Here is a 115343-nt window from a genome sequence, read left to right as displayed (position 1 = left end):
GATGATGATGAGGATTTTTACAGCGACGAGGACTTTGAGGAAACCGACACGTGCATAACGGGCACAATCGAAGACGCTTATGCGCACTTTACGACAGTCAGAATCGAGCCTCCGTCGGGAAGTGTGGAAATGCTCAAAACTCCGATAAATCAGGAGCAAAGCAACTGTGCAATGGATTTTGAGTATCAGAAACTAAGTCGTCTTTCGCTCGCTGGAGAGGACAATGTGCTTGATTCGGTGAACTTTTACAATGCGATTATTTATTGCAATGCGCTCAGTATCACGTGCAATCTGGAGCCGTGCTATTCTGTTGACGGTGAAACAAATCCAAAGAAATGGCAGCTTTTTTCTCAAAATCCTGCTCAAAAAAATCCCGAAATCGTTTTTGACAAAGACGCTAACGGCTGGCGACTTCCCACAAAAGAGGAATGGCTTTTCTGCGCAGGCAAGCTCCCGAAAAGTCAGGACTGGCTTGATGATTTGGTTGTTTACAGGAAAAACGCTAAATACCTTTACCTTCAAGTTGCGGATAAAAATGAAAACAAATTCGGGCTTTATGATATGTACGGGCTTGTCTGGGAATGGGTCTGGAGCGAGGAGAACGAAAACGGAGAGCGGCTTTTGCTCGGCGGTTCGTGGAGAAGCACCAAAGAGGAGCTTCTGAGCGAAAAGTGGGCTGAGCCGATGCTTGGCGATTACGACTTTGGCTTCCGCATTTGCCGAAACGCTGGCACGGAGCTTCCTGAAGATGTAAACGCACACGTAAAAGACTGGGACAATTTCACCGAAACGGGAAAGCGACTGAGCAAGGAAGAGCTGTATTGGGAAAACAATGACAAAATTTTTGGCACGCCGAGCGACGAGGAGAACAAAGCGTATCTCAATCTCCTTCCAAAAAGCATTATCAAAGAGCCGCATATTATCCAAGTCGGAAAGCGAAAAGCGCCTTGCGGTGTGTTTTACATCGTTGAGGACGAGCCTTTCGCTGTCGAGATGCTTCCAAAAGAGGTGAGAAACCTTGCGTTCTGCCGAATCCTCTTCTTTGACAAAAACAAAAACATTATCGATGATGTCGAGTTTGACAGAGCAAGATTCTCGCTTACGTGGCTTTGTAACTTCAACCACACAGTCCGCTTCTTTGAGGTCATCGATAAGAACACATATATCATTTTCAAGAAAGGTCTTTCGCTTGAAGAAATCCACAGTCTGCTCACATCGGCTTACAATTACCGAAAAATCGATGACGCGGGCTTTGACGCAATGAGCAAAAAAACAATCAGCGATATTGCGCGGGAGAAAATCAAAAGCCTCTTCCACAAAGACGACGACGATACAGAGCAAAAGCCAATCACTCAATCGAGAGTGCTCGATGTTCCCAAAAAAGAGTTTTCCCAAAGCGATGAGGACGAAGCAAGCAAAATCGACGCAAATGACATTATCCAAGAGATGGAGCTTACCGAACTCGGAAAGGAAAAAGCAAGGTGCGGTGTGTTTCACATCGAAGAGGACAAGCCTTTTGCTGTCGAAATGTGTCCAAAAGAGGCTCGAAAGCTTGCATTCTGCCGAATCGTGTTCTTGGACAAAGACAAAAACATAATCGGCGATGTCGATTTCAACCGAGCGCGCTTCTCGCTGATGAAATGGGAAAAAGGAAGCGTCCGCTATAATGAGAACATCAAGATTGGCACTTGCATAATCTTTAAGAAAGGGCTTTCGCTTGAAGAAATGAAGTTCATCATCGCAACCGCAGAGCCGTTCCGCAACATCGACGACGCGGGCTACGACGAACTTTCACAAAAGACGATAAAAGACCTCGTTGCAGAAAAAGTCAAAAGCGTCCTTCAAAACATTCAGCAACTCAAAACAGAGAAAGTCCCATACAGCAAAAAGACATCGAAGATGGTTCTTGACGAAGTGAAGAAGCGGAGCAAAACGAGTGTGCTTAATCTTACGGCTGAAAAATGCGAAAGTGCCGAAGAGGAGTCTATTGTGTTCACGACGTTCAGCAAGTTCGGCGGGTATCCGTACTGGAAAAAAGGCAAGGAGTTCCCGACTGACGAAAACGGCAGAAAGATGATTCTGCTTGCTCAGCTGAACTTTGAGCGAATGTATCTTGGAAACTTGCCTGACTTTCCGACAACGGGCATTTTGCAGTTTTTCATCTCCCCTTATGATGATGAGTCTGGCTTTGATTACAATAATCCGCTTTCGCAGAAAAACTGGCGCGTTGTGTATCACAAAAAAATCGGCAATGCGTTGAACGTGGAAAAACTCAAAGCGATGGGCGTGAAGACCGCAGAGGATTTCCGCGACACAGACGGCGTGTATCTGCCTTTCTGCGACACGTTCGAGCTGGATATCGACGAGGACACAGATTATATCAATCCGTGCTGCGAGGAGCGTTTCGAGCGCCTTGTGCGTGAGGTCATCAAGGATTTGGGACTCAAAGAGCCTGAGGAGAACACAAGTGTGGACGAAATCTTTGATAAAAAGGTCTATGAAGAGTATTGGAACGAATGCAACGAAGGCGGGCACAAAGTCGGAGGATACCCGATGTTCTGCCAAGGCGACGCCCGCGACAGAAGCGATGAGCTCAAAGACCACAACGTTCTTCTGCTCCAGATTGATACAGACGAGGGCATTATGTGGGGAGATTCGGGAGTTGCGAACTTCTTTATCAAGCGCGAGGACTTGAGGAACTTGGATTTTAGCAAGGTGTTCTACACGTGGGACTGCTGCTGAACAAAGTCGGACGAAAGCCATCCCAAGTTGGACGAACTTCATCCCAAGTCGGACGGACTTCATCCCAAGTCGGACGGACTTCATCCCAAGTCGGACGGACTTCATCCCAAGTCGGACGGACTTCATCCCAAGTCGGACGGACTCCATCCCAAGTTGGACGAACTTCATCCCAAGTAGGACGAACTCCATCCCAAGTTGGACGAACTTCATCCCAAGTAGGACGAACTCCATCCCAAGTCGGACGAAGAATTTCCTAGATGGGATGGAGAATTTCCAACATTGCTTGAGTAATTACGGTTGCTGAGCGTAGTCGAAGCATAGATTCTGAAAACTTGTTCGGAATGACAATAAAAGATGAGGGTTTATCAAAAATGGCTAGCGAAGAAGATGTTTTGACAATCGAAAACGGCGTTGTAACGGAATGCAAAAAAGACGCGGAGAGCGTGGTTGTCCCCGACGACGTTACGGAAATCGGAGAGTATGCGTTCCGGCACTGCTCGGCACTGAAATCGATTTCACTTCCGTCCACGCTCACAAAAATCGACGATAAGTCGTTCGGTGGTTGCACATCGCTTTCTTCGGTAGAGATACCAGAAGGTGTGACGAAAATCGGCTGGTTTTCGTTCGCGGGCTGCCTGTCGCTTTCTTCGGTAACAATTCCTAAGAGTGTTGCTGAAATCTGCTATGGGGCGTTCGAAAATTGCAAATCGCTTTCGTCGCTGGTGATTTGCGATGGCGTTACGGAAATCGGAGAGTATGCGTTCTGGCACTGCTCGGCACTAAAATCGATTTCACTTCCGTCCACGCTCACAAAAATCGGCGAACATGCGTTCGATGGCTGCAATGTTGTGGAAAGCATAAGTTCGGCTTCCCCTCTGTTCCCGTTCGACGCGAAAAAGAAAAGGCTCTATGACGCGACAGGAAAAAGAAAAAAAGCGATACTCACGCTGATGGCGGCAAAGGAAGAGGCGAAGAAAGAGAAAATCGAAAAAGTGCAAAAGTTTTCTGCAAGCGCGCTCCTTGACGCGATTGTGGCTGAACACAAGGAAAACGCATCCAGCGTGTCCATAGTGTCTATAGTACGAAACGGAAAGGACTCATATCTTCGCATGAACATCGGAAAATGCGGCATCGAAATCCTGCTCTCTGATTCCAAGTTGGAAAAATGGGCTAAGACGCTTCCTTTATTACTCGATTTTGCCGAGTCCTGCACAGACGTCGCGTCTTTAAGAAAATACGCGATTGAAAACGGCTTTGAGGACGCGAGCCGAAAGTTTTTGTATGTCAGAAACGGAGTCGTGAAAATCAGAAAAAACACGAATCCTGTTCTTCTTTTCATTGGCGGGGGTGCGACGAAAATCCGAAGAAGAGCGTTCGAGAAGAGCAAGACGCTGGAATCCGTCGTAATTTCTCCGAGTGTGAGTGAAATCGGGGATTATGCCTTCAATCTTTGCACAAATCTTGTTTCGATAGAGATTCCCAAAACCGTGGAAAAAATCGGAAAAAGAGTGTTCGACGGCTGCCGCTCTTTGATGTCCATTTCCTTCGGCGGAACAGTTGCTCAGTGGAAAGCGTTGACGGACAAGAATGAAAAACTGACTGTTTGTTCACCTTTGAAGAGCGTCAAATGCTTTGACGGTGAATGTGAGCTGCCTGCCTATATGGTGGTGAAGCGCCGTGGAAAGAACATAAACGGAATTTCTCTTGGCTACGGCGTGAGCAAAATCGGCGAAAAGGCGTTTTCCGGGCTAAAGTCGATTGAATACATTGAGATTCCTGAAGGAATTACGGAAATCGGAGCGAGGGCGTTCCAGAATTGCGAATTGGAAAATGTCGTTATGCCTTCGACGTTGACGAAAATCGGAGAGAGTGCCTTCGAGGGCTGCAAGTGCCTCAAGTTCGTGGATTTCCCTGTGGGCTTGAAGGAAATCGGAGCGAGGGCGTTCTTTGGGTGTGAAAAGTTTTCTTTGATCTGGTACTACGGAAGTGAAAAACTGTGGAACAATATCAAAATAGGAGAGGACTGGTGCAAAGGCACAAAGTTAAAAAGCGTGAAAATATATGGGCTTGACAATGTAACAATCAAAAACGGAGTCATAACTTCGTGCAAAAAAGACGCAGTGAGCGTGGTGACTCCAATCAACGTGACCAAAATAGGAAGAGGAGCTTTTAAGGACTGCGCCTATCTTACATCCATTTCATTCATGCCAGTCATAACGGAAATCGGAAACGAGGCGTTTGAAGGCTGCACTTCACTATCAATCATTTCGTTCGGCGGCACCGTTGAGCAATGGAAGAGCGTTGACAAAGGTGCGGACTGGCACAAAAACGTGCCCATTGATGTGGTTTATTGCACAGACGGCAACGTTAAACTTTGAAGTTGGGCAAGGCTTCCCCGTGATGCTGAACTTTATTTTTCGCAAGAAAAATACTTTCAGCATCTGCGGTTGCTGAGCGAAGTCGAAGCACAAATATATAAAGGAGAAGCAAAAATGGGAAAGACAGTTGACGGAATCATTTATTCAGATGATATGGAAACTGTGGAAGGTGTCTCTGACAAGGGCATAAAGAGTGCGCTTATCCCTGAGGGCGTGAAGTATGTCGTTATGCAGGCGTTCAAGGACTGCTCGGCACTGGAAGAGGTTTCTATTCCTGACAGTATGCTTGACATAAAGAAAAGCGCGTTTAAAAACTGCACTTCGCTGATGACGGTGAGCCTCGGCGACAACGTGGAGTGCCTCGATTCGTCTTGGTTTTTCGCCTTGAAAACGCAATACGAAATTAAGTGCAGGAGCGAAAGCCTGACGTACAAGCTGATAAAGCGAAGCTCAATCTTGAAAGCGCACGTCAAAGAGCTTTCGCACGACGATGCAAAGAGCAAAAAGATAAAGCAAGTGCAAGGCGCAAGCATTGACGCTGTTTTGTCCTCGCTGCTTTCGGAAGCTGCGGGAGAAAAATACCAAATCCTCACGAACAGAAAAACAGGCTTGAGCGTCTTCTTTCAGATTGGCAAGAACGCAGGCTCGTTCAGGTTCTCTCAAAACAGCGCAAAATGGATTGAGAAAATCAGAAAAATCATCGAGATACTTTCTGACCAAGAAAAAGACGGAGCGGAGATTTATGCCGAGCTCAAAGCGAACAAAATCTCGCTTGCCGATATGTCAACGTCGGAATCTTACGAGCGGGCAACAATAAACGCGGGCGCAGACGGAAACGCCAATCTGTTCTCAAGCGGCAGATACAAAGGCTGCTCGACGAACGTGAAAAACACGTTTTCTGTTTATGGCATAAACACAGTCGGCTCATGCAGTTTCGCCATTGGTCGCAGCAAAGAGTTCAAGAACCTGATTTTGACGGACGGGCTAAAAAAAATCGAAGACAACGCGTTCTGGCACAGCCGTCATATAAAATCAATAACATTTCCCGAAACTCTGGAAGTCATTGAAAGGGACGCGTTCAGAATGTGCAACGGTCTTACGTCAGTTCGTTTGCCCGAAAGCCTTCTGGAGCTTGGCAGGGGAGCGTTTTTGGACTGCGAGAACCTTTCGGAGATTTATATCCCGAAATCGATAAAGAAAATCGGAGCGCTTGCGTTTTCTGGCACGAACATTGAGAACCTCGGCTATTCAATAAGCCTCGACGTTGAGTTCACGATAAAAGACGGCTTTGCTTTGGGGAACGATGAACTGCTTTATGAGACTGTGCACAAGGAAAACCTTAAAATCCCCGACGACGTCAGAAAAATCGGAAAAAAAGCTTTCTTTTACAGCGAAAAACTACAGAGCGTTTTCATTCCCGAATCCGTGAAAGAAATCGATGAAGAGGCATTTATATGGGCAAAGTCGCTTACACAAATCACGTTCGGCGGAACGGTTTCGGAGTGGAAGACCGTAAAAAAAGGAAATGCGTGGAATCTCAGCGTCCCCGCAAAAGTGGTTCACTGTGCGGACGGAGACTTTGAGCTATAAGGGAAAGACTGTCATGCTGAACTGTATTTTTCGCAAGAAAAATACTTTCAGCATCTGCGGTTATCATACATAGATTCCGAAAACTTGTTCGGAATGACAAATATATAACAGGAGAAAGAGATTTATGGAAAGCGTATGTTTTACGGGCGAGTATTATGAGATGACTCGTGCGGAGCTGACCGAGAAAGCGTCGAAGAAGTTCGAGGTCAGGAAGAGCGTGACAAAGGATTTGGATATCCTCGTGTGCGACGACCCGAACTCAGGAAGCTCGAAGCTTGAGAAAGCCAAGAAGAACGGAACTCGCGTCATCACTTACAAAGAGTTCATGGATATGGTTGACGACATCAAAGATGATGGAGTTTTCTATATCAGAAACGGAGTTCTAAAAAAGTGCCGTGACGATAATATAGAAAATGTCGTCATTCCTTCTGGCGTGACGGAAATCGATTTTTCTGCGTTCTTGTTCTGCTTTCATCTGAAGTCCATTGAGATTCCTGAAGGAGTAAAGGAAATCGGCAGGGAGTTTCAGGGCTTTAGCGAACTTGAATCTGTGATAATCCACAAAGGCACACAGATAATCAAATATAACGCATTTGAAAAAAATCCTTTGCTAAAGTTTGTGCAGCTTCCTTCGAGCCTGTCTGAAATTCAGACCGAAGCGTTTTTAAGATGTCCCTCTCTTTCGAAAATTGTGTTTGAGGGAACGATTGAGCAATGGAAGAAGGTGAAAGGGCTGGAAAATCTCTTGCAATACGCTCCCGCAACGAGCGTGAAGTGCAGCGACGGCGAATGGCAGAAGCCGCTCGTGTTCGTGGAAGACGGCGTTGCTGTGAAATGCCTCGACAAAAGCACGACGAGCATAAAACTTGACGAGGGCGTGACGGCAATCAGCGAAAACGCCTTCAAGGAGTGCGCCTCTGTTCTGTCAATCGAGCTTCCGTCAACGCTGACGGAAATCAGAAAAGGTGCGTTCGATGACTTGAAGAACGTCGAGAAAATCGTGTCGCATTCACCGCTGTTCACGTTCGACGAGAAGACGAAAAAGCTCTATGACATGACGGGAAAGACGAAGAAAGTCGTCCTTTTGCTCAATGCGGGAAAGGAAGAGGCGAAGAAAGAGAAAATCGCACAGGTTCAGAACGTGTCTGCAAGTAGCGTGCTTGAGTCGATTATGAGCGAGCATAAGACGAACGCGGAGGTCATTCGCGACGACAAGAACGTCTATCTTCAAATCCAGACCGAGGACGGCGGATTTGAGATTGTGCTTGCGGACTCCAAGGTGTCGAAGTGGATGCCGAATCTTCCCGCTTTCCTCGACTTTGTTGCGACGGGTGCGGATTCCATTGCAATCAGGAAGTTTGCGATTGAGAGAGGTCTTGAGGACTCAAGCAAGAAGTTCATTTCGATTTCAAAAGACGGCTGTGTGTCGTGGAAGAAAAAGACGGAGCCGGTCTATCTCTTCATTCCAGAGGGCGTGAAAAAAATCGAAGATAATGCGTTCCATTATTGCAATTATCTTGAACAAGTTGTGTTTCCCGATGGCTTGGAGGAAATCGGTGACAGTGCGTTCACGGACTGTAAGTCGCTCACAAAGATTGTGTTTCCTCCGAGCTTGAAGGTAATCGGCAACAGTGCGTTCTATTGTTGCGAGTATCTTAAAGACTTTGAGATTCCGAACGGCGTGGAAAAAATCGAAGCCGGTGCATTCAGCACCAATAGCAGATTTGAATCCTTGAGGATTCCGGGCAGCGTGAAGATTATCGAACATGCTTCATTCAAAGAATGCCACAAGTTAAAGACTCTCGTAATCGAAAAAGGCGTGGAAAAAATCGAGAAGGAGGCTTTCCAAGACTGCGAGAAGCTTTCTGAAATCACATACACGGGAACTGTCGCTGAGTGGGAGAAAATCGAAAAGGAGAGAAAATGGCATTACAACGTGCCGGCTCAGTCCGTCAAATGCTCCGACGCTGAAGCGTCAATCGCGGTGAATCATGAGGTGATAAAAACAGACACGTACAAGCTCGCCATTTACGACAATGGCGTGGAAGAATGCGTCAGCACTGGCGTGACGGAGAAACTTGTCATTCCCGAGGGCGTGACGCTTATCGAGTACGGCGCGTTCTATGGGGTTAAGGGAATCAAGTCGGTTGAGCTTCCTTCGAGCCTGACGAAAATCGATGAAGGTGCGCTCTCTCATTGTGTAAATCTCAAGTCGGTCGTGTTTCCGCCTAACATAACGGCTATCGAAAAGGATGCGTTCAGAGAGTGTACGGGAATCGAGTCGTTTGAGATTCCTGAGGGCGTGACGACAATCGGGCGAGACGCTTTCAAAGACTGCACAGCCCTCAAGTCGATTAAGATTCCTGAGAGCGTGACGGTTATCCACGACGCGTTCGGACGTTGCACAGCCCTCGAATCGATTGTGCTTCCTGCAGGTCTGACTGAAATCGATTTCACATCGTTCTCTGGCTGCTCGTCGCTTCGTGACATCACATTCAAAGGAACGAAGGCGCAATGGAATGCCGCGAAAGAATATTTTTGGCAGGATGAAGATTTGCCCGCAAAAGTGGTGCATTGTGCGGACGGCGATGTTGAGATAGAGGTGTATTAAGAAAAATCGGCTGCTGAGCGTAGCCGAAGCACGGTTGCTGAGCGAAGCCGAAGCACAAATATATAACAGGAGAAAGAGATTTATGGAAAGTGTATGTTTTACGGGCACATGTTGGGATATGCCGAGAGCCGAGCTTATACAAAAGGCGAGCAAGAAGTTCGAGGTAAGAAACAGCGTCACAAAAGATTTGGACATTCTTGTTTGTGAAAACAAGAACTCTGGAAGTTCCAAACTCGAAAAGGCAAAAAAGAACGGGACTCGCGTCATCACTTACAAAGAGTTCATGGATATGGTCGACGACATCAAAGATGATGGAGTTTTCTATATCAGAAACGGAGTTCTAAAAAAGTGCAGTGACGATAATATAGAAAATGTCGTCATTCCTTCTGGCGTGACGGAAATCGAAAGCAGCGCGTTCTTGTTCTGCTTTCATCTGAAGTCCATTGAGATTCCCGAAGGAGTAAAGGACATCGGCTGGGGGTTTGATAACTTTAGCGAACTTGAATCTGTGATAATCCACGAAGGCACTCAGGTAATCAAACTCAAAGCATTTGAAAACAATCCTTCGCTGAAGTCTGTGAGTCTTCCTTCGAGCCTGATTGAAATTCAGTCCGAAGCGTTCAGCAGTTGCCCAGCCCTCACTGAAATTACGTTTGGCGGAACGATTTCGCAATGGGAGAATGTGGATGGGCTGGAAAATCTCTTGCAATATGTTCCCGCAACGAGCGTCAAGTGCAGCGACGGCGAATGGCAGAAGCCGCTCGTGTTCGTGGAAGACGGCGTTGCTGTGAAATGCCTCGACAAAAAGACGACGAGCATAAAGCTCGACGAGGGCGTGACGGCAATCAGCGAAAACGCCTTCAAGGAGTGTGCTTCGGTCTTGTCAATTGAACTGCCTTCCACGCTGACGGAAATCAGAAAAGGCGCGTTCGATGACTGTAAGAACGTCGAGAAAATCGTGTCGCATTCACCGCTGTTCCCTTTCAACGAGAAGACGCGGAAACTCTACGACGCTACGGGAAAGACGAAAAAGGTCGTGCTTTCGATATTGGCGGGAAAGGAAGAGGCGAAGAAAGAGAAAATCGCACAGGTTCAGAACGTGTCTGCGAGCGCTGTGCTTGAGTCGATTATGAGCGAGCACAAGACGAACGCCCAAGTTGTCCGTGACGACAAGAACGCCTATCTTCAAATCCAGACCACCGACGGCGGCATTGAACTTTTGCTTGTAGATTCAAAAGTGTCCAAGTGGATGCAGAATCTTCCCGCCTTACTCGACCTTGTTGCGACGGGTGCGGATTCCATTGCAATCAGGAAGTTTGCGATTGAGAGAGGTCTTGAGGACTCAAGCAAGAAGTTCATTTCGATTTCAAAAGACGGCTGTGTGTCGTGGAAGAAAAAGACGAAGCCCGTCTATCTTTTCATTCCCGAAGGCGTGACGCAAATCGAAAGAAACGCGTTTTACCGCTGTGAGTCGCTTGAACGTGTGGTGCTTGGCGATGGCATGAAGGAAATCGATAGGTATGCTTTCGAATACTGCGAGTCGCTAAAGTCGGTGGTGATTCCTCCGAGCCTGAAGAAAATTGACGGCTTTGCGTTCGCTGGCTGCCATTCGCTTGAAGGTTTGACGATTCCGAATGGCGTGGAAATAATCGAATCTTCTGCGTTTGCAAGTTGCCGTTCGCTTGAAAGCCTGACAATTCCGAGCAGCGTTCAAAATATCGGATATGGTGCGTTCTCTGGCTGCACTGGGTTAAAGACGCTGGTAATTGAAAAAGGCGTGAAAATAATCGAGAGTGTTGCTTTCCACGACTGCACGTCCCTTTCTGAAATCACATACACGGGAACTGTCGCTGAGTGGGAGAAAATCGAAAAGGGCAGAAGATGGAACTGCGAAGCGCCTGCCCAATTCGTGAAATGCTCCGACGGGGAAGTGTCCATCGTTCCAAAGATTGAGGAAATAAAAACAGACACATACACTCTTAAAATATACGACAACGGCATAGAAAAATGCACCTGCACTGGCGATACAGAGAAGCTTGTGATTGGCGAGGGCATAACGGTTATCGAGCACAGTGCGTTCTGGGAGTGTACGGGAATCAAGTCTGTCGTGTTTCCTTCAAGCCTGACGAAAATTGAACTCGATGCGTTCAGTAATTGTACAGCCCTAGAGTCGATTGTGATTCCTGACGGCATGAAGATTATCGACCCATCGGCGTTCGATGGTTGCACATCTCTCAAGTCTGTCGTGCTTCCTGCAAGCCTGACCCGAATCGGTGACAAAGTGTTCAGATACTGCTCGTCGCTTAATGAAATCATATACAAGGGAACGATGGAGCAATGGAAAGCCGTGAGTAAGTATTTTTGGGGAAACGAAGATATGATAGCAAAAGTGGTTCACTGTGCGGACGGCGACGTTGAGCTATAAGGAGTATTAAGGAAAATCGGCTGCTTAGCGTAGCCGAAGCACGGTTGCCGAGCGTAGCCGAAGCAAGAGATTCCGAATCAAGTTTGGAATGACAAATATATAACAGGAGAAAGCAAAGATGGAAAAGATGGAGATTTCAAACGGAGTTTTGAAAATTTGTAGAGCCTCGAACATTGAGGTTGCCCTTATCCCTGACGGGATTCATACGGTTGGAAAAAGCTATTGGGAAGAACTTTTTTCTTCTTCCTGCAAGTCTGTTAAGAGCGTGTTTTTGCCAAAAAGCGTGAAGCGCATTTACGCAGGCTTTCGCGGACAAAAGGAGCTTTCTTCCCTTGAGTTCGGAGGAACGATGGAGCAATGGAAAGCCGTGAAAATCACCGACCAATTCTGGCGTTCCGGCACAAAGCTCAAGGTGGTGAAATGCTCTGACGGCGTGGTTGAGCTTGAGCCGTACGATGTGAAAGACGGTGTTCTCACAAAGTGCCATTTTGACTTCGTGGAGTTCGCAATTCCCGACGGCGTGACTGAAATCGCGGACGAAGCGTTCAGCTATTGCACCAGCCTTGAAAAGCTCGAAATCCCTGAAAGCGTGAAGAAAATCGGCAAGTGCTGTTTTGCGTTCTGCAAGTCGCTGAAGGAAATCGTTTCAAAATCGAGCGAGTGCCCTTGCGAGAACGGGCTTCTCTTCAGCAAAAAGACGAACCGACTTCTTGCGACCGTCTGCGAAAAGGTGACAATCCCCGCGTTCATAAAATCGCTCGACAACTTTGCGCTCCAGAACTGCACTGAGGTCGCGTTTGAAAAGGGCGGCAAAATCACGGCGGAGACTCTGGACTACAGGGCAACAGCACAAGACGTTCGGGATGCTGTGTGGGAGGAAGTAAAGAAGAACCGTGCCAAGACCGCCAAAATCGACAAGATTGGATTTACAGGCTCGGACTCTCTGCTTTCGGCTATTCTGGAGGAAAGCGGCGTGGACGCGGAGGTTTGGCAGGACAAAAGCGCAGTCGTTCTTGCGGTGAAGGCTCTTGATTATGGTCTTGAGATTCGTCTTTCCTCAAAAAGCACTTCGTGGCAGAAAAATGTCCGCGAGTTTTTGAAGAGCGTCAAAGCGGGTGCTGACATCGTGCAGCTCATAAAGGCAGCCGAGGACAACAAGCTGAGAATCGCAAGCAACCAGGCAAAAAAATACGCCGTGTTCCAAGTCGATGTGAAAGACAAGAACATGTACTTCAACGGTGCCCTCGAAACCGTTTATATCGCCGACGGTGTCAGCACAATCGGAAGTTCTGCATTCTGGGCCTGCCGCAATCTCAAAACGGTTTACATTCCCAAAAGCGTTACGAAAATCAAGTGCAGTGCTTTTGTTGGCAACGACTCGCTCAAAAACGTTACATTCGACGGAACGTTTTCGCGGTTCAATATGATTCAGGAAGAGCGCATGCGCGGGCAGTGGGGCAACAAGATTACTGTGCACTGCACCGACGGCGACTTTGAGCTATAAGTAAAAACTGTCATGCTGAACTGTATTTTTCGCAAGAAAAATACTTTCAGCATCTGGCGATTAGTAAGTTTTAGGAGAAACTTCCTAAACGAAATGCGGATTCCGAAAACTTGTTCGGAATGACAATAAAAGATGAGGGTTTATCAAAAATGGCTAGCGAAGAAGATGTTTTGACAATCGAAGACGGCGTTGTGACAGCGTGCAAAGAAGACGCGGAGAGAATTGTTATTCCTGCTGGTGTGACACGATTAGGCAGTGGTTTTAGTGCGAGCGAAAAATTAAAAGAAGTTGTGTTTGAAGGCACGATGGCAGAATGGGAAAACATAAAGTACTCATACAAAGTTTTTATTTACGGCGATGTAAAATGTGTGAAGTGTGCTGATGGGGAAGTGAAAAAGAGTGTTTACATTGTCTCTGGTGATGCTGTGCAACTTTGCATAGACCGCAATGTGAAAAATGTTACGGTTGAGGGCGTGAAGAAAATCAATCCGAGGGTGTTTCGGCAATCGGAAGTGCTTGAGCATTTGGTGATTGGAGAGGGCGTGACTGAAATCGGAGATGGAGCGTTTCTTCATTGCTCGTCGCTAAAGTCTGTCTCTCTTCCGTCTACGCTGAAAAAAATCGGAAAAGATGCGTTCGACGAATGTTATTCTGTCGAGAAAATCGAGTCTGCTTCTCCTTTGTTCAAGTTCGATGAGGAAAAAAGCACGCTATATTACGTCCACCCCAAAAAAGAAAGGCAGCCAATTCTCTCGCTCAAAAAAGAACTGCACAAAGTTCCAGAGTCATTTTTGACAATCGAAAACGGCGTTGTGACAAAATGCCACGAATCCGCTGTGAGCGTGGTTATCCCAGACGGTGTGACGGCAATCGGTGAAAATGCGTTTAATAAGTGCGAGTCGCTAAAATCTGTGGTGATACCTGAAAGCGTGAGAGAAATCGGAAAGTGCGCGTTCCATTATTGCGAGGCTCTTGAGAGCGTTGTTATTCCAAAGGGAGTTACGGCAATCGGAAATTGTGCATTCGCTAATTGCACAAGACTAAAAGAAGTTGTCATTCCTGAAGGCGTGACTGAAATCAGTTATTGCGCGTTCGAGAAATGTTCTGCGCTTGAGGAAGTGACAATCCCCGAAAGCGTTACGTCAATTGTCGCTGCCGCGTTCAATAACTGCTCATCGCTAAAATCGGTTGTGATACCAAACGGTGTGAAACAAATCGAATCTTGGACATTCAAGAATTGCGCTTCTCTTGAACAAGTGACAATTCCCGAAGGCGTGGTGCAAATCGGAATGGAGGCGTTCTGTTGCTGTTCATCGCTAAAATCGATTGTGCTTCCGAACAGTCTAACAGCAATCGGCGAGCAGGCGTTCGATAATTGCACTTCGCTTTCGTCTGTGACTTTTGGCGATAAGATAACAGAAATCGCTCCTTTTTCGTTTATGAGGTGCGAGTCTCTCAAATCGATTGAGATTCCTTCCACCGTGAGCGAAATTGGAGTGGGGGTCTTTGCTGATTGCACAGCACTTTCTGGCATTGTAATTCCTGAGGGCGTGACGAAAATCGGCAAAAATGCGTTCTACAAATGCACGGCGCTTTCTTCAATTGAAATCCCTTCGACCATGGCGAAAATCGAAAAAGACGCCTTCGAGGACTGTGAGGCTGTCGAAAAAATCGTGTCGAAATCCCCGATGTTCCCATTCAACGAAAAAACGCGAAAACTCTACGCCGTAACGAAAACTACAAAGAATGCTATTCTCTCGCTTGGAAAAGATATCGCAAAGCAAGCGAAAATCGATGAGGTGCAAAACGCTTCTGCGAGTGCTGTTCTTGAGTCGATACTTTCTGAGCACAAGTCAAAAAACAAGGTTGTTCGAGGCGAAAAGAGCGCGAGTCTTCTCATAAAGGCTTCTTTTGGTGGCATAGAGATTTTGCTTCTTGATTCCAAAGTGCAAAAGTGGATGAAGACGCTTCCTTCTTTGCTCGACCTTGCCGCAACAGGCGCAGACGCTTTTGCGCTCAAAAAGTTCGCTGACGAAAATGCCCTTGAGGACAAAAGCCGAAAGTATTTGACAATTTCAAAAAACGACAGTGTGTCGCGCAAGAAAAAATTGAAGCCTGTCTATTTCTTCATTCCAGATGGCGTTACATCAATCGAAGGAAGAACGTTCTCTTTTACAGAGACGCTCAAGTTCACAGCCATTCCTTCGACCGTGACAGAAATCGGTGGAACTGCGTTCGAGGAATGCACCTTTCTCACAGAAATCGCTTTTGGCGGAACGGTTGCACAGTGGAACGCGGTGAAAAAAGGCAAGAGCTGGTGCAAAGGCATTGGCGCAAAATCCGTGCAATGCACCGACGGCGAAGTTGAGATAGAGGTGTATTAAGGAAAATCGGCTGCTGAGCGTAGCCGAAGCACATAGATTCTGAAAACTTGTTCGGAATGACAAATATATAACAGGAGAAAGAGATTTATGGAAAGCGTATGTTTTACGGGCGCGTGCCCTGACATGACAAGAGAGGAACTGACCGAGATGGCAGAGGAAAAGTTCGAGGTGAAGTCAAGCGTCACGAAGGATTTGGATATCCTTGTGTGCGCTGACCCAAACGCAGGAAGCTCAAAGCTTGAGAAAGCCAAGAAGAACGGAACGCTCATTATCAGCTACGAGGAGTTTCAAGAGATACTCGACGAGGAGGAAGACGAAGACTTTTATTCAATCTTACAGACGAGGAAGATTCTGAAGTATATCCGAGAGAAATACGCAATGGAGTGCGTCCGCATAAAGCCAAAGAAAGCAGAGTCGCCGCTTTTGATGACGGCGAGCAAGTTCGGAGGGCTTCCGTACTGGACGGCTGTCGAGGAATACCCAAAGGACAAGGACGGAAACATGCTCACGCTCCTCGCGCAAATCAACTTTTCGGACGTTCCTCATCTTCCTGATTATCCAGAAAAGGGACTTTTGCAGATTTTCATTATTGCAGACCTCTCGGCAGGGCGCGACATGGACGATGACGGAACGACACAGAATTACTGGCGAGTCGTGTGGCGTGAGGACGTGGACGAATCGCTTGCCCTCAGTGCGGACGCTCTTCACGAGATGGGCGTTCAGAGCGCGGAGGAAATCATGCAGAAAGAACATGAAAGGCGGAACAGCCAAATGAAGAGCGGAAAGAAACTCACCCTCGAGCACGATTTCCCGCTCGAAAAAGAGTATGCGCTGACGTTTGAAAAGGGCTTTTCCCACCCGAACCAGATGCTTTCGGAGTACAGCGAGATGGCAACGAGCGCTGCAAAAGAGTTCGGATATCCCGTTTACGAAGACCCGCAAGGCTCGTTCTCCGAAGACTTGGACATGAACGATTATTTTTGCGAGGACTCAAAAGACGGCACTCTTCACCAGATTGGAGGCTATCCGTTCTTCACGCAGCGTGACGGCAGAAGCGAAGACGAGGAAGAAGTCCTGCTGCTCCAGATTGACAGCGAATACAATACGGACATCAATATCAGCTTTGGCGACGACGGAATCGCGAACTTTTTCATCACCCCGGAAGCCCTCAGGAAGCGCGACTTCTCAAAAGTCCGCTACTACAGCGACTGCTACTAATCATGGTTGCTGAGCGGAGTCGAAGCACCGTCATGATGAAAGCGCGTTCCCGCAACCGACGATGTCGAGGAACTTCTCCTTGAGGTCGAGGGGAAAAAACGGACTTTGGAGATAAGGAGATTTTTATGGATTTTAGAAAGATTTCGGATATTTTGCACTCATTCGTAGGCTTTTATCTTTCGCTGATTCTCGGGCTTTTTTCAGGGCTTAGGGCTGCATTGCTGCTCGATGATGCGGGGATTTTAGCGCATTTTTTCGGCACTTCAATGAAAAAGCTGGCGGCGTTCTGCGTCACGATTTTTCTTGTGATGCTCGTCTATGCGCTTTTCTGGCTGTTTTCAAAGCAGCTTTCGCGAAAGGCAAAAATCATCATAGGCTTGATTTTATGGACTTTGGCTCTGCTTTCGTTTTTGACGATGCCGCAGCTTTAGACAAAAAAGGCTCAGGAGAAATCCTAAGCCTTTTGTTTTTTCTGTCATGCTGAACTTTGTTTTCAGCATCTATGTCTTTTATAGCTCACAGATTCCGAACAAAGTCCGTCGATGACACTTTAGAGCGAGCTTCACGAAATGGGCGTGAGGAGCGTGGCTGAGGCTAGAAAGGACGACGACGAATATTTTCCGCTGGACAAAGAGTATGCGATTTCGTTTGAAAAGGCTGTTTCGTTTGTGACTCCGTGCCTTGACGACTTCGATGAGTATATTCGAAAAGAAGCGAAGGACTTGGCTCTTCCTGTTTACGAAGAAGAGAATTCGTGTGATATGTTCGGAGAGAACGATTTCGAAACCTTCTGCGATGACAACGCACCGTTCCATCAAATCGGCGGACTACCGTTTTTCACGCAGAGCGATGTTCGGCGTGAGGGCGACGTGCTTTTGTTCCAGATGGACAGCGAGGGCGAAATCGGCTGGGGAGATATGGGAATCGCGAACTTTTTTATTTCGCTCTCCGACTTAAAAGCGCACGACTTCACAAATGTGCTTTAGACTGCTATTGATTGAAAGCAAAAACCGTCATGCTGAACTCGTTTCAGCATCCGTGGTTGCTGAGCGAAGTCGAAGCACAACAACAAAAAAAAAAGGAAATAAAAATGAAAAGGAGAAAATCATGAAGAAAAAGAAAATTGTGTTTGTCGCGCTCTTGCTGCTTTGCGCGCTTCTTTCCGGGGGCAAATCGATGCAGCTTTTTGTCGAAAGCGTTGACCACGACAACCCGCCACAAAATTTTAGCTATCCGATGGCAGTTTTTGGAGGAAACACAGAAGAGTTCACATACGAAATCGTTGAGGGCAAAGCGTATCTTGATGTGGATTATCCGTCTCAATATGATTTTTGGCTTCCGCACAGAAAACCAGAAGTCATCGAGGACATTGACTTTGAGACACGCATAAACTGTGCTTGCGCTCAGTATCAAAAACTTCTTTCTGACTTCAGAGCGTCAATCACGGTTCTTGACAAAAACGGCGTTGAGATAAAACCGTGCCGAACGGACGAGTCGGACTGGTATTTGGCGGTGTATTTCAAGAAAGGCACGCTTCCAAAGAAAATCAGCGTTACATACAAAGCGACGTTCGTTTTTGACGGGGAGGAAAAATCGTTTGAGTACACGGCGGCTCTCAAGAGGCGGAAGATGTCGTTTTTGCGCCTTCAACTTTTGAACGCGATTTATATGTAAAGAGGTAAAAATGTCAGAATTTTATCTTAGAGTGGTTGTTGGCGGAGCGTGGATATTCTCGGTAATGATTTTGTTCTCTGTAATGAGCGAGATGTTTTGCGACTTTGAAGACATTGTGCTTGGAGGTGTCATTTTATTTTTGATGTTTTCGCACCTTTACATCGTGCTTGATAATGCAAGAGAGAATAAACGGCCATTGCTGCACCCCAAAAGTATTAGAGTTGTTGGTGTGTGCATTTTTCTATGTGCTGTTTTTCGTACAATGGAAAAAGCTGATTTAATTGATGATGAACATGTAGGACTTTTCTATATATTCACAATTCTTGCAGGATTTGTTTTGAACATAACCGTGTTTAGCGTGGATAATTATATCCCGATGGACACTACTGATAAACGCAATATAATCGAAAACAAAAAAGAGATTGTTTTTACAGGCACAATGAATAGCGGTTGGTTGGACTTCGACGCTTTCGACGCAGAAAAATACAGTGTGGATATAAGTTATAAAGCAATGTACTTTGACAAAAGCGAGAAAGATGCAGATATTCATTTCAAAAAACAAAAAAGCGGATATTTTGCAGAAATCGAAAATCACCCGATGAGAGATTACAATTTTGCTGAAAATCAAGATTTTGATGATTTTCTTCTGGACTTATCTCACAAAAACTCACATCTAATCAAAGCTATTTATATGTGCACTTATTTTGTTCCTGATTGGGCAGGGGTAAAAGAGATTTGCGACAAAATCAGCTCTCTTTCTTTAAAGCCTGAAATGCACAAAAGTATTTGCTTCTCTATCGATGATATCGATGATTTTATTGCAAAAATGCGAGTAATGAACGGCTTGAGCGAAAAAGTGAGAGGGTATTTCAAGTATCAATTCAAACAAGATTTACAAGAACTAAAGCCGTGCGGTTTTGTGCGAAAATGGGGAAAAGAAACAGAAGTGAAAAACACACTCATCTTGAAAATCAACGAAACGCCGTTCGCAATCATTAAAAAATACTCTTATTCAATCAGTTTTGATGTGTTATAAAATGCCATTGTTGAGCTTGTTATAAATTTTAAGGGAAGAAAGTATGAGAAAGTTTATTTTTGTCTTATTGCTCGTGTTTTGCGCGCTCTGTGCGTTTGCAAAAGAATACCGCGGAATGTACGTCAATTCAAAAGAGGGCTTGAATATCCGCGAAGAGCCGAATCTGAAGTCAGCGAAACTTGGCGCGCTCAAATACGGCGAGTTCGTCAAGGTGGCTGGCGAGGGCGAGCTGGTGCGAATCGACGGAATTAGCGCACGGTGGACAAAAATCATCCTAGACCACGACGGAAACGATGCAGCTGACGATTATAACAATTACGGCTGGGTGTTCGGCGGATATTTGCAGGACAAATGCCCGATGAGCGAGAGCGAGATTCTCGATTATCTCAAAAGGCTTAGCAAAACCGAAGAGGATTGGCTTGGCACCGACTATTTTCCAGAAAACCGGTACAGAGAATATATGCGCGGAAAGGTCTGGGAATGTCCTGTTTTCAAAAAAGTCCTTCCGAATTATGACTGCAACTATTTTGAGCATGAGACGAACAAAGAAGTCGTTGCTATTCGCGACTGCCTCGTTTATTGGGAGCCTCGGGCAGCAGCGGCTTACGGCGCTCTTCGCTTTGCCAAGGCTGGCACAAAGTTCAAGTTGTGGCGTGTTGATGACTGGGGAATCGACTCGCAGACAAAAACGCTTTTCCCGATTTACGAGACGGACGAACATCTGCTTGTCCGAGGAATCGACGTTACGGGGAGCGACTGCGTCTCACGGGCGAGCGACGGCAAGGGCGGATTTCACTCGCTTGTATATCAGCCAATCCTTGAAGGTATTTCGATTGATGATGTTCACAATAATGTCGAGTCGGCAGATTGCAGCACCACGCACGGGGAGCTTGAGCAATATTTCAACAGCAATTCGGTTTATGAGCGCAGGTGGGGGAGCGGCGGCTTTAATGTGAACTTTGCCGAGCACATAAACCCCAAAGGAAAAAGGCAGGCAATAAGATTTATGAGCAAAGCAAACAGGTTCAAGCTCCTGTTCCCGCTCAACATGAAAAAGCCCGTTCCGATTGTCCAGGAATTGTCGTTTGTCGGCGGAACGGGGCGCGAAAGACATTCAATGATACTTATGACGATTGAGCCTGACGGCGACGGGGAGCAGATCGGGAACTACGTCTACTTCAATTCGGAAAGCGGTTCTGAAGGTCTGGGGTATTGTTATTTTGACGACACGAACGTTTATATGTACCGCTACCAGTCGGACGATAACGGTACTGTCACGTCGGACGGCTGTTATTTCGAGCATCAGAGCGAAGGCGACCCGTATGATTTTCGTGTCGTCGAGAACAGAAGCGGGGAGCCGAAGGGAAAGAACAACGCGGGAAGCTTCAGGAAAGGAAAATACTGCAATCCCGTCTGCCGCCTGAAATTGCGGAAAAGCCCCGGTTTGGGCGGGGAGAAAATCAACACGATTGAGGGCGGAACGCTTCTTCAGGTGCTTGAAACTGGAAAGGAAGCCACGATTGACGGCTACAAGTCGAACTGGGTAAAAGTAAAAGCCGTGAACAAAGAGCGTTTCGTCGAAGGCTACGAGTTCACACAATCAGGCTGGGTGTTCGGCGCATATCTAGAATAGTTTTTTCGTCATTCGGCTGTCATGCTGAACTTGCTTCAGCATCCACTGTTCCCTGAGCGGAGTCGAAGGGAGTCGAAGCACAGACCCCGAAACAAGCTCGGAATGACAATGAAGAGAAAAGCGAATGAGCAACATTTTTTTATTGCAGACACGCATTTTGGCGACGAGCGAATCCTGCGCTACGAAAACCGCCCGTTTTTGAGCGTGGACAAAATGAACAGCGAAATCATAAAAAGGTGGAACGAGCGCGGAAAAAAGTTCCTTGTGAAAGGAAACCACGACACAAAATCAAACGAACATTACAGGCGCGCGGGATTTTGTGAGGTTTACGACCTGCCCGTGATTTTCCAAAACTTTTGGCTTCTTTCGCATGAGCCGCTTTATGTGTGTCAGAATATGCCCTACGCCAACATTTTCGGTCACGTTCACGCAAATCCAATTTACAAGGATTTTAGCGAGCAGAGTTTTTGCGTGAGCGTGGAGCGGATAAATTACACACCAGTTTCATTCGACGAGATAAAGCGCGTTATTGCGGAGGAGAAAACAAAATGAAAAAACAAATCACAATCATGCTGCTGCTTCTTGCGCTTCTCTTTGCTTCACAGGCGATGACGGAGAAAACAAAAATGAACTACACGGGCAAAGTTTCATGGGAGGAAATCTATCTTCCGCCAAGCGATGACGGCGAAGTTCTATTTCTTACGGAGTGGAGATGCTATCTGCTCATTTCCCGCTCTGACGGAGAGGCATGGGAGCTTGAGATTCCGAGCGGCGAAGAAGTTAAAAATCTCAGTTTTGATGAAAGCAATTTTGAAGAAACAGACGATGGCTTTTTGCTTCATTTTAATTGGGGTGGCGGCAGGTATTTTTGGAGCGAAACGTTTTTCTTCAAGGAAAGCGACGGCGAACCTTGTCTGTACAAAATTGAATCAAGGCTGACCGAATACACTTTGAACAAAAAAACAGGCGACTTTGACGATGAAACAGACACAAAAGTCCGAATGATTGCGCCGTTGATAAAATTGTCAGATTTCAATGAAAAACTTCCCAAACTTCTTGGGCAATGAAAAAAAATTGCAGATGAAAATAATTTTTTATAGGAGTGAATAACAATGGAAAATAGGTATGCCCGTAGGTAGTTACGATACCTATTTATAATTTGAATCAATCAGTATGATTCAGACCTGTGAAGATTAACGTAATCCTTCTGCCAATGCTCTTCGGAACTGATATTCTTCATAATCCTCAGAAGAACCAGAAAAAAGGAAACTTGGAATACCGAAGACTGTAGCACCCGTTTGCTCCAACAAGTTCATAAAACGATTGTGCTGTTGGTTTCCAAACTCGTTGACTTCACTTTGACAAGAACTGATGAAGTTTGATAAAGATTTTCGGTCGTTTTTTGAGAGAAAATCTTTGATTTTTGTAAACAAACTTTGCATACAAGAAACAGATTGCTTAGCAGTATCAAAAGAGTCTGTCGTACAAAATGTTTTGTAATTTTGCTTGATGTTTCCCAAAAGAGAACTTACAGTTTGAAAGTCTTTCGTATTAAGATTGGCTTTCAAGTTCTTTTTTAAGGAATTAAAAAGTTCTTGTGCTTCCATAATGTAAACACTCCTTAATGTAGTTATTTTCATCTGCAACGCAGATAATTACTAAATTAAGGTTGATTCATCATATCATACACACGGTATTGTGTCACTATTTAACAAACATTCAGGAGAGAAAATTATGAAAAAAGCGATTTCTTTGCTCTTTTTTGTGACATTCAATCTTTTCCTTTTTGCAGAAAGCCCTTTGGAATCTTTTAAGAAGAAATATGCCGATTCTGTTCAATCCACCAAAATCGAAAGCATAGGAAAAGTGGGAGAGCTTTCTTTGTTCATAATCGTGAGCGAAGAAAACTGGTGGGAACAAGCCGTCTTTTTCAATTCAAAAACGAACGTGACAAAAGAAATCCCTGAGATTACGGAACAAGCGATTCTTTCAGCAAAAATCGTCAGAACAAAAAAAGATTCATTCTTTGAGATTGTGGGAATCACACACAAAGGGCTTGGAAACATCTATCTTTTTGACTCAAGCGGAAAGTGCTTTTTCTCCTACGACTTTGTTGATAGCAATCTTGAAAACGAGGAATATCCAGATTACGCCAAAGTCCCGTGCTTTCGAGAAAGCGTAAGGAACAAGATGCTCGGTCTTTCTGATGATTATTTTGAAGGGTACAGCAAAGTCTTTGAAAACGGCACGCTGAACATCGACTATTCAAAATATGACGCGGGAATCTTGCGGATTTTCGGGGTCTGCAACTATGTCGGGCATAATTTTGAAGATGACAGGTCAAAAGTTTTTGGCTCTGAAAAGGTTGAAAGGGAGTTTTCGTTTTCTGAGGGCGACTGGGTTTTAACGCGCTCAAAAGGTAGACTGGGGAATGTGCCGCACCTTGAAACAAACAAGATTTACAATCTTTGGGATTATTGAGCGGAGTCCAAGCACAGATTCCGAAATAAATTCACCAATGACAAAAGATTTTTGCGGAGGAGAAACAAAAATGAAAAAGATTATTTTGCTTGCACTTGTTTTGCTCAATGCCTTTTGTGCTTTTTCGCAAAGTGCGGAGCGTAGCGGATTTGTGGACGGCTTCGACAAGAGCAAATACAAGGAAATGACATTGAAAGAATTCTGCGATGTATGTTTCAAGTCTGACTCAGACATTTTCGCGGAAGTCAAATGCCATTTCCAGCGTATTGACAGAGAATACACAGAAAGCGGCATAAAAGAGTTTCATTGCTACGGCGACGGCATATCTGATGTTTTTGCTTCTAAACTTATTCCAAGCAATATCCCTCCGTTCACAGCCATTGAACTTTATATTCGACGTGCGTCTGTAAATGCAGGCTCGTGGTATTCCGTTGACGGCTGGCGCGTCGTGGACGAAGCTCGTTTTGTGAATCAAAAATACATCGCAACGGACGCGCTAAAAATTCGCGAATCTCCCTCTCTTTCGGCAAAGCAAATCGGTCGGCTTTTTAAAGCTGAGCGCGCAACCGTCATCGAAGTGGGCGAAGATGTCACAATCGACGGAATCGAATCTGCGTGGGTCAAAGTGCTCACGAAAGACGGAGCGGAAGGCTGGTGCTTTGCGGGCTACCTCACCGACGGCACGGAATACCGCGAAAAGCCGTGGAAGAGTGCTGAGAAAGCGGATTCTGCGTTTGCTGATGAGGAAAATCCTTTTGATGTGAGTTTTCCACGCTTTTCTGACGCAGACGTTTTCATAAAAAGTCAGAAAATCGTATGCACGGAAAAACTTGTTTCAATTGATTATGTGATTTCTGGCAAAGAAAAGAAAAATGTTTCGGCTGTAATCGATTGCAAAGTTCTGGGATTCCAGCGTTTGTGTAACGACATCGTAATTCCGCTCGACTTTTGCATAAAATCCGACGGAAAAGAAATCCCCTTTGAAGTTTACCGAAACGGAAACCTTGTGGACAAAAGTTCTTATTACAGCGGTCTAAAAGAATACGGCGGAGAATATAAGTATGAAGATAAAATCGAGATAAAGTTTGCTTTTGAACTAAAAAACGAAAAAACGATTACTGTGTCTTACGAAAATCTAAAGTCATATCATATGTTTGGCAGTCTTTATATAATTCAAATGGCAAAAAATCCAGACGGAACACCAATTGATTATACATTTATTTATCAAGGGCTTGCCGACTCAAAACTTTATCCTTCAAAAATGTGTCTTTCCGTCAATGATGGTCGCGGTTATACAAAACAGGATTATACATTGCAGTTTTCTCGTGATACAAAAGAAGAGTTTTTCTGGAAAACAGAATTGAATCAATTTTCGGCTCTTGATGGAGAATGTTTCTGGATTGAGTTCAGGTATTTCGGTGTTCTAGAAGAATTTGACCTCGTGTTTATTCCCTGTTGGGATGAAAATCCAATGATTATAGCCTACACAGATGAAAGTTCTTGTATTAATTTATCAAAAGAAATAATTCCCGAAGCATTGCTTTTTTATATGACAAAGTCACAACTTGCGCTTTTGAGAAATGCATTTTATGCCATTTACGGCTATAAATTCAAAAATCCAAAATACGCAGAATATTTTGGACGTGAATCTAATGAACTCTGGTACAAAATAAATCCAAACTTCACAGAAAAAGATTTTAACAAGATAGAAAAGGCAAATATCAATCTCATCAAGAAATACGAGGAGCAATGATGAAAAAACTGATTTTGATTTTTGCGCTGATTTTTATTTCGGGCGTTTTGGCAAGTGCACAAGATTCTGTGCTCTGGCGATACGTCAACACGCGCTGGACGGCGTAAACGTGCGCGACAAGCCGAGCCTTAGCGGAAAGAAGAAGTTTGCGCTCAAATGTAACGAGCGTGTTCAACTCATTGAAGAAACTGCGGAAAAAGAGACAATCGGCGAGTTTGAAGAGCCTTGGTGCAAAATCCGCACACAAGACGGCTCATGGGGATTTGTCTATGGCGCGTATCTTTCAAAATCCCTTGCATCAGCCGCATACTTTCGCTGTTACGAGGCATTGCACCCTGTGGCAGATTATCTTGAAGGGCTTGCAGACGAATTTACTTCGACTATGAACATCGAAAAGAATATGCGCAATATTTCGAGTTTTAACGAAGAGGACACAAACAGAGTTTACGGTCAGGGCATGAACTTTATCTTTTACCCAACAAAAGACAACGAGAGCGGAAAAGAAGGCTATTTTCTTTTGGGCGTTTATGTTTTTGACAATGGTAGCTTGCCAAAGGATTTTCCGATACGGCTTGGCGATTCACTGGAGAAAGTTTACGAGATTTTTGGCAAAGAGCCAAACGGAGAGCGTTATTATCTTGATGACGGCGAAGAGATAAAGGCTTGGGAAGGCTGGGGAAACATTTGCCATGTGGAAATGCTTGTTTTTGACAACGGCGAAAGTGTTATGGGCATAAAGTTTATTTTTGCGCCTGGCTGGTAGGATTTTGGAGAAAATTATGTACAAGATTGCACGGCGTTGTATTCTTTTTGCGCTATTTCTTTTCGGTTCTGCCTACTTTTTCCCACAAAGCAAGTGGACACAAAGTTTCCTCTGGTTCTATCCAATGGTGATTTTGGCGGCTATTGGACTTTTGCTTTTGATTATAGCGTTTTTCAAGGGCGAGCTTTATGGAGAAAGTCTGTTTTTCCCGATAATCTTGCTTCTGGTATCCTTGGCTCTTATTGGATACTCGATTTTGCTTTTATTTTATCTGAGTATGGTTGTGAACGCATGAAAAAGAGAAGCATAGATTCCGAAACAAGTTCGGAATGACATCGGAATGACAATGGAGAGAAAAGCGAATGAGTATTTTTTTTATTGCGGACACGCATTTTGGCGATGAGCGAATCCTGCGCTACGAAAACCGCCCGTTTTTGAGCGTGGACAAAATGAACAGCGAAATCATAAAAAAATGGAACGAGCGCGTAAAAGATGACGACTCGGTTTATCTTTTGGGCGATGTGGGAGATGAGGCTTTTTTGAAAGACTTGAGCGGAAAAAAGTTCCTTGTGAAAGGCAACCACGACACAAAATCGAACGAACATTACAGGTGCGCGGGATTCCTTGAGGTTTACGACTTGCCCGTGATTTTCCAAAACTTTTGGCTTCTTTCGCACGAGCCGCTTTATGTGTGTCAGAATATGCCCTATGCCAACATTTTCGGGCACGTTCACGCAAATCCAATTTACAAGGATTTTAGCGAGCAGAGTTTTTGCGTGAGCGTGGAGCGGATAAATTACACGCCATTTTCATTCGACGAGATAAAGCGCGTTATTGCGGAGGAGAAAAGTAAATGAAAGCAAAGAAAATTATTTTTATTGCATTTGTTTTGCTCAATGCCTTTTGTGCGTTTTCAGCAAACAAAATGCGCTTTTATTTGAGCGGAAAACTGCACGGGTTTTATGTTGACTCAAAAGAAGGCTTGAACGTTCGAAGCGAGCCGAGCTTGAGCGCAAAGAAAATAGCGACTCTTTTGGACTCGGATTATGTTATCCCTGTGGAAATCGGCGAAAAAGCGACGATTGACGGAACAGAAGATTATTGGGTGAAAATCCTGCTTTATCCAGAGCATCGCAAAGACAAGAAAAAAGACGAATACGGCTGGGTTTTCGGCGCTTATCTTGATGACGCATTCCCAAGTTTTTACGCTGACGAGCTAAAAAAGCAGATAAAACAGCGCGGCTTCAATCATTTTCCAGATTTTTGCGATGATTTTGAGACCAACTATATGATTTATGACGAAGATGATGAGTTTGCAAAGTGGGCTTTCAAGTACTCGCAGTATTCTGTGGGAAGCTGGCGGGACAAATATCCGTATTACAATCGCGCGCTCCCGAATTACTTTGCCACAAGAGAGACAAGCAATGTTTTTAACTATTTTGCCAAAAGCGAGACAAGAAATGTTTTTGCTCTTACCGTGCGCGAAGCCTTTTTCTTGGACACGGACACGGAAGGAAAGAGCGCTGAAAATCCAAGATACCACACGATAAAACTGCTTCCTCCTTTTACCCGCGTCGGCTTGCTTGGCATTTGCGGCTGGGGAATCGAGCTTAAAACAAAGACGCTTTATCCCATTTATTCCGCCCTCGTGAATAACCGCGCAGGCAAAATCCGCGGAATCGACATAGCAAACATTTACGACTCTTCTCACGCATTCATCTCGGAAGAAAAAGGACTTGATTTTGTTTATCAGACAGCATACACGAACGTTCGGACAGACGAAAACAGCGATACAGGCTTTCACAAAGAGGAAATCGAAAAAGTTTTGAGCGACAAAAAAACTTACGATTTGGCTTTTCTTAATGGCACAACCGAGATTTCCGCGATGTGTTTCAAAGACAAAGACAAAAAGTGCTACTGCCTTTCGCCAAAAGATTTGACCAAGAAAAACGGCTTTCTTCGCATTTTGTGCCCAAAAAATCTTGCAACAGCAAATCCCCCTGCAATTCTTGAGCAAATCGCGGTCGGAGATTTCAACGAAAAAAAGAGAACCATAAATCAATCCACGACGCTCTATTCGCTAAAAACAAGCGGAGACGAGGCAAAAGCCAAAGAAATCTGCACTTATTCAATAACAACTTCCGACAATTCCAGAAAAGCCCCGAAAGGCATTGCAAATCATTTCTTTGCACCTTCTTCCGAGCATTATGCCGACGCGCTTTATGTTTATGAATACCAGACGGACGAGAGCGGCAAAGTCACCAAGAACGAAACCCGAATCTTTGAGGACAAGCAACACGACAATACTTTCCGCTTTGTAAAAAAATACGATGGAGAGCCAAAGCCTGAACGCCCCGCTGGTGAGCCTGATTTTTATGTAAATCCGATTTGCCGCCTTAAAATGAGAGCAGAGCCGAACCTTGACGCTCTTGTTTTTGGCACTCTTGACGCTGGCACGCTGCTGAAAATCGTTGACGTTGACGGCAACAACTGGGTTGTGATTGACGGCATAAAAGGCAAATGGCTCAAGGTTGAGGCGGTGAACGAAGAGTATTTTGTTGAAGGTGGCGAAGTCAGCACTGGCTGGGTTTTCGGCGGATATGTGCGATAGATTCCGAAACGAGTTCGGAATGACAAAACACCGTCATGCTGAAGTCATTTCCCGTCATGCAGAAGTCGATTCAGCATCTGCTTTCATGTGTAACTTGGACAAAGAGGAGAAGATTATGAAAAGAATGAGAAACGTTGTTGCATTGGTTTTGCTTTTTTCAATGCGAATGAGCGCGGGGGTCGCTGATGGCAGCGTTGATTTGGACTCAAGAGCATACAAATATATCAGCAGTCCCTCTTCCCCGCTATATAGCGAAAGCGAGTTGCTTGAAGATGTAAAAGAACATGGCTCAATTCAGGCGGAGTTTTTTCCATACGTCAAAGGCGTGACTTATATGCGACCAAAAAGGCAAGAAGAAGAACTTTGCTGGGACGATTTTCCTGTAGAATACAAATACGCGCTCCCAAATCTTTCTCTGGACGGCAAAGGTTTTAAGGGCGTGGAATGTATTGTCGTGAGGGATACGCTATCTTTTTGGGAAGATGTTGATGAAGAAGATTTTGGGACGCTGAGTTTTGAGCCAGCGGGAGAAAAGATTTCTGTCTACGGCATTGCAGGCTTCGGAATAGAAGACGGCTTGCTTTACCCGATTTATTATCTTCGCACTGGAGGCTACATTCGGGGAATCGACATTGCGCCTTTGAGCAGCCTTATTTTCGCGAGGAACGGAAAAGGAAGAAAAATGAGTATTGCCTTTCAAGCGGTGCTGAAGCGCATTACGAGCAAAAGCACGGGTATAGCGTTCAATGAAATCGAGCGGGCTTTGAGAACCGTAAACACAGAGGATTCATCAAACTTCTTAAGCTACATTCCGTATTTCATCGACTGCGACGGCAAAAGTCAAAGACTTCCTGCATTATGGTACGACAAAAAATACAGGCTTTTGTATCCGCTCAATATGAAAAATCCTGTGCCGATTCTGGAAGAAAAATCTTTTTCTTACGGGATTTCTGCCAGCGGCGGCGAGTATATCTTGATTTTTGCACTTGAGCCCAAGGACGACATCTTCTGTTCCCTCAATAATATCTGCATGTACAAGGTCAGAGAAAAATACAAAGGCTTGAGCAATCATTTTTTTACAGAAAACGGCGTTGCAGTTTACGAGTTTGAGCACATTGGCAAAGAAATAACACAGAACGAAGTTACGCTCTATTTGCAAGACGAAACAAATCCGTACAAGTTCAGCAAAACAAGCAAGACCGACGGCGAACCGCAAGGACGGAGCAAGACGCACAAACAAAACGATTTTGTAAATCCGATTTGCCGTTTGAAGATGCGAGAAAAACCGAATCTTGACGCACAAGTTTTGGGAACGCTTGAAGCTGGCACGCTGCTAAAGATTGTGCAAGTTGGCGAACAGGAGCAAATCGACGGCGTTATGGCAAGCTGGGCGAAAGTGGAAGCGGTGAACGATGAGCATTTTGTTGAAGGTGGCGAAGTCAGCACAGGCTGGGTTTTCGGCGGATATTTGGAGTAGGAGAAAAAGCTGAGATACAAAATTGCCAAGTCTTGCGCATACACGCCGTTTGTTTTCTGTGCGCTCGAATTCGTGATAAAATCATTTGAGTTCGGCATTTTTGTTTGGTTCGCCTTGATTGTGCTGTCAGTCGGCGGGCTTTTGTTTTCTGTGCTTGCGTGGGCGAACAAGGAATGCCGATTTTTCTCGAAAGTGTTCTTTTTCTCGCTCCTGCATTTTAGCATGGTGGGGCTCTGGTATTTTTTCTTGGAAATGTATATCTATTCGGCTTGACGGAGAATTTACGAGGAAAAAAACTTCTCCTTGTCATGCTGAAAAAGTCCTGAGCATCCGCGGTATTTGTCAGAAAACAAGTATTTTTGAACTTATTCAAAATTAATATAATGGGAGCCGGAAAAGCACCGCGGACTGCTTTCGGCTGCCCCGTGCTCCGCAATAACCGGAAGGTGAGGTATTTTTATGGAAACAATCGAAGTTTCAAACGAGAAGGCGCTCAAAGCGCTTGTGCAGATAAAGACATACTGCGCGGCAACAAATCTTGACGAGCTCAACTACGTCATAAAAATCATGAAAAAACTTCAGGACGCGGGGGTGACAAAACCACTCGAAGCGGATTTCACCACGCTCAAAAATTAGGATTTCAGAAGGAAATAAAATGGCAACGAACTCATTTTTGTCTTTAGTGCCTGCCGTCGTCGCGATTGTGCTGGCGCTCTGCACAAAGGAAGTATACTCTTCGCTTTTTGTCGGAATCGTAATCGGGGGCGTTTTTTATGCGAGCGACGCCTCAAGCGGATTTTCGGGATTTTTCAATCACGTCTTCAAGGACGGGATGATTGCGCAGCTTTCCGACAAGTGGAACGTGGGAATTCTCGTCTTCCTCGTCGTTTTGGGAACGATGGTCGCGCTGATGAACAAGGCGGGCGGCTCTGCTGCTTTCGGCGACTGGGCAAAAAAGCATATCAAAAGCAAGGTCGGCGCCCAAATCGCGACGGTCTGCCTCGGCATTCTGATTTTCATCGACGATTATTTCAACTGCCTCACCGTCGGCTCGGTGATGAAAAGCGTCACCGACAAGTACGGCGTGTCGAAATCGAAGCTCGCCTACCTTATCGACGCGACGGCCGCGCCGGTGTGCATCATCGCGCCCATCAGCTCGTGGGCGGCAGCGGTGAGCGGCTTCGTGAGCGAGGGCGAGAACGGAATCGCGCTTTTCTGCAAGGCAATCCCGTTCAACTTCTACGCGTTTTTCACGCTCATCATGGTTTTCTCGATGGCCTTCATGCGCTTCGAATACGGCGAGATGGCGAAGTGGGAAAATCCGCTCGCGCTCGCCGGCTCGGGCTCAAGCGGGGACGACACCGAGGTCGTGAAGAAAAACGGCAAGGTGATTGACCTTGTCCTCCCGATTGCGCTTCTGATTCTCTTCTGCGTCGTGTCGATGGTCTACACGGGCGGCTTCTTCACCTCTGGAAACGAGAACTACCTTGATTTCGTGAACGCTTTCGCATCGAGCGACGCGTCGATAGGGCTTGTCCTTGGCTCGTTCTCCGCTTTTCTGCTCACGCTTCTTTTCTACATTCCGCGGCGCGTTATTTCGTTCAAGTCGGCCATGCTCTGCATTCCGGACGGCTTCAAGGCGATGGTTCCCGCGATTCTGATTCTCACGCTTGCCTGGACGCTGAAAGCGATGACGGACAGCCTCGGCGCGGCAAAATACGTCGCGGGGCTTGTCGGGGGGAGCGCGGTGGGCTTCCAGAATTTCCTGCCCGCGATGATTTTCGTGATTGCGCTTTTCCTGGCGTTCGCGACGGGAACGTCCTGGGGAACGTTCGGCATCCTTATCCCGATTTGCATCGCGGCGTTTCCTGAAGGCTCTCTCCGCATCATCTCGATTTCGGCGTGCATGGCGGGAGCCGTGTGCGGCGACCACATCTCCCCGATTTCCGACACGACGATTATGGCGAGCGCTGGCGCCCAGTGCGACCACATCAACCACGTCGCGACGCAGCTTCCGTATGCGATTTCCGTGGCGCTCGTGTCGTTTTTGACATACATCGTCGCGGGATTCGCGCAAATCCTCGGAATCGTGGCGAGCGCCGTAATCTCGTGGGTTTTCGGCGTCGCGCTCCTCATTTCCATGCTCGTCTTCATGAAGAGAAGGGCGGCAAAAAAGAGGTGACGTACAAACTGCGCGCGGAATTCCCTTCATGGCGGAACATTCCCGCGCGTTTTTCCCGGGCGGATTTTCGGAATGATGCCCGGATTTTTTTTGGATGACAGGAAAAAAAATGGAAACTCTTTTCGGAAGGAGAGTGCTTCGCGCCTCCGCGTTCATGATGGCTGTTGTCGTTCTGATGGTCGGCGTGGCCGAGTTCTTTTGCGAGCGGGAAATCATCTTCCCGGAAGTCGCGGCATTGTGCGCGGGATGCTTCCTTTCCCCGCGCCTCGTCTGGACGACAGGATACGTTCGGATGGTGCTCTGCGTGTCGCTCTGCGCCGTCCTGGGCGTCCTGATTGTCCGTTTCGTGCCGGCCCCCGTTCCCGTCCAGTTCGCCGCCGCGGTGCTTTTGGGGCAGCTCGTGCTTTTCGCGTCGAGGACGACGTTCGCGCCGCTCGTCTCGGCAATCGCGCTTCCTGTCCTCATTCAGACGCGGAGCTTCGTCTATGTCGCCGCCGCTTTCTTCCTGACGGTGCTCGTCGTCGTTCTACGCGCCGTCGCGGTGCGGCTCGGGATTGCCGAGGCGGTGAAGGGCGGAAGCGTCTCCGTTCCCGTGCGCGAATTCGTTCCCGTTCTGGTTTTCAGAATGGCCGTCGTCTGCGCGCTTTCGGCATTCGCGATTCCCGCCGGGCTGAAATTCATCGTGGCTCCGCCGCTTGTCGTCGCGTTCACGGAGCTTTCCGGTAGGGGCAGCCGCGCGATGTCCCGCCCGTTCTCCGCCGTCGCCCTCATCACGCTCTGCGCGCTCTCAGGCTCGCTGTGCCGGCTCGCTTTCTGTGCTGGGCTCGGCCTGCCGCTTTCGTCCGCCGCTTTCGTTTCGTCTGCCGCAAGTATCGCGCTTGTCCGGCTTTTCGGGATGGTCTTTCCTCCTGCCGCCGCGCTGTGCGTCCTCGCGCTCCTCATCCCCGCCGAGTCCGTTGCGTTCTTTCCGCTTCAGGTCTTTGCCGGAATAACCGTTTTCGTCCTTGCCTCCGCGCTCTGGCGGAAAATGACGGGCGGGAAATCGGCTTCCTGATGGGGACGGGCCGCCCCGTTTTCCGGCGGGTTCTCTTTCGTCGCCACGGGGCCGAGTCCGGGCAAAAAAAATCCCGGAAAGCGAATTTCCGGGGTTTCGAAGGCGCGCTGTGTTTTTAGTCGTCGTCGCGCTGCGTGAGGAACACGAGCCAATATCCGGCGCCGACGAGAATCGAGCCGCCGATGATGTTTCCTATCGTCACGGGAAGGAGATTCTTCCAGAAGAAATTCAGCCAGGTAAGCCCTTCCGCCGTGTATCCGTAGACGTGCGTCGCAATCAGCCCCGTCGGGATGAAATACATGTTTGCGACAGAGTGCTCGAACCCGCATATGACGAAAAGCACAATCGGAAGGTAGAGCGCCACGATTTTTCCGGGAACCTCCTCTGTTGAGAAGGAGACCCAGACCGCGATGCAGACGAGGAAGTTGCAGAGAATTCCCTTTATCATCGCGTCGATGAACGGCATCGAAACCTTCGCCTTTGCGGTGCTTACCGCGAGCCGCGCAAGCTCCCCGTCATACATGCTCAGGACGTGCCCGAAATTGACGAGCGCCGAGACGATGACGCCGCCGACGAGGTTCCCGAGGTAGACGAAGAACCAGCTTCTGAGCATCGCCGTCATGTACGTGTTTTTCGACAGGACGGAGATGAAGATGAGGCAGTTTCCGGTGAAAAGCTCGCCGCCCGCGATGATTACCATCATCAGCCCGATAGGGAAGACAAGCCCGCTCAAAAACCTTCCGAGCGCGACAGGCACGACACCGCATGACACAATCTGGCTTGTCAGACCTCCCAATGCGATGAAAATCCCGGCGAATACTGCGAGGACGAACATGACCCAAGATTTTCGCGTCGTCTTTCCGTCGCCGACCATGATGTACAAATTAGCGATTTCTGCAGGTGTATTCATACGATTCCTTCTTGCTTGTTTGGTGCGTTTTTCCCGAATGGAAAAACAGGTTATTATGACAATACCATTTAATGGAAGAATTGTACACGGGAAAAATTCCCGATTATGCGCGGGCTGAAAAACGATTCAGTTTTTGACAAACTCCAAAATCGGTTGCAATAAAAGATGATTTGTTGTTGACTTGTAAAGGAACTGTTGGAGAAATGGCTTTTTTGAAAGAAAAAAAAGTTCATATCGCAAGACAGGTTATGTCTATCCGTTCATCAGAAAAAATTAGTTTAGGATATGTAAAAATCTATTTAACAACACAAATTGAGAATCTTAAATCAAAAGCTAAATCTATGATTCCGGGAATTGCAAGAGAAGATGTTATTTCGTCATTGTTTCCTCTCCCGCCCCTTGCCGAACAAAAACGCATTGTCGCCGCAATCGAAAAAATGATGCCGTTGTGCGAGAAACTTGGAGTGTAATCCAAATGCCCACACCAACCAAAAGCGAAATCATAATTTTCAAGACCCCGGGCAATACTTTTTCCGTTGACGTTTGATTTGATGTCGGACTTGTATGGTTCAAGCAATGCCCATGGTTCTCCCATTTACGGCTCAAGCTCAATCTCGGTGGTGCAGTCCTCGTTCTCGTGTCCTTCCTCCGAGGGGTTGTATCCGACCGTGATTTTGTATTTCCGCTTTCCCGTCTTCTCGATGTCGGAGACGCCCGCGCCGCTCGTGTATATTCCCCTTTTTGAAAGCTCGTCGGCAAGGTCGAGCGTCCTGATTTCGTTTCCGTCGGAGAATTTCCTGAAGACGATTTTCCTGTCGGCGTAGAAGTACGAGGATTCGATGAGGATGTCGTCCTCCTCGTCCTCGAACGGAAAAAACGCCGTGACGGTCTTCTCGACGTCGAGCGTCTTGTAGTTCCTGTACTCAAACCGCATCCCGCCGCCCGTCGTCGCCCATTTGTAGACGAGGTGCTCCTTCATCCAGCTGACGCCGAAGCATGCCCAGCCCGGCTCCCTCTCCGCGATGATGTTCCCCGTGCGCAGGTCGTAGAGCGTGATGAGGAACGCGCGCGCCTTGTCCGGCCGGTGGTAGACGAGCAGCTTGTCCCTTTCGGGCGAGACGAAGTAGTCGGAGATGAGCTCCCAGTTCCTGAAATTCGTAATCTGCCGCCCGTTCCCGTCGAAGACCTGCCTGCAGTACCATTTCCCGCCGAGCTTGCATTCCGAGTCCTCCGCAAAAACGGGAAGGATGCGGATGATGAGCGCGGCAAAAAGCAATTTCCTGATGTTCATGATGCTATTGAGTTATACGCGCAAGCCGCCCGAGAATCAATAGCGCGGCAAGAAGAATCAGATAGGCAGAGAAGGGCAGGAGCGCCCGGAAATTCCCGCGCCTGATGCTGAAAATCAGATACCGGAGCGGAGCGAGCGCGACGGCGCAGAATTTGAAGAATCCGGGAAGAATTCCCGCGTCCTCGTCCTCAACGGGAGTTTCCCTGCCGAGAGCGTCGTACATGTACGCCGACAGCCCAAGAAGCACAAGGGCGATTGCGATTGCCGCCGCAAGACAGACGGCCGATTCCATGCTCATTTTTCCTCCTTTTTGGCGTTTCCATTCTGTTCGCTTTTGGCAGGAATCTCCATTTCTGTGCGCCCTTGCCGCGGCGCCGCTTGATACGAAATTTTTGATGGGGAAGTTCGGGAAGAAGAACGAAAAACTGCGAGAGGTCTTTCCGATTTTCTTCCATATTTTTCTTACAAATCCTTCATATAAAGCACTTCGTCTTCAACAACCTTCCCCATAACCGTCTTCGTGAAGGCTTTCGCAAACTTCATTCCGTTTCGCTCTGCCACATGACGGCTGGGAAGATTGTCCGACTTCATATACGAGATGATTTTCTTCATGCCGCGCGTTTTTGCGAATTCTGCACAAGCCTTTGCAGCTTCTGTCGCGTATCCTTCCCCCCGAAACTCCTTGCGCAGGTGATAGCCGATTTCTGGGAAGAAATCGTTTTCCACCTGCTGCATGGTAATTCCGCAGTCGCCAATCATCTCGCCGCTTTCTTTTAGGCAGACCGCCCAAAGTCCAAATCCGTATTTTTCGTAATTGCCCTGATTCCATTTTATCCAGTTCTCAACTTCCTCCCGCGAAAAAGGATGCGGATAAAACTTCATCGATTCCGGGTCGCTTAAGACAAGCGCAAGCGCGTCGGCATCTTCCGGAGTCATCTCGCGCAGAAAAAGCCGTTCTGTTTCCAATATCATATTTTCCACCTTTAACAAAGCAGATTGATGAGAATCGGCTTCGGCGTGCTAAAAACGCCGCTTCCCCTTGAGGCGCCTGTCGACGTCCGCGGGGGAAGCGACGTGCCGTTCGTCCGGCTTTCGGTGCTTGCCGGACTTATGTGGTAGGGAACCGTTCCCGCGCTTTCATTTCTGGGGAACGCCGCAGACGCCGTCGGAGCATTCCGCTTTTTGTGGCGGCGTTTTCAGGAATTCCTGCCATTTGAACGTGAGCGAGCCGTCCTCCGTCTGGACAATCGGGATGCCGATAAGCCCCTTTTCCTTTGCCTTCGCGAATTTCTCGTTCGAGTCGCGGAGCGCAAGGAAGGCTTTCAGCTCCTTCAAGTTTCCGGTGATGTCGTGGTATTCGTATGCGACGCCCTCCGCGGCGAAAGCTTTCTCAAGCTCAATGCAGTCAGGGCACATTTTTGAGCCGTAAACGTTCAGCATCGTTTTTCTCCTTTCGTCCGAAAACCTAAAATTTCACGACTTTTGGCGGAGCGGCGAAGCTTGAGAGCGTCGCCGTCGCGTTTTTGAGGTAGAGGACCTGCGTGTTCTCGTCCTCCGCCGAGTACATTTTCTTCAGCTCGGGGTAGCTTTCGAGCATCGCTTTTTTCGGCTCGATTCTGTCGTCGTCGACAAGCTCTCCGGCGACGCGGCACCATTCGCTTCCGTTGAAGCAGCAGAGCTCCACTTTCGGATTCTTCTGAATCTGCTTGGAAACGTCCTTTTTCCTTCCGGTCTGGATGTAGATTTTTCCCTCGAAGATGTTGACCGTACCGAACGGGCGCACCCTCGGCTGTCCGTCCTCGACCGTGGCAAGGTAATACGTCCCGCATTTCTTGATGAATTCGTAGATTTCGTCCATTTGTTTCTCCTTTCGGGGAATTCCCGAACAGCACCATTCTACACTAAACCGCTGGGAGAATGGTGAAAAGACGCTTAAAAAAATGGTATTCTGTCCGCATTTCGAATAAAAAATTAAAAAGGAAAAAAAATGAAAATTCGCAAGATGAAAATCATCGCCGTGCTGATTTCCGCACTAGGCGTACTCGCATTGCTTGCCTCGTGCGAGCCGTTCGACATCGGGAACCTGAGGAGCGTCGAGAAGGCGAAGGCCGCCGCGCTCAAGACGCTGGAGGAGCGGTACGGCGTTCCGTTTGAGTTCGCAGATGACGATGATGGCGAGCCGCTCGACATGGAGACGTACATGCACTGGGACACAAAATCGTCGTTCTACGAGGTAAAGCACTGGGGGCAGGAATTCAAGCCGCAGCGACTGGGATGGCAGGAGGGGCTTTTTCCCATCCGCGTGATGAACGGGCTTGTGCGCCCCGCCGGCGAGAAGGAGACGGACGCTTTCCACACTTACAAGGTCAACGTCTATGCGAATTCCGTCTCCGACGGCGCGTACGGATACTTATATGAGGACGAGATAAAGCGGCGGATTATGGAGGTCTGGGAAAAACGCCCGAAGGATTTTCCGTTCCTCGACAAAATCAAAATCGAGGTGCGCACTGAAGGCATAAGAATCCCGGAGAACATACGGTCGATGAGCCTTGACGAGTTCTGCCCGATTGCCTACGACCAGTCCCTGTTCGCGTTCCGTATCCGCATTTACCTCTATCTTCCCGCGGACGGATACTGGGGAAAGCTCCAGAACGAATTCGTGTCGCATGTCGTGCGTTTTAAGGATGATCCTCCTGACCTGCGCGGATACCGTTTTTCCGACGAGGACTGGCGCACTCCGAACAAGCGCCTTGAGAAGGAGATGGAGGTGCTCGAAAAGGCGGTCGGAAAATTATACGAGCTTCTGAAGGCGGAGCCGAGTCTGAGCCAGTTCGTCGAAAAAAAATCGTTCGTTTTCTCGGGGCGGCTCGATGACCATTTTCTCGGAACGCACAATGTACTCGGAACGGACGTGTTCAACTGCATCGGCGATAAAATCAACACGATGAACTCGCGCTTCTCGGCGGGAATCGGATATTGGGATATGCCGACTGCGATTGACGAGTGGACGTACTACAATTACGACTCCCGCATGGACGTTCTGTGGCATAGACCCGAGGAGACCGACAAGGACAACGGGCTATTCGATATGAGCTGGTTTAGCGGAAACTGGCACGGACGGCTCGGAATCACGTGGGTCGAGCGGCACAGAAAGCCGAAGCCGCCTGCCGAACCTGAGTCGGCTGAAGAAAATACGGCGGACGGGGCGAATCCATCGGAAAAAACTGACGGGAATACGTCCGAGACCGGGAAAAAGACTGCGGACGGTGAGGATTCGGCGAAAAATGCGGAAGTTGCCGAAAACGAGGAGCCGCCCGTGGAGTACGACGACGGAATCGACGAGTCTCTGATAATCGAGAAGGAAGACCACTCGGACTGGGTCTGCCTTGACGGCTCTGCGGTGGACTGGGTTCTCTTTTTGCAGTGCCACCGCCCGACAACGGGAATAATCGAGTTCCGCAACGGATGTACTATGGTAAAAGAACCTGAGGACTACTCGCGGCTCAAGAAGGTTTTCGTGACGAACAGGGTGAACGGAAAGTCGAAGACGGTGACGCTCGCGGATACTTTTGAAATACAGAAAATCGACCTCCGCGACATAACCGAGCCCCAAATCGTGATGAACGTCTACGAGCTGCGCATCCTCGACGTGTATCCCGGAAAGAAGTACGAAGCCGCCGGCGTAAGCTACTTCAACATGGAGATTGCGGAGGCTCCTGACGGACGGTAGCCGAAAGGATTGCCCGCCCCGCCAAGAACAGCCGTTTTCTCGGCGGAGGGGCGGGGGAAATGAGCGCGGGAATCAGTTCTTGATTCCGCCTGCTGCGGCCCTGTTCGGCGTGAACATCGATTCGATGTCGGAGTCCGTCAATTCAATCTTGTAGAAATTCCGGTAAAACTCCTTGATTTCCGTCGGGATGTCGATGTCGCCGAACAAATCCGGGTGATGTTCCTTCGCGAGCCACAAAAGCGTGAGCGGGGAGTCCGTGTTCGTGACATACCAGCGGTATATTCCGAGCGGCATTTTGCGGACGTTCTTTTCTTTTACGGCGCGGACATTCGACCAGTCGTAATTCTGGAACGTGTTCTGATAAAGGTCTTCCGGAATCGCGTCGCTGAAATTGGTGATGTAGATTCTGTCGGGATTCCATTTGTAGACTTCTTCCACGGTGACCTGCGGCGTCCCCTTGTTCACGGCCGCGGCATTTTTCGCCCCCGACGCCGTAATCCAGTAGTCGCCCCACGTCCTCGTTCCCGGAATCTGCAGCGTCGTGTCGCTGTAACGGTGGATAATCATCGCGGACGGCTTTTTCTCCTCCGGAACGGCCGAAACCCGCTCCGCGACGAGGTTCTGGATTTTTTCCGCGTATTCCTTGTATGCGCGCGTGTCGCATTCCTTCCCCATGACTTCGGCAAGCAAATCAATCCAGGTGAATATCGTCTCGACGGCGTTGAAATTTTTTGCGTCCAGCGCGAATCCGACGGCCGGAATTCCTGCCTGCGTCGCCACGTCGTAATCTTCCATGACGCCCGACGCATAGAGGACGACGTCCGGCTTCAGTTTGATGAGCTCCTCCGCATTGAGGTGCCCGTTCTTGCTGAAGGAACTTTCAATTTTCGAGATTTCGGGGGCGGCTTTTATCAGCATTGAATTTTCCGCCGCGCTGATGATTGCCGGGTCGAGCCCAACCAGCCCCTCCGTCCCGAACATGAGGCAGTACGCCGATGCGAGCGGCCAGACCGAGGCGATTACGACGCGCCTGACTTCTTTGGGAAGCGTGACCGTGTTTCCGACCTGGTCCACGATTGTGCGCGTCCCGGCCGGTTCCTGCACGGCTGTTTTTTTGGTGCAGGAGCTGAAAAGAATCGCTGATGCTGCGAATAAAGCGGCGAATGCGTGAAAAGATTTTTTCATAATACCCATCCTTAACAAAAATTAGAGTGTGCTAACATACGTGTTTCACGCCTTTTAGTCAATAAAACCGCCCAAACATTTTTCGGGACGGCGGGTGGCTTGCCGTCCAGAGCGCGATTCGGAATCTTCGCGCGTGGTTTCCGAAAACTGAATTTTCATTTTTCGAGTTGACTAATTTCTGTTTTGCATGTTAGTGTCCGCTAATCAAAATTATTGACTACTCACAAATGTTAGAGGTGTAAACAAAATGGTCAAAATCGCAATATACGGCAAGGGCGGAATCGGAAAATCGACGACGACGGCGAACTTGTCTGCGGCATTAAGCAAAATGGGTCTGAAAGTAATGCAGATTGGCTGCGACCCGAAATCCGACTCCGTGAAAAACCTGTGCGGCGGAGAGAAAATAACTTCGGTCCTCGATGTCCTGAGAAGCAAAAAAAGCGAGGATGTAAAACTTGAGGATTTGGTTCATGTCGGCTTTAACGGCGTCCTGTGCGTCGAGGCGGGCGGCCCGACTCCGGGCATCGGCTGTGCGGGAAGGGGAATCATCACGGCGTTCGAGAAGCTTGAGGAGCTTGACGCTTACGAAATCCACAGGCCCGATGTCGTCCTTTACGATGTCCTTGGCGATGTCGTCTGCGGCGGATTTGCCATGCCGATAAGGAACGGATACGCCGACCATGTTTTTATCGTGACGAGCGGCGAGATGATGGCGTTGTATGCGGCGAACAACATCGTGAGCGCAATCAAGAATTTCGGAAACCGCGGGTATGCCTCATATGCCGGCGTGATTTTGAATTCGCGCAACGTCGAGAACGAGGTCGAGGTCGTCAGGAAAGCGCTGGATGAAATCGGCGGCGAGATTGTGCAGGTCGTGCCGCGCGACGGGACCGTTCAGGTTGCGGAGAATCAGGGGAAGACCGTAATCGAAGCGTGCCCGGACTCGGACATGGCGGGCGTCTACATGGCGCTCGCAAAGAAAGTGATGGAGAAGTGCAATGTGTAGCTGCCCGTCGTTCGAAAAAACGCTCCATTACGTTTCCCCCGCCCACGGCGGCTGGGGCGTCATCCGCGTGGCGGCAACCATGCCCGAAAGCTACATGCTGTTCGTCGCTCCCTTTGCGTGCGGACGCCACGGCGCGCTGGGCGGAATCCTTCACAACGTCAAGAATCAGGTAAGCTATCTGTTCATCGACGAGAGCGACATCGTCTCGGGAAATTACGAGCATCTCGTTCCGGATGCGGTGGAAGAGCTGCTCCAGTCACTTCCGAAACGCCCGAAAGTGATGATGATTTTTGTTTCCTGTCTCGACGACCTGCTCGGAACTGACCACGACGCCCTGAACGCGGAACTTTCCGCGCTCTGTCCCGACATCCGCTTCGTCACCTGCCACATGAATCCGTTCAAGCAGGACACGAAAATTCCTCCGATGGTCGGGCTGCAGCGCTCCCTGTTCAGCATCCTCGAAAAATCCGCCGACAGGAAGAAGCAGATTAACATGGTCGGAAACAACGCATCCGTCTCTTCCGGCTGCGAGCTTTTTTCGCTGCTGGGAGCGCAGGGCTGGAAAATCAACCACATCGGCACTGCTGAGACGCTCGACGAATTCCTCGGTTTTTCGTCCTCTCGCCTGAACCTCGTCCTCTCGCCGTCGGCTTCCCTTTCGAGCAGGATAATGGACGAGAAGCTCGGAATCCCTTTTCTGAATGCCTATCCGACGTACGACATCGATGAAATCGAGGAGACGTACCGCGAAATCGAGAGGCGGCTTGGCATCAGCCTGGGGGATTTTTCCGGGTACAAGAACCGAGCCGCGTCCGCAATCAAGAATGCTGCGGAAACAATCGGAAGCTATCCGGTCGTTATCGACTACCAGGCGGTCAGGAAGCCGTTTACGCTTGCGAACGTGCTTTTCGATGCGGGCTTCAACGTGAAGATGGTTGCCGTCGATGCTGTTCCCGAGTTCGAGAAGGTGGCGTGCGAAAAAATCCTTTCGAAAATCCCGGGCTTGATGATTATCGACGCGCTCCACCACGATTCGGTGAAATTCGAGCATGTGGACGAGGAGTGCCTCTCAATCGGGTTCAGCGTCGGCTACCTCACGAAGTCGAAGCATGTCGTCGATTTGATGGAAGACGAGACGCTGTACGGGTTTTACGGAATCGAACGGCTCATGGAAATGCTCGTGGACGCCTACGAGCATGAAAATTCAGCAGATGACCTCATCATCAAGGCAGGTATCGTCGTATGAGCAAACTGTGCATCACTCTTCCGCCGTATTCGCCGGATTATTCTGGCTGTGCTTCCGCCCTGTTCGAGCTTGGCGGCATGATTGTCCTCCACGACGCATCGGGCTGCACGGGAAATTACCTCGGGTACGACGAGCCGCGCTGGATGGGCTCGAAATCCGTCGTTTTCTGCTCGGGATTGCGGCATATGGATGCGATTCTCGGGAACGACAGCCTTCTGATTGACAGGATTATAAAAGCCGCAGAAAGCCTGAAGCCGAAATTCATCGCCCTTTTGGGAAGCCCCGTTCCGATGGTAATCGGCGCCGACTATGAGGGCATCATGCGGGAAGTCGAGAGCCGGACCGGTATCCCGTGCCTCGGGTTCGACACGAAGGGGCTTTCCTATTACGGAAAGGGAATTTCCATGGCGGCGATTTCACTCATCAAAAAATTCGCCCGGAAGGAGCGCGGGGCTGAGGACGGACGGCGCGGAATAAACATACTCGGCGTGACGCCGCTCGACTTCGGGAACAAGGGCGCCGAGAAAGCGTTCGTCAGCCTTTTTGAGCGCGCGGGAATCGAGGTGTGCTGCTGCTTTTCGATGGGGCATTCCGTCGAGGCGATAGAGAAATCCGTCTCGGCAAAGCTGAATGTCGTCGTGTCGCAGAGCGGAATTGAAATCGCGAAATTCATGGAAAAGAAGTACGCGATTCCGTATGTCACGGGAACGCCGATCGCCGACGGAAGCGCCGTCCTTTCGAAGGTGACGTCCTTTTTTGAAAGCGGAACCGTTCCCCGGCCGAAAAAGGCGGGCGCCGTCCTTCCGAAGAAGGTGCTCGTCGCGGGCGACCAGATTATCGCGCGCTCAATCTGCGAGGAGGCGGCGCGCGCTCACGGTGATGTGTCATTCGTCGCCGGAACGATGTTCGATTTTTCGCCCGAGGAAAGCCGCGAAGGCGACATTTTCATAGGGGATGAGGACGCGTTCCGGAAAATCGCGAACAGCGGCGAATTTTCGGGCATCGTCGCGGACCCGCTTGTCGCACAACTTCTGACGGACGAGGCAAAAAAACGCACGAAATTCTTCGCGCTTCCGCATGTCGCCGTCTCAAGCAAGGTGCATTGGGACGAGTCGCTCTCCGTTCTTGGGGCGGAAATGCGCGCGTTCATCTCGAACATCCGCGTGTGAAGCTTCCGTCAATCTGCCCGGTATGGCCGATTAACTTGAGAAGTGTCGTTCTGAACCTGTTTCGGAATCTGCAATCAAAAGATGCTGAAACAGGATTTCACATAAATCCGCTTCCTTACGGAAGCCGTTCGGCATGGCAATCTATCAGCAGTATTCGGGCAGGTTTCAATACAAAAAAGGAAACAGTCAAGGAAAAACGATATGAAAAAAATTGCAGAATGTCTTTGTGCCTTGTTGGCATCAGCGCTCCTGCTCGCGTCATGCAGCAGAAAGGAATCGCCCGCGGCTGCCCCTCAAAAAGCGGCAGCGACGCACATTGTCACCGACCATGCCGGGCGCGACGTGGAGCTTCCGGTGAACATCGAGCGGGTCGTCATCATCTCGCCGATGCCGCTTCCGTCGATTTACTGCCTTTACATGGGCGGAACGGACAAACTCGTCGGGATGCATCCGTCCTCGATGGCGGCCGCAGAAAACTCGTACCTCAAAAACGTCTACCCTGATGTCGTGAACGTTCCGACCGGCTTCGTGAAGAACGGTGCCGTCAATGTGGAGGAGCTTTTGAAGCTCAGGCCGGACGTCGTCTTCTACCTTGCATCGGACACCGCTCTTTCCCAGAGCCTCGAGAATGCCGGAATCAAGGGTTTTGCCTTCTCGACTTCCGTCGCCGATTTCAACACAATCGAAACGTATGCGAACTGGATAGGAAAATTGGGCGAGATTTTCGGCGATACCGGCCGCGCGGACGCAATCATAAAATACGGGCGCGAAATCGAGAAGAAAGTAGGCGGGCGGATTGCGGGGCTTGGCGAGGAGGAAAAGCCGCCCGTCATGATTTTGTATCACTACGACGCGTCGGGAATGAAAACTTCCGGCGTGAATTTCTACGGCGACTACTGGATAAACGCTTCCGGCGGAAAGAATGTCGCGGGGGAGCTGAGCGGGATGCCGCAAATCAGCATGGAGCAGGTCTACCAGTGGAATCCTGAATATATTTTCATCACCAATTTCAGCCCGTACCTTCCGGAGGATTTGTATGAAAACGCAATCGAAGGGTATGACTGGTCGGAGGTGAATGCTGTGAAGAACAGGCGCGTCTACAAAATCCCGCTCGGAATGTACCGCTGGTTCCCGCCGAGCTCCGACACGCCGCTCTGCCTGCAGTGGATGAGCAAGGTCCTGCACCCGGAACTTTTCGGCGATGTCGATATCGACAAGGAAGTTGCGGCGTATTTCAGGACGTTCTACGGCGTCGAGCTTACGGCCGATGCGCTGCAGGCAATCTTCAATCCCGCGCGTGCGGCTTCCGGAAAATAAGATGTTCATCGAGAATAAAAAAATCCGTCCGCTGTTCATTTTCGCCTCGTTCCTGCTCATTCCGATTACGGTCATTCTCTGCCTCGGAATCGGCAGGTACTCGCTTTCGCCCCTCCAGATTGTCCGCTCGTTTTCTGATGCGCTTTTCGGCGGGGGCGGGGACGTCATGGCAAGAACAGTGATTTTCAAGGTGCGCCTTCCCCGCATCCTTCTCGCGCTCGCCGCCGGGGCGGGGCTTGCCTGCGCGGGCGCGGCGTTCCAGGGGCTTTTCTCGAACCCGCTTGCGACGCCCGACACTCTGGGGGTCGCAAGCGGGGCATCGTTCGGAGCCGCGCTTGCGATGATGTTCCATTGGAACCTTATCGGCATCCAGGCGCTCGCCCTGTGCTTCGGGCTTTTTTCATGCTTCCTGACGTACAGGATCAGCCGGATTAAGGGAAAATCGTCCGTCGTGATGATTATCCTTTCGGGGATGGTCGTTTCCTCGCTTTTTCAGGCGCTCGTGTCAATCGTGAAGTACATGGCCGACCCCGAGGACGAGCTTCCCTCAATCACGTATTGGCTTATGGGAAGCATGTCCGCCGTCACCTACAAAAGCCTTGCGTTCGGGCTTCCCTTTATTTTTGCCGGGCTTGCCGCAATCTGGGCTTTGAAGTGGCGGCTCAACATTCTTTCGCTGAACGAGGACGAGGCAAAATCGATGGGGGTGAACATAACGCTCATCCGGCTGCTTATAATTGGCGCGTCGTCGCTGATTACGGCCTCGGTGATTTCCATGTGCGGGCAGATTGGCTGGGTCGGCCTGCTCATCCCGCACATTTCACGCATGGTTTTGGGGAGCAACAACAAGGCCGTCGTTCCCCTGAGCATTTCGCTCGGCGCGATTTTCATGGCGGTCATCGACACGTTCGCACGGAGCGCATCCTCCGCGGAGATTCCGATTTCGATTCTCACCGCAATTATCGGCGCGCCGGTTTTCATCAGCTTGCTCAGAAAGACAGGAGGTGTATGGGCATGACATTTCAGGTAAGAGACGGCGGGTTTTCCTATGATTCCCGCGTCGTTCTGGACAACATCAATTTTGAGATTTCCGACGGCGAAATCATGTGCGTGCTCGGCTCGAACGGCGTCGGAAAAACGACGCTCCTCAAATGCATGATGGGCCTGCAGAAATGGCGGAAGGGCGAGAGCCTGCTCGACGGAACGAACATCGCCCGGATTCCGCAGAAAGAATTCTGGAGGAGAATCGCCTACGTCCCCCAGGCAAAGAACGCGGCGTTTTCGTTTTCGGCGCTCGACATGGTGACGATGGGGCGGAGCGCCCACCTCGGGACGTTCTCGGAGCCGACAAAGGAGGACGAGGAACGCGCGGTGGAAGCGATGGAAACGTGCGGGATTCTCCGGCTCAAGGACAAGCTCTGCACTAAGATGAGCGGCGGCGAGCTTCAGATGGTTTTGATTGCCCGCGCGCTCACCGCGAATCCGGAGATGCTTGTCCTCGACGAGCCCGAGTCGAACCTCGATTTCAAGAATCAGCTCGTGATTCTGAACATAATCGAAAAACTTGCCCGCGAAAAGCATATTTCCGCAATCGTGAACACCCATTTTCCCGCCCACGCGATGAAAATCGGCACGAAAGCCCTGATTCTGAACAGGACTGCCGCCCCGATTTTCGGCCCTGCCCGCGAAGTCATAAGCGAGGAGAACATGAAAAAAACGTTCGGTGTGCAGGTGCACATAAGCGAGTTCGAATTCGGCGAGCGGCAGTACAAGAGCGTGACCCCGCTGTATGTCGTCGGCGCGTGAAGCCGCGTTTTCGTACCTTTTTTTGGACTGTTTTTCCGCTTGCGGGTAGAATCAGTGGACCTGTCTGAAATTTCTGTTTCCGAACAGGTTTCTTTCAGGAGGAAAAATGTACGAATTCAGGCAGCTTTCCGCTGGCGATATGGGCAGCGTCAAAGAACTTTTCAGGAGCGTCTTTACGGCAGAACCGTGGAACGACGACTGGTCGGATGATGAGAGGCTCTCATTGTATCTTGCCGATTTGTCGTGCCAGACAAATTCGCTTTTGTTCGGGCTTTTCGAGAAAAACGAGCTGATAGGAATTTCGCTCGGGCAAATCCTGCACTGGTATGCGGGAACGGAATACAAAATCGAGGAGCTGTGCATAAAAACGGAGCAGCAGGGCAGGGGAGCCGGCACGTTCTTCGTTTCGGCAATCGAAAATGCCGTGAAAGCCCGCGGAATCAGCAGCATCGTTCTTCTGACAAGCCGCGACGTTCCTGCCTACGGATTCTACAAGAAAATCGGTTTCCGTGAGTCGGAAAGCCTCGTCTTTTTCGCGAAGGAAATCTAGCCGTCCGGAACGGATTCGGAACGCGCGTTTTGGCTGGCGTTCTGACAATCTCCGGGCATTTTCAAATATTTCTGGAATCTGCCAATCGCCGAATGGCGATTTTTTTCAGAATTGCATTTTCTGTATTTGTCTACAGGCGCTCTTTTTATGGTCGGTTGGTTTGTCGACATCATTTTGATTTTGGCAAATCGATTCCGCGATGAAAATCAGCATTTGGTCAAATAGCGCAACCCCCGCGCATTTTTTTTCGCTGGGGTTGTTGTTTGTTTGTGAGACCCTTTTTTTGAATGGGGACGAATATGCGATTTTAGATTTTACTTCCGCCGCTCTTCCAGCAGTCTCACGGCGTCGTCCATCGGAATGCACTTCGCGAACCTGCCGTTCCACAAAAATTCGTTGTAGTAGCGGTATGCCGTTTCCGCGCTCATGTATTCGCTGTCGAACGTGGAATTCGCGTATGCGGGGACGAGCATCTCGAATCCCAGGTCGAAGCCCGTGTGAATCGTCGCGTCGATGCAGAAATTTGTCTGCAATCCCACGGCGACAATTTTTTTCACGCCCTTTCCCGAAAGATAGTCCGAAAGCCCCACGGATTTGTGGAGCGCGCTGTTCACTTTTTTCACGAAGACTTTCTCGCCGTCGTTCGGCCGGAATTCCTCGAAAATCTCGAAATCCTTGTCGCCCACGGAAAAGCCGGAGCCTTCCCCGTCGTCGTGCTGCACGAAAACGACCTCTACGCCTGATTCGCGCGCTTTTTCGATGAGCGTCCTTATGTTGTCCCTGATTTTCTCGAACGCGAACAGCCGCGCGTCGGTGATTCCTTTCTGCGTGTCGATTACGAGCAGAACCATGTTTTTCATTTGTATCTCCTTTTTGGGCGGGAATATCCGCGTTTTTTTTGTTCGGCGGCTAGAATCTTGTCGCAGCCGATGCAACCGTGAAAAACCATGCGGCGATGTTCAGAATCAGCGCGGCGGCGGTGGGCAGGATGCGCCTGAATCCGTTTTTCCGGAACAGAATTTGAATCGCGATTGCGGAAATGAAAAGCCCGGGAAGGATGATGCTCCAGCTGAAAAAATCGATGATGTTAATCAGCACAAAAACCTCCCGCGACTTTCCGAGCCCGACGAACATATCGAGCGAATCGAGTGCAAGAATGAAAAGCAGGTACGAAAAATGCACCGCGGTAAAATATGCCGGTATTTTAGAGTCTTTTTTCATTCTTGCTTCCTGCTGCGTCTCCATCCGCCTCTCAAAGTTGAAGGCACATCGTCTCTCCGCTCTCTTTAAAGCCGAGCGATTTGTAAAGCGGGCGGCCTTCCTCTGTCGCGTCGAGGATAATCTCCGAGCACCCCTTCGCCCGCGCTTCTCCGACAAGCTGCCCGACCATGCGCCGCGCGATTCCCATCCTGCGGTATTCTTTTTGCGTGTAGACGCTCATCAGGAACGCCCGTTTTCCTGTCGGGTGGCTGAACGTGGGCATAATCGTGATGTAGTTGATTGACGCGCAGCCGATTGTCTTTTCTCCGTCCGTCGCGAGCAGCGTCGTCTGGTCTCCGCTCAAAAAGTAGCCGCGGGATTCCGTTTTCAGCTCGTCGCTGAATTCGTAATCGGCCTCCAATCCGTTGACGACGCGGAGCATCTCAAGGCGGATTTCCATAAGCCGGTCGATGTCGGCCGCCGTCGATTTTGAAATCGCTATTTTGTTTTCCATAAAATCCGCCTTGCTCACGTCCACAATTCCGTTATGAACATCGCGCTCGCGTCCTCCGCCTTCTTGAACCCGCATTTTTCGTAGAACGCCTGTTCCTTGTTGTATGCGACGATGACGAGCCGGAGGTAATCGCCGTATTTTTCTTTTATCTTTGACACGAGCGCCGAACCGATTCCCTTTCCCTGGTATTCCGGGCGCACGAGGAGATAGTGCATATACGCGTTCATGATTCCGTCGTCCATCGCGCACGCCATCCCGACGAGTTTTTCGCCGTCCCATGCGGAGACGACCGTGCTGAAATTCCTCATCGCGACGACAAGTTTGTCGGGAAAATGTCCCGAAGACCATTCGACCGACAGAAACAAATCCTCAAGCTGCCCGCGCGAAAATTCGCGCGTCTCCTTGTATTCGATTCCCATTGTTGTTCTCCTTCGCCGCGGAAAATCAGCACGGCGTTACTATGATTTTTTGAAAAGCATTATGACCTGAAAAACGACGCCCGCTCCCAAAAACGAAAGAATGTTTATGTGCGCCACCGAGACGAATATTAGCCGCGTCCCGAAGTCCGGCGAGAATGCGTTTCCCGTGCAGAATCCCTTTGTTGAAAATAGCGGAAGGCCGTCCCGAAAAAGGCGGCGGCAAGGCAGGTCGCGCCGTTTTTTACTATTTTCCAGCTTCTAAAATCCGATTATCGGCATGTTTCCCCGCCGCGCATTCAGTTTTTTGCCGGGACTGATAAAAAATAGTCCGGGCAATTTCTTCGTTTGTGCGCCGATTCGCCCAGCCTTCCCATAACAACAATTCTGTCTACTCGAAAAACAATAATTACTAGTCAAATATATCCGCTAGAAAAATATCGTATACTTAAAAAATATTTCATGTATCTTTTTTTTGCCTATCTATATCCTTATTTTTCAAGGTAAAAACAAGAATGTAAATAGACAAAGAAATGTCAATTAGTATATTTTTAAGGAAAACAGTTGTTCAAAGGATACTGATATTCAGTATGGTATTTTCGGCGGAGGAGGAGCATAAAAAAGCCCGGCATTATAAAAGCAATGCCGGGATGCAATCGGGAACCGCAATAAGGCGCGCCGAGAAAGTGTTTCAGTCAGGAACGGCTATTCAAGCAGGTATGTCACCGTCGTGACGACGCGGATGCTTTTCCGCTCCTCCAGGCCTTGCGCTGCGTTTTCGATGGTGAAGACGCCTTGCGCTGCTGTCTTTATTTTCCCGACGACGCTTCCGGAATCCCTCGCGAACTGTTCGGCTGCTGCTCGCGCGTTGCCCGTTGCCTCCGCAATCATCTCGGGTTTTATGCCGTTAAGCCCGGTAAAATCGTAAGTGACGCGGCTGTCATATGTTTGGGAAACAGCGATTCCGTCCCCGGCAAGCTCAAGGCACGATTCGTTCGCGCGCTTTACGGCTGAAATGTTCGGGGAGCGGACAAGAAGCGTGACGCTTGCTATGAAATTGTATCGCTGCCTGTCCGAGTCCATATACGGATTCAGTGTCGTGTCGGTGATGGCGGGCGCGCGCTCAAGTATGTCCGATTCGGAAAGCCCGCATTTCAGCAGATAGCGGCGCGCCGTTTCCTTTTTTGCGACTATATCGGATTGCAGCGACTTGAGGTCGTTCGAGCCGAGCTGGAACGTAAGGGGCCACACGGCGATGTCCGCCTCGACCTCCCGTTCCGAAAGGCCTCGTACGCTCACGGTCCGCTGCGTGCGGATTATGTTCTTGAATCCTGCCGCGAGAATTGACGCTCCGGCTACGATTCCCGCGGCGAGAATCACGCTTCCGATGATGTTTTTATTTTCCATGCGATGTTCCTCCATAAGTTACATAATGAAAATGCATTATTTGATGCTCCAGACCGTTCCCGCTGAGCGCCCGAACACTTCCGGCTCATACATGCATTCGGCGACAGCTGACGGTGTCCCGTACGTTCCGCTCCTGTTCGCCCTGAAAACGAATTCGAACGAGCGGCTTCCGAGCGGAAAATCATCCCAGAAACAGCGGACCTCGGCATCCCGTATTTCCTGATGGCTTGACGGCGCCCACCACCGCGCCATTTTCCGCGCCTTTGCTCCGACCGAGGCAGTCGTCGCGAACGCCGTGTTCAGTATTTCCGCTCCGGCGGGAACGGGCGCGCGGACCGCGACGAACGTCCTGTTTTTTGGCGACGTTATGCGGACAGTTTCCCTGTACATCTTGCCGCTTTCGAGCTTTCCGTTTTTGACGGCCTTTCCCGTCCGCGCGTCCGTTATCTCCACGAAAACGGAAAGCCCCTCGTCACGCGCAGCCTGCCCGCCTGCAGGAAGCGAATACGTCATGCCGGCTGTATAGAAAAGCGTTCCTTTTCCTTCTTTTTTGAACGAAAGCGAAATCCTTTCGCCTGCTGCGATTCCGTCCGGAAGGCGCTTTCCGTCTCCCGTCCCGAGCTTCCATGCCGAGGACGCGTTCTTCGCGGCAGTTCCGGAAAAATGCGCCGAAAGAATTTCCGTTCCCAAAAGCGTCGCCGTTCCGGTGAAATCGGTCTCGTCGAGCTTCGCCGCTGAAATGTACGAGTCGAGCGCAATCAGGACGCGCCCTGTCGTCGCGGTCGATTGCCACCGTCCGTTCCCGGCTTTCTGCATCTGGAGAAGCTCCCACACGATGTTTCCCGCATGGATTCCAGACGGCTCAACCGCCGAGAACAGCTGGAGCGCGAGCGCGAGCTGCTCCGTCCCCGAGCCGAAGAAATGCCAGGTGTTTTCCGATTCCTGCGTCTGTATCGACACACCGCGCGTCGTCAGCGCGATTCTTCCCGCAATCCTCGACGCGGCTTTTTTTGCGAAATCTTCCTCCGACGAATTGAGCGCGGCAAGACCCGCAAAAGCGAGCTCGCAGACGCCCGCATCCTTGTTCCCGATTATCGAGCCGATTTCCGCGGCATCAGCTTTTCCGCCGAGGCAGGAGCGCACGTAAAGCGAGTACGCCCGTGCGAAAAGCCCGTGCCGCCCCTCCGCCTTCAGATTTTCGGACTCGCGCCCGATGTATGCGAGAAGCTCCCCGACATTGAGCGCGGAGGGAACTGCCATGCCGTGTTTCCGCGCGAGCGCGATTACCTCGGCAATCCTCATGCTTACGGCGAGGCTGCTTTCCGTCCCGTCCCTCCAATACGGGAATCCGCCGTCGCGTTTCTGGCACGATGCCCAGCCGGCGATTTCCTTCTCGACGAACCCCTTTGCGTCGCCGACTTCCGAGGAAAGACCGAATTCTCCGATGCGGTTTCCGAACGCGATGAGCGGAATTATCGCGCTCGAGCGCTGCTCAAGGCAGCCGTACGGATAGCGGAAAACGTAGTCGACGGCCGAGCGGAGCGTCCCGAGCCGTGACGAGCCGATTTCAATCGAGAATTCGCCGCCGGAATCGGGGAAAACGACAATCTCTTCGCGCGTTTTTTCCCCGTCCGCAACCTGCCCGACTGTCGTCACGCTCTCGAAAATATACGGACGCTCTATCTCGACTGCTTTCCTGACGATTTCGTCAAGCGCGCCGCATTTTATGGAGAATTCCAGCGTCACCCACCCTTCCCCGACGGCGTCGATGGAGAATCCGACGGGCTGCGTCCTTCCCGCGCCGACTTTTACCGTTTTCGTGCCGCTGCCGGAAATGCGCGCCGTTCCGGGAATCCTTCCGCTCCCGCCGGAAACGATGTCGCCGCTTGTTATTGAAAGCCCGACCGTCACGTTCTCGTCGCCGACGCCCGAATTCGTGACGACGACGCCGGCTTCGCCCCTGTCGCCCGGACGGAGAATCCTCGTCGAGAATTCCCTCACGGAGACGGGATTTGCGACGCTGAGCGAGTCCTCCGCAAGGGCGAACGACTGCTCCTTCACGCCGACGACGGTCAACATATAGTCGGTGAGCGTGTCGGGCAGGACGAACGACGCTTCCGCCGTCCCGTCGTCTCCCGTGATTATCGTGGGAATAAACGCCGCCAACGCCCTGAAATCCTGCCTGACAGCGGTTTTCTTCCCCGAAAGATCGCCGGGGGATTTCGCGTCCGATTTTTTCAGCATGATGCGCGATTCCATGAACCCGTTCTTGGCGAACTCGCTTCTGTACATATTATCGTATACCATCATGCCGCCGGGCACCGATGTCGCATACGTTCCGAACAGCGTCGGCGGGATGATAGAGCCGTAGGATGATGATGAGGCCGACTCCGCCGGGAAATGATGCGCGCCGTAAAAATGCGAGACCGGGTTTTTGACGCGGTATCCGGTCAAATCGATTACGCCGCGGTCGACTACCATCAGCGTAAGCTCCGCGCCGGAAACAGGTCGTCCGTTTTTCGATGCTTTCATGGTCACGCGCGCCGTTTCGCCCGGCTGGTGGACTTTTTTGTCCGCCGTCACGCCTATATCGAACGTGCGCTCCTCGTCAGAAACGGGGATGGAGACGAGTGCGACCGTTGATGCCGGCATTCCTTTGTCTTCGGCATCATAGTCCGACGGCGGCGCGTCGGTTCTTTTGACGGCGGCGGACACCCTGACGTGGATGACGGGCGAATATGATTCGAGAACCGGCACGGCAATCTCGCATGTTTTTCCGCTGAAAACAGCAGCATGCTCGGAAAGAACGACGCCGGCGCGCTCGACGGTGACGAGGTATCTTCCGTCGGGGATGTTCCCGCTGAGCATAATCCGCGCAGTCTCGCCGGGCCTGTACATTTTCTTGTCCGTCATCGACGTCATCCCGAATCCTTCTTCGCGCCAGCCGCCACCGTCTCCCCCTGGCACGAAGAACGGCAGCTCCGTGATGACTTTCCTTCCGCCACCGTCGCGCGTCTCCGCCGAAAGCAGATAGTTTCCGCCCTCGGCCGGCGTGAACGAAATCGAGCCGGGGTTTCCCGCCGACGTTCCCGAAAGTTTTCCGGTTCCAGAGCATTCTTCGGAAATCTTCTCAACCCAGCGGCTTTTCTCGAACCCGAAATCGTCGGTTTCCGTCATCCTGACGAATGTCTTCCTGAGTATTTTCCATGAAACGGATTTCTTTGCGCCGACAAGCTCCCCGCAGTCCGTGTTTTTGTCGCAGGAAATCGGGAAGAAGCCGAACGAGGTTTTCTCGCCTTTTTTGAGCCAGCCGTTTCCGTTTTTTGGGAAAAGCCCTATGTAGAACGACGCCGGATGGACGGTCGCGCTCGAAGACGACGCAATCATCTGGTTTCCGGCATCCGTGACCAATGCCTGCACGGAATAGACATAGGGCGCGCCCTCGATGCCGCCGTCGGCTTTTACGGAGAAGCGCGCAGTGCCGTCCTGGCCGAGCCTCGACTCGCTTTCATCCGAGAAATAATCCTCATCGTCCATGAAGAATCCGTTCCGGCCGCTCCTTCCGAAAACACAGCCGTCTATTCCGACATCGGCGGAGAATGTCGTCCGCCGCCTGCCCCATTCTGCCCGCGCCGCCGCTCCAGAAAGCGCGCCGCCGCCGAGATACGACGCGGACACGGTTGCCTGGACGGTGTCGCCCCTCACGAACGCCATGTCGGGAATTTCCGCGGCGGACTGGAATCTCAGCCGCTCGAAAAACTGGACTTCTATTTCCTGCGTGAACGACATCCCGTCGTCGCGCTTGTATTCGATTCCGTATGTCCCCGGCGCGGCGTCTGCGGGAATCTTCCATTTTCCGTCGGCAGTTCCGTTTGCGCTCATCGTTCCGCGCTCCGTGGCGAACACCGTCCTTTTCTTCCCGTAGCCGGACGCGAACGACAGTTCGAATCCGCCCGTATACGTCGAGTATTCTCCGCGCGAAAGCGTCCTGTCGATGATTTTGCACGTCACGGTCTCGCCGGGCTTGTACACTCCCCTGTCGCAGAAAACCATCGGGACGGCGGTTGCTGATTTTTTTTTGCCCGAGAGGAGGCGCGTGACCTGCCATGAGTCGAGGAACACGACGAGCCTGTCGGCGCCCGCGGTAATCTCCGCGTACGCCTTCTGCCCGTCGGGCACGGAGAAACGGACGGACGAGAGCCCCTCATCGTCCGTTTTTGCGCGCGCAATCTCCGTCCCGTTCCCGGAAAGTATGGCGCGCACGTCGTCTAGGCGGTGCGCCGGTTCGACAACGGATTTTATGCGGACGAGCGCATCGCGGACGGGTTTTCCCGACGAGAGGCTCGTGACGAGGACGGAAAGCCCATTCTCCGACAAATGGACGACGGCGCCCAAATCGGTAATCTGCATGAACCGGTTCTCCTCGTATTCGTCCTTCCTCACGCCGCCAACAAAAACCGAATTTTCGAATTCCACCGCGCCGTAAAAACGTCCGCCTGCCGCGTCGAGGAACGGCGCAAGCTCGATAGATTTCACGACGCGCCTGTTCCCGTTTCCCTCGATGTCGCCGTCGAGCAGGAACGTCTCCTTCATCCCCGCCTTCTTTCCGGTCAGCGCCGTAAGCGAGTACGACGAGCCCTTCCCGATGTTCACGAACGCGAACGAGAACCTCGGCTCGAACGCCGCCTCGATGACGGACGGACCGTACGATTTGAACGAGACCGTCGTTTCTGCGGGCGGCACCGTTATCTTCTTCCGCACCGTTTTCGGAAGCCCCTGTTTCCAGACGTCCGTGACGCCGCCTTCGGCAATCTCGAACGAGTACGACTCGCCGGCTTTTGCCGGTATCCCCGTTATCCGAAGTGATTTTCCTCTTGCCTCGACGGAGCCCTCGCGCATTTCCATCGCGGGAGAGAACGATATCGAGCCGATTGCGCCGCGCTCCGTCCCCTTCATCAGATTATGGTTGAAAAGGATGACGAGCTCGCCCTCGCACGGCGCGTATGAGTCGGTCACCGAAAGCGGGCGGAGCGTGTGGAATGCGAGCGTCTGTTCGGCGCTTGTCTCGATGCAGCCTTTGTCGGGACGCGCGCCTTTTTCGAGGACGACGGAAATTTCGCTGTCGACGGGGAGCGGCTCCTTCACCGAGAGGAGGATTTTCCTGCCGTCGATTTTCCTGCACGAGAAGTGGAATTCCTTTTCCGCGCCCTTTTTTTTCGAGGCGATTCTTATGCTTTTCGAAACGACTTTGTGGTTCACAGAATTGGAGAACGTCACGGCGATTTCACGCGCGAACTCGGGCGGAACATCGCCTGCGGAGAAATACGGGACGGGCTTCTTTTCCGCGGAAAACCCCGGCTCGATTCCGGTAATCCGGAGCTCCTCCGTCCTGAACGAGAACGAAACTGCCCCGCAAAGCGGCGTCCCGCCGACGCTTCGTGCCGCCGGGTTTATCTCGACCGTGTATTCCTTCTGCGGGATGAGCCTGTCCGCGCAGTCGAAGCTCAGAAGCGATGTCCCGTACCACCGGAAGACGCCGTCGAGTTTCGGCGTTATCGTCACGGTTTCGCATTCCGTCATCGGCTCGCCGAGCTTCGAGAGCGCGACGACGGGCTCGGAAAAAAGGACCTGGATGGACGGGTGGACGACCGACGAGGAAATTTCCCCGTCAGGCATGACCGATTTCACGAAGAAGGACGTGCTGCCAGCCGGAAGAGCCCCCGCTTTTTGCCCTGCCGCAACGGAAGTTTTTTGCGATGCGCATGACGAAATAATCATCGCAAGGCTGCATGCCAATCGTATGCATGAGCTGTATCTCGTTTTTGTTTTCATGAAAAATACCTCCGCAAAAGCGTCCCGTCGTGCAGGAAAAACGTCAGATTGTCCGCGCCAGCTCCGACGCCTCGACAAGGTTCCACAGGAAATCGCAGAGCGGCGTCGGGATTCCGTGCCGCCGAGCCAGCCGCGCGATTGTCCCGCAGAACCAGCCGTTCTCCGACTTCCGCCCTGCCTCCATGTCCTGCAGCATGCTCGTCTTCCCGTGCGGGTCGTGTCCGCACATCATCTCTATCGCGTCCTCGACCATGCTCTCGCTCAGCGCGATTCCCTCCGCGTTCGCGACGGCGACGACCTCCTTTCCTGCAGCGCGCGCGAGGTTCCGCTGCGGCTCGAACCGGAACGCGCCGTATGGCGAGCGCGTGAGCGCCGATATCGTGTTGAAGACCGTGTTTATGAGGAATTTCCGCCACTGCGCGAGATGTATGTCATCGGGATTGCTGAACCTCATCCCGGAATTTTCGAGCAGGTGCGAAAGCGCGTCCGTCCGCTCCGTCCGCGCGTTGTCCTCCTCTCCGAACACGACCGTCCCGAAATCCGTGCACTCGATGTTCCTTCCCTCGTGGATTGAATTGAGGCTTATGACGAACCCGTAGAGGACGCGGTCTTTCCCGTATGCGTCCGCGATTTCCCGCTCGCTCTGGATTCCGTTCAGCACGGAAAGAATCATCGTGTTCCTTCCGACGGCGCGCCGCACCATCGGAATCGCCTCGCCGAGCTGGCCGTTCTTCGTCGCGATGATGACAAGCCCGGCTTCATCCGCGTCGGCGCTCGCGACGAAGGTCAGGTCGAGCTTTTTTCCGTTGAGGAAAATCCCGTCCCTCCGGTACCGCTCGAGACGCTCCCCGTCCGCGATGCACTGCACGTTCTCCTTCCCGAGAAAATCACTCAGCTTTGACGCGAGCACAGCCCCGACCGCGCCGACGCCGACGACGGCAACTTTCCGTATTTCCATAAAACCCTCCGTTTGTTCTGCCCGATTCCGCAAAAATGCGCTCGTTTTACTTGTGCTCGGAAACGTATTCCATGAATTCGTCCGTTTTCGACCAGCATTTGATTCCCCGGTTCTCGAAATTCCGCTCGTCCATGTAGTCGTTGCATTCGTAGTCGATGTAGAAAAGCTCGTTTTCCCGGACGACGAAATTCGTCGGGAAATAGTCGATGTTCATTCCGGCATTCCTCGACTTCTCCGCCATTTTCCTGACGAGGTCGATGTAGCAGCCCTCCATGCGGTCGTCCTTCACGAGCTCGAAAATCGTTTTTCCTTCTATATATTCCTTCAGTATCCGCTCGTTCTGCACGTCGATGTCGAGCATTTTCGGCACCGGAATTCCCGCGCCGATGAGACGACCGTAGTCGCGCCGCTCCGACTCGATTTTGTTCCCGAACGTGTAGTAGGCGCACGGCTCGTGATGAATCTGCTTCACCACGAAAAGGTTCCCGCCCCGCTCCGAAAGGTACGAGTAGCCGCCCTTCCCCTTCCCGAGAAGCCTGACGACATCGAATTCCGTCCCGTTCACGCTGATTTTTTCGCCGCCTTCCATTTTTCCGCGCTCCTATTTCGTGAGGTTTTTGAGCCAACGCTCCTTTTTCAGCCAGATGTGGAACACGACGACCTTCACGAGGTCGAGCAGCTTGACGAACAGGAACATATGGACGGGCCCCGTTCCCGTTTTCAGCCCGAGGAAGAACACGAGCGGAATCATCACGAAAATCGTGAGCGTCGCGTCCGTGTACGCCCCCATCGCCGTGTCCCCTCCCGAGCGCGCGATTGCCTGCTGCGAGTTCATGAATACCCACACCGGCATGAAGAACGACATTATGACGACCATGCTCCGGCAAATCGAAAGCGCGCTTTCGCTGAGCCGCCCGAAAACGAGAGGGATGACGAGCGTCGTCGCGAACCCGAAGAACATCATGAAAATGCCGAACACGGCCGCCCCCGAAAGAAGCCACGTCTTCTCCTTCCGCGCCTTTTCAAGGTTCCCACCGCCGAGCGTTTTCCCCATTATGACGCCCGTCGTGTTGTAGATTCCGCCGAACGCGATGAAGAACAAATTCGCGATGGCAAAGCTCGACGCCATCCCCGAAACTACGTCCGCGCCCCCGCGCCCGTTGTAGATTGCCGTCGTAATCGTCTCCGACGAGACCCAGACCATCTCGCAGAAAAGGACCATCGCGCCCTTCCTGAGGATTTCCCTGAAAAGCCTCCAGTCAATGCGAAGGAATTCCGCGACCCGGAAATAGAATTCCGGCTTTTTTTTCAGGTACATCGCGGCGAAAATCGCGAGTTCGACAGCGCGCGCGATTACCGTCGCGATAGCCGCGCCCCGCACGCCGAGCCTGGGGAAGCCGAAATTCCCGTAGATGAGGAGATAATTGAAAATCGTGTTCGTCATCGTCGCGACGACGGTCACGACAAGCGGAAATTTGACCTGCCCCATGTCGCGCAGCGAGCTTGCGATGCACATCGAGACCGTCATCGGAATCCCCATGAAGAACATGATTCGGATGTAGCTGACGCCTTCGTCCAGGATTTCCGGCGCCTGCGTGTTCCCGATGAGCATGAGCGAGAGGATTTCCCGCGGGAAGACGACGCATACGAGGAAATACGGCACAGCCGCGACAAGCCCCATCACGAGCTTGAAGCGGAACGCCTGCCTCATCCGTTCGATGTCCTTCGCGCCGAAGAACTGCGTCATGAAAATCCCGCCGGACATGCATATCGTGTTCACGAAAACCATGAACACGAAGAGAACCTGCCCCGACACATTGACGCCCGCCATGGGGATGTCGCCCAGCCCCGACACCATGAAGTTGTCGATGAGCGAGACCATGCTCTGAATCAGCTGCTGCATCATAATCGGCAGCGCGATGGCGAGAGCACCCCTGTAAAAATGCGCCGTCGCGAAAAGCCCCGCGCTTTTTTCCGTTTCGTTTGATTTTTTTTCGTACTGCATTCGACAAACCTTCGCGCCCTCCCGCCTTTTCCTGAAAGCCGCGGGGAAAACTGTTTTCCCATGGAGGCGCCTTTTTCATGCGTTTTCATCCTTTCAAAAGAACGTTGCCGCTATTCTATTTCCAATGCGGGAAGAAATCTATACGGAACCCGCCGATTGTTTCGGGCAGGCTCCCATCAATCCATGAAACGCCGTTTTTTCCGGCAATTGCGGAACCGTTCGGAGCCGGAAAACGCGTCACCCGTAAATCGGCTCGAAATCCTCCGCCGTGTGGCTGCAAATCGGGCACTCGAAACCGGGCGGAAGCTCGGGCTTCTTGAATTCGTAGCCGCAGATTCTGCACCGCCAGCCGACTATCGTTTTTTCGCCTTCCGCCTTGCCTTCCCTTTTCGGCTTCACCTCCGCCTGGTAGCGCGCATACGTGAGCGGCGCGTTTTTTCCTGTCGTCACCGCGTCGCAGACTTCCGCGACGAAAAGGACATGGCTTTCGAGATTGATTTCGTTGAGGACGCGGCACTCGAGCACGGCGCACGTTTCGGAAAGAAGGAACGGGCATCCGTTCGCGCCGAGCGCATATTCCGCGCCGCTGAATTTGTCCGCGTCCCGCCCGCTCTGGTAGCCGAACCGGCTGATTGTCCCGAACGAGCATGAGTCGTCGAGGACGGAGAGCGCGAAAACGCCGCTTTCCTGAATCATCCGGCACGTGAGGTTCTGCTTTATGACGGAAACCGCGAGCCGTGTCGGATTGCTCGCCGTCTGGAAGCACGTGTTCGTAATGCATCCGTTTATTTTCGAGCCGTCGCCGCTCCTTGTCCCGAGGAGGAAAACCCCGGAAGATATGCTGTACAATGCTGTTTTTTCCATAAAAATCCCTTCGCCGTTCCCTGAAATCCGCCAAGGAACACGCCGATTATACGCGAAAAACGCGCGCCCGGATGTAAAATCTTCTTTACAAATAGGAACGGTTTCAGGAACGGGAGCTCTTGCAAAATCCGGAAATTAGACCTGTTCGATAGATTCGTTATCGCAAATTCGGACATATCTACTTTAACAAGCTCGGAATGCCAGCTAATTGATATTCGTTGCGCTGCTTTTCGAAAGATTTAAGCTATGACCGCCGCAATGGTACCTGTTTATGAATATTCCTGCACGTCTTGTGGAAGAATTCTGTAAGGCGTGTAGAAGGATGCTGTAAGGCGTGTGGAAGAATTCTGTAAGGCTTGTAGAAGAATTCTGTAAGGCTTGCGGAAACTTTTGGAAAGGCAAGTATGTGCATTCTGTTGGTCTTTGTTCATATAAGTGGTGAGCGCCGTGCATTGGCGGGCGCGGTTTCTGCGGACTTCACGCTGCTGCCGCAAAGTCAAAATCACTTACCGAAGGACTCTATCTACCTTGCCTGACCGCGCTCCTGCACAAATCGGCGGTGTTGTGGATTATCTCGCGGATTGGCTTGAACTGCTCATGCGGGATTGAGAGGATTTCTTTTATTGTCTGCTGAAGTTCTGAGAGTTCTGCGTAAACATTAGAATGCTCAGCAACCCCTGTCACCAAATATTCAACTGTCACATTCAGAGATTTCGCGATTTTCACGGCGTTTTCCGCCGTTGGAATCCGCGCCCTTGCATCAACATACGATTCAAGCGTCCTCTTCGGTACGCCTGATTTTTCCGCTAATTCTTTGAGCGTAATTCCTTGATATGAAATTTCTTCCCGCAAAGTCTCTCTAAATGTCATGACTTAATAATGCCATAAAGAGGGTGATATTCTCGTTGACCGCACGAGTTATGTAAGATATAATCAATAGTAAACACGCTACTTATGGTATACAGAACGGCTAATTATGCGTTTTACAACTTTTTACGGACGAACTATGACACGACAAAGAGAAGTTTTATCGAAAATCAAAGCAGCACTAAAAGAGACGGACTATTCAACCAGAGATTTCTTTGAGGTCGATAATGAAGACGAGTTTATTTACGTTTGCACAAAAGATGGGTTGATTGGCATTGACTGTTGCCACTACGAATTTGTCTTTCACCCCGATGATATGTCACATTTGTCACTTGAAGTCCATTTTTGGGAAACAAAAGATAACTATTACTTTGAAGAGATAAAGGATTTGTTGCCACCTTTGTTGGAATTTGCCAGTTGGTATGATGACGAAGGACTTAGACGAATCCGCTACACAGCAAAAAATGCATATCTAAGTATCGATGACAAGGACATAGTCAAGAAAGCTTTGAATCTGCTTCGGAATCTTGACAACTATATTGGAGAGCCTTTGAAAAAGGTAGTTCTAAAGCATCCTGAACTACGTGATTGATAAGCTGAGGTCAAAGCAAATTTTACGGAGAAAATAAAATTCATTGAAGGAGAAATTTTTTATGACCCTATTCATACAGAATGGAAACAAACTTAGCCACTTCATTTCCACATTAGATAAAAATGAGAGCGTCCATTTAAACGGTATTACAACAGTTTGCGAAAACGCCTTTACGTCATCCAATGATTTAAAAAGCATTTTTTTTGATGAAAATCTTAAATGCATAAATAAATCGGCATTCGAGGACAGTGAATCTCTCAAATTTTTTTGCTGTGGAAAAACTCCAGAATCAAAAGCTCCAGAAAATGAGATATACAATCTTAAAGAGGTTACGGTTTCTTTAAATTCTGATTCTTTTACGATTCAAACATTGGCATTCTCTGGCTGTAAAAATCTTCAAACCGTAATTTTGCCGTCTTGCAAAACACTCACAATAGAAAAAGACGCTTTTTCAGGATGCGAATCGCTGCGTACCTTCGTCTGTGAATGTGATAAAATTTCATTTACAGAAAATCCGTTCGAGGAGTGCCCTGAAAATCTTACTTTTATCGTGAAACAGAATTCTAAGCTTGAACGATTCGCTCGTGAAAATGGCTACAGGTTTATAAATGCGTAAGGAAACGGATTTTGAAAAAGCTCTTCGATTGAAGGGCTACGGCTCATTCAAAAAGAAATACTCAGAATCAGACAAAAAAAGAATAGAAGCGGTCAAAAAAGTTGGCGACCTGCGAGTAAAGCCAAAAGTCATTACATCCTTAAAAGACTATATCGAGTTTATAGAAACTCTTGAAACAAGCTACGAGAATCCTGTTTTTTACCGCGGACAAGGAAACGCAAACTACCTGATAAATTCAAGTGCGCTCAGAATCAATCCTGTAAACGAGCTGAAAATGATTGATTCGTTTAGAAGACGTTTTTCGACGAACATAGATTCTTGCGTCAACAATATGGACAGACTCATATTGATGCAGCACTTCGGACTTCCGACCCGTGCATTGGACATTACGGAAAATCCTTTGGCGGCGTTGTATTTTGCATGCTCTCCAATGAAAAAGTTCAACAAGAATCCTCAATTAGAGTTAGACGCTTGGGGAGAAATAGCAGTCTTTAGAGAGACGAAAGAATTGAAGTCGATTTCCAGCACAACGGTGAGCATTATAGCAAGCACTGCTTTTATGGAAAACGATTTTAGTCTTTGGCAACTCGGAATGGAATACAAAAAAGACAACAATTACGACCGAGATGAAAGCTATATTCCATTGAAAGACATTCTTCGTCGTTCCGTAATTGTCCGTGTTCCGCAGAATAATCCGCGAATCAAAAATCAGCAGGGAGCGATTATTCTTATAAATGCGAGCGAGATAAAGTCAATTAACAAGAATGAAGAAAAAGCCGAAGAACTTACGGACTTTATACTTTCGAATGAAGATGAAATACGCTTTATTGATCTAATCAACTCAAAAAAATGGAGCAAATTATTTTCAGAAGACCAAGCCGCATGGGAGCTTGAATTTACAAAAATCAAGCCCTACTCAGACGAAAACAAAAATAAAATTTTCGACACAGACCCTTTTGATTTGCATAGGCTTTTTTACAAAGACGAAAATGAAAACCAATTGGTCGCACTCATTCCACCAAAAGCAAAACCAAACATTACAAAAGAACTCGCACGGTTCAACATTACAGAAGATTTCATCTATCCAGACATGGACAACGTTGCGAATGAAATCAAGGAACAGATAAACAAGTGATTTAGGAAGCAGTTTTATACAGATTCGACAAAAAACTTTATCTGCATCAGCAATATTCCATTAAGAAGCTAGAAGAAACTTAGAAAACCAAGGAAAACCAAAATGCAAAAATCAAAAGAACTCCCACTAGATAAAAAATACAACTTGAAAGAATACGTCATTGTTTCTTATGAAAACTTGCATATCGCAATATTTCCAGAGATTGCAAGTTGGATTTTGCTGAAAAACACCGTTCAAGAAAAAATTTTCAAGTCCATTGCCGACACAAAACTTTGCGTTCAAGAATTGATGGACAAATACAAAGAGAATCAAAGCGATTTGGTTTATATTCTCACGCAGATTGAAGCAAAACAGATTGAAACGCTGAATCCGAAGTCGATTTTTGAGAACAAGAAACTTCATCTTCATCTGACAAACAAATGCAATTTGCGATGTCCGCATTGCTACATGGAATCGGGGAGCGCCGAGAAAGACGAGCTTACGACGAAAGAGATTTTCAAGCTTATAGAAGATTTCAAAAATGTTGCAGGCGGAACAAGTGTTGGAATCACAGGCGGAGAACCAACTGTTCGTGATGATTTTTTTGAGATAGTTGAATTCATAAATTCGCTTGGAATGGAAGTCAACGTCTACACAAACGGAACGAATTGGACTGAAGAAAATGTCGAACGTTTTTCAAAATGCAAGATAAAGCATGTTCAGGTGAGCATCGACGGTTTTGACGAAGAATCGAACGCAACCATTCGAGGAAAAGGTTCTTTTGCAAAATCACTTCAAGCAATCGACTGGTTCGTCAAAAACGGTATATATGTGAAAGTCGCAACTACAGCGCCTTTTGAAATTTTGAAAGACCATAAACAAGACTACATCGATTTTGCGAAAACGCTCATCGCGAAACACGGCAAAGACAACATACAGGTCAATTTTTCCCATGCTTTTATGCCAGGTCGGAATTTGACTAATGAGCAAATTGAATCTTTCAAGGACGAATATTTCAATCTCGTTGAGGATGTTGTAGCAGAAATCGTTGATGGCTTTGAGAAAGAAGGCTTCGTTCTGAATGTGAAAGGTGATTTGGTTGATTCATGCGGATATGGCAGCCTCAATGTACGAGCAAACGGCGACTTCTATTTTTGCGACAGGATTCCAGACATGAAAGAAAGGCACGGAAATATCCGGGACATGAATTTCTCCGAGATTTTCAGGCTGATGAAGATTGCGGAAGGTGTCGGCAACATAAAAAATTTCAAGCCTTGCGGAGATTGTGAACTTCGATTCATCTGTGGTGGCGGCTGCCGCATTGCAGAATTCAAGGGATTCTCGGAAGTAATCGATGTTGAGAATGTTGACTTTTCAAAAATCGAGCCGAAAGAGTGCGATGAGAAGGCTATGAAAGCCCGCTACTATAAATTGATGGTTGATACGAACGAAAGGTTTTACAAATAAATATGAGTTTATTGTTTGTAAATTTGAAACTCATTTTTTCTCAAAAAAACGGATTTCTTGCGTTGGAAATTCTTTCAGCAGAATCATTGGCATTGAATTCAAAAAAGTCACTCAAAAACTATTCCATGCAAGAAATTGACGTTAACAACCCGATTCCTGTAGAAAACTGCGACAGCAAAGAAATATGCAACTTTTTGAAAGAAAATTGTTATCAGATTACTTTCAATGGATTCATGATTTCCGTTGCGAAATTTGAGGAATTCTTCTCAAAATACAAAAAATGCAACTTCTTTTTTGCAAAAACAAAGGCTGGTCTTGTGTATTTTCATGAACTGACACAGGAAAGAGGCAGCAGAAAAGCTATGGCGCAGTCCATTGTAGGAAACACAACTTTCACTTGGACGGGCGACGCGGTTCTCCACATAGAAAACAATGGAAAGAAATCAAAAACAGTAAAAATCGAAAAGCCGATTCCGCATTTGTCGTATTCAAAGACGGAACACATTTATACGCTTTCCTTCAAATATTCTTCTCTTTCTGTAAATTATGCGGACAAAGCCGTTTCTTTTTCCGCCGATGACGAAATTTTCGTGCGAGATTATGTCTACGAAACGGAAATCTTCGATTTTTTGGCGAAAGAGCGTTTCACAAAACTCGCTCAATGCAGAATGATTTATTCGGGACGGAAAAATCCGATTGAATTGAAATCAACTTTGCTTTCAAAAGGAATTCTTCTCGACACAGACGAAAACATCATCGTTCCAAAAATCACTGTCTCAAAATCAAAAGGCGGCGGAAAATGGTTTGAAGTAGACCTTTCTTATGAACTGAACGGCGAAATAGTTGACCTCGCTTCTCAGATAAATCTATTCGCCACGAACAACGAAATAACGGTTGGCGACCAAACGATTATCATTCCTGAGTCAATCATCCAAGCGCGCGAATATTTGCAATCGGAAAACGGAACTCTCAAAATCGACAAAAGCCATATTTTTGAACTTCTCCGCATAATTTCTGATTCGGGTTCAGATGTTTCCGATTATTTTTCTTACGCGGACACAAACTTGAAAATATCCGATTCCGTAAAGAAAATGGCGTTTCCGTATCAACTTGACGGAATCAAATGGCTAAAGTTCCTTTTTCTCAACAAATTTGGCGGTTGTCTTGCCGACGACATGGGTCTTGGAAAAACATTCCAGGTAATCTCTTTTTTGGGCGATTCGGAAGTGAAAAAAGAGATGGACAAAGTTTTGATTGTAGTTCCAAAGTCGCTTTTGACGAATTGGACGAAGGAATTTGAGAAATTCAAGTCGCCATACAAAGTCGGAATTTATCACGGCGCGGACAGAAAAAATTTCGATTTTGAAAAATTCGATGTTGTTCTGACGACTTATTCGACAGCTTATCTGGATTTGCAAAAACTCAACGAATTTGTTTTTTCGCTGGCAATCTTCGACGAGATTCAGATTGTAAAAAATCACAAGAGCATAACATCTGACGCTATGAAGCAAATCAAAGCAAAGCAGAAAATCGGTTTGTCGGGAACTCCGATGGAAAACGGAATATCCGAGCTTTGGAATGTCATGGATATTCTGAATCCAAATGTTTTTATGGACCATGCTTCGTTCATGCGGCGATACGGAAACAAAAACTACGCGGAACTCAAAACGATTCTGAATCTTTTTATTCTGCGGAGAATGAAAAAAGATGTTCTTTCTCAACTGCCAGAAAAAAACGAGCAGATAGTCTACTGCGACATGGACACCGACCAGCGAAGTCTGTACACGAGCATAAACATTGCCGTCAAAAAACTTGTTGTGGAGATGAAAATCTTTGACGCTTCGCTGATTTTAAAGTCGCTCACGCTTCTTCGGGAGTGCTGCGACCATACATTGCTTCTCAATGAAGAAACAAACATAAAGCGGATTGACGAATCGTGCAAACTTGACGCGCTCAAAATTCTTGTCGGAAACCTTGTCGGTTCGGGACACAAGATTCTCATTTTCAGCAGCTACACTTCGATGCTCAAAATCATAATGGACGAACTGAAAAAAGACGAGGCGACAAAAGACATTCTTTTTTATCTCGACGGGCAAACCAAAGACAGACAGAATCTGGTGAACGAATTTGAGGCGGCGGAAAAAGGAATTTTCCTCATAAGCATAAAAGCGGGCGGCGTGGGCTTGAACCTTGTTTCCGCGCAAGACGTGATAATTTTTGACCCGTGGTGGAATCCGTTTGTGGAGCAGCAGGCGATTGACCGAGCGTACAGAATCGGGCAGAAAAACGATGTTACGGTTTACAAAATGGTCGCCGCGAACACAATCGAAGAAAAGATAATCGAAATGCAGAAGAACAAGCAGCAGGATTTTAACGAATTGATAAACGGCGTTTCCACGGACAAGAATTTCGATTTGAAAGACATTCTGAAACTTTTGTAGGAGAAAAGAATGAATTTTTTGGATTCAATGATGTACATTCGATTCTACAAAAAAAATCTCAAACTGCGTCTTTTGAAGAAATTTTTCGACTTGGATTTTGAAGGAAGATTCAAAGAGAAAAATCCGCTTTTCAACGGATATGAAGGCTGTTATCCAGTCGGCGGAATTTTGCGGAAACTGAAAATCTCGGAAAACGATTCGATTTTGGACATCGGCTGCGGAAAAGGTCTTTTTTTGTATTACGCAAGAAAGTTCAAATTCAAGACAATCGATGGAGTTGAATATTCAAAGGAACTTTTTGAAACTGCAAAGACGAACGCAAAAAAAATCGGAGACTCGCGCATTCATCTTTTCAACTGCGACGCGCGGGATTTTGAGAATTATGCCGACTACAATTTTTTCTTTCTTTGCAATCCTTTTTCAAAGGAAGTAATGGAAGTTGTCATTTCAAAAATCCTTGAAAGTTATGAATCGAACAATCGGAAGATAACGGTCTACTATCAGTTTCCGTTTCTGAAAGATTTGTTCGTAGAAAATGGGTTCAAACCAAAACTCTGCACTTTTCTGCACGGAGTCTTCGTGCTCGAAACGTGAGAGTGCGGTTTTAGAATAGTCGGGTTTTGATTTTCAAAAAGTCAAAACATGGCAAATGCAAAATCATAGATATGGAGGAAACATTATGGTTTTAACATGGAATGTCGCGGAAAACGAACTGCAAAACATTAAGTGCTTTGGCTGCTTTAACTGCTGTTGCGTTATGGCGAACATGGGCGGCGGTGGTCCTGGCTCTGCAAGTGAAAATGACAATGGCTAATTATTGGAGGATTTTATTGTGAAAACTTTGACATTGACGTGGAATGTGGAACTCATACCAGAAAAGGTATATACAGCGGCGTCAGGAGGATGCTACTACACTTTTAAAAATTGCAACGAATGCGAAAAAACTGTTCATAAAAATTCTTAAATTTTTGTGGCAATTCAAATGCGGATTTTGCGTGCAAAATATTAAAAAAAACAAAACTGCTCCCAAAGTCCGCATTTTTTATGCTTAATAAAAATTCTAAAAAGAAAAGCGAAATCGCAAAGAGCATCTTCGACGGCATGCAAGCGCGGAAGCTCTCCGCCGAGGATTTGATGGAACTGATTGGATGAGTCTTATTTTCAATTTTTCCAAAAATCCGTTCCAGTCTGTCACGTAATGACATACTGAGATGCCTATACTGCATCCACAAAACACAACAAAAGGAGAACATCTATGAAAAAAAGCGCATTGATTTTTCTGTTGACGGCGATTTTCGCGGTTATGGGGTGCCAGAACGACACAACGGAAACGACTACTGTGCCGGAAATAGTCTACCACACGTTGAGCTTCGAATCAAACAGCGAAACCACAATAGAATCGCAGACCGTCGAAAGCGGGAAGACCGCCACGGAACCGAGCAAGCCGACAAAGACCGGCTACACGTTCTCGGCGTGGTACGACGGAGAAAACGCGTTCGACTTTTCCACGCCGATTACGAAGGACACAACTCTTACGGCGAAGTGGACTGCGAACACATACACCGTCACGCTCAGCAACAACGGCGAGGAAAGCCAAGTGAGCGTCACGTTCGGAGAGAACATCGGCGACCTTGAGAGCGTTCCTTCAATGGCGAACAGCAGTTTCGGCGGCTTCTACACGGAAGAGTACGCGAAGGGAGAGAAATTCATCGGCGCGGACGGCAAAGGCTGCAAGGCGTACGAAATCGCATCCGACACGACCTTGTACGCCGCGTGGGGCTACATAATCAGCTACGAGAATCTGAGGGAAAGAGAGAACCCGAACTCGGAAATCTACACGGGAGAGGAGGACATCGCTCTCTTGGATTTGGAGAACATTACGGGCTTCGCGTTCGCAGGCTGGTACGATGCGGAAACGGACGGTAACAAAGTGGAGACGATTGCGAAGGGAGAAAGCGGAGCGAAGACGCTGTACGCGAGGTGGGAGACAACCATTTTTTCTACCGTGAGTTTCGACACGAAAGGCGCAGGAGAAGTCGTCTCCCAGACAGTCGGCTACACAAAAAAAGCCGTGAAGCCGGAAAATCCTGAGAACTACCCCTACGACCTCATGGGCTGGTACACTTCTTCCGACGGAGGCGAAACTCTCTCTGAAAATCCGTTCGACTTTGAAAGCGAAATAACGGAAGACGTAAAACTGTACGCAAAGTGGGAAATCCACGCCACAGCAGCCGATGTCACAGACAAAATAAGCGCGATGCAAAAAAGCGACACCGTTTTCGTCTCAGGTGAAATAACAAACGACAGAATCAAAGAGATTGGAACTGCCATTAAAGCAAAGTCCTTTGGAATCGCCCTTGACTTGTCCGACACGACAGGACTGACAAGCATCGAAAACTATGCGTTCGAGGGGTGCTCAAGCCTCACGAGTATCGTAATACCGGACGGTGTGACTTCTATCGGATACAGTGCGTTCAAGGGGTGCTCAAGACTCACAAGCATTGAAATACCGGACGGCGTAACTTTTATCGGAGACTATGCGTTCGAGGGGTGCTCAAGCCTCACGAGTATCGTAATACCGGACAGCGTGACTTCTATCGGAAATAGATACGGTTGCTCGTTTTCTGGATGTTCAAGTCTTACGAGCATTGAAATACCGGACGGTGTTACTTCAATCAGAGACGGTACGTTTTCTGGATGTTCAAGTCTCACGAGCATCGAAATACCGGACAGCGTGACTTCTATCGAAGAGTTTGCGTTCAAGGGGTGCTCAAGCCTTACGAGCATCGAAATACCGGACAGCGTGACTTCTATCAAAAGTTCTGCGTTTTCTGGTTGCTCAAGCCTCACGAACATTGTAATACCGAATTGCGCTACTCCTATCAAAGAATATTTTCCTAGTTACGAGAACATTACGAGCATCAAAATAGCGAGCAACGTGACTTCTATCAAAAGTTCTGCGTTTTCCGATTGCTCAAGCATCACGAACTTCGAAATTCCGAGCGGCGTGACTTCTATCGGAGCCGAATCGTTTAAGTATTGTAAAAATCTCAGAAGCATCTCTATGCCTGAAAAACTAAAAACGATTGGAGATTTTGCATTCAATGGATGCAATAAACTTGAAAATATTACAATACCGGATGGCGTGATAGTAATTGGAAAGGGAGCGTTTGCTGGTTGCGTAAGTTTCACCAGCATCACTATCCCGAAAAGTGTAAGCTCGAATACAAATACTTTTAACCTATTTGCAACTTGCAAGAATCTCAAAAGCGTAACCATTCTCACCACACGTATAAAATTTTATGACGGTATGTTCAAGCTCTGCAGCAATCTTGAGAGCATAACTTTTGCAGGAACGGTAGCAGAGTGGAATGCTCGTATTGCAGATGGCGCAAACTTGACCTATGGAAGCGTCCCCGCAACCGAAGTCGTCTGCTCTGACGGTACCGTGCCATTGATGTGAGATTCCGAATCAAGTTCGGAATGACGTAAAATCAAGTTCCGACTTACAGGGAAAAAGCAAATGTGCAAAAATACAAGCAAAAAGGAGGACACCGATGCCGGACGCGACATCCGATTTCATCATAACAAAACAGAAAGACCGCATAGAAAAGAAGGACATGCAGACGCTCAGGCGGTACAAGGGGCACGACTCGACAGTCGTAATTCCAGACGGGGTCGAGAAAATCGACAGCTACGTCTTCGCCGACGACATAGAGCCGGACAGCACGATTGAGAAAATCGTCGTCCCCTCTTCCGTCAGGAGAATCTCCCCGCTGGCGTTCCACTACTGCAATGCGCTCAAGGAAATCCAGTTCCCGATGGAGATGAGCGATTTCGAGGTGCACTTCGAGCAATGCCCTTCCCTCCAGGAACTCTGGATTCCAGAACACGCCGAGCGGATTGGGAACCTCAGGTCGCTCGACAGCCTGAAGGAAATCCACGTGGGGAAGAACATCAAGCGGATAAACTTCACGAGCTTCGGGGAGGAGACGCCTGAAATGTTCGCGAAGAGGAAGAGGAAGCTCACGGAGACGCTGCTCAAGAGCGACGCGTACGAAATCGTCGACGGCTTCATGATGAACAAAATCCACAGGAGCGTGCTCTACCGCTCAGACTGCACGCAAGCGTCGATGCGGATTCCCGACGGAGCCAGGACGATTTCCGGCGGCGTTTTCTACGAGCTAGTCTGGCCCGAAAACTACGAGAGAATCAGGAAAGTCGTGATTCCGTCGAGCGTGAAGGAAATCCGAAACCTCGCCTTCCACTGCTGCGAGTCGCTGCAGGAAGTCCGCTACGAGGGCAATTCGGCCGAGCTCAAATGCGGGGAGATGGCGTTCTTCGCCTGCTCCGTCTTCCACAGGGACGGCAGGGAAATCATCTGCAAGGACACGCCTGAAACGGAAACGAACAATTCGCGCATGACGAATTTCAAAATCGAGCGGCTCGTGATAATCCACAAACAGATAAAAGCGGGCGGCTATCCCAACACGAACGACCTTCTGGATGCCTGCAAACGGAGGCTTGATTCCTCAAGACTGTCCCTGGCAACAATCAGCCGCGATTTGGCATTCATGCGGGACAGGCTCTCCGCTCCCATCGAATACGATTTTTTCCGGAAGGGCTATTACTACACAGAGTCGGATTTCAAGCTCGACTTGGAGAAACTGTATTCCTGAAAAATGACTGCCGTGGGACAGTCAAAAAAAAACATGCTGTCGTTTTTCTGCATGAAACTCTGACAAAAAACGCAAGCCCGCGTCCGGCTTTGCACGAATGCGATGCCGGACGCTTTACGCTTCCTCCGCTTGCGGCTAGTATTTCAGGCGCAAGCGGAGGAATGGACGGAATCATGGCGGAATCTTTTGAAATCGGCGGAAAGAAAATCGGTTTGTTCGGGACGGACAATGAGGGAAGCCCGCTCGTCATCCTGAACACCTATTCGGGCGAGGGCGAGCGCGTTTTCAGGGAGTGCGCGCTTCTCGGCGCAAAGCCGTTCACGCTCGCCGCAATCTCGAATCTCGGCTGGAACGCTGATATGACACCGTGGGAAAATCCGCCGATTTACAGAAACGGCGAGCCGTTTTCCGGAAAGGCAGACGAATACCTCGCCCTGCTTTCTTCAAAAATCATTCCCGCAATCATGGAAAGACTCCGCGCAACGCCTTCTTACACCGCAATCGCCGGCTATTCTCTCGGGGGGCTTTTCGCGCTTTACGCTTCATACAAGAGCGGCCTCTTTTCAAGAATCGCAACCGCTTCTGCGTCGTTGTGGTTCCCGCGCTTTTTGGATTTCGCGCAAAGCCAATCGTTCCGCAGAAAACCCGACGCGGTGTACCTTTCGCTCGGAGATGCGGAATCGAAGGCGAGGAACAAAACGCTCGCCACAGTGCAGGAAAACGCCGAGCGCCTTTTTGGGATTCTGAAAGGAAACGGAATCGCCGTTCAGTTCGAGCTCAACGCCGGAAATCATTTTGCCGACTGCGAGAATCGGATGGCAAAAGCAATCGGATGGATTTTGGAACACGAAAGGAAAATGGGCTGAGATTCCGCCGTCATGCCGAACGGCTTTCGCAAGGAAAGCGCGGTTGAGCATCTGGCCAACGCAAATTCAGAATGCGATTTTTACTAAACCTGTTCGGAAACCTCGGTTTCAGAACAGCTCTGCTACACAAAGGAGAATTATATGGCTTCACTGCTTCTTGCCGTCATCTACCTCATATTTGTCAGCCTCGGCCTTCCGGACTCGCTTTTGGGTGCGGGGTGGCCGACCATGCACAAAGCGTTCGGCGTACCCTCGTCGTATGCCGGCTACGTCTCGATGACGATTGCGTTCATGACGATTATCTCGGCATTGCTCAGCCCGAAGCTCATTCAGAAAGTGCACACGAAATGGATTGTGGCTGTTTCCATCTCGCTCACCGTGCTCGGACTGCTCGGATTCTCGTTCTCAAGCGCGTATTTCATGCTTTTCCTGTTCGCTGTCCCGTATGGTTTCGGAGCGGGCGCAATCGACGCGGCGGTGAACCACTACGTCGCGAGCAATTATTCAGGTTCGGTGATGAATTTCCTGCACTGCTTTTACGGGGTCGGAGCCGTAATCAGCCCGAACATCATGGCGGCAGCCCTCAAGCACGCGCAATGGAACGAGGGCTACAGATGGACATCATACATGCAGGCGCTGATTCTCCTTGTCGTAATCGTCTCGTTCTCGCTGTGGTCGAAAAACGAGAAAAGCCAAAAAGAAGACGATTCGGGTTCGAAAGGAATCAGGCAGACGTTAAAAGCCCCGGGCGTACTCTCGACGCTCATCTCTTTCTTCGGCTACTGCGCGGGCGAGGCGACATGCTTTTTGTGGACCTCAAGCTACTTTGCGGGCACGAAGGAAGGTCTTTCGAAGGAGATTGTCGCGTCGTTCGCCTCGCTCATCTTCGGCGGTCTCATGCTTGGTCGAATAGTATCGGGACTTGTGTCGAACAAGCTCGGCGACAAGAAGCTCATCAGATTCGGAATCCTTGTCGAATTCGTCGGGATTCTCCTCGTGCTCGCCTCGCCCGACAACTACGTCCTTGCCGCGGTCGGATTCGTGACAATCGGGTGCGGAATGGGGCCCGTCTATCCTGGAATCCAGCACATGGCGCCGGCAAAGTTCGGGAAGAAATACAGCGCGTCGGCAATCGGACTGCAGATGGCATCGGCGTATGTCGGGACGACTTTCATGCCGATGGTTTTCGGGCAGCTGCAACAGATTGTCGGAATCTGGATAATGCCGTGGTACATCCTCTTTTTCATGCTCATCAATTTCGGCTTCCTTGAGCTGTCGCACAAGCAGTGCCAAAAGCGGCCGGCAGGCGTCTGACTTTCGTTTTCCCGCTCGGGGAGCGAATGGCGACGAAAAAGGGCGCGCAGAAAATCGCTTACGTATGGAAGAAAACGGTCGGCGCAGCGTTTTCCATGCCGGCGGCTTCCGCAAGAAAGCTTGTTCCGGCATCTCAGGCTGCAAGACGGAGATGAAGCACATGTCCCGAACGGCACCCGGAGAAAAACACGCACCCGCCAAAATCCGGACAGGACAAAGAAAAATCCCCCCGCGGCGAAAGACACTGCGGGGGGATAATTGCAAAGGTGCGCTGTCACGCGGAAATCATTCCGCAACTTCCTCCACGGAAATCGCGCTTATCGAAACCGTGTGGTTCGACGAGATTTTCTTTCCCGCGACCGCTCCCATCGAAATCGTGAAGATGACGTTCTCGTCGGTCGCGCGCGGCATGGTGAATTTCCAGCTGTAATCCTTGCGCCCCGGCCCGACCTTGAACACCTGCGTGCCCGAATACGGGAACCAGTCGTCGTCCTTCGCGCCGTCGCGCTGCATCGCGAGCATTATCGAGCGCTCGATGTCGCACTCGGCGGAAAGCTTCATCGTGTACGTTTTTTCTTTCTCAAGAAGGCGTCCCGTCTGCTTGAGCTGAATCATCCAGTCCATCGGCCCCGTCTCTGAAATCGAGACGGCGGCGCTCGGGATTCCGTCCTTCTTCACCACGTCGAACGACGCCGACGAGCTTTCGTTCGCGTACAGCTCCCAGCCGCTCTTTCCGGACTCGAACGAGCCGTTGTGCAGGACGCAGTTCTCCTTGATGACTACGTTGTCGACGAAAACCGTTCCTTTGTCAGTTCCGAGAAGAAGCTCGAAATCCGCATCCGCAGTTTCCTCGGGCGTGTATGTCCACTCGAAGTGGGCAAGCTGCGCCTCGCCGCTCTTCTTGTCCTTCTTCACGCCCTTGAGCGCTGCCGTGCGCTCGAACGAGCCGCATTTCACGGCGATTTCCGCCTTCTTTGCCGTCGATGCGTCAAGCGCCGCGTCGAATTTCACGACGTAGTTCTTCCCGCGCACGAGGGGGATGCCTTTCTGGACGAGCTTAACGCCGTCAGCGGCCGTTTTTGCCGGGGAGGCGACGGAAAGCATCCTCGCGCGTCCGCCCGTCACGGAGATTTTCGCGCCCGCATTGTTGACGGAAGCCCATCCGCCGAGCCTTCCCTTCCCTTCCTGGAACTGGCCGTTCTCGATGTAGTTTCCGTCGGGGAGGCTCTGCCGTCCTGTCAGCGGCGCCGCGTCCTTGATTTTCTCAAGACGAACGTTCGAGATGTGGACGGCAGCCTTCGAGCCCTGCGCGCCGCAGTTGTACTCGAGGCGGCACTCCGAATCGTCCTCGGCGTCCATCGTGAAGTCGAAGCTGAAGTGGCGGTTCTGCGGCGTAAGCTCGACCTTCACGTCTCCGAACCGTCTCGCGTAGCTGCTGTTCGGCGCGGAAATGCCCGTGATTATCGTCCTTGTCTCGTCAGCGCTCGCGTCGAACGAATAGCGGTAGGTGCATCCCTTGTTGAGGGCGACATGCGGCTGGACATACTGAATCGAATACTCAAGGCTTCCCGCCTCGTCGGTGATGATGTCGTGCGATTTCCCGTCGCCCTTGACGGAGCCTTTTCCGCCGCCCGCCGTGAGGAATTCCCAGCTTCCGGCATTCTGCTTGAGCATATTTCCCGTCGAATCGACGACAGCGACGACAGGGGCGCGCTCGGGGCGCTCGACGTTCTCGTCGTACGATTTTTTCTGGTAGACTTTCACGTAATCGACGTACATCTTCGCGTCGTCCTTAGCGGGGTCGAAATCTGTCGTCTCGTCGGGATAGCCGACCCACGAGCCGCCGACAGCGACGTTGAGGATAACGTAGAAGGGCTGGTCGAACGGCGCCGGATATGTCTGCTCGCCGAATCCCGGTCTTTTGGTGAACCAGTCGTTCGCCGTCTTGTAGTTCACTCCGTCGCAGTACCAGCGTATCTCGCCCGGCTCCCATTCGACGGCGAACGTGTGGAATTCGTCGGAGAAATTTCCCTCGTTCAAAGTATGCGTTCCCTGAACCATTCCGTGAGGCTCGCCGAAGTGTATCGTCCCGTAAAGCTTGGAGATGTCGTCGCCGAGAACCTCCATGATGTCAATCTCGCCGCATTTCGGCCACTGCCCGTAGTAGCTTTCGTCGTCCGGCATCATCCAGAACGCGGGGAGGAATCCCTTCCCCTTCGGCACGCGGAGGCGCGACTCGAATCTTCCGTACTTGAACGCGTGCTTTCCCTGCGTGTTGATGCGTCCCGACGTGTACGCGCTCTTTCCGTCCTTGCCGTCCTTCTTGATTGCCTGGATTACGAGGCAGCCGTCCTTGAGGTACGTGTTCTCCTTTGAGTCGTCGTAGCTCTGGAGCTCCGCGTTGACCCAGCCCGGCTCGTGGAACTCGAAATTCCAGTCCTTCTTGTTGATTTTCTTTCCATTGAAATCCTCAACCCACACGACGTCTTTTTCCGTGTAGGCGGAGGGCTTTCCCTGCGCTCCGGCAAGCGCGCCCGATGCCACAAGCGACAGCGCGAAGACCGTTCCTGCAATTCCTCTTGCTTTCATTCTTTCCTTAATCCTCTCAACATACCCCGAAACGCCGCAGGCGTCAGACCCACGGCGTGGAGGTTGATTTTCTTGGTTGCTGCCCGTTTTTACGGGTTTTCCATCGCTAGTTCTGCCCGAAAACGATTGGCTTGTATTCGTTCTCGCAAAGCTCCTTGTACCAGCCGGCAGCCTCAGCAACATCAACGAGCGCCACCTGAATGTCGGAAGCCTTGATTTTTGAAGACCCCGCTCCTGTTATATCGCCCTTCACGAACGTGACTTTTATGACATCGCCCGCAGCGACTGTCGCGCCGATGGAAATCTTCGCCTTGTATTCTTTCCTGTCGCTCGTATCGGTGAGCTGCCCGGTCTTTCCGGAGAATGACGAGCCGTATTCGTCGAGCGCGAATTCAATTTTGTCGATTGTCTTGAGAGCAGTCCCGTTCTTCGTGACCGTGATTTCCGCGTTCTCGACTGTGACAAGCTCCTCCGCGCCGGCGGCGCTCCTGTCGTATTTGATGAGGAGGACGGTGTTATCATTATTTGTCGAAGCCTCCGTCACATTGAAAACCATCTCGTTCGCCGCCGGGGCTTCCTCTGATTTCGGTTCCTCTGATTTCGGTTCCTCGCTTTTCGGTTCCTCGTTTTTCGGTTCCTCGTTTTTCGGTTCCTCGTTTTTCGGTTCCTCGTTCGCGGGCTTTTCAGAGACGAGCGGCTTGTATTCTTCGGTATTAGCGCAAAGTTCCTTGTAGTAGTCGGCAGACGGGTCGATATCAACGAGCGCGACGAGAATATCCGAGAACTTCACTTTTTCGGCTCCGGCTCCCGTAATCTTTCCCTTCTCAATCTTCACGGTGATTTTGTCCCCGCTTGCAACTGTCGCGCCGATGGAAATCTTCGCCTTGTATTCCTTCATGTCGCTGCTGTCTGTTATCTTTCCGTTTTTCCCCGAGAATGACGAGCCGTATTCGTCGAGCGCGAATTCAATCTTGCCGATTGTCTTGAGCGCAGTCCCGTTCTTCGTGACCGTGATTTCCGCGTTCTCGATTTTGACAAGCTCGTCCGCGCCGGCGGCGCTCCTGTCGTATTTTATGAGAAGAACTGTTTTTTCCGCATTTGTGGATGCCGCATTCACGTTGAATGTAATCTCGTTTCCGTCAACGGAATCCTCGACATTGCTCTTAGGGTTTTCTGCAACGGGCTCTTCGTCGCTGCCGTCGCTGCACGACGAAAAGGCAAAAGCGAATCCTGCCGCCACAAGCGCAAGCGCTATTTTTCTGGTGATTTTTTTCATGACTTCCTCCTTGTTTTTCACTAATGGCTGAATTATTTATCACTCAATAGCCGAAAAATATCAATTTTTTGAACAAAATGACGCATCCATCGAAAAAGTTCAAAAAAGCTAAAATTTGGATTTTACAGACAAAAATATATGAAAAAACGCGTTCCGGAAGGACTCTTAAAATTTATTTGAAAAAAAGCCGTTTTAGCCGGATAATGGGAGACATGAAAAAAGTGCTTGCTACACTCATCGCGATATTCAGCTCAATCATAGTCTGCGCCGCAACGCCCGCGCAGGATTCCTTTTTCGACAACTACGTCTCGCAGACGTGGGGGGCGTTCGGCGGGCTTACGGGAACGACGGCGACGGACATCATTCAGACGAAAGACGGTTTCATAAACATAGGAACATACGAGGGGCTTGTCAGGTTCGACGGCGTCGAATTCAACACGTTCAAGAAGACGAAGGACAACGGGCTTTCGTTCGTGTCGGTGCGGAACGTCATCCAGGATTCAAAAGGCGACATCTGGATAGGCTCGAACGACGAGGGGCTTCAGCAGCTGTCCCGAAACGGAAACAGGACGTTCACGACGAAAAACGGGCTTCCGAACAACTCCGTGCGCGCGCTCGTCGAGGACAAGTCGGGCAACATCTGGGTGGGGACTGCAGCAGGCGTCGTGTACGTTACGCCGGACGGGCACATGATGACGCCGCAGTTCGAGTCGGGGGCGACGGCGCAGGGAATAATCGCGCGCGCGCTTTACTGCGACACGGCGGGGCGAATCTGGCTTTTGACCGCGAACGAGAGAGGGCTTTTTCTTTTCAGCGACGGGCTTTTCCGGATGCGGCCCGAGCTTGAGCCGTTCGGTAGCTACTTCGTCACCGCGATAACGCAGGACCTGAAGGGGAAATTCTACCTCGCGCTTGCGGAGAACGGAATCGTCACGATGAACAACGGCGTCGTCGAGCGGATAAAATCGGGGACGATAATCGACCGCGTCCCGACGATGACGATGTGCGCGACGGCGCAGGGAACAATCTGGTTCGGCACGGAAAAAGGCGTCGTCGTTCAGGACGGCGGCGAATACTTCGAGTACAAGGACGACATCCTCGGCTCCGCCACAATCAACAAAATCATCAGCGACCGCGAGGGGAACATCTGGCTCGCGACGGACAGGAACGGAATCGGAAAGCTCACCCACGGGAAATTCAAGATGCACAGGCTCGGCGTGACGGTGAATTCGCTCTCGGAGGACAAATCGGGGGCAATCTGGGCGGGGACGGACAGCGGCATGATGTTCTACGACGGCGAATCGTTCAAGGAGAACGAGCTTGTCGCGGCGACGAAGGGAATCAGGATTCGCGACATCCACCGCACGCGAAACGACGACCTCCTAATCTGCTGCTATACGAAGCCCGCGCTGATACGGTACGGGAAGGACGGAATGCGCTCGTGGACGACGGACGACGGTCTTGTCGGGAACAAGGTCAGGGTCGCGATAGAGGCGGCGAACGGCGACGTGTACGCCGGGACGACGACAGGACTGAGCATCATACGGAAGGACGGCTCGATACGGAATTTCAGGAAGGCGGACGGCCTCGAGAACGAGTACATCATGGCGCTCCTCCAGGACTCGAACGGCGTCATATGGATAGGAACGGACGGAAACGGAATCTACCTTATGAAGGACGAGCGGATTCTCGGCCACATCGACTCGGAGGACGGGCTTGCCGGAAACGTCATTTTCAAGATGACGCAGGACGCGGACGGCTCGTACTGGATATGCACGGGAATCGGCGTGTCGCGGATTATGAATTTCAACCCGGAACAGTCAGGAAAGCCCGTTTTCGGGAACATCTGCTCGGAGAACGGGCTCGGGACGGACTCGGTCTTCCAGATTCTCCCGGAGTCGGCAAACCTCTGGTACACGAGCAACCACGGAATCGCATCCGCGCCCATGGAGGATTTCCTCGACGTCGCGGCGGGAAAGAAAGAGAAGGTCTCGGCAAAATACTACAACCGGAACGACGGGCTCGACTCGGACGGCCCGACATCGACGGCGAGAAGCATAGTCGACAGGCACGGCAGGCTCTGGTTCACGATGGTCGACGGAATCGCCGTCTACGACCCGGTGCGGGTGACGAAAAACCCGGTCATGCCGCTCGTGCAGATTGAGAGCGTGACTGTGGACAATACGACGTACACGAACCTCGAGGACTCGATAATCCTCAAGCCGGGGACGAAACGAATCGAGATAAAATTCACCGGCCTGAGCTTCGACGCGCCGGAGAGAATACAGTTCACGCACAAGCTCACGCACTTCGAGGACGAGTTCAGCGCGCCGAGCCCGATGCGCACGCTCTCGTACACGAACCTCAGCCCGGGCAAGCACAATTTCCTCGTGAACGCGATAAACGGCGACGGGTTCGTCTCCGAGCAGGCGAAGGCGGTGCTTTTCGTGCAGAAACCGCATTTCTACCAGATGCCGATTTTCTGGATTGTCATATTCGTCACGACAATCGGAAGCGGCGCCGCAGTAGTTTACACGAAGCAGCGGCGCATGAAACTTGAGAACATACGGCTCGAGAAGATGGTCAGGCAGCGCACGAGCGAGCTGCAGCTTGAGAAGGAGAAGTCCGACATGCTGATAAGGGCAATCCTCCCCGACAAGATTGCCGACGAGCTGAAGGACGGAATACGCTCGATAGGCGAGAATTTCAAGGACGTCACGATTCTCTTCTCCGACATCGTCGGATTCACGAAGACTTCAAGCGGATGGAGCGCGGACGACATCGTGGACGCGCTCAACGACATATTCAGCCGTTTCGACGAGCGCGCGCGGAAATGCGGAATCGAAAAGATAAAGACAATCGGCGACGCCTACATGGCGGCGAGCGGAATCCCCACGCCGCGCAAGGACCACGCGCTCATAATGGCGCAATTCGCGAAGGGGATGCTCGAGGACATCGAGGAGTACAACAAGACGGCGCGCATAAAATTCAGCATCCGTATAGGGATGAACTGCGGCCCCGCGACGGCAGGCGTCATCGGAAAGACGAAATTCATCTACGACGTGTGGGGCGACACGGTCAACGTCGCAAGCCGCATGGAGACGGCCGCGAACACGAATTCGATACGCGTCTCCCCGTCCGTATACGCGCATCTCGAAGGAAGCGGAATCAGGTTCAGCCCGCCAATAGAGTGCGACATAAAGGGAAAGGGGCTGATGACTACATACGAGATTGTCTGAGCTGATGGAGGAACAATGAACAAGAAGAGGATAGCCGGGGCATGTGCCGCCGCAATCGCCGCTATGGCATTTATCGGATGCGCGAAAACGAAATCCGGCGGAAGCGTCAAGGTCGGCATACTCCATTCCATTACCGGCACCATGGCGATGAGCGAGCGCGCCGTCAGGGATGCGGAGATGCTCGCAATAAAGGAAATAAACGAAGCCGGCGGCGTACTCGGGAAGAAGATAAAAGTCGTCGAGGAGGACGGGCAGAGCTCGCCGTCCGTGTTCGCGGAGAAGGCGCGGAAGCTGCTGCAGAAGGACGAAGTGGCGGCGGTGTTCGGCTGCTGGACGTCGGCGGCGCGGAAGGCGGTGAAGCCGGTATTCGAGGAGCTGTACGGGCTTTTGTGGTATCCTGTGCAGTACGAGGGGCTTGAGGCAAGCCCGAACATAATGTACATGGGCGCGACCCCGAACCAGCAGGTCATTCCCGCAATCGACTACTGCGCCAAAAGGTTCGGGAAGCGGATGGCCCTTATCGGAAGCGACTACGTTTTCCCGAAGGCGGTGAACAAGATAATAAAGGCGCAGCTTGACAGCCTCGGCGGCTCATGCGTCATGGAGAAATACGTCCCGCTCGGGCAGACCGATTTTTCGGGAATCGTCGAGGAAATACGGAGCCTCTCGCCGGACGTGATAATAAACACGATGAACGGCGACTCGAACATCCATTTTTTCAGGCGCATCTCCGGCGGAAACACCACCCCGCTGACAATCCCGACGATGAACTTTTCCGTCGCGGAGAGTGAAATCGCGGCAATCGGCACGGAAAACACGAGGGGCGCGTTCGTCTCATGGGGCTACTTCGATGGCGAGGACGACGGAAAATCGTTCGCGGAGAAATACAGGAAGGCGTACGGCGAGGAGCGCGTCACGAGCGACCCGATAGCGTCGGGGTACATAGCCGTGCATTTGTGGGCGAAGGCGTGCGAGAAAGCGGGGACGTTCGACGTCGAGGCGGTGAGGATTGCGGCGAAGGGGCTTTCCGCGGAGACGCCGTGCGGGAACGTGACGATAGACGGCTCGAACCAGCACCTCTACCGGAACTCAAAGATAGGCGTCGTGAACGGAGACGGGCACATGGAGGAAGTGTGGTCTTCAAAATCGCCGATAAAGCCAGACCCATACCTGAGCACGTACGGATGGGCGCGCGGGATGTATTGCGGAATATAAAACTTGACGCTCCGGACGATATTCAATACCGTTCACGCATGAATCTTTTTCTCGTATTGACTTTCCTTTTTTTCACAGGCAGCCTCATCGGCTGGGGACTCGAAGTGTTCTGGCGGAAGTTCTTCTCCAGGAACAACCCCGCGCACAAATGGATAAACCCCGGCTTCCTCACGGGGCCGTACCTCCCGCTCTACGGGCTGAGCCTCTGCCTGCTTTTCGTCTTGTCGATGATAGACGTTTCGTTCATAGAAGGCGCCTGGCTCAGGAAGCTCTTTCTCTTCGCGCTCATGGCAGCCTGCATCACTGCCGTCGAATACGTCGCCGGCTTGATTTTCATCACTGGAATGCACATAAAACTCTGGGACTACAGCAGGAACAGGGGGAACATCAAGGGGATAATCTGCCCGCAGTACTCGTTCTACTGGATGGTGCTGAGCGCGCTCTACTATTTCCTCATACATCCGGCAATCCTCGACTGGCTCTACTGGTTCACGAACCACCTTTCGTTCTGCCTTGTCGTGGGGTATTTCTACGGCGTGATGACGCTCGACCTCTGCTACACCTTCAACCTCTCCGCAAAAATCCGCGAATTCGCCCGCGAGAAGGAAATCGCCGTCCACTACGAGAACCTCAAGAGCGAGCTGTGCAGACGGAATGAGGAGCTCAAGGAAAAGGGCAATTTCCTCTTCGCGTTCTCGGCGAAATCGCCCCTCAAGGAGCGGATGCGCGACATTTTCGAGCGGCTGGAAAGCCAGCGCAAATAACCGAAATGGACGGGTTATTCCATTTTTTTCTCTAAAAACTCAAATTTACGACGATTTCTTAAAAAGAAATGATATTTTGTAAAAAAAAGTTGTAATTTTTATCCAAGAAAGTGCGTCTATATTGCTGTATAATAAATAGTATACAATATCAAAGTTAAAAAAGGCATTTAGGAAAGAATCATGTCAAAACAAAAAAAAGAGCTGAACAGATTTGAAAAAAACGCACGCAGGAACGTGCAGATAACGACGAAACTCATATCGATGATTATCGGCTCGGTCATCATCGGCGTCATAAGCGTCGCTGTGTTTGAGTTGCACATCTTCAATGCCGGTGTCAGGGAATCGACCGACAATGACCTGGTGAATTTCGCGCGCGGATTCGATATGACGCTGCGCGACTGGCGCGACACGCTCGAATCCGACGTCGCGCTCCTGTCGAACAGGCCCGATTTGGTGAAATACATCGTGGAATCGAACGCGGGCGGAACGCGGACTATTCTCAACTGGGCGAACGGAACGCTCAACGTCGAGGTGCTTGCGGCGACGGACGCGAACGGCGTCGTCATAGCCGGCGAGGGAATCGAGGAAAAGACGAACCTGCGCGAAATCAGCGCGGTGCAGAGCTCGCTCAGGGGGACGGCGGGATACGCATATGCGCGCGTCGGCGACCACGGCTACTCGATAATAGCGGCGTCCCCGGTGCGCTCAAACGGCTCCATCACGGGCACGGTCGTGGCGGCGTACTCGCTCGTGAACGGCGACCTCGTTGAGCAAATCCGCGACTCGTATACCGCGGTCTGCACGATATTCGAGGGAATGACGCGCGTCTCGACTTCGCTCGGGACGGATTACGTCGGCACAAAAATCGACAACCCCGAGATTATACAGGCAGTCCTCAAGGACGGCTCGGAATTCCACGGGAACAACGTCATAAACGGCGACGAGTACATGTCCGTCTACTTCCCGCTCGAATCGAGCAACGGCGACATAACGGGAATGGCGTTCATCGCGCGCGGAATCAAGGTCGTCGAGGAAATAAGGAACCACACGATAGCGATAGTCGCGCCGCTCGCCGCCCTCCTCGTCCTCATACTCGCATTCTCAAGCTACAAATTCGTCAAATGGCTCATGTGGCGAATCGCGAACGTGACGGCATTCCTCATGGAACTCGAAAGCGGGGATGCCGACCTGACGAAGCGCTGCCAGCTTTTCGTCAGGGACGAAATCGGCGACCTCATAATCGGGTTCGACGCGTTCCTCGACAAGCTCCAGCAGATAATGGCGGACGTGAAGAAGACGAAATCCGAGCTCGGTGAGTCTGGCGAGCACCTGCAGGCGGGAACGGAGGACACCGCGAACGCAATCAAGGAGATAATCTCGAACATCGACAGCGTGCACGACAGCATCCGCACCCAGAGCGAGAGCGTCAACCACGCGACAGACGCCGTAAAGGAAATATCCGGGCACATCTCCAACCTTGACGGGCTCGTGGAGAACCAGGTCGCAGGCGTCACGCAGGCATCGTCTTCCATGGAGGAGATGATTGGGAACATCGTTTCCGTCACGGATTCCGTAGACAAGATGGCGGAATCGTTCTCGCTCCTCAACACGAACATACAGACGGGATTCGACAAGCAGAAGGACGTCAACAGCAGGATTCTCCAGATTGAGGCGCAGTCGGAGATGCTCAAGGAGGCGAACGCGGCGATATCGTCAATCGCATCGGAGACGAACCTGCTTGCGATGAACGCGGCAATCGAGGCGGCCCACGCGGGCATGGCGGGACGGGGATTCTCCGTCGTCGCGGACGAAATCAGGAAGCTTTCCGAAACGTCCTCGGCGCAGTCCCGCTCTATCGGAGAGCAGCTCAAGAAAATACGCTCGTCAATCGGTGAGGTCGTCGCCTCGTCAACCGAGGCGAACAAGGCGTTCGGCTCGGTCGCGGCCCACATCAAGGAGACGGACTCCCTCGTCATGCAGATAAAATGCGCGATGGAGGAGCAGCGGGAGGGGTCCCGCCAAATCGGAATCGCGCTGCAGAAAATGAACGACGGCACAATCGAAGTCCTGAGCGCGTCAAAAGAAATGTTCCAGAAGAACGGAAGCATCATGGACGAAATGTCGTCGCTCCAGGACTCGACGAAGACGATGCAGTCGAGCATGAACGAAATGGCGTCAGGCGCGCGGAAGATAAGCGACACGGGGAACGCTCTGTCGGGCGTATCATCGGACGTGACGCGCGCGATCGTGAAAATCGGAGAGCAGATAGACAGGTTCAGGACGGAATAAGCGCGGGACGTCAGGCGCGTCGCACGAAACCATTTTTCCATTCCGGAAAATCACGACAGCCCGACATATTTCAGATTATATAACTTGTTCACCGAGTATACTATGCTTGATTTGTTTTTCAGGCATAGTATTTTTTTTGCCGTATCCGAATTTCGGTAGACCAAACAAAGCGCAATCTGCATTTTTCATAATACAAAGGAGAGGAATTATGAATCGCACCATACACATCAGGGCACTGATTTCCGCAATCGCCCTGTCATCGTCGCTCATATGTTCCTGTGCGAGGAACACGAGCTCAATATCAAAGCGCCCCATAACGCTCAGGCTTTCCGAGGTCCACTCGCGCGGATACCCGACAGCCCTTGCCGACGAGGAATTCGCGCGCCTCGTCGATGAGAAGACGGAGGGCCGCGTCAGAATCGAGGTACGGACTGGAGGCGCGCTTGCGGAAAACGAAATCGACTCCATAGCGGCGCTCAAACTGGGCGACCTCGCCTTCACCCGCGTGTCCGCCGCCCCCGTCGCAGAATACGTCCCGAAAATAAACGCGATAATGCTTCCGTATATCTACCGCTCACAGGAGCACATGTGGAACGTACTCAACGGAAAAATCGGGCAGGACATTCTTTCCGAAATCGAGCAGTCGCCGACGGGGCTGATAGGGTTGTGCTATTACGACGGCGGCGCGCGGAATTTCTACATGAATGGCACCGTGCGCTCCCCGAAAGACCTTGCCGGAAAAAGAATCCGCGTGCAGAACGGCAGCATGCAGTCCGACATGTGCAAGGCGCTCGGCGCGACTCCGGTCACAGGAATCGGGATGTCGCATGTTAGGGCCGCGATTGAGGAAGGACTTATTGACGGCGCGGAGAACAATCTTCCGACGTACCAGAGCAGCGGCGACTATCTTTCCGCGCCCTGCTATCTCCTCGACTCCCACACGCGCATCCCCGAAATCCTCCTCGCGTCGAAAAAAGCATTGACGCGAGTCTCGCCCGACGACATCGCGATAATCAGGAAATGCGCGAAGGAAACGCAGCAGTTCGAAATCCAGAAGTGGCTTGAACAGGAGAGGGCGAGCGAGCAGATTGTGCGGAACAACGGGAACGAGATAATAAAGCCGTCGCCCGAGGTGCAGGCGGAATTCCAAAACGCGATGACGCCCCTTTATCAGAAGTACGGGAGCCAGTACGGCGACATACTGACCGCCATAAAAAACACGAACTGATTTTGTTTCTGTTTATAGAAACATCGTGCTGACGCGCACGACGGTTTTGTGCTAGAATCGGCAATCATGAGTTCAAAAAACAGAAACACATTCTCAACATCTTTCGGGTTCGTTCTGGCAGCTGCAGGAAGCGCCGTCGGACTCGGAAACATCTGGAGGTTCCCGTACCTCGCAGCAAAAGACGGCGGAGGCCTCTTTCTCGTAATGTACCTCGTCCTTGCCGTCACGTTCGGATTTGCCCTTCTCACGACTGAAGTCGCCATAGGGCGAAAGACAAAGCAGAGCCCCCTCACCGCGTACAGGGAGCTCCACAAGAAATGGGGCTGGCTCGGCAAAGTCGCGTGCATAATCCCGATGCTCATTCTCCCCTATTACTGCGTAATCGGCGGATGGGTGCTCAAATACGCGCTCGTCTTCCTCACCGGAAAAGGTGCCGCTGCAGCCGGCGACGGCTATTTCACGTCGTTCATCACGGCGCCGTACTCCCCCATCGTCTTCACGGTCATCTTCCTCTTCCTTTCCTGCTTCATAATCTACCGCGGGGTCAAGAAGGGAATCGAGGCGCTCTCAAAAATCCTTATGCCGGTTCTCGTCGTGCTCGTCATCGGAATATCGGTTTTCGCGCTGACGATGAGCAGGACGGCTGACGACGGAACGCTCCGCACGGGGCTTGACGGCCTCAAAATATTCGTCATCCCCGACCTGACCGGAATCACGGCGAACAAATTCATGATTACGCTCATGGACGCGATGGGGCAGCTTTTCTACAGCCTGAGCGTCGCGATGGGAATCATGATTGCATACGGCTCATACGTCCCGAACAAATCGAACCTCGTGAAATCGATAAACAGAATCGAGATTTTCGACACCGCGGTCGCAATACTCGCGGGCGTCATGATAATCCCGACAGTCTTCGTCTTCATGGGGAAAGAGGGAATCGGCGCGTCAGGCCCGGGCCTCATGTTCGTCGCGATGCCGAAAATTTTCTCGCAGATGGGATTCATCGGGAATATCATCGGGGCCGTTTTCTTTGTCATGGTCTTCTTCGCCGCGCTCACAAGCTCAATCTCAATCCTTGAGGCGGTTGTCTCGAGCTTCATGGACGAATTCAAGATTTCGCGGAGGCGATCCGTCGTCATCGAAGGAGTCCTCGCGCTCGTGCTCGGCGTCATCGTCTGCCTCGGATACAACAAGCTGTATTTCGAGCTTGCCCTCCCGAACGGGGCGACGGCGCAGATTCTCGACGTGATGGACTACATCAGCAACAACATCCTCATGCCGGTCGTCTCAATCGGAACGTGCATCCTCGTCGGATGGATTATCAAGCCGAAGTCGATGCTCGACGAGATTACGCGGAACGGAGAATCCTTCGCGAGAAAGAACCTCTACGTGTTCATGGTGAAATTCCTTGCGCCGGTTCTTCTCATCATCCTGTTCCTCAAGAGCCTCGGAGTCCTCACCTTCTAGCGCGAATCGCGCACGGAACGATTCCGAAACAGACACGCCCCAAAACAGCCTGCACGGAACTGCAGCTCCGAAGCGGAAGCGGTTCTGGGGCTTTTTTTTGCGCTCCCCGTGGAAAAAAAATGCGCGCGTGGTATACTCTCCCGCGCATGGTTTTCCTCAAATCGCTCATCATATCATTCAGCATGTTCTCCGCAATCCCGATGCCCCGCGTCGGCTGGAACGAGCGGAACATGCGCTACATGCTCTGCGCCTTCCCGCTTGTCGGGGCCGTCATCGGAATCGCGGCGGCATCATGGGCGGCATTCGTCGTCTTCGCGCAAACAGTCCTTCTGAAGAACATCGGAAAGGAAATCGCGGCGCTCGGGTTCGTCCTCATCCCCGTAATCATCACGGGAAAAATCCACATCGACGGGTTCATGGACACCTGCGACGCCGTCGGAAGCCGCGCGGAAAGGGAGCGCAAGCTTGATATAATGAAGGACCCGCACTGCGGCTCGTTCGCGGTCGTCTCGTGCGCGCTTTATTTTCTCGCGCAATATGCCCTTTCATGCAGGATTTTCGGCGATGTCATCGACGGCGGAAGAAAATTCGAGAACCAATGGCAGATGCTGCAGCATTTTTTTCCGCTCGCCCCGATGTTCGTGTCGAGCCGACTCCTGAGCGCGTTTGCCGTATCGACGTTCCCCATCGCAAAAAACAGCGGGCTTTTGCGCACGTTTGCCGACGCGAGCGCGAAAAGATTCACCGCGGCGTGGTGCGGCATTTGGTTCGCGCTGCACTCGCTCCTTTCATCAATCGCGCTCGGGCTTCCCGCGACAGCCGCGACAGCCGCGCAAATCGCCGTTTTCGTCCTCTACTATTTCGGGTCGAGGCATCATTTCGGCGGGATAACGGGAGACACGGCCGGCGCGTTCGTCCAAATCTCGGAGCTCGCATCCCTTCTTGCGGTGGCGGGCGCCTATATCTTTTTCTGAGCGAAAAATGCTCAATTGAGGAAAAAAAGTCGAAAATATATACTGTGAGCCGTTTTTCCTGGCGTGAAAAATCCGGGCAGAACCAAAATTAAGTCCACCCGAGCGGGTGGATTTTCGGAGAAAATATGCGGCAAAAAAAACAGGGCTTCCTCCCTTCGTTCCTTCTGATGCACCTCGCATTCCTTGTCTACTGCATCTATCCCCTCCTCGGGAAATTCGCCACCCGCTACGAGCTTCTCTCCGTTAGATTCGTCGCGCTCTACTGCGTCGTCTTCGCGGTTCTTTTCATCTACGCGATTCTCTGGCAGCAGGTTCTCAAGCGGATTCCGCTGACAACGGCAATAGCGAACAAATCCGTGACGATTATATGGGGGATGGTTTTCGGGCTTCTCTTTTTCGGAGAGGGAATATCGCCGAAGATGGTCGCGGGCTCGGCGCTCATCCTCTCGGGCATTTTCCTTCTCGGAACGGAAATGGCGGAGGAATAATGGCGCCGTACATATTGATACTTCTGTTTTCCGTGCTGATTTCTGCGTTCTCGCAGGTGCTCCTGAAAAAATCAGCGCTCACAAAAGCCGATTCATTCGCGGGGGAATACCTGAACAGGTACGTGATTCCGGCATACGCGATTTATTTTCTCGCGGTGTTCCTCGATTTGCTCGCGCTCAGGAAAGTTCCCGTATCGTTCGTCCCCGTCGCGGAAGCGTCGAGCTATGTCTTCGTCCTTGTCTTCGGGAAGATTTTCTTCGGCGAAAAATTCTCGCGGCGGAAGGTTGCCGCGATGGTCCTGATTCTCTCAGGCATCGCGGTTTTCGTGGTACAGCTATGATGCAAGAGAAGCCGGAACGCAATTTCGAAAGTGATTCCGCTTCCTAACGGCGGCGGAAGGCGAATTTTCCGTAGAGGCGGGCGCAGTTCAGGAACTGGAACGTGTCTGGCACCGCCGTGTACGAGTCGGATTTCGCGACGGAGGAAACGGAAAGCCCCAGCGAGAAATTCCGCGCGAGTGCGCGCTCGATCCCCAGACGCCCTTTCGCGAGGAAATGCGACGAGCATTCCGAACCTTTCAGCTCCGAAGACGGATAGGGAAAGAGAATGCTCGCCTCCGCCTCCGAATACAGCAGCCAGTTCCCGATTTCTGCGGACGAGTCGAGCGCGAGAAGCATCCCGTACCCGAAATCGTAGGAGCGGACGGGATTCTTGCGGTAGCTTCCGATATCGACATCCTCGTAAAGGTAGGCGAGGCTTCTCGTTCCCATGAAAATGCCGTCGAGCTGCGCGCCGAAGCGAAGGGATGACGATTCTTCCGGACGGAAAAAGATGAATTTCACGCCCGTCGCCGCATCGGAATAAGCCGCATCGCTCGATTTCCGCCCGGAATAAAGCAGGTTGAGCCCGAGCGTCGCCTCGCCGCCGCCAAGGTAAATGGCGCGCGAATAAAGGAAGCCGTCGATAGCGAAATCGACGCGGTAGAAATGGGACGAGAACGCCGAATCAAGCTCCGCCTCGAACCAGTCGAACGGCTCGACGGTGGAATGCGCGCACCGCTCGCCGTACAATATGCGGAGCGCGCCGCCGAGCGTCGCCTTCCTGACGGGATTTCCCTCCCCCCAGGCGAAAAACTTCGTCCGCGAGAAATTCCCGCCGCCGTGGAACATCACGTCTATTTCCTCGGTGCGCCCGGAAACGGAGGCCTTTTTTCGACCGAGCGCCTCGTTCATCGCGTCGACGGGGCTTAAAATCCACGCGAGGGCGGGGCAAATCTCGGACGCGTCGACGTAAAGCCTGTGCAGGGATTCTCCGACGAGCATACCGCAGACGGGCGTCGTGATGATGTCGTTCACGGACGGCGTCGTCGTCTCGCCGAATTCCTCCCAAAGGAACGAGCCGGCGGCGGCAACGGCAAGCGACTGCCAGAAATCAAGGCCGTTCGCCCTTCCCGACTTGAAATACAGCGAGCCCTGATACGGATGGCCGAACTGGTTCATGAAATAGCCGTCCTCGTCCCAGACCCAGCGGCTTTTCAGGTTCGCCATCATGGTCGACTTGTCGGTGTAGGCGTAATCCTCCTGAAGGAAAATGCGCGCGATGCTGTTGAAAACGAGGTCGACGGCAATGACATCCCCCACCGCGATGGCGAAATTCTTGGCGGTGCTTTCATCCTTCCTGCCGCCGCCCTCCGCCGGAGGAAGGCCAGGTTCCCCGGGGAACGCAGGAAGGCATACCAGCGAAATGAAAAGGAAAATCCGAAAAAAGAAACGCATATCGAAAACAGCTTTTTGCGGAATCAGGCAGAGAGCCAGCCTTCGCGAACGGCGCGGTCAAGGTTCGCCTCTACCCACGAATACACTTCAGGAAGGAAGTCGCGGATGACAGCCATCCGCTTCTCGACGGCAGCCCGCTTCGTCCCGCTTTCCTTCCACGTGAAGCCGAACGTCAGCGTGTTGTGGAGGAGCGGCTGCAGGCTGTCCATGCAGGCGGCATATTTTGCGTCCGCGCTTTTCCTCGCGTCGAACTCCTCCCAAAGCGCGCGCATCCGCGCTCCCTGCTCGGGGGGAACCATCGAGAAAATCTTGTCGGCGGCAAGGCGCTCGCGCTCGGCCTTCGTCTCGTTGCCCTTCTCGTCATACGCGAACGTGTCGCCAGCATAAATCTCCACGAGGTCGTGTACGAGACACATCTCCACCGCCCGGCTGACATCCACTTTCTCGACCGCGTATTCGGCAAAAAGCGTCGCCATGAGCGCGATGTGCCACGAATGCTCGGCATCGTTCTCGCGCCGCGAGCCGTCAACGTGCATCGTCCGCCTCACAATTCCAGCCATCCTGTCTATTTCCGCGGAAAAAAGCAGCTGGCTGTCGAGGCGCGCGTTCCCGCTTCTCAAAAATGATTCGATTCCCATAAAACCCTCCGGCGCGGACAATCATACCACAACACGCTGACATGTCGAATATCCGGAAAGCTTCCCGCGCGCTCCCATTCCGTCCCCAAATGCTGACATAAAAAAAATTGAAGAAATAGATTCTTTCCACGAAAAGCTGAACAATATCCTTGCAGAAGAGCATGAAGAAGCTTTGCAAGAATACAATTCTGAATTGGAAACTGTTCAGGCAGACATTGAGAATATTGAAAAGCAAATAGCTGATTGCGGAAATGAGGAAGATTTTACAACTGCATTTTTGCTTGAGTTTTCCAGAATTCAGGGAGAAATCGACAGATTGAATGCATTGTTAAATGAAGATACAAACAGGAAAGCTGCCGCAGCAAAAGTTTCTGCTGACAAAAAAAATCTCAAAACCAATGAAAAAACTATTTTGGATGATATTGAAAAATCCATTAACGAAAAGCTTTCACTTTACAGCGAATCAATCCTAGGAAAAGATATAGAAAGCATTCAGTTTCATTTTCCTACAAACGCGGGTTATGAGCTTGGCTCACCTTTGGATGACGGAACAGGTACAGACTACACAAGCTTGATTTTGTTTGATTTGGCCGTGTTGAATCTAACAAAACTTTCTGCAATTATTCACGACTCCTATTTGATATCAAACATTCGCGGAAACAGGCTTGAAAATCTTATAAAGCCTATGCAAGTGAAACTCAAAAACAGATTTTCCTTTCCATTGATGAAACGGACAAGTTGAATGCCGATACAGAAACAATCGTAAATCGAGATGACATTCGCGTAATCAAACTTCGACAGGGTGTCTAATTTCAGAAAATTATGTAAACTCAAGAAAAAAGCCACCTCACGATAAAATGGCGTTTCTACTCGTCAAATTAGAGAGGTTTTGCTACAAAACTCATTTTGTCTAACCTTCCAATTTTGCAAATTCCTCTTTTATCATTTTTACTCCGTCTACTAGGCTAACTACTTGCATCAGGATAAATAGAACTTGGAATACAGAACCGACAGTTCCATGTGTTTTTATGACAACAACCCAAACACCTTTATACTTGCAAGTTGCTTAAAAACTGAAAAGGTAGTTCCTTGCACAACCATACTTTTTCATTCGCATGATAAAATTTTATGCCAAATTTTAATGCAGAAACTGTATCAATTTGCAATATCACTGGTTCGGAATCTCTTCTTTTTCCAACCCGCATTGCAGTTTCTATATCTGCACTTAAATGAACATACTGTCGGCTCATTGGCTTTAAGCCTTCTGTCATAATTGAACTTAAAAAACGTTTTGCAGTTCCATGATACAAGATGGCTGGCGGAGTCTCTTCATTATATTTTATCAGCATTGAAAAAGAATGACCGTACATTGCTCGGATTTTTTCACCGGAAATTTCAAGCCTTTTCTTATCAGATATTTCAATTACGTGAAGAATATCCATTTTATCAATGAGTTTTGGATAGTTATTCTCTTCGTTTATAGATGATAGAAGCTGTTGGATATCGACAAAACCATTCTCATCCATTTCCAGTTCATACTCCCATGGTGCATGTCGCAGAGCATAGGAAATTTCTTTACTAAGCTTGATGTAATCCAAGTTAATCCACCTTTTGCAATTCATCTGCATAATAACGCTTGCTCAATTTTTTACCATTTTCGTCAATTAAATGATAAAAATATCGTTTTTCATTATAGTGCCAGCAAATCAATTCTATGCGAGCTGTTATATCTTTTGCAATATTTGATTAGAGATAGATTGCAGGTATTAGAAATAGGTTCTGGTGAAAATGGCCTTTATGGACGCTCGCTTGCAACAAAGAAAAACTGAAGCTAAGCATACAGAAAACCTCTGCTTTGCCTGATGCAGACCAGAGGTTTTATTATATGGAAAACGACAGTTTGTTATGAAGAAAAACTATAGTTCTATTCCATTGGCTTTATCATCTTTTCGATGAATGCGATTTCTTCCTCGGATAAACCGTACTTCCTGTAAAGCTGCTTGTCAATTTCCGGAATCGACTTGCTCCAGTCAATGTCGCTGTTTGCAAAAATTGCCACACGGATTCGAGATTGCTAACGCAATCTCCCCTAAGCATTGGCTAATCCTCGAATTTTTCTGCTTCAGGAAATTTCTTTTCTACCATTTCCTTCATTTTTACAGTCAGTTCCTCGTCAAAAAACTTGCGCACATCTTCACGGCTCTGGCTGGAGTTGCGTAAGAAGAGGTCGGCGGGGTGGATTTCAAGGGCATCAGCAAGTCTATAAATCAAGTCGAATGAAGGAAAAGTTTTTCCCGCCTCAATCCCGCTTATCGTACTTTTCCCACAATCACATATTCCAGACAATTCTAATTGAGATAATTCTTTTTGATTCCTATAAAAAATTAAGTTTTCAACAAATTCAGATTTTGCATTGTTCACCAGTCCAAATTAACAAACTTTTTATTTATTAATTCCTATAATATAGACCGTTTCTTAATAAAAGTTTATCATTTAGACTTACTGTATCAAAAAGACGAAATTTTAGACCTGTCTTTACTCTTGGAGCCGTTCATGCAAAACTTATCCTCTACAAAATTTGACCAAATCATAGACAAATACCGCATAGAATCATTTTCGGAGCGAGACAAAGGAGACCGCTTTGAAAAACTCATAAAAGCCTATCTTTTAACCAAACCGGAATATAAAAGTCAGCTTTCTGATGTCTGGCTTTGGTCTGAGTTTCCAGAAAAGTCTCAGTTCGGAACTGGCGGAAAGGACACAGGAATAGACCTTGTTTGCAGAACTCTTGACGGCGAATATTGGGCAGTTCAGTGCAAATGCTACCAGAAAAACAAAAAAATTGACCTTGCTACAGTAAGCACATTCATCACGACTTCTCAGTTCCCTTTTAGCGTTGGCGGTGAAAACAAAAATTTCTCGCACCGAATCTGGATTGACACGACCATTAACGGCTTTAATTCAGAAGCCCAGAATGCAATAGACAAGCTGCATGTTGCTAGGCTAGGTTTGATTGACTTAAAGAACGACAGCGTTGACTGGGAAAAACTTGACGCGGGGCTTTATGGAGATAAGGCTGCTTCTGTAAAATACGATTTGCGGGAACATCAGCAAAAAGCCTACGACTCTACTATCAAATATTTTGAGAATCACAATCGTGGAAAGCTTATTATGGCTTGCGGAACCGGCAAGACCTTCACTTCTCTCCGTATTTCAGAAGGACTTGCAAGAGACAGTCATCTTGTTTTATTCCTCGTTCCGTCAATTGCGCTTTTAAGCCAGACATTAAAAGAATGGTCTGCACAATGCAAACAGAATATTTATCCAATCTGTATTTGTTCTGATGCAAAGGCTTCAAAGGCAAACGATGATACAATTTCAAATCTTGTGCTTCCTGCAACTACCGATACAAATAAAGTTCGCTGGCAGTTTTTGAATTTCAAGAGGCGGCAGGCAAAAGAAGGCGGAATGATTGTCGTGTTCAGCACCTACCAGTCGATTGATGTTATCAGTAAAGTTCAGAAAGCAATTAACCTGTCTGAGAATGATTCTTTCATCTTCGATTTGATTGTCTGTGATGAAGCCCACCGAACAACCGGCTACACTCCCAACGGAAGAGAGGATTCTGCATTCGTAAAAGTTCATTCGGACAGCAATGTAAAGGCAAAAAAACGTCTTTATATGACGGCAACACCAAAACTTTATGATACGAACACCCAGACAAAAGCAAAAGAAACTGAGACAACGCTCTGGAGCATGGACGATGCTGAAATTTACGGCGAGGAAATTTACCGAATAGGCTTTGGCGAAGCTGTTGAGAAAAAGCTTCTTTCTGACTACAAGGTCGTAGTTCTTACTCTGGACGAGAATTCTGTTGACCCGAAGATTCAGAAAATCATCCTTGACCAAAAAACAGAAGATAACAAGGAAATAAAAGCGGTTGACGCAATAAAACTTATCGGTTGCATAAATGTTCTTTCAAAACGCACGAATTATCTTACGGATAAAGAACTTTTTACGGACGAAGACCCGGAGCCGATGAAGTCCGCGGTTGCATTCTGCTCAAACATTGAGAATTCAAAATATCTGAGAGACAGTTTCAATGTATGCCAGAAAGCATATTATGAAAACATGAGCGAAGATGACAGGGCTGATTTAGTTGTCGTTGAAGCAGACCATGTTGACGGTTCTATGGGAAGCTCAGTCCGAGAAGAAAAACTTGACTGGCTTAAAAAGGCAGATTCAGGCAAAAAAGAGTGCCGAATTCTGAACAATGTACGCTGTTTAAGTGAAGGTGTTGATGTTCCCAGCTTGGATGCGATTCTCTTTCTTTCAAGCCGGAACAGTGAAGTCGATGTAGTTCAGTCTGTTGGCCGTGTAATGCGTCGTGCCGAAGGGAAAAAGTACGGCTACATTATCATTCCCGTTATCGTTCCTTCAAACAGTGACGCAAGCGAAATCCTTGATAAGAGCGATGATTTTAAAATCGTATGGACAGTACTAAAAGCCCTTCGCGCTCACGATGACCGTTTTAATGCTACTGTAAACAAACTGGAGCTGAATAAAAAGAAGCCCAAGAGCATACGTGTTACAGGTGGCGGAAACTTCGGGTACGGTGAAGCCGTTTTTAAGGACGGAAGCGAAGAAAACTGGGTGCTTCAGGAATTTGATTTTGACGAGCTTCAACAGGAACTCTACGATAAATTCCAGGACTTGCAGTCACAGGTATTTGCAAAAATGGTAAGCAAAGTCGGCTCACGACGCTATTGGGCTGACTGGGGAAAAGATGTAGGCGAAATCGCAAAGCGAAATATCGAGCGTATAAACAAGCTGATTGCGGTTGACGGCGACCATAAAGAAAAATTCAATGCTTACTGGGAGGGCTTAAAAAAGAACCTCAATCCCAGCGTAAGCCAGGGCGAAGCCGTAGAAATGCTGGCTCAGCACATGATTACAAAACCAGTCTTTGAGGCTCTGTTCGGAAACGACCACTTCACAAAAGAGAACCCTGTTTCAAAATCACTGGAAGACATCGTTGCTCTGCTTGACGAAAAGAGTGACCCTGAAGACTTGGAAAAACTGGAAAGGTTCTATGATGACGTTCGTAAGCGGGCAGATGGAATCGACAATGCAGAGGCAAAACAGAAAGTCGTTGTTGAACTTTACGACTCATTCTTCAAGAACGCTTTCCCGATGACAGTTGAGAAGCTGGGGATTGTTTATACTCCAGTTCCAGTCGTTGATTTCATTTTGCACAGTACCGAGTATGTCCTGAATAAAGAATTCGGACGTTCAATCAGTGATGAGAAAGTTAACGTCATCGACCCATTCACTGGAACTGGTACATTTATCACACGACTCTTGCAGTCTGGAATTATAAAACCAGAGGATTTGGAGCGAAAATACAAGCACGAGATTTTTGCTAACGAAATCGTGCTTCTGGCTTACTACATTGCCAGCGTAAACATTGAAAACGCCTACCACGATTTGAGCGGTAAAGAAACATACGAGCCGTTCGGTGGTATCTGTTTGACCGATACATTTCAGTTGTACGAAAATGGCGACCCGACATTGAACGACGAGATTTTCAGCGAAAACAGTGACCGTGTAAATGAGCAGAAGAAACAACCTATTACCGTCATCGTTGGAAATCCACCGTATTCGGTAGGTCAAAAATCTGCTAATGATAACGCACAGAATCAGTCGTATCCAAAACTAGAAGGAAGAATTTCAAGTACTTACGTTGCAAAATCAGAAGCAACACTGAAAAACTCAACTTATGATTCATACATTAAAGCCTTCCGTTGGGCAAGCGACCGTCTTGATAAAACAGACGGAGGCGTTATTGCCTTCGTCTCAAATGGAGCATGGCTTGATGGTAATGCACAGGACGGATTTAGAAAAACCATTGAACAAGAATTTAGCTCAATATATGTTTTCAATTTAAGAGGTAATCAGCGTACGAGTGGAGAACTTTCTAGAAAAGAAGGTGGTAAGATTTTTGGTTCAGGAAGTCGAACCCCTATTGCTATTACACTCCTTGTAAAAAAGTCGGGTCATTCTGGAAAAGCTAAGATTATGTATCATGACATTGGTGATTACTTGAGTCGTGAAGATAAATTGAAAATTATTTCAGACTTCCATGACATTGCTCAAATGAAACTTGACCAGATAACCCCAAATGAACATGGAGACTGGATTAGTGTAAGAAATGAAAAATTCTCAACGTGGATACCATTAGGAGATAAAAAAACTTCAAATAATAATACATTCTTTGTTCCTCTTTACTCAAATGGTGCAAAAACACAGAGAGACGCATGGTCGTATAATTCTTCATACGATAAAATTGAGTCTGTCGCTAAAGAAAGTATAGATTTTTATAACAATACAATACAAGAAATAAAAGAAGGAAAACGCACATCACCAGAATTTAATACAACAAAGATTTCTTGGTCTGACGGAGTTCTTGATGACTTAAAAAAAGAGCGTCTTTATAATTATGATGATGCTGAAATTCGAGAAGCAATGTACAGACCTTTCTTTATGCAGAAAATTTTGTGGTATTCACCTCTCGTTGATAGGATGGGCAAATTACCTCAAATTTTCCCAACAACATCTCATAAAAATTTGTTGATTTGTATACCAGGACTTGGTGATAAAAAAGACTTCTCAACATTAATAACAAATACAATCCCTGATTTGGGAATGTTAGCGTCTAGTCAGTGTTTCCCTCTTTATTGGTATGAAATCATAAAACCAGACCAAAATTCTCTCTTTGGAGACGACGATGCACAAATTATAAAACATGAAGGTGTTACAGATTTTATTCTAGAACGAGCACAGACTAAGTATGGAAACAAAGTTCAGAGAGAAGACATCTTCTATTATGTTTACGGACTTCTACACTCAAAAAGCTATAAAGAAACGTATTCTGCTGACTTAAAAAAAATGATGGCTCGTATTCCACTTGTATCCGACTACGAAAAATTCTGGGCTTTCAGCAAAGCAGGACGAGAACTGGCAAATCTTCATTTGAATTACGAGAAGGTCGCACCGTCTCCAGACGTAACTGTTGACTCACTTAAAAATGCTGTCTTAAAAATCCCTAAGTCACGCAATGTTCCAGACGATGCCCTTATGGTCGCAGGAGACAATGAAAGAGCAAAAGCCGACGAATATGCCTATTATGCGGTTGAGCAGATGAAGTTTCCGAAAAAAGGACAGAAAGACACAATCATCTACAACCACTATCACACGATAAAGAATATTCCGGAAAAAGCCTACGAGTATGTTGTGAACGGAAAGTCCGCAATCGAGTGGATTATGGAGCGTTATGCCGTCACCACCGACAAAAAGAGCGGAATCACCAATAACCCAAACGACTGGAGCCGGGAGCACCAAAAGCCACGCTATATTCTGGATTTGCTTCTGTCAGTGATTAATATTAGCGTTCAGACGGTGGACATTGTAAACAGTCTGCCAGAAGTTGACTGGGACAAGGAGTAGTTTTTTTCACTGCCGCGTTAGGGATTGTAGCCACACCGGAGGCGGCCACTGGATTTCGGTAATTTGCAGAGCAAACGGACGAAGGAAGCGGGTGAAGCAATAGCGAAATGGCAAAAAGCAGCCTTCGCTAATATCCCAAAACTTGTGGCAGTTTCTTTTGGTGAAACAGTATTTTTAATACTGTGAAACAAAGTGTTTTGTACTATGAAACAGTCTGTTTATTACTTTGAAACTGTTGACTCCCAGTTATATTCTTCTGTAAAGCGGGTGTATGCTGGCTTTTCTGCAATTCCGTGTTTCTCAAAAATATTTTGAAAAATTTTCTGCTCTTTTGGCATTACAGCTACTTCTTCTCTGTAAAATCTGTAGTATTTTGTATGGTCGAATCTGGTAAGTAAATCTTTTTTTTACTTCCTTTGCTATTTGATATGGCAGCCTGTCCATGACCGCCGCTTTTCAATCTTATAGGCACGCCTTCCTTAGATGGAGTGGTATAATCTCCTTCAAGGCTGTGTATAAGCGCTTTATGGTGAATCATCCTACTACCGTGAGTCGTGTAGTAAATTCCACTTCTACCGCTACCCATTTTCTTTAGCTCCTTGTCTTGAGCTTTAAATCGCTCACAAGACCGAAAAGCTGAAAAGTTAGCTGTAGAAAAGGTAATCCTTTATTTTCTCTTTTCCAAATACTCCACAGATTTTTCAAGAGCAGCAATTGTTTTAGTTTCGAGAACACATCTTGCATTACGCTCTTCGGCTAGCTGAAGACGTTCATCAAGATTGATTTCACCATCGCCTAAAGCCAAGTGATTTTTTTGAGGAGTTTCTGAACCATCGTGAATATGAAAATGAATAAGACGATATTCATGAGATTTTATAAAAGGAACATCTGTTTCTCCGATTGCTTTGGAATGACCAATATCCCAAGTTAGTGCAAAGCAGTGACTTTCTAGTAGGAATTCTATAGCTTCCTTTTCGTACTCTCTAAAGCCGTCTGTATTTTCAATTACAATTTTGATATCAGAATTACCAATCCATCGTTCACATTTTTTTCTGAAATCAGCAAATGACTTCATATAAGTCTTAAAATCTCGTTCATACATCTGCACTTTTCTATCTGGCAAAGTGATATAAATTCCGTGATGCATATGCATATTTATAGTGAGCGGTTGAGTTGTATCTCCAAATTTATTGCGTAAAGGAAGAAGTTTTTTTGCAACTTTGATTGTTCGACGAACCGTTTCAAGATATGCTCCTCTTACCAGTGAATTAAAATCTGCAATGTTCAGGTTTTCATCCAGATGAATTGTATAATAAATCTGAGCCTCGTTTGCCGCCTTAATCAGAAGATTTGTCTGTTCCAGTTTTTCAATCTGATACTCAGGAAAGTTCATATTCAGCTCAATAAACTTTAGCCCCAGCCTTTTGCACAAAGAGATGTTTTCTTCCAAAGTTTTATTTTCAATTAGAGTTGGCATTCCAAACTGCATATTCTATTCCTTGTTTTGTAAAACTGTACAATACTTAAGCTCTCTTTTGTTTCTGAATTATTTCTTCAACAACATCAACAGCGGTGGCGACCATCTTTGGACAAAAGTTAGTGAATAGTTTATTATCCACACAAAATTGATGACCTTTTTCTGTCGTAATATCGTAGCCCAACAAATCATTGCAGATGTAAGAGCCGCATTTTTCTTTGAAGCGGGTCATCATTAAATCATTCACTTTATTTGATAACTGCAAACCTTCTGTGTCGCCAACGCTTTTCTGACCATACAATAATCCGAGCACCATCAAAGCTCCGCTCACAGCTCCGCATACATGCCCTTTTCGCATACCGCCACCAAAACAGCTACCAAGTTTTAGAGCCTCTTCTTCTGTAATTCCGCATTCTTCTGCAAAAGCCGCCAGAACCGACTGAGAACAATGTAACTTTTGCGAAAAAAAATTCACCGCTTTTTCTTTGTGATTCATCAATAGCCCCTTTATATTTAACAGCAACATTTTCCATTTGATTTTTTCGCAGTTGAAGTTTTACAAGTGAACTCAGATACAGCACTCTTAAACTCCAAGAACTTTTCGTTGTTTATTGAATAATAAGTCCACTTGCCTTCTTTTCGTGAAACAACAAGATTGCATTCAGTAAGAATCTTCATGTGATGAGAAAGTGTCGGCTGAGTGATATTAAAAGCATCAAGAATTTTACAGGCACACAATTCCCCGCCTGAGAGCATTTTTATAATCTGGAGACGGTTTTCATCTCCCAAAGCCTTGCAGATAAGAGCCATTTCTGATTCATTCATAGGTCACCTCATATTGATAAATATCTATGTGAGGTACTATAGTCAATACATAGATGATTGTCAATATGAGTATGTTTTTAATTTGAGTCTTTTACAAATGGAGGCAGTTTTAATTGTTCGTAAATCCTTTCATCCCCTTTTCTAGCAAGGTCGTCGCAAGCTCAATCATTTCTTCCATGGGAATCTTTCGCCCGTCGGCAACCCACTGGCGGTAAAGCAGAACAATGCAGTTATTAAAAGTCAAAAGGATGTTGCGAACGCTCTGGTCCAGACCTTTCATAGGATGGGACTCCGCCGCCTGTTTTGTAACACGGTTCTGCATTCTTTCGCGGATATAGTCAAAACGGCTGTCGCAGGTAACACGCTTAAAAAAATCATCCTGAGCTTCCATGTATTCAAAAAATGAGCGCACAAGTTTGTCCGTATCCTTAAGCTGGTCATAGTCCGAGACAATCGCGCTGTATTCGCTTGAATGCTTCGCCTGAATCTCAGCAAGCACATCGTCCACGCAAGTGTAATGAAGATAAAAAGTGTTGCGGTTGATTTTGGCTTTATCTGTAATCGCCTTTACGGTGATTTTCTCATAAGGAAGTTCGCAGACCATTTTTTTGAAAACGCTCTGAATAGCTTCCTTTGTGCGGATGACGCGGGGGTCGAGTTTTGCTTCGGTCATTTTTCCTCCATCAATAGTAAAAATGTAATGGGGCAGTACATTCTTCCGATACCAGAGTGTCAAATGCTGCTGAAAGAATTTCTTTTGTAACGAACTTTGATTTCCCGTCATACAGGATTTTTCCTGAATTTAAGACAATCAGCCTATCACAATATTTAATGGAAAGATTTATATCATGTATTGAAAGTACGATAGCGGCATTTAATTCTTGTTTCGCAATGGATAACAACTCAAAAAATTCTTTTTGATATTTTATATCCATTGCCGATGTCGGTTCATCAAATATGAACAAGTCACACTGTTTCATCAATGCCTTTGCAAATACACAACGCTGTAATTCTCCTCCAGATATTTCATTAATATGTTGCGTTTTATAACTTCCCAGACTGCATTGTTCAAGAACCTTTTCAAGCAACTCATAGTCTTTTTCTGTGTAGAATCCAAACTTTCTGAAAGGTCGTCTTCCCTCTAAAACAAAATCCTCGACACTGTAATAATCAGGAATTGAAAGGCGGGATTGCTGAATATAGGAAACAACCCTCGCACGCTCTTTTAAAGAATAATCTTCAATATCTTTTCCTTTAATTGTAATAGAGCCAGAATAATTTTTAAGAAAGCCTGTCATGAGATTTATAAGAGTAGTTTTTCCAGAGCCATTCTTTCCAAGAATTCCAACTATTTCGCCATTCGAAATTTTAAACGAAAGTCTATCAATTATTCTTTTAGAGGGGCTATAAGAGAATGAAAGATTTTCGACAATGCAAACATCATTCATAGATTATCTATTCCTCCTAAAAAACAATAAAAAGATAAGCAATGGAATTCCAAATAAAGAAGTAATGGCACTTATAGGAAGAATTGTAGGATGCAATATTGTTTTAGAAAAAATATCTGCAATTACTAATAAAGCAGAGCCTATGAGCATTGAGGATAACAGTAAAAGTTTTGGAGATTCCAATTTCAAAAGTCTTGAGATGTGAGGAGCTACAAGGCCTATAAAACCAATAATCCCGACAACAGAAACAGTACTAGATGCAAGTAGTGAACAAATCAAAAGAAACAAGATTCTCTCAAAGTTTACATTTACACCATACATTACCGCAGTTCTTTCTCCCTGTTGAATTAATCCCAAATCTTTTGAGAATAGAATCGAAACAACAATTGAACAAACTAATATGCCGGCAAGAACTAGAGAATCTTTTAAAGTCGCAGTTGTTAAAGAGCCTGTGGTCCAAAATGTAATTTGGTAAACTGCATCAGGTGTCGAAAAGTATTGTAAAAATGTATTTGCAGCATTAAAGAAGAAGTTCAGCGCGAGACCTATGAGAATTATATTCTTTTTATTAATTCCTGATAGAGAGGAAAGAAAAATAAGAAGAAACATGGAAATCAACGAACAGACAAAAGCCGTTATTCCAGGACTTAACCACAAAATTCCAATATTCAACTCTAAACATATAGATACAGCCGCACCGAAGGCTGACGCTGCTGATATTCCAAGAGTAAACGGCGATGCAAGCGAATTATCAAGTATTACTTGCATAATTGCTCCTGCCAAACCAAGACATGCTCCAGCTGTTATTGCAATCAAGATTTCTGGCAGACGGATGTTCATCAGAACATGAGTCAATCTGCCCCTTTCCATTGCAAAATCAATTCTTGTTGGAAACAGAAAAAGAGAAACAAAAGAGGACGTAATCACAATTAAAAATATCAGAGCAATTTTAATTGTGTGATTTTTCCCATTCTTCATAGTAATTCTTCAAACCATATGCCTTATCAAAAATACTATTAATAGTTGATTTATATTCTTCTTCAGACAGAATTTGCGGATATGCAATTCTTGCATAGTAATATGCTTCAGCAACTACAAAAACATAGTCCTTGGGACAGGAAAAAGAATGTGTAACGAATATCTTATTATCTCTGACAGCCATTGAGAATTTATAAGTGCTATCATCTAAAAGATTTTGTTTTGAAATTGATTTTTCAGAAAGTGGTTCATCAAGAAAAATAAAGTCTGGCTTCCAGTTAAGAAATTCTTCTTTGGACACTTCTGCAAATCCCCATTCGTCAACTTTACTTGCAGCAGATGCAACATTTTCGATATTGGCCAGTGCAAGCGAATCTGCTTTTTTTAATGTTCTAAATAGATTTCCTTTTGAATTTTGCACGACGATATACGCTGACTTTCTTTCGTTTTCAGGAATCTCGTTCAAAAGTTTTTCAAGTTTTCCTTTCTGCGATTGCAATTCATCGATTACAATCTTTGCATTTTTTTCTTTTCCAAGCAGTTTTCCAATTAAATTGTAGATTTCAAAATCATATCCGCTCTTAGAGACTATTGCCACTACTGGAATTCCAGTTTTCGACTGTAAAATATCCGCTGACTCTTTATTTCCTTTTAACAAAATCAAATCTGGATTAAGAGAAAGAATTTGCTCATTGTTAGGATTTTTTGCTTTTCCTAAATCTGGCAATGATTTGAGTTCTGGATTTGTCTTGCTAATTAAATATAAATCCCAATATCCTTTTGTTTTGGAGTCAAGTCCTACAACTTTATCAACCGCGCCTAACTCTTTTACAATCTGAAAGGCATTATCCGCCATTACGATTATTCTTTCAGCTGCTTTTTCTATAGATATTTCTCTTTCTGCGTAATCGGTTACTTTGATACTTACAGAATCAGACTTTATTTCTTTTTTTGAGCATCCAAGAAATAAGCTAAGAATAAAAAGAAATAATATTTGTTTCATTTTTATCATGTAATTTCTCCTATTGGCTACGACAGTTTTTTACAGAAATGCAACTCTTTAATAGTCACATTTCCTAAATCTGTCGTTTAAACAACATTATAACGCAACTTGCCCATAGAAAATAGACAGATGTCGCTTATAATGCAGATATACACAGGAGGAAACTATGGAATACACCCCAGGCTATGTTTATGAACTTATGGAAAAAGGCGGACCGACAGATGTTCGCGAGCCTTATTTTAAGGAAGCAGTCAGTGAGATGATGCGTGCCAGGAAACTCTGCGCGGTTGCGAACGCAAAAATGCCAGACGACGAAAGTTATGTTTCTGACCTTGAAGAGCTTTTCGGCAGAAAACTCGATGACGTGCGCATTCTCACTCCTTTCACCTGCGATTTTGGAAACCGCGTGAAGTTCGGGAAAAATGTCTTCATCAATCATTCGGCGATTTTGTCGGCTTCTGGCGGAATCGAGTTCGGCGACGGAGTTATGGTTGCTCCTGGTCTTCGCATTGCAACAATCAACCACGACTTTAATGAACGTCACACAAAATACACTTACGGCAAAGTCGTTATCAAAAAAAATGCGTGGATTGGAATGAATGTCACAATCTGTCCTGGTGTTACAATCGGCGAATATGCAGTGGTTGCGGCAGGAGCGGTCGTTACAAAGGACGTGCCGGATTATGCGGTTGTGGGCGGAGTGCCCGCGAAGGTCATAAAGATGCTCAATCCAGACGAACAAAAAGAATAGGAGGAGTGCAGATGAAACTAAAATCACTTTTTTCAATCGTAATGGCAGCGACTTTACTTTCAGGTTCGCTATTCGCACAAACCAAGACTTCAAAGGAGACTCAAATGGGAAAATCACTCGTAGTTTATTTTTCGCTCGCAGGCGATCAGTACAATGTTGGAATTATCAAAGAAGGAAACACTTCTATCATTGCAAAGTTCATTGCAGAAGAAACAGACTCAGAACTCTTTGAACTTCAAACTGCAAAGCCTTATCCGACTGACAGTTACAGCCGCCTGACACAGATTGCAAAAGACGAGCAGAACAAAAAAGCCCGCCCTGCCCTCAAAGCCGATATCGATATTTCCGCTTACGACACAATCTACCTCGGCTATCCTAACTGGTGGGGAGACATGCCAATGCCACTTTACACATTCTTGGAAGCCCACGATTGGAAGGGAAAAACCGTAATACCGTTTTGTACTCACGAAGGAAGCGGACTGGCCGGAACAGAAAGCCGCATCCGTTCAACCTGCAAAGGAGCAACCGTAGAAAAAGGTCTTGCCGTTCAGGGAAAGGTAGCACAGACTAACAGAAGTGCAGCGAAAAAAGCGGTTCAGGACTGGCTTGCTAAATTGGGTAAGTAGGAATGACTACAAAAAAAGCCACCTCAAGACAGGTGGCTTTATAAAAAATTTGGATGGGCGGCGTATCCATCATATCAGGTTCCCTTTCGGGAGCGCAGGGTGCCTTTCCTGCTCGTCAAATTTCACTATATTATTGCAAAGAAAGAGAGTTCTTGTCAAGTTTCTTTAATCTTCCAGATTTGCAATATGCTGCTATTTTAGATTCACTTACATCAAAAAGCGTGGCTACATAATACAAGTCTTTTGTTTCATCAAGTTTAATGCTCAAAAAGATGTTGTCTTTAAATATTTTAACAAGTTCAATTTGTTCATCAGAAAATCCTGCATAATCTGGTGAACTTATAATTTCAGGAATAAAGTCCAGATATTTTGCAGCCTTGTAATGCTTGCGTTTTAAAATGTGTGCCAAAAGCCCTTTTGAACGATAAATTTTTATTTGTTTCTGTTGCAGTCCAAGAAAAGAAATAAGAAACTCTGGAATATCTGCGACGAAAATCATTTTATCTGATGGCATGGATAAAATGTAGCAGATTTTGACTATTAATTTCTAGGCACATTTCCAAAATCTGTCGCTTTTCCTACACAAATTTGAAATCTGCACATTGAGAAAAAGGATTTCCGTGCTACACTTCTCTCAAGATTGAGATTCTGAATCAGGCTCGGAATGACAGGAGGCACAATATGCAGACAATCAAATTAAACAATGAAATCACTTGTCCTGTAATCGGACTTGGAACATTTATGCTTTCACCGAAAGATGCCCAGAACAGCACCCGCGAGGCTCTTAAAATGGGCTACCGCCTTATCGACACTGCAAACGCCTATGTGAATGAGCGCGCAGTTGGACGGGGAATCAAAGAAAGCGGAATCAACCGAAAGGAAGTATTTCTTTCTACAAAGCTCTGGCCTAGTGAATACGAAAATCAGGACGCTGTTGACGAAACTCTTGAACGTCTTGGAGTTGATTATGTTGACCTGCTCTACATCCATCAGCCTGCCGGAAACTGGCTTCAAGGCTACCGTCATCTTGAAAAGGCACTCCGCGATGGCAACGCCCGCTCAATCGGCATTTCTAATTTTGAAGGTATATATATAGAAGAACTTGAGACAAAATGGGAAACTGCTCCTCAGTTCATTCAAGTAGAGGCCCATCCATATTTTACGCAGAAGGATTTGCGCTTTTTTTGTAAATTTTCAACTAAACTCAAAATTCAGGCTATTTAGTTTCTATCAGTTGTCTATACCTTTCACCCACTTTACGGTCGAATAATCACCAGGCTTTTCCCAATACGGAATATCCTGACAGGCTCTTTCAATATCATCCATATCATCGGCTCCTAGTATTCCATCAAATTTTTCACTTAAAGCGCACCTAATTGCCGCCAATCTGTCGCATACTATTGAATTATCAATAAATTGAGTTGTTTCTTTTTCATATTGAGAAACATTCTTTTTATAAAAATAACTTCCCATTTGATGTAATGAAATTAATATATATTCAATTTCTTTCAAAATATTAACCATTTCATTTCCATCGTAAGTTATCTTTTTATTTTCATCTCTTAAAGAATTCTGGGTTTTCAATTTTTACATCTCCTTTGTAATCAGAAATGAGGCTCACGCTTCCGAGATGGTCTGAGTGGTAATAATACTGCTTTTAATAGCATTTTTTCAATTAAGATTCATCGACATCTTTCCACTACTTCCTTTTTTTGTTTCTGACAAAGCACTGTATAAAATCCCGATTAATGCTAAAATACCCCGCGGAAGGAAATTTTATGGAAATCAGCAAAAAAGATATGAAAATCCTGCTCAAAGCTCAGCAGGGAGAACTGGATGCCGTTCTCATGTACAATGCTCTGGCTGAAGTTGCAAAAATCCAGAAAGATAAGGACACCTTCCGTCAGCTTGCAAAGGAAGAAGGCCACCACGCCTCAGTTTTTCATAAGCTGACTCAAACAGAACTTACACCAAAGCACACAAAAGAAATTCTCCTTCCGATTCTCTATAAGATTTTCCCAAGATGGATTTTGTATCCCGCAATAGCACAGGGCGAATATGCAGCCGTAACGACCTATGCCACGGTAGCCGAAAAGTTCCCCGAAGTTGAAAGCGTAAAGAATGATGAAAAGCGCCACGGAGATACGGTAAAAGGATTATTGAACAAAGAACAGGATTAGAGCATGGTAGAACTTAAACCTCTGGAAGAATCTGACAAAGAGCAGTTTATAAAAGATAATCAGGAAGCCTTTAATTACGGTGCTCTGGAAGAATTTGGAATGCGCGATAATCATTTTGAAGAAGACGAGCAGATTATCTCCAGAGAAACAATAGAAAACTCAATCAAAGAAGGCGAGGCTTACCGCATAGTTGTTGACGGCAAAATTGCAGGCGGTCTGGTGTTCAGAGTAGAAAGAACAAAGGGAGACTTAGACCTGCTCTTTGTTTCTCCAAAAGCCCACAGCAAAGGAATTGGCTATGCGGCCTGGTGCCAGGTTGAAAAGCTTCATCCGGAAGTAACGCTCTGGGAAACCGTCACGCCGTATTTTGAAAAACGAAACATACACTTCTACATAAACCGCTGCGGATTTCACATCGTGGAATTTTATAACAGCCATCACCCCGACCCGAATGACCCAGATAGCCGCGAAACTTTAGACGAGCAGGACGGTCAGTTCCCGGAAGGCATGTTCAGATTTGAAAAGAGAATAATAAAATAACTCTGGATTATAATTTTTGGCCAAGCACCTTCTTATAGATTTCCAAATTCTTGTTTCCAAAGACGTTGAAAATCACTTTCTTCACGCTGGAATCCGGATTCTCTAACAGCCACTTTTCTACAGTCTCCACTGCAATCTGGGCAGCAAGGTCAGCAGGAAATCTGAATACTCCGGTTGAAATGCAGCAGAAGGCAAGCGACTCAAGCTGATTTTGAGACGCAGTTTCAAGACAGTTTTTGTAGCAGTTTGCAAGCAGGAGCTTTTCGCGCTTACCTACGCTTGTGTAAATAATGGGGCCAACAGTATGAAGCACATAACGACTTGGAAGATTAAAGGCCGGAGTGATTTTGCAAAGTCCGGTTCCTTCTTCATGCCCCTGCTTCTGCATCAGTTCGTTACAGGCAAGTCGCAGCTGAATGCCCGCAAAGGTGTGAATGCAGTTATCAATACAGGCATGAAGAGGAGCAAAGCAGCCCAAAAGCTGAGAATTAGCAGCATTTACAATCGCATCAACTTTGAGCGTGGTGATGTCACCCTGCCAAAGGTATTGTTTTGAGTTCCGATCTGTCGGACTTAAGTCGGCAATATCCGTAATACCCCGCTCTTTATTAACCTGCTGCAGGTACTCATCCTGTATTCTTAAAAACTCATCACTTATTGGATATGGAGCTCGGATATTCATCAATGAACGGAGTATATCGCGCTGGCTCTTTTCATCATCAGGAATTACAAAGCCGCCTTCATTTCCGGGCACAAGATCCAGCTTAAAGCCTGCACTACCCTTATCTTCTTTGAGGAGTTCTGTTATCAAATATAATCTGCGTTCTGCCTGTGTCATAATTCTTTTAAAACCTCATAAATATCATTATTCACGCAAATACTCTGATTTTCAATTTCTTTCGGAACTACCGCTTCTCCTTTGTTAATGCAGATGTATTTTGCTTTCGGGTTTGAATAAGTCATATTCCAGAAAGGATACTTAATGATTCCGGGTGTATTACCGCCAACACCAAGTTCCAGATAAACAATCTTTCCGTATTTATTTTCATTCAGAAAATCTTCATAACGGCCAGCTGCCTTATTCCAGCCTTCATCTTCCACAAAAGTATCATCCGCCCTGAGGTTCATGCTCATAGGCTTTCCGCAGACAGGACAGCGGGGAACCAGTTCAGACGGAACAGTCATTTTGATTCCTTCAAAACCATTTTCCGGAAGTTCCAGACCACCATCATCCTGAATTACAAAGCCCTGTTCCCTGACCATTTTTTCAACAAAAAGCTGATTATCGTAAGTTTTCTTGTGACAAGGCTCCGAGCACTGCCATAGTCCGTAATCCCCCTGAGTATAAAAGAGTCGTGACTTATCAAAACCCGCTTTCTGAAAGCAGTGATCAACATTAGTCGTAAGAACAAAATAATTTTTATTCTTCACAAGTTCAAAGAGTTCTTCATAGACAGGAATGGTCGCGTCCATGTAGCGGTTAATCATTATGTAGCGGCTCCAGTAAGCCCAGTGTTCTTCAAGAGTTTTGTAAGGATAAAAACCACCGGTGTACATATCTGAAAAACCGTATCGAGCCTGAAAGTCTGCAAAATACTTTTCAAAACGTTCACCGGAATAAGTAAAACCGGCAGAAGTTGAAAGTCCTGCTCCGGCTCCAACAACAAGGGCTTCTGCATTTTCCAAAACTGATTTGATTTTCTCGATTTCGCTCATTTTAACCTCCGCCCTCTTAAACTATTCTACCACGACAAGACGGTTGCTCTTTCGAGGTTTGCTCGCAGGCTGAGAGGTGTATTTCCTGATTGAGTGTCTTGCTTTGATTATGTCCATTAGCATTGTTGTCCTCCTTTTGGTCGTTCGTTGTTCGCTACGCTCACTCAGGTATTTCCGCAAGCAAATCCGCTATGGTCGTTTTTGAAAGTTCCGCTTCAAGAGCCTTTTGCGCTCTTTCCAGCGCGGGATCCAGCGTCCGGTGAATATTTCTTCCCACCGGGCATTTTTCGTTGGGATTTGGGTGAAAGTTAAAGACATCCCGCTCGTCTTCGCCCTCGTTTATGGCATTGTATATGGAAAGCAGCGTGATTTCCTCCGCCTTTTTCGCAAGATGAGAGCCGCCCACGCCAGCCATAGTTTCCACAATGCCAGCCTTCTGCAGCTGCAAGAGAATCTTCCTGATGATGACCGCATTCACGCCGGTGCTGGCCGCGATAAAGTCCGAAGTGACGCGATTGTTTTTTTCAAAATACTGGATGCAGAGGATTGTGTGCACTGCCGCCGTAAAACGCACGCTTATCCGCATAATGAAAACTCCTTGGGTTTTGCAAAATCCACCCGCTCTTCAAGTCCTTTTACATGCCCCAGATTGTTCATACTACCGTGAATGTTTTTCAAACAGAAGACCTTAAAAAGGGGATGGCCGGCCTTGTTTTTGTAAAGTTCACGGACAATTTCGCTCTTTTTCATAATAGCCTCTTTGACCGCCTGGTTTTCTTCAAAAACGACTTCCGCGCTGAATCTAATCCATGAAGTGGTTATTTCGTTTTTTTCAAGGCGGCTAGCGCACAAATCGATGAAAGGAAATTTTTGGAGCTCCGCGTACATGGCTTTTTCGCTGTTGGTGCAGAACCACATTTTTTCCTCATGCAAGACCATGTACTGAACAGGCCGCACCTTAGGCTTTCCGTCCAAACCGATTGTGGCAAGGTACTGCAAGCCTATGCGGTCAAGGCATTCCGCCACATCTTCTATCGTAACTTCTTTTTCCATAAAACGACCTCCGTCTCATTAATAGCAAAAATGCGGACGATTTTTACCGCCCGCATGAATACCTTACGCCCTTACAAGAGAAATCCGCTGTTTAATGTGATTTCCCCTGGTGATTTCCTCCACCAAAGCCGCAGCATAGTCAGCATAGCTGATGATGCTTTCGCCTTTTGCGTTGAGGGTAAGTTCCTCGCCGCCCCAGAGCCATTTGCCGGTTTTCGCGCCGTCTGCCTGGAAGTCCCCGGCCGGACTGATGTAAGTCCACTGCACATCATCGCGAGCGCGGAGCTCGGTCAAGGCCTTTCCCATAGCGCTTGCAAGGGGCTTGAATGCGTCGGGGAAGCCGGTCCCGTCCATGACCTGTGCCGTGTGATTCTTGTCCACATAAAGGCTTCCCGCGCCGCCAACGATGATAAGACGGGTTTTGCTTCCGCTCAAAAGGTCGCACAAGTGATTCAGAGATTTTGAATGATTTGGCAAGTCCGCCTCCGCCCATGCTCCGAACGCATCGACCACTACATCGAAGCCTGCAAGGTCATCCTTTATGAGGGCAAATAAATCTTTCTGCACAAATGACTTTGTACCGCTCTTGTTTTCGCTTTTTGCAAAGCCTGTCACTTCAAGACCCGCTACCTGTGCTTCCGCTACAACCAGTTTTCCAACTTTTCCGTTTGAACATATAACTGCGATTTTCATACGCTTTACTCCTTGTGACATATTTATTGCCAGCTTGATGTTAAGTCGATGTTGTTCTTTTCAACTTACAATAATAATGTAACAAAACCTTGTTGTAATGTCAATAGAACTTCGTTTTTTTTATTCGTCAGGAGCCACTTTTCTCTCTTCTCATACGTTCATTGTTTGTCGGGTTCAATTTACGCAATCTCTTTCCAACATTGCGGGTCTGCTTTACAAAAATAATCGCGTAGAACTTTCTCCTTTGTACGATGTTGTTTCGACAATAATCTATTCAGGCCTGACTTAAAAACTTTCAATGAAAATTGGAAAGCACTACGAGATTCAGAAAGTAACCCAAGAAGATTTTTCTCTTTTGGCTGAATCTTTGAACATTAAGTATTCCGTTCTTTCAAAAATATTTGATGATTTTGCTAAAAAGTACACAACAGCTTTTGAAGAATTAAAGGATGATGAAAAGATTTCCAGAGACGTACTCAATTCTATTTTGCAAGTTGTGAAATCCAGGTTTTGATAAATTGGTGTTTTTGATTTTTATACCAAAAATGAAAGTTGTATCACCTTCCGTTTTCGGAAGGTCGGCCAGTTCACGGTTAGGAAATACTTGACCACAAGTGCATTTCCATTCGATTTTTTCTTTTTTTTAAACAATCTGCACACCGTCTTAATCCACATGGATTGTTTGGGTCTGTAGACGGATATTCATATTCTTTTCCACAAACATGACATATTCTTCGCATTATATGAATATTAATAGACTGCCTTTATACCGTATGAATAACCGTCACGAAGCGGATTATAGCCAATGGATTCAAAATAATCACAAAGGTAATTCCATTCTATACCAGTATGGTCGGCGGATTTTATTTCTGCACAACTTAAAGCTGCGTGGCAAAGTTCGTGAATAATCAAGCTATCTGGTATCTCATATTTCGGATTATGAAGAATCCAGATGCATTCATTATCTTTACAACAAGTCGCAGTTACATTATCATATTCCTTAGTATTAAGGATGTCTGCGTATCTGATTTCTCTTGTAATCGGAAACCAGGTTTTATCAAAAAGCTTTTCGAGCTCTTTTCCTCTATTTCTAAGTTCGTTATCATACTTAAAAACACAAGGAACATTATTAACCATAGTGTTAAACTCTTTTGAAGCTTTGTAGTTATTTTCAAGTTCTGTATTATAAATACTTACAGTATCATTTGCTATGGAACTACACTGTTTAATACAAGACGTAAAAATGATAATGTCTGTAATAATAACTACAAAAAGAACTGTAAAAAGTTTTTTCATTTTTATCCTTTCTGCAAACTGATTTTTGTCTTTCTCATCTATTTTCCTTGGCTTTCTTTTCCGGCAGTTCAGCATACATACCTTCCAGAAGTTCCTGAATCAAAGCCTTATCATCAAAACTATCAAATACATGCATCAGAGTTTTCGAGCCTTCATACGGATAACGCAGTTCGGAATCTGCAAGCAGTCTGTCCGATGTCGTTGTTCTCTTCAAAAACAGCTCATCACCGCAAACGTCACCTATCAGCTTTCCTTTAAAATATAAGGTATCCGCCCATCATAGATTTTATGACAATATCGCCAGCTTCAGAAAAACAGTCGCGAACATATTCATTAAACTCATTCACCATGATTTTTCCTTTTCTGCTTTAGAGCAAAAAGCAACCTTCTCTAATATCCAAAAACTTGTGGCAGTTTCTTTTGGTGAAAC

Annotated in this window: 104 protein-coding genes and 1 pseudogene (1 of these 105 running past the window's edge); 61 read left to right on the top strand and 44 right to left on the bottom strand. The window is 48.4% G+C overall.

The window, feature by feature from the left end; all coding sequences use genetic code 11:
- The 15 genes from TRESADRAFT_RS15145 to TRESADRAFT_RS07780 all read left to right on the top strand — a co-directional run.
- Positions 1–2742, top strand: the 3' portion of a protein-coding gene (locus tag TRESADRAFT_RS15145) for a DUF7822 domain-containing protein (protein WP_002704532.1). 1188 nt of this gene lie to the left of the window's left edge; 2742 of the gene's 3930 nt are visible here — the last part of the coding sequence; its start codon lies off the left edge, out of view; its stop codon occupies positions 2740–2742.
- Between the two features lie 371 nt (positions 2743–3113).
- Positions 3114–5120 carry a leucine-rich repeat domain-containing protein gene (locus TRESADRAFT_RS07845; protein WP_002704531.1) on the top strand — a complete coding sequence of 669 codons (2007 nt, stop codon included), beginning with the start codon at positions 3114–3116 and terminating at the stop codon, positions 5118–5120.
- Positions 5121–5234: 114 nt separating this feature from the next.
- Entirely contained in the window at positions 5235–6710 is a 1476-nt protein-coding gene (locus TRESADRAFT_RS07840) for a leucine-rich repeat domain-containing protein (RefSeq protein ID WP_002704530.1), read from the top strand.
- Between the two features lie 124 nt (positions 6711–6834).
- Positions 6835–9321 (top strand): leucine-rich repeat protein, encoded by a 2487-nt coding sequence (locus TRESADRAFT_RS07835; protein ID WP_002704529.1) that lies wholly within the window; start codon positions 6835–6837, stop codon positions 9319–9321.
- An 82-nt stretch (positions 9322–9403) separates the two neighbouring features.
- Positions 9404–11746 carry a leucine-rich repeat protein gene (locus tag TRESADRAFT_RS07830; protein WP_002704528.1) on the top strand — a complete coding sequence of 781 codons (2343 nt, stop codon included), beginning with the start codon at positions 9404–9406 and terminating at the stop codon, positions 11744–11746.
- A gap of 118 nt (positions 11747–11864) precedes the next feature.
- The gene (locus TRESADRAFT_RS07825; protein WP_002704527.1) at positions 11865–13250 is read left to right on the top strand and encodes a leucine-rich repeat domain-containing protein; all 1386 of its coding nucleotides are present in this window, start codon (positions 11865–11867) and stop codon (positions 13248–13250) included.
- Between the two features lie 119 nt (positions 13251–13369).
- Positions 13370–15634: a leucine-rich repeat domain-containing protein gene (locus tag TRESADRAFT_RS15140; RefSeq protein WP_141607256.1), complete on the top strand. Its 2265-nt coding sequence runs from the start codon at positions 13370–13372 to the stop codon at positions 15632–15634.
- 87 nt (positions 15635–15721) lie between these two features.
- Positions 15722–16852: a DUF1963 domain-containing protein gene (locus TRESADRAFT_RS07815; protein WP_002704525.1), complete on the top strand. Its 1131-nt coding sequence runs from the start codon at positions 15722–15724 to the stop codon at positions 16850–16852.
- A gap of 125 nt (positions 16853–16977) precedes the next feature.
- Positions 16978–17283, top strand: a complete 306-nt coding sequence (locus TRESADRAFT_RS07810) for a hypothetical protein (RefSeq protein ID WP_002704524.1) — start codon at positions 16978–16980, stop codon at positions 17281–17283.
- Between the two features lie 153 nt (positions 17284–17436).
- A complete protein-coding gene (locus TRESADRAFT_RS07805; RefSeq protein WP_159100048.1) occupies positions 17437–17838 on the top strand; it encodes a DUF1963 domain-containing protein in 402 nt (133 codons plus the stop codon).
- A 121-nt stretch (positions 17839–17959) separates the two neighbouring features.
- The gene (locus TRESADRAFT_RS07800) at positions 17960–18526 is read left to right on the top strand and encodes a hypothetical protein (protein WP_002704521.1); all 567 of its coding nucleotides are present in this window, start codon (positions 17960–17962) and stop codon (positions 18524–18526) included.
- A gap of 10 nt (positions 18527–18536) precedes the next feature.
- The gene (locus tag TRESADRAFT_RS07795) at positions 18537–19562 is read left to right on the top strand and encodes a hypothetical protein (RefSeq protein ID WP_002704519.1); all 1026 of its coding nucleotides are present in this window, start codon (positions 18537–18539) and stop codon (positions 19560–19562) included.
- 115 nt (positions 19563–19677) lie between these two features.
- On the top strand, positions 19678–21195 hold the full coding sequence (locus TRESADRAFT_RS07790; RefSeq protein WP_159100047.1) for an SH3 domain-containing protein: 1518 nt from the start codon (positions 19678–19680) through the stop codon (positions 21193–21195).
- Between the two features lie 108 nt (positions 21196–21303).
- The gene (locus TRESADRAFT_RS07785; protein ID WP_040842629.1) at positions 21304–21747 is read left to right on the top strand and encodes a phosphoesterase; all 444 of its coding nucleotides are present in this window, start codon (positions 21304–21306) and stop codon (positions 21745–21747) included.
- Positions 21744–22262, top strand: a complete 519-nt coding sequence (locus tag TRESADRAFT_RS07780; protein ID WP_002704514.1) for a hypothetical protein — start codon at positions 21744–21746, stop codon at positions 22260–22262. Before TRESADRAFT_RS07785 ends, TRESADRAFT_RS07780 begins: the two co-directional genes overlap by 4 nt.
- A 126-nt stretch (positions 22263–22388) precedes the next feature.
- Here the strand turns inward: TRESADRAFT_RS07780 and TRESADRAFT_RS07775 are convergent, their stop codons facing one another.
- A complete protein-coding gene (locus TRESADRAFT_RS07775) occupies positions 22389–22802 on the bottom strand; it encodes a hypothetical protein (RefSeq protein WP_040842596.1) in 414 nt (137 codons plus the stop codon).
- A gap of 127 nt (positions 22803–22929) precedes the next feature.
- Here TRESADRAFT_RS07775 and TRESADRAFT_RS07770 point away from each other — a divergent pair, with 127 nt between their 5' ends.
- The 10 genes from TRESADRAFT_RS07770 (at position 22930) to TRESADRAFT_RS07725 (ending at position 33516) form a co-directional block, all read left to right on the top strand.
- Positions 22930–23676, top strand: a complete 747-nt coding sequence (locus tag TRESADRAFT_RS07770) for a hypothetical protein (RefSeq protein WP_002704512.1) — start codon at positions 22930–22932, stop codon at positions 23674–23676.
- 70 nt (positions 23677–23746) lie between these two features.
- Positions 23747–25429, top strand: coding sequence for an SH3 domain-containing protein (locus TRESADRAFT_RS07765; protein ID WP_002704511.1), 1683 nt, complete (start codon positions 23747–23749; stop codon positions 25427–25429).
- 109 nt (positions 25430–25538) lie between these two features.
- Positions 25539–26192 carry an SH3 domain-containing protein gene (locus TRESADRAFT_RS07760; protein ID WP_002704507.1) on the top strand — a complete coding sequence of 218 codons (654 nt, stop codon included), beginning with the start codon at positions 25539–25541 and terminating at the stop codon, positions 26190–26192.
- 16 nt (positions 26193–26208) lie between these two features.
- Positions 26209–26487, top strand: a complete 279-nt coding sequence (locus tag TRESADRAFT_RS07755) for a hypothetical protein (RefSeq protein WP_002704505.1) — start codon at positions 26209–26211, stop codon at positions 26485–26487.
- A gap of 67 nt (positions 26488–26554) precedes the next feature.
- Complete coding sequence (locus TRESADRAFT_RS07750) at positions 26555–27049, top strand: metallophosphoesterase family protein (RefSeq protein WP_002704503.1); 495 nt, start codon at positions 26555–26557, stop codon at positions 27047–27049.
- Complete coding sequence (locus TRESADRAFT_RS07745) at positions 27046–28803, top strand: SH3 domain-containing protein (protein ID WP_002704501.1); 1758 nt, start codon at positions 27046–27048, stop codon at positions 28801–28803. The genes TRESADRAFT_RS07750 and TRESADRAFT_RS07745 overlap by 4 nt, the downstream gene beginning before the upstream one ends.
- A 115-nt stretch (positions 28804–28918) precedes the next feature.
- Entirely contained in the window at positions 28919–30280 is a 1362-nt protein-coding gene (locus tag TRESADRAFT_RS07740; RefSeq protein ID WP_002704499.1) for an SH3 domain-containing protein, read from the top strand.
- 459 nt (positions 30281–30739) lie between these two features.
- Positions 30740–30916 (top strand): hypothetical protein, encoded by a 177-nt coding sequence (locus tag TRESADRAFT_RS16395; protein WP_002704498.1) that lies wholly within the window; start codon positions 30740–30742, stop codon positions 30914–30916.
- A 19-nt stretch (positions 30917–30935) separates the two neighbouring features.
- The gene (locus TRESADRAFT_RS07730; protein ID WP_002704497.1) at positions 30936–32462 is read left to right on the top strand and encodes a Na+/H+ antiporter NhaC family protein; all 1527 of its coding nucleotides are present in this window, start codon (positions 30936–30938) and stop codon (positions 32460–32462) included.
- Between the two features lie 109 nt (positions 32463–32571).
- Positions 32572–33516 carry a hypothetical protein gene (locus TRESADRAFT_RS07725; protein WP_002704496.1) on the top strand — a complete coding sequence of 315 codons (945 nt, stop codon included), beginning with the start codon at positions 32572–32574 and terminating at the stop codon, positions 33514–33516.
- A 115-nt stretch (positions 33517–33631) separates the two neighbouring features.
- Here the strand turns inward: TRESADRAFT_RS07725 and TRESADRAFT_RS07720 are convergent, their stop codons facing one another.
- Positions 33632–34426, bottom strand: a complete 795-nt coding sequence (locus tag TRESADRAFT_RS07720; RefSeq protein WP_002704494.1) for a formate/nitrite transporter family protein — start codon at positions 34424–34426, stop codon at positions 33632–33634.
- A gap of 170 nt (positions 34427–34596) precedes the next feature.
- Here TRESADRAFT_RS07720 and TRESADRAFT_RS07715 point away from each other — a divergent pair, with 170 nt between their 5' ends.
- Entirely contained in the window at positions 34597–34896 is a 300-nt protein-coding gene (locus TRESADRAFT_RS07715) for a restriction endonuclease subunit S (protein WP_342610090.1), read from the top strand.
- Positions 34897–35021: 125 nt separating this feature from the next.
- Here TRESADRAFT_RS07715 and TRESADRAFT_RS07710 read toward each other — a convergent pair whose 3' ends face one another.
- The 5 genes from TRESADRAFT_RS07710 to TRESADRAFT_RS07690 form a co-directional block, all read right to left on the bottom strand.
- Positions 35022–35717 (bottom strand): hypothetical protein, encoded by a 696-nt coding sequence (locus tag TRESADRAFT_RS07710; protein WP_002704492.1) that lies wholly within the window; start codon positions 35715–35717, stop codon positions 35022–35024.
- 4 nt (positions 35718–35721) lie between these two features.
- Entirely contained in the window at positions 35722–36015 is a 294-nt protein-coding gene (locus TRESADRAFT_RS07705) for a hypothetical protein (protein ID WP_002704490.1), read from the bottom strand.
- A 164-nt stretch (positions 36016–36179) separates the two neighbouring features.
- Positions 36180–36689, bottom strand: coding sequence for a GNAT family N-acetyltransferase (locus TRESADRAFT_RS07700; RefSeq protein ID WP_002704488.1), 510 nt, complete (start codon positions 36687–36689; stop codon positions 36180–36182).
- A gap of 165 nt (positions 36690–36854) precedes the next feature.
- Positions 36855–37157: a glutaredoxin domain-containing protein gene (locus TRESADRAFT_RS07695; protein WP_002704484.1), complete on the bottom strand. Its 303-nt coding sequence runs from the start codon at positions 37155–37157 to the stop codon at positions 36855–36857.
- A 25-nt stretch (positions 37158–37182) separates the two neighbouring features.
- Positions 37183–37575 carry a pyridoxamine 5'-phosphate oxidase family protein gene (locus tag TRESADRAFT_RS07690; protein ID WP_002704482.1) on the bottom strand — a complete coding sequence of 131 codons (393 nt, stop codon included), beginning with the start codon at positions 37573–37575 and terminating at the stop codon, positions 37183–37185.
- A gap of 129 nt (positions 37576–37704) precedes the next feature.
- Between TRESADRAFT_RS07690 and TRESADRAFT_RS07685 the strand changes: the two genes are divergently transcribed.
- The gene (locus TRESADRAFT_RS07685) at positions 37705–39447 is read left to right on the top strand and encodes a hypothetical protein (protein WP_002704480.1); all 1743 of its coding nucleotides are present in this window, start codon (positions 37705–37707) and stop codon (positions 39445–39447) included.
- Positions 39448–39519: 72 nt separating this feature from the next.
- On the opposite strand, the gene TRESADRAFT_RS07680 is transcribed toward TRESADRAFT_RS07685, so the two are convergent.
- Entirely contained in the window at positions 39520–40632 is a 1113-nt protein-coding gene (locus tag TRESADRAFT_RS07680) for an ABC transporter substrate-binding protein (RefSeq protein ID WP_002704478.1), read from the bottom strand.
- Positions 40633–40879: 247 nt separating this feature from the next.
- Here TRESADRAFT_RS07680 and TRESADRAFT_RS07675 point away from each other — a divergent pair, with 247 nt between their 5' ends.
- From TRESADRAFT_RS07675 to TRESADRAFT_RS07645, 7 genes are all read left to right on the top strand, one after another.
- A complete protein-coding gene (locus TRESADRAFT_RS07675) occupies positions 40880–41638 on the top strand; it encodes a nucleotide-binding protein (protein WP_002704477.1) in 759 nt (252 codons plus the stop codon).
- Entirely contained in the window at positions 41631–42884 is a 1254-nt protein-coding gene (locus TRESADRAFT_RS07670; RefSeq protein ID WP_002704475.1) for a nitrogenase component 1, read from the top strand. Before TRESADRAFT_RS07675 ends, TRESADRAFT_RS07670 begins: the two co-directional genes overlap by 8 nt.
- The gene (locus TRESADRAFT_RS07665; RefSeq protein WP_002704473.1) at positions 42881–44053 is read left to right on the top strand and encodes a nitrogenase component 1; all 1173 of its coding nucleotides are present in this window, start codon (positions 42881–42883) and stop codon (positions 44051–44053) included. Before TRESADRAFT_RS07670 ends, TRESADRAFT_RS07665 begins: the two co-directional genes overlap by 4 nt.
- Positions 44054–44254: 201 nt before the next feature.
- On the top strand, positions 44255–45370 hold the full coding sequence (locus TRESADRAFT_RS07660) for an ABC transporter substrate-binding protein (RefSeq protein WP_002704471.1): 1116 nt from the start codon (positions 44255–44257) through the stop codon (positions 45368–45370).
- Between the two features lies 1 nt (position 45371).
- A complete protein-coding gene (locus tag TRESADRAFT_RS07655) occupies positions 45372–46388 on the top strand; it encodes a FecCD family ABC transporter permease (RefSeq protein WP_002704470.1) in 1017 nt (338 codons plus the stop codon).
- Positions 46385–47176, top strand: coding sequence for an ABC transporter ATP-binding protein (locus TRESADRAFT_RS07650; RefSeq protein WP_002704468.1), 792 nt, complete (start codon positions 46385–46387; stop codon positions 47174–47176). Before TRESADRAFT_RS07655 ends, TRESADRAFT_RS07650 begins: the two co-directional genes overlap by 4 nt.
- Before the next feature lie 106 nt (positions 47177–47282).
- Positions 47283–47726 (top strand): GNAT family N-acetyltransferase, encoded by a 444-nt coding sequence (locus TRESADRAFT_RS07645; RefSeq protein WP_002704466.1) that lies wholly within the window; start codon positions 47283–47285, stop codon positions 47724–47726.
- Positions 47727–48040: 314 nt separating this feature from the next.
- Here TRESADRAFT_RS07645 and TRESADRAFT_RS07640 read toward each other — a convergent pair whose 3' ends face one another.
- The 11 genes from TRESADRAFT_RS07640 to TRESADRAFT_RS07590 all read right to left on the bottom strand — a co-directional run bounded on the left by TRESADRAFT_RS07640 (position 48041) and on the right by TRESADRAFT_RS07590 (position 61792).
- Positions 48041–48586: a cysteine hydrolase family protein gene (locus tag TRESADRAFT_RS07640; RefSeq protein ID WP_002704464.1), complete on the bottom strand. Its 546-nt coding sequence runs from the start codon at positions 48584–48586 to the stop codon at positions 48041–48043.
- A 49-nt stretch (positions 48587–48635) separates the two neighbouring features.
- Complete coding sequence (locus tag TRESADRAFT_RS07635) at positions 48636–48947, bottom strand: hypothetical protein (protein WP_002704462.1); 312 nt, start codon at positions 48945–48947, stop codon at positions 48636–48638.
- Positions 48948–48978: 31 nt separating this feature from the next.
- Positions 48979–49440, bottom strand: coding sequence for a GNAT family N-acetyltransferase (locus tag TRESADRAFT_RS07630; RefSeq protein ID WP_002704460.1), 462 nt, complete (start codon positions 49438–49440; stop codon positions 48979–48981).
- 14 nt (positions 49441–49454) lie between these two features.
- Positions 49455–49859, bottom strand: coding sequence for a GNAT family N-acetyltransferase (locus TRESADRAFT_RS07625; protein ID WP_002704458.1), 405 nt, complete (start codon positions 49857–49859; stop codon positions 49455–49457).
- Between the two features lie 702 nt (positions 49860–50561).
- Positions 50562–51263 carry an SIMPL domain-containing protein gene (locus TRESADRAFT_RS07620; RefSeq protein WP_002704456.1) on the bottom strand — a complete coding sequence of 234 codons (702 nt, stop codon included), beginning with the start codon at positions 51261–51263 and terminating at the stop codon, positions 50562–50564.
- Between the two features lie 36 nt (positions 51264–51299).
- Positions 51300–57095: an Ig-like domain-containing alpha-2-macroglobulin family protein gene (locus tag TRESADRAFT_RS07615; protein ID WP_002704453.1), complete on the bottom strand. Its 5796-nt coding sequence runs from the start codon at positions 57093–57095 to the stop codon at positions 51300–51302.
- Between the two features lie 43 nt (positions 57096–57138).
- Positions 57139–58053, bottom strand: coding sequence for a ketopantoate reductase family protein (locus tag TRESADRAFT_RS07610; protein ID WP_002704451.1), 915 nt, complete (start codon positions 58051–58053; stop codon positions 57139–57141).
- Positions 58054–58099: 46 nt separating this feature from the next.
- Complete coding sequence (locus TRESADRAFT_RS07605; protein ID WP_002704449.1) at positions 58100–58642, bottom strand: BUD32 family EKC/KEOPS complex subunit; 543 nt, start codon at positions 58640–58642, stop codon at positions 58100–58102.
- A 12-nt stretch (positions 58643–58654) separates the two neighbouring features.
- Complete coding sequence (locus TRESADRAFT_RS07600; protein ID WP_002704446.1) at positions 58655–60058, bottom strand: MATE family efflux transporter; 1404 nt, start codon at positions 60056–60058, stop codon at positions 58655–58657.
- Positions 60059–60295: 237 nt separating this feature from the next.
- Positions 60296–60922, bottom strand: a complete 627-nt coding sequence (locus TRESADRAFT_RS07595; protein WP_002704444.1) for a flavin reductase — start codon at positions 60920–60922, stop codon at positions 60296–60298.
- Positions 60923–61441: 519 nt separating this feature from the next.
- Positions 61442–61792: a helix-turn-helix domain-containing protein gene (locus TRESADRAFT_RS07590; protein WP_002704442.1), complete on the bottom strand. Its 351-nt coding sequence runs from the start codon at positions 61790–61792 to the stop codon at positions 61442–61444.
- A gap of 136 nt (positions 61793–61928) precedes the next feature.
- Between TRESADRAFT_RS07590 and TRESADRAFT_RS07585 the strand changes: the two genes are divergently transcribed.
- The 10 genes from TRESADRAFT_RS07585 to TRESADRAFT_RS07535 all read left to right on the top strand — a co-directional run bounded on the left by TRESADRAFT_RS07585 (position 61929) and on the right by TRESADRAFT_RS07535 (position 74878).
- Complete coding sequence (locus TRESADRAFT_RS07585; RefSeq protein WP_040842582.1) at positions 61929–62381, top strand: hypothetical protein; 453 nt, start codon at positions 61929–61931, stop codon at positions 62379–62381.
- 61 nt (positions 62382–62442) lie between these two features.
- The gene (locus tag TRESADRAFT_RS07580; RefSeq protein ID WP_002704438.1) at positions 62443–62997 is read left to right on the top strand and encodes a leucine-rich repeat protein; all 555 of its coding nucleotides are present in this window, start codon (positions 62443–62445) and stop codon (positions 62995–62997) included.
- A complete protein-coding gene (locus TRESADRAFT_RS07575) occupies positions 62990–64132 on the top strand; it encodes an FRG domain-containing protein (RefSeq protein ID WP_002704436.1) in 1143 nt (380 codons plus the stop codon). The genes TRESADRAFT_RS07580 and TRESADRAFT_RS07575 overlap by 8 nt, the downstream gene beginning before the upstream one ends.
- A gap of 102 nt (positions 64133–64234) precedes the next feature.
- Complete coding sequence (locus TRESADRAFT_RS07570) at positions 64235–65578, top strand: radical SAM/SPASM domain-containing protein (protein WP_002704434.1); 1344 nt, start codon at positions 64235–64237, stop codon at positions 65576–65578.
- A 362-nt stretch (positions 65579–65940) separates the two neighbouring features.
- On the top strand, positions 65941–68019 hold the full coding sequence (locus tag TRESADRAFT_RS07565; RefSeq protein ID WP_217169689.1) for a DEAD/DEAH box helicase: 2079 nt from the start codon (positions 65941–65943) through the stop codon (positions 68017–68019).
- 9 nt (positions 68020–68028) lie between these two features.
- Complete coding sequence (locus TRESADRAFT_RS07560) at positions 68029–68613, top strand: SAM-dependent methyltransferase (protein ID WP_002704431.1); 585 nt, start codon at positions 68029–68031, stop codon at positions 68611–68613.
- Positions 68614–69274: 661 nt separating this feature from the next.
- Positions 69275–71482 carry a leucine-rich repeat protein gene (locus tag TRESADRAFT_RS15135; protein WP_002704429.1) on the top strand — a complete coding sequence of 736 codons (2208 nt, stop codon included), beginning with the start codon at positions 69275–69277 and terminating at the stop codon, positions 71480–71482.
- Positions 71483–71576: 94 nt separating this feature from the next.
- Positions 71577–72698 (top strand): leucine-rich repeat domain-containing protein, encoded by a 1122-nt coding sequence (locus TRESADRAFT_RS07545; RefSeq protein ID WP_002704428.1) that lies wholly within the window; start codon positions 71577–71579, stop codon positions 72696–72698.
- A 161-nt stretch (positions 72699–72859) separates the two neighbouring features.
- Positions 72860–73564, top strand: a complete 705-nt coding sequence (locus tag TRESADRAFT_RS07540; protein ID WP_217169687.1) for an alpha/beta hydrolase — start codon at positions 72860–72862, stop codon at positions 73562–73564.
- A 141-nt stretch (positions 73565–73705) separates the two neighbouring features.
- Positions 73706–74878 carry an MFS transporter gene (locus TRESADRAFT_RS07535; RefSeq protein ID WP_002704426.1) on the top strand — a complete coding sequence of 391 codons (1173 nt, stop codon included), beginning with the start codon at positions 73706–73708 and terminating at the stop codon, positions 74876–74878.
- Between the two features lie 285 nt (positions 74879–75163).
- Here the strand turns inward: TRESADRAFT_RS07535 and TRESADRAFT_RS07530 are convergent, their stop codons facing one another.
- Both TRESADRAFT_RS07530 and TRESADRAFT_RS16495 read right to left on the bottom strand, forming a co-directional pair.
- The gene (locus tag TRESADRAFT_RS07530; RefSeq protein WP_002704425.1) at positions 75164–77467 is read right to left on the bottom strand and encodes a carbohydrate binding domain-containing protein; all 2304 of its coding nucleotides are present in this window, start codon (positions 77465–77467) and stop codon (positions 75164–75166) included.
- A 106-nt stretch (positions 77468–77573) separates the two neighbouring features.
- Positions 77574–78743: a hypothetical protein gene (locus tag TRESADRAFT_RS16495; protein ID WP_002704424.1), complete on the bottom strand. Its 1170-nt coding sequence runs from the start codon at positions 78741–78743 to the stop codon at positions 77574–77576.
- Positions 78744–78955: 212 nt separating this feature from the next.
- Between TRESADRAFT_RS16495 and TRESADRAFT_RS07520 the strand changes: the two genes are divergently transcribed.
- From TRESADRAFT_RS07520 to TRESADRAFT_RS07480, 9 genes are all read left to right on the top strand, one after another.
- On the top strand, positions 78956–81982 hold the full coding sequence (locus TRESADRAFT_RS07520) for an adenylate/guanylate cyclase domain-containing protein (RefSeq protein ID WP_159100045.1): 3027 nt from the start codon (positions 78956–78958) through the stop codon (positions 81980–81982).
- A 15-nt stretch (positions 81983–81997) separates the two neighbouring features.
- Positions 81998–83197 carry an urea ABC transporter substrate-binding protein gene (locus tag TRESADRAFT_RS07515; RefSeq protein ID WP_002704420.1) on the top strand — a complete coding sequence of 400 codons (1200 nt, stop codon included), beginning with the start codon at positions 81998–82000 and terminating at the stop codon, positions 83195–83197.
- A 38-nt stretch (positions 83198–83235) separates the two neighbouring features.
- Positions 83236–83961 (top strand): putative ABC transporter permease, encoded by a 726-nt coding sequence (locus TRESADRAFT_RS07510; protein WP_002704418.1) that lies wholly within the window; start codon positions 83236–83238, stop codon positions 83959–83961.
- A gap of 180 nt (positions 83962–84141) precedes the next feature.
- Positions 84142–86250: a methyl-accepting chemotaxis protein gene (locus TRESADRAFT_RS15130; protein WP_002704416.1), complete on the top strand. Its 2109-nt coding sequence runs from the start codon at positions 84142–84144 to the stop codon at positions 86248–86250.
- Positions 86251–86458: 208 nt separating this feature from the next.
- Positions 86459–87478, top strand: a complete 1020-nt coding sequence (dctP, locus tag TRESADRAFT_RS07500; RefSeq protein WP_002704414.1) for a TRAP transporter substrate-binding protein DctP — start codon at positions 86459–86461, stop codon at positions 87476–87478.
- A gap of 66 nt (positions 87479–87544) precedes the next feature.
- A complete protein-coding gene (locus TRESADRAFT_RS07495; protein WP_002704412.1) occupies positions 87545–88945 on the top strand; it encodes a sodium-dependent transporter in 1401 nt (466 codons plus the stop codon).
- 146 nt (positions 88946–89091) lie between these two features.
- Entirely contained in the window at positions 89092–89919 is an 828-nt protein-coding gene (locus TRESADRAFT_RS07490; protein WP_040842616.1) for an adenosylcobinamide-GDP ribazoletransferase, read from the top strand.
- A 125-nt stretch (positions 89920–90044) separates the two neighbouring features.
- On the top strand, positions 90045–90407 hold the full coding sequence (locus TRESADRAFT_RS07485) for an EamA family transporter (RefSeq protein WP_002704408.1): 363 nt from the start codon (positions 90045–90047) through the stop codon (positions 90405–90407).
- Positions 90407–90748 carry an EamA family transporter gene (locus tag TRESADRAFT_RS07480; protein ID WP_002704406.1) on the top strand — a complete coding sequence of 114 codons (342 nt, stop codon included), beginning with the start codon at positions 90407–90409 and terminating at the stop codon, positions 90746–90748. Before TRESADRAFT_RS07485 ends, TRESADRAFT_RS07480 begins: the two co-directional genes overlap by 1 nt.
- 43 nt (positions 90749–90791) lie before the next feature.
- Here TRESADRAFT_RS07480 and TRESADRAFT_RS15125 read toward each other — a convergent pair whose 3' ends face one another.
- Both TRESADRAFT_RS15125 and TRESADRAFT_RS07470 read right to left on the bottom strand, forming a co-directional pair.
- Positions 90792–92183, bottom strand: a complete 1392-nt coding sequence (locus TRESADRAFT_RS15125) for a DUF3943 domain-containing protein (RefSeq protein WP_002704405.1) — start codon at positions 92181–92183, stop codon at positions 90792–90794.
- Between the two features lie 23 nt (positions 92184–92206).
- A complete protein-coding gene (locus TRESADRAFT_RS07470) occupies positions 92207–92821 on the bottom strand; it encodes an HD domain-containing protein (protein WP_002704403.1) in 615 nt (204 codons plus the stop codon).
- Between the two features lie 193 nt (positions 92822–93014).
- On the opposite strand from TRESADRAFT_RS07470, the gene TRESADRAFT_RS07465 reads away from it, so the two are divergent.
- Positions 93015–93563 (top strand): DUF2326 domain-containing protein, encoded by a 549-nt coding sequence (locus TRESADRAFT_RS07465; RefSeq protein WP_159100044.1) that lies wholly within the window; start codon positions 93015–93017, stop codon positions 93561–93563.
- A gap of 307 nt (positions 93564–93870) precedes the next feature.
- On the opposite strand, the gene TRESADRAFT_RS07460 is transcribed toward TRESADRAFT_RS07465, so the two are convergent.
- From TRESADRAFT_RS07460 to TRESADRAFT_RS15665, 3 genes are all read right to left on the bottom strand, one after another.
- The gene (locus TRESADRAFT_RS07460) at positions 93871–94419 is read right to left on the bottom strand and encodes an RNA 2'-phosphotransferase (RefSeq protein WP_040842613.1); all 549 of its coding nucleotides are present in this window, start codon (positions 94417–94419) and stop codon (positions 93871–93873) included.
- Positions 94420–94745: 326 nt separating this feature from the next.
- On the bottom strand, positions 94746–94880 hold the full coding sequence (locus tag TRESADRAFT_RS16700) for a hypothetical protein (protein ID WP_281054622.1): 135 nt from the start codon (positions 94878–94880) through the stop codon (positions 94746–94748).
- Positions 94881–94921: 41 nt separating this feature from the next.
- Positions 94922–95242: a helix-turn-helix domain-containing protein gene (locus TRESADRAFT_RS15665; RefSeq protein ID WP_159100043.1), complete on the bottom strand. Its 321-nt coding sequence runs from the start codon at positions 95240–95242 to the stop codon at positions 94922–94924.
- A 132-nt stretch (positions 95243–95374) separates the two neighbouring features.
- Between TRESADRAFT_RS15665 and TRESADRAFT_RS07450 the strand changes: the two genes are divergently transcribed.
- Positions 95375–100327, top strand: a complete 4953-nt coding sequence (locus TRESADRAFT_RS07450) for a DEAD/DEAH box helicase (RefSeq protein ID WP_002704400.1) — start codon at positions 95375–95377, stop codon at positions 100325–100327.
- 221 nt (positions 100328–100548) lie between these two features.
- Here the strand turns inward: TRESADRAFT_RS07450 and TRESADRAFT_RS16820 are convergent.
- The 9 genes and pseudogenes from TRESADRAFT_RS16820 to TRESADRAFT_RS07420 form a co-directional block, all read right to left on the bottom strand.
- Positions 100549–100674 (bottom strand): annotated as a pseudogene (locus TRESADRAFT_RS16820) (DUF6078 family protein); the annotation flags it as partial.
- Complete coding sequence (locus tag TRESADRAFT_RS16000) at positions 100671–100913, bottom strand: hypothetical protein (protein WP_002704397.1); 243 nt, start codon at positions 100911–100913, stop codon at positions 100671–100673. The gene TRESADRAFT_RS16000 and the pseudogene TRESADRAFT_RS16820, both read right to left, overlap by 4 nt.
- A gap of 81 nt (positions 100914–100994) precedes the next feature.
- On the bottom strand, positions 100995–101816 hold the full coding sequence (locus TRESADRAFT_RS07445) for a sugar phosphate isomerase/epimerase family protein (protein WP_002704395.1): 822 nt from the start codon (positions 101814–101816) through the stop codon (positions 100995–100997).
- A gap of 34 nt (positions 101817–101850) precedes the next feature.
- Positions 101851–102300 carry a C-GCAxxG-C-C family protein gene (locus TRESADRAFT_RS07440; protein ID WP_002704394.1) on the bottom strand — a complete coding sequence of 150 codons (450 nt, stop codon included), beginning with the start codon at positions 102298–102300 and terminating at the stop codon, positions 101851–101853.
- A 17-nt stretch (positions 102301–102317) separates the two neighbouring features.
- Entirely contained in the window at positions 102318–102629 is a 312-nt protein-coding gene (locus TRESADRAFT_RS15660; RefSeq protein WP_002704392.1) for an ArsR/SmtB family transcription factor, read from the bottom strand.
- 109 nt (positions 102630–102738) lie between these two features.
- Positions 102739–103302, bottom strand: a complete 564-nt coding sequence (locus TRESADRAFT_RS07435; protein WP_002704390.1) for a TetR/AcrR family transcriptional regulator — start codon at positions 103300–103302, stop codon at positions 102739–102741.
- Between the two features lie 10 nt (positions 103303–103312).
- A complete protein-coding gene (locus TRESADRAFT_RS07430) occupies positions 103313–104077 on the bottom strand; it encodes an ABC transporter ATP-binding protein (protein WP_002704388.1) in 765 nt (254 codons plus the stop codon).
- 3 nt (positions 104078–104080) lie between these two features.
- Entirely contained in the window at positions 104081–105055 is a 975-nt protein-coding gene (locus TRESADRAFT_RS07425) for a FecCD family ABC transporter permease (protein WP_050985061.1), read from the bottom strand.
- A complete protein-coding gene (locus tag TRESADRAFT_RS07420; RefSeq protein WP_002704384.1) occupies positions 105027–106067 on the bottom strand; it encodes an ABC transporter substrate-binding protein in 1041 nt (346 codons plus the stop codon). The genes TRESADRAFT_RS07425 and TRESADRAFT_RS07420 overlap by 29 nt, the downstream gene beginning before the upstream one ends.
- A 157-nt stretch (positions 106068–106224) precedes the next feature.
- Between TRESADRAFT_RS07420 and TRESADRAFT_RS16695 the strand changes: the two genes are divergently transcribed.
- Together TRESADRAFT_RS16695 and TRESADRAFT_RS07410 are read left to right on the top strand one after the other, a co-directional pair.
- Positions 106225–106809 carry a DapH/DapD/GlmU-related protein gene (locus tag TRESADRAFT_RS16695; protein WP_002704378.1) on the top strand — a complete coding sequence of 195 codons (585 nt, stop codon included), beginning with the start codon at positions 106225–106227 and terminating at the stop codon, positions 106807–106809.
- An 11-nt stretch (positions 106810–106820) separates the two neighbouring features.
- A complete protein-coding gene (locus TRESADRAFT_RS07410; RefSeq protein WP_002704376.1) occupies positions 106821–107435 on the top strand; it encodes a flavodoxin in 615 nt (204 codons plus the stop codon).
- Between the two features lie 130 nt (positions 107436–107565).
- Here the strand turns inward: TRESADRAFT_RS07410 and TRESADRAFT_RS07405 are convergent, their stop codons facing one another.
- Positions 107566–107949: a PBECR3 domain-containing polyvalent protein gene (locus TRESADRAFT_RS07405; protein WP_040842572.1), complete on the bottom strand. Its 384-nt coding sequence runs from the start codon at positions 107947–107949 to the stop codon at positions 107566–107568.
- 167 nt (positions 107950–108116) lie between these two features.
- Here TRESADRAFT_RS07405 and TRESADRAFT_RS07400 point away from each other — a divergent pair, with 167 nt between their 5' ends.
- Positions 108117–108659, top strand: coding sequence for an aldo/keto reductase (locus TRESADRAFT_RS07400; protein ID WP_002704374.1), 543 nt, complete (start codon positions 108117–108119; stop codon positions 108657–108659).
- A 6-nt stretch (positions 108660–108665) separates the two neighbouring features.
- Here the strand turns inward: TRESADRAFT_RS07400 and TRESADRAFT_RS07395 are convergent, their stop codons facing one another.
- Positions 108666–109019, bottom strand: a complete 354-nt coding sequence (locus tag TRESADRAFT_RS07395; RefSeq protein WP_040842571.1) for a hypothetical protein — start codon at positions 109017–109019, stop codon at positions 108666–108668.
- Positions 109020–109213: 194 nt separating this feature from the next.
- Here TRESADRAFT_RS07395 and TRESADRAFT_RS07390 point away from each other — a divergent pair, with 194 nt between their 5' ends.
- Positions 109214–109615 carry a ferritin family protein gene (locus TRESADRAFT_RS07390; RefSeq protein WP_002704370.1) on the top strand — a complete coding sequence of 134 codons (402 nt, stop codon included), beginning with the start codon at positions 109214–109216 and terminating at the stop codon, positions 109613–109615.
- A gap of 3 nt (positions 109616–109618) precedes the next feature.
- Positions 109619–110155 (top strand): GNAT family N-acetyltransferase, encoded by a 537-nt coding sequence (locus TRESADRAFT_RS07385; protein WP_002704368.1) that lies wholly within the window; start codon positions 109619–109621, stop codon positions 110153–110155.
- Between the two features lie 7 nt (positions 110156–110162).
- Here the strand turns inward: TRESADRAFT_RS07385 and TRESADRAFT_RS07380 are convergent, their stop codons facing one another.
- The 5 genes from TRESADRAFT_RS07380 to TRESADRAFT_RS07360 all read right to left on the bottom strand — a co-directional run bounded on the left by TRESADRAFT_RS07380 (position 110163) and on the right by TRESADRAFT_RS07360 (position 113617).
- Complete coding sequence (locus TRESADRAFT_RS07380) at positions 110163–110993, bottom strand: protein-ADP-ribose hydrolase (RefSeq protein ID WP_002704366.1); 831 nt, start codon at positions 110991–110993, stop codon at positions 110163–110165.
- Entirely contained in the window at positions 110990–111871 is an 882-nt protein-coding gene (locus TRESADRAFT_RS07375; RefSeq protein ID WP_002704364.1) for an SIR2 family NAD-dependent protein deacylase, read from the bottom strand. Before TRESADRAFT_RS07375 ends, TRESADRAFT_RS07380 begins: the two co-directional genes overlap by 4 nt.
- A gap of 160 nt (positions 111872–112031) precedes the next feature.
- The gene (locus tag TRESADRAFT_RS07370; RefSeq protein ID WP_002704361.1) at positions 112032–112457 is read right to left on the bottom strand and encodes an Rrf2 family transcriptional regulator; all 426 of its coding nucleotides are present in this window, start codon (positions 112455–112457) and stop codon (positions 112032–112034) included.
- A complete protein-coding gene (locus TRESADRAFT_RS07365) occupies positions 112448–112924 on the bottom strand; it encodes a pyridoxamine 5'-phosphate oxidase family protein (protein WP_002704359.1) in 477 nt (158 codons plus the stop codon). The genes TRESADRAFT_RS07370 and TRESADRAFT_RS07365 overlap by 10 nt, the downstream gene beginning before the upstream one ends.
- A 63-nt stretch (positions 112925–112987) precedes the next feature.
- Complete coding sequence (locus tag TRESADRAFT_RS07360) at positions 112988–113617, bottom strand: NAD(P)-dependent oxidoreductase (RefSeq protein WP_002704357.1); 630 nt, start codon at positions 113615–113617, stop codon at positions 112988–112990.
- 298 nt (positions 113618–113915) lie between these two features.
- On the opposite strand from TRESADRAFT_RS07360, the gene TRESADRAFT_RS07355 reads away from it, so the two are divergent.
- A complete protein-coding gene (locus TRESADRAFT_RS07355) occupies positions 113916–114131 on the top strand; it encodes a hypothetical protein (protein ID WP_040842569.1) in 216 nt (71 codons plus the stop codon).
- A gap of 236 nt (positions 114132–114367) precedes the next feature.
- Here the strand turns inward: TRESADRAFT_RS07355 and TRESADRAFT_RS07350 are convergent, their stop codons facing one another.
- Positions 114368–114988, bottom strand: a complete 621-nt coding sequence (locus tag TRESADRAFT_RS07350; protein WP_040842109.1) for a hypothetical protein — start codon at positions 114986–114988, stop codon at positions 114368–114370.
- Entirely contained in the window at positions 114948–115127 is a 180-nt protein-coding gene (locus TRESADRAFT_RS16610) for a hypothetical protein (RefSeq protein WP_245534336.1), read from the bottom strand. Before TRESADRAFT_RS16610 ends, TRESADRAFT_RS07350 begins: the two co-directional genes overlap by 41 nt.
- Positions 115128–115343 lie beyond the last annotated feature (216 nt).

This window comes from Treponema saccharophilum DSM 2985, from assembly GCF_000255555.1.
Classification (GTDB): domain Bacteria; phylum Spirochaetota; class Spirochaetia; order Treponematales; family Treponemataceae; genus Treponema_D; species Treponema_D saccharophilum.
Note: the sequence above shows the minus strand (reverse complement) of the source record. Positions and strands in the feature narration are given on the sequence as shown.

Excerpts from the sequence above, each read along its gene's own strand:
- TRESADRAFT_RS07375 (WP_002704364.1), bottom strand. The coding sequence starts at position 111,871 with ATGAGCGAAATCGAGAAAATCAAATCAGTTTTGGAAAATGCAGAAGCC.
- TRESADRAFT_RS07530 (WP_002704425.1), bottom strand. The coding sequence starts at position 77,467 with ATGAAAGCAAGAGGAATTGCAGGAACGGTCTTCGCGCTGTCGCTTGTG.
- TRESADRAFT_RS07780 (WP_002704514.1), top strand. The coding sequence starts at position 21,744 with ATGAAAAAACAAATCACAATCATGCTGCTGCTTCTTGCGCTTCTCTTT.
- TRESADRAFT_RS07495 (WP_002704412.1), top strand. The coding sequence starts at position 87,545 with ATGAGTTCAAAAAACAGAAACACATTCTCAACATCTTTCGGGTTCGTT.
- TRESADRAFT_RS07825 (WP_002704527.1), top strand. The coding sequence starts at position 11,865 with ATGGAAAAGATGGAGATTTCAAACGGAGTTTTGAAAATTTGTAGAGCC.
- TRESADRAFT_RS07695 (WP_002704484.1), bottom strand. The coding sequence starts at position 37,157 with ATGCTGAACGTTTACGGCTCAAAAATGTGCCCTGACTGCATTGAGCTT.
- TRESADRAFT_RS16000 (WP_002704397.1), bottom strand. The coding sequence starts at position 100,913 with ATGGGTAGCGGTAGAAGTGGAATTTACTACACGACTCACGGTAGTAGG.
- TRESADRAFT_RS07490 (WP_040842616.1), top strand. The coding sequence starts at position 89,092 with ATGGTTTTCCTCAAATCGCTCATCATATCATTCAGCATGTTCTCCGCA.
- TRESADRAFT_RS15660 (WP_002704392.1), bottom strand. The coding sequence starts at position 102,629 with ATGAATGAATCAGAAATGGCTCTTATCTGCAAGGCTTTGGGAGATGAA.
- TRESADRAFT_RS07685 (WP_002704480.1), top strand. The coding sequence starts at position 37,705 with ATGAAAATTCGCAAGATGAAAATCATCGCCGTGCTGATTTCCGCACTA.
- TRESADRAFT_RS07600 (WP_002704446.1), bottom strand. The coding sequence starts at position 60,058 with ATGCAGTACGAAAAAAAATCAAACGAAACGGAAAAAAGCGCGGGGCTT.
- TRESADRAFT_RS07620 (WP_002704456.1), bottom strand. The coding sequence starts at position 51,263 with ATGGAAAATAAAAACATCATCGGAAGCGTGATTCTCGCCGCGGGAATC.
- TRESADRAFT_RS07400 (WP_002704374.1), top strand. The coding sequence starts at position 108,117 with ATGCAGACAATCAAATTAAACAATGAAATCACTTGTCCTGTAATCGGA.
- TRESADRAFT_RS15125 (WP_002704405.1), bottom strand. The coding sequence starts at position 92,183 with ATGCGTTTCTTTTTTCGGATTTTCCTTTTCATTTCGCTGGTATGCCTT.
- TRESADRAFT_RS07405 (WP_040842572.1), bottom strand. The coding sequence starts at position 107,949 with ATGCCATCAGATAAAATGATTTTCGTCGCAGATATTCCAGAGTTTCTT.
- TRESADRAFT_RS07775 (WP_040842596.1), bottom strand. The coding sequence starts at position 22,802 with ATGGAAGCACAAGAACTTTTTAATTCCTTAAAAAAGAACTTGAAAGCC.
- TRESADRAFT_RS07745 (WP_002704501.1), top strand. The coding sequence starts at position 27,046 with ATGAAAGCAAAGAAAATTATTTTTATTGCATTTGTTTTGCTCAATGCC.
- TRESADRAFT_RS07515 (WP_002704420.1), top strand. The coding sequence starts at position 81,998 with ATGAACAAGAAGAGGATAGCCGGGGCATGTGCCGCCGCAATCGCCGCT.
- TRESADRAFT_RS07380 (WP_002704366.1), bottom strand. The coding sequence starts at position 110,993 with ATGACACAGGCAGAACGCAGATTATATTTGATAACAGAACTCCTCAAA.
- TRESADRAFT_RS15135 (WP_002704429.1), top strand. The coding sequence starts at position 69,275 with ATGAAAAAAAGCGCATTGATTTTTCTGTTGACGGCGATTTTCGCGGTT.
- TRESADRAFT_RS07730 (WP_002704497.1), top strand. The coding sequence starts at position 30,936 with ATGGCAACGAACTCATTTTTGTCTTTAGTGCCTGCCGTCGTCGCGATT.
- TRESADRAFT_RS15130 (WP_002704416.1), top strand. The coding sequence starts at position 84,142 with ATGTCAAAACAAAAAAAAGAGCTGAACAGATTTGAAAAAAACGCACGC.
- TRESADRAFT_RS07765 (WP_002704511.1), top strand. The coding sequence starts at position 23,747 with ATGAAAAAGATTATTTTGCTTGCACTTGTTTTGCTCAATGCCTTTTGT.
- TRESADRAFT_RS07770 (WP_002704512.1), top strand. The coding sequence starts at position 22,930 with ATGAAAAAAGCGATTTCTTTGCTCTTTTTTGTGACATTCAATCTTTTC.
- TRESADRAFT_RS07675 (WP_002704477.1), top strand. The coding sequence starts at position 40,880 with ATGGTCAAAATCGCAATATACGGCAAGGGCGGAATCGGAAAATCGACG.
- TRESADRAFT_RS07560 (WP_002704431.1), top strand. The coding sequence starts at position 68,029 with ATGAATTTTTTGGATTCAATGATGTACATTCGATTCTACAAAAAAAAT.
- TRESADRAFT_RS15140 (WP_141607256.1), top strand. The coding sequence starts at position 13,370 with ATGACAATAAAAGATGAGGGTTTATCAAAAATGGCTAGCGAAGAAGAT.
- TRESADRAFT_RS07755 (WP_002704505.1), top strand. The coding sequence starts at position 26,209 with ATGTACAAGATTGCACGGCGTTGTATTCTTTTTGCGCTATTTCTTTTC.
- TRESADRAFT_RS07845 (WP_002704531.1), top strand. The coding sequence starts at position 3,114 with ATGGCTAGCGAAGAAGATGTTTTGACAATCGAAAACGGCGTTGTAACG.
- TRESADRAFT_RS07750 (WP_002704503.1), top strand. The coding sequence starts at position 26,555 with ATGAGTATTTTTTTTATTGCGGACACGCATTTTGGCGATGAGCGAATC.
- TRESADRAFT_RS07390 (WP_002704370.1), top strand. The coding sequence starts at position 109,214 with ATGGAAATCAGCAAAAAAGATATGAAAATCCTGCTCAAAGCTCAGCAG.
- TRESADRAFT_RS07385 (WP_002704368.1), top strand. The coding sequence starts at position 109,619 with ATGGTAGAACTTAAACCTCTGGAAGAATCTGACAAAGAGCAGTTTATA.
- TRESADRAFT_RS07610 (WP_002704451.1), bottom strand. The coding sequence starts at position 58,053 with ATGGAAATACGGAAAGTTGCCGTCGTCGGCGTCGGCGCGGTCGGGGCT.
- TRESADRAFT_RS07680 (WP_002704478.1), bottom strand. The coding sequence starts at position 40,632 with ATGAAAAAATCTTTTCACGCATTCGCCGCTTTATTCGCAGCATCAGCG.
- TRESADRAFT_RS07410 (WP_002704376.1), top strand. The coding sequence starts at position 106,821 with ATGAAACTAAAATCACTTTTTTCAATCGTAATGGCAGCGACTTTACTT.
- TRESADRAFT_RS07510 (WP_002704418.1), top strand. The coding sequence starts at position 83,236 with ATGAATCTTTTTCTCGTATTGACTTTCCTTTTTTTCACAGGCAGCCTC.
- TRESADRAFT_RS07615 (WP_002704453.1), bottom strand. The coding sequence starts at position 57,095 with ATGAAAACAAAAACGAGATACAGCTCATGCATACGATTGGCATGCAGC.
- TRESADRAFT_RS07795 (WP_002704519.1), top strand. The coding sequence starts at position 18,537 with ATGTCAGAATTTTATCTTAGAGTGGTTGTTGGCGGAGCGTGGATATTC.
- TRESADRAFT_RS07370 (WP_002704361.1), bottom strand. The coding sequence starts at position 112,457 with ATGCGGATAAGCGTGCGTTTTACGGCGGCAGTGCACACAATCCTCTGC.
- TRESADRAFT_RS07690 (WP_002704482.1), bottom strand. The coding sequence starts at position 37,575 with ATGGACGAAATCTACGAATTCATCAAGAAATGCGGGACGTATTACCTT.
- TRESADRAFT_RS07720 (WP_002704494.1), bottom strand. The coding sequence starts at position 34,426 with ATGAATACACCTGCAGAAATCGCTAATTTGTACATCATGGTCGGCGAC.
- TRESADRAFT_RS07815 (WP_002704525.1), top strand. The coding sequence starts at position 15,722 with ATGGAAAGCGTATGTTTTACGGGCGCGTGCCCTGACATGACAAGAGAG.
- TRESADRAFT_RS07785 (WP_040842629.1), top strand. The coding sequence starts at position 21,304 with ATGAAGAGAAAAGCGAATGAGCAACATTTTTTTATTGCAGACACGCAT.
- TRESADRAFT_RS07425 (WP_050985061.1), bottom strand. The coding sequence starts at position 105,055 with ATGAAGAATGGGAAAAATCACACAATTAAAATTGCTCTGATATTTTTA.
- TRESADRAFT_RS07360 (WP_002704357.1), bottom strand. The coding sequence starts at position 113,617 with ATGAAAATCGCAGTTATATGTTCAAACGGAAAAGTTGGAAAACTGGTT.
- TRESADRAFT_RS07635 (WP_002704462.1), bottom strand. The coding sequence starts at position 48,947 with ATGAAAAAAGACTCTAAAATACCGGCATATTTTACCGCGGTGCATTTT.
- TRESADRAFT_RS07655 (WP_002704470.1), top strand. The coding sequence starts at position 45,372 with ATGTTCATCGAGAATAAAAAAATCCGTCCGCTGTTCATTTTCGCCTCG.
- TRESADRAFT_RS07625 (WP_002704458.1), bottom strand. The coding sequence starts at position 49,859 with ATGGGAATCGAATACAAGGAGACGCGCGAATTTTCGCGCGGGCAGCTT.
- TRESADRAFT_RS07470 (WP_002704403.1), bottom strand. The coding sequence starts at position 92,821 with ATGGGAATCGAATCATTTTTGAGAAGCGGGAACGCGCGCCTCGACAGC.
- TRESADRAFT_RS07520 (WP_159100045.1), top strand. The coding sequence starts at position 78,956 with ATGAAAAAAGTGCTTGCTACACTCATCGCGATATTCAGCTCAATCATA.
- TRESADRAFT_RS07630 (WP_002704460.1), bottom strand. The coding sequence starts at position 49,440 with ATGGAAAACAAAATAGCGATTTCAAAATCGACGGCGGCCGACATCGAC.
- TRESADRAFT_RS07485 (WP_002704408.1), top strand. The coding sequence starts at position 90,045 with ATGCGGCAAAAAAAACAGGGCTTCCTCCCTTCGTTCCTTCTGATGCAC.
- TRESADRAFT_RS07840 (WP_002704530.1), top strand. The coding sequence starts at position 5,235 with ATGGGAAAGACAGTTGACGGAATCATTTATTCAGATGATATGGAAACT.
- TRESADRAFT_RS07570 (WP_002704434.1), top strand. The coding sequence starts at position 64,235 with ATGCAAAAATCAAAAGAACTCCCACTAGATAAAAAATACAACTTGAAA.
- TRESADRAFT_RS07645 (WP_002704466.1), top strand. The coding sequence starts at position 47,283 with ATGTACGAATTCAGGCAGCTTTCCGCTGGCGATATGGGCAGCGTCAAA.
- TRESADRAFT_RS07800 (WP_002704521.1), top strand. The coding sequence starts at position 17,960 with ATGAAGAAAAAGAAAATTGTGTTTGTCGCGCTCTTGCTGCTTTGCGCG.
- TRESADRAFT_RS07700 (WP_002704488.1), bottom strand. The coding sequence starts at position 36,689 with ATGATATTGGAAACAGAACGGCTTTTTCTGCGCGAGATGACTCCGGAA.
- TRESADRAFT_RS07725 (WP_002704496.1), top strand. The coding sequence starts at position 32,572 with ATGGAAACTCTTTTCGGAAGGAGAGTGCTTCGCGCCTCCGCGTTCATG.
- TRESADRAFT_RS07565 (WP_217169689.1), top strand. The coding sequence starts at position 65,941 with ATGGCGCAGTCCATTGTAGGAAACACAACTTTCACTTGGACGGGCGAC.
- TRESADRAFT_RS07575 (WP_002704436.1), top strand. The coding sequence starts at position 62,990 with ATGCGTAAGGAAACGGATTTTGAAAAAGCTCTTCGATTGAAGGGCTAC.
- TRESADRAFT_RS07540 (WP_217169687.1), top strand. The coding sequence starts at position 72,860 with ATGGACGGAATCATGGCGGAATCTTTTGAAATCGGCGGAAAGAAAATC.
- TRESADRAFT_RS07740 (WP_002704499.1), top strand. The coding sequence starts at position 28,919 with ATGAAAAGAATGAGAAACGTTGTTGCATTGGTTTTGCTTTTTTCAATG.
- TRESADRAFT_RS16395 (WP_002704498.1), top strand. The coding sequence starts at position 30,740 with ATGGAAACAATCGAAGTTTCAAACGAGAAGGCGCTCAAAGCGCTTGTG.
- TRESADRAFT_RS07810 (WP_002704524.1), top strand. The coding sequence starts at position 16,978 with ATGGATTTTAGAAAGATTTCGGATATTTTGCACTCATTCGTAGGCTTT.
- dctP (WP_002704414.1), top strand. The coding sequence starts at position 86,459 with ATGAATCGCACCATACACATCAGGGCACTGATTTCCGCAATCGCCCTG.
- TRESADRAFT_RS07710 (WP_002704492.1), bottom strand. The coding sequence starts at position 35,717 with ATGAACATCAGGAAATTGCTTTTTGCCGCGCTCATCATCCGCATCCTT.
- TRESADRAFT_RS07450 (WP_002704400.1), top strand. The coding sequence starts at position 95,375 with ATGCAAAACTTATCCTCTACAAAATTTGACCAAATCATAGACAAATAC.
- TRESADRAFT_RS07640 (WP_002704464.1), bottom strand. The coding sequence starts at position 48,586 with ATGAAAAACATGGTTCTGCTCGTAATCGACACGCAGAAAGGAATCACC.
- TRESADRAFT_RS07420 (WP_002704384.1), bottom strand. The coding sequence starts at position 106,067 with ATGATAAAAATGAAACAAATATTATTTCTTTTTATTCTTAGCTTATTT.
- TRESADRAFT_RS07355 (WP_040842569.1), top strand. The coding sequence starts at position 113,916 with ATGAAAATTGGAAAGCACTACGAGATTCAGAAAGTAACCCAAGAAGAT.
- TRESADRAFT_RS07835 (WP_002704529.1), top strand. The coding sequence starts at position 6,835 with ATGGAAAGCGTATGTTTTACGGGCGAGTATTATGAGATGACTCGTGCG.
- TRESADRAFT_RS07670 (WP_002704475.1), top strand. The coding sequence starts at position 41,631 with ATGTGTAGCTGCCCGTCGTTCGAAAAAACGCTCCATTACGTTTCCCCC.
- TRESADRAFT_RS07585 (WP_040842582.1), top strand. The coding sequence starts at position 61,929 with ATGACACGACAAAGAGAAGTTTTATCGAAAATCAAAGCAGCACTAAAA.
- TRESADRAFT_RS07660 (WP_002704471.1), top strand. The coding sequence starts at position 44,255 with ATGAAAAAAATTGCAGAATGTCTTTGTGCCTTGTTGGCATCAGCGCTC.
- TRESADRAFT_RS07440 (WP_002704394.1), bottom strand. The coding sequence starts at position 102,300 with ATGAATCACAAAGAAAAAGCGGTGAATTTTTTTTCGCAAAAGTTACAT.
- TRESADRAFT_RS07665 (WP_002704473.1), top strand. The coding sequence starts at position 42,881 with ATGAGCAAACTGTGCATCACTCTTCCGCCGTATTCGCCGGATTATTCT.
- TRESADRAFT_RS07350 (WP_040842109.1), bottom strand. The coding sequence starts at position 114,988 with ATGCTGAACTGCCGGAAAAGAAAGCCAAGGAAAATAGATGAGAAAGAC.
- TRESADRAFT_RS07580 (WP_002704438.1), top strand. The coding sequence starts at position 62,443 with ATGACCCTATTCATACAGAATGGAAACAAACTTAGCCACTTCATTTCC.
- TRESADRAFT_RS07595 (WP_002704444.1), bottom strand. The coding sequence starts at position 60,922 with ATGGAAAAAACAGCATTGTACAGCATATCTTCCGGGGTTTTCCTCCTC.
- TRESADRAFT_RS07365 (WP_002704359.1), bottom strand. The coding sequence starts at position 112,924 with ATGGAAAAAGAAGTTACGATAGAAGATGTGGCGGAATGCCTTGACCGC.
- TRESADRAFT_RS07480 (WP_002704406.1), top strand. The coding sequence starts at position 90,407 with ATGGCGCCGTACATATTGATACTTCTGTTTTCCGTGCTGATTTCTGCG.
- TRESADRAFT_RS07830 (WP_002704528.1), top strand. The coding sequence starts at position 9,404 with ATGGAAAGTGTATGTTTTACGGGCACATGTTGGGATATGCCGAGAGCC.
- TRESADRAFT_RS07435 (WP_002704390.1), bottom strand. The coding sequence starts at position 103,302 with ATGACCGAAGCAAAACTCGACCCCCGCGTCATCCGCACAAAGGAAGCT.
- TRESADRAFT_RS07705 (WP_002704490.1), bottom strand. The coding sequence starts at position 36,015 with ATGAGCATGGAATCGGCCGTCTGTCTTGCGGCGGCAATCGCAATCGCC.
- TRESADRAFT_RS07430 (WP_002704388.1), bottom strand. The coding sequence starts at position 104,077 with ATGAATGATGTTTGCATTGTCGAAAATCTTTCATTCTCTTATAGCCCC.
- TRESADRAFT_RS07605 (WP_002704449.1), bottom strand. The coding sequence starts at position 58,642 with ATGGAAGGCGGCGAAAAAATCAGCGTGAACGGGACGGAATTCGATGTC.
- TRESADRAFT_RS07545 (WP_002704428.1), top strand. The coding sequence starts at position 71,577 with ATGCCGGACGCGACATCCGATTTCATCATAACAAAACAGAAAGACCGC.
- TRESADRAFT_RS07650 (WP_002704468.1), top strand. The coding sequence starts at position 46,385 with ATGACATTTCAGGTAAGAGACGGCGGGTTTTCCTATGATTCCCGCGTC.
- TRESADRAFT_RS07590 (WP_002704442.1), bottom strand. The coding sequence starts at position 61,792 with ATGACATTTAGAGAGACTTTGCGGGAAGAAATTTCATATCAAGGAATT.
- TRESADRAFT_RS16695 (WP_002704378.1), top strand. The coding sequence starts at position 106,225 with ATGGAATACACCCCAGGCTATGTTTATGAACTTATGGAAAAAGGCGGA.
- TRESADRAFT_RS07790 (WP_159100047.1), top strand. The coding sequence starts at position 19,678 with ATGTACGTCAATTCAAAAGAGGGCTTGAATATCCGCGAAGAGCCGAAT.
- TRESADRAFT_RS07535 (WP_002704426.1), top strand. The coding sequence starts at position 73,706 with ATGGCTTCACTGCTTCTTGCCGTCATCTACCTCATATTTGTCAGCCTC.
- TRESADRAFT_RS07445 (WP_002704395.1), bottom strand. The coding sequence starts at position 101,816 with ATGCAGTTTGGAATGCCAACTCTAATTGAAAATAAAACTTTGGAAGAA.
- TRESADRAFT_RS16495 (WP_002704424.1), bottom strand. The coding sequence starts at position 78,743 with ATGAAAAAAATCACCAGAAAAATAGCGCTTGCGCTTGTGGCGGCAGGA.